The sequence below is a fragment of the Pseudomonas sp. SJZ078 genome, assembly GCF_007828255.1.
Taxonomy (GTDB): Bacteria; Pseudomonadota; Gammaproteobacteria; order Pseudomonadales; family Pseudomonadaceae; genus Aquipseudomonas.
On the sequence record NZ_VIUG01000023.1, the window covers coordinates 1 to 104,900 of the forward strand.

The 104,900-nt window shown below is 59.5% G+C and carries 99 protein-coding genes and 5 pseudogenes; 59 read left to right on the top strand and 45 right to left on the bottom strand.

Features of this window, described 5'->3' with window-relative positions; translation table 11 throughout:
- From FBY02_RS19145 to FBY02_RS19170, 6 genes and pseudogenes are all read left to right on the top strand, one after another.
- Positions 1 to 526: RNase A-like domain-containing protein (locus tag FBY02_RS19145; RefSeq protein WP_306085255.1), on the top strand; the 526-nt coding region annotated here is incomplete at its 5' end.
- Positions 523 to 834, top strand: a complete 312-nt coding sequence (locus tag FBY02_RS19150; RefSeq protein WP_144929803.1) for a contact-dependent growth inhibition system immunity protein — start codon at positions 523 to 525, stop codon at positions 832 to 834. The genes FBY02_RS19145 and FBY02_RS19150, both read left to right, overlap by 4 nt.
- 290 nt (positions 835 to 1,124) lie before the next feature.
- Positions 1,125 to 1,373 (top strand): hypothetical protein, encoded by a 249-nt coding sequence (locus tag FBY02_RS19155; RefSeq protein ID WP_144929804.1) that lies wholly within the window; start codon positions 1,125 to 1,127, stop codon positions 1,371 to 1,373.
- Positions 1,373 to 1,810 carry a hypothetical protein gene (locus tag FBY02_RS19160; protein WP_144929805.1) on the top strand — a complete coding sequence of 146 codons (438 nt, stop codon included), beginning with the start codon at positions 1,373 to 1,375 and terminating at the stop codon, positions 1,808 to 1,810. Before FBY02_RS19155 ends, FBY02_RS19160 begins: the two co-directional genes overlap by 1 nt.
- Positions 1,811 to 2,017: 207 nt before the next feature.
- Positions 2,018 to 2,741 (top strand): annotated as a pseudogene (locus FBY02_RS28610) (RHS repeat domain-containing protein); the annotation flags it as partial.
- Positions 2,742 to 2,744: 3 nt separating this feature from the next.
- Positions 2,745 to 3,053, top strand: coding sequence for a hypothetical protein (locus FBY02_RS19170; protein WP_144929806.1), 309 nt, complete (start codon positions 2,745 to 2,747; stop codon positions 3,051 to 3,053).
- 280 nt (positions 3,054 to 3,333) lie between these two features.
- Here FBY02_RS19170 and FBY02_RS19180 read toward each other — a convergent pair whose 3' ends face one another.
- Positions 3,334 to 4,245, bottom strand: coding sequence for a LysR family transcriptional regulator (locus FBY02_RS19180; RefSeq protein ID WP_144929808.1), 912 nt, complete (start codon positions 4,243 to 4,245; stop codon positions 3,334 to 3,336).
- A 97-nt stretch (positions 4,246 to 4,342) separates the two neighbouring features.
- Here FBY02_RS19180 and FBY02_RS19185 point away from each other — a divergent pair, with 97 nt between their 5' ends.
- Together FBY02_RS19185 and FBY02_RS19190 are read left to right on the top strand one after the other, a co-directional pair.
- Positions 4,343 to 4,789, top strand: coding sequence for an ester cyclase (locus tag FBY02_RS19185; protein WP_144929809.1), 447 nt, complete (start codon positions 4,343 to 4,345; stop codon positions 4,787 to 4,789).
- Positions 4,790 to 4,801: 12 nt separating this feature from the next.
- Complete coding sequence (locus tag FBY02_RS19190; RefSeq protein WP_144929810.1) at positions 4,802 to 5,722, top strand: NADP-dependent oxidoreductase; 921 nt, start codon at positions 4,802 to 4,804, stop codon at positions 5,720 to 5,722.
- A 99-nt stretch (positions 5,723 to 5,821) separates the two neighbouring features.
- Here FBY02_RS19190 and FBY02_RS19195 read toward each other — a convergent pair whose 3' ends face one another.
- Positions 5,822 to 6,427: a gamma carbonic anhydrase family protein gene (locus FBY02_RS19195; protein ID WP_144929811.1), complete on the bottom strand. Its 606-nt coding sequence runs from the start codon at positions 6,425 to 6,427 to the stop codon at positions 5,822 to 5,824.
- A gap of 184 nt (positions 6,428 to 6,611) precedes the next feature.
- On the opposite strand from FBY02_RS19195, the gene FBY02_RS19200 reads away from it, so the two are divergent.
- The 9 genes from FBY02_RS19200 (at position 6,612) to FBY02_RS19240 (ending at position 16,243) form a co-directional block, all read left to right on the top strand.
- The gene (locus FBY02_RS19200; protein WP_144929812.1) at positions 6,612 to 7,889 is read left to right on the top strand and encodes a cystathionine gamma-synthase family protein; all 1,278 of its coding nucleotides are present in this window, start codon (positions 6,612 to 6,614) and stop codon (positions 7,887 to 7,889) included.
- 150 nt (positions 7,890 to 8,039) lie between these two features.
- Positions 8,040 to 9,470 (top strand): amino acid permease, encoded by a 1,431-nt coding sequence (locus FBY02_RS19205; protein WP_144929813.1) that lies wholly within the window; start codon positions 8,040 to 8,042, stop codon positions 9,468 to 9,470.
- Between the two features lie 42 nt (positions 9,471 to 9,512).
- The gene (locus tag FBY02_RS19210; protein WP_144929814.1) at positions 9,513 to 10,403 is read left to right on the top strand and encodes a LysR substrate-binding domain-containing protein; all 891 of its coding nucleotides are present in this window, start codon (positions 9,513 to 9,515) and stop codon (positions 10,401 to 10,403) included.
- A gap of 16 nt (positions 10,404 to 10,419) precedes the next feature.
- Positions 10,420 to 11,799, top strand: a complete 1,380-nt coding sequence (thrC, locus tag FBY02_RS19215) for a threonine synthase (RefSeq protein WP_144929815.1) — start codon at positions 10,420 to 10,422, stop codon at positions 11,797 to 11,799.
- A gap of 9 nt (positions 11,800 to 11,808) precedes the next feature.
- Complete coding sequence (locus FBY02_RS19220; protein ID WP_144929816.1) at positions 11,809 to 12,246, top strand: Lrp/AsnC family transcriptional regulator; 438 nt, start codon at positions 11,809 to 11,811, stop codon at positions 12,244 to 12,246.
- Between the two features lie 333 nt (positions 12,247 to 12,579).
- Positions 12,580 to 13,623 carry a homoserine dehydrogenase gene (locus tag FBY02_RS19225; RefSeq protein WP_144929817.1) on the top strand — a complete coding sequence of 348 codons (1,044 nt, stop codon included), beginning with the start codon at positions 12,580 to 12,582 and terminating at the stop codon, positions 13,621 to 13,623.
- A 9-nt stretch (positions 13,624 to 13,632) separates the two neighbouring features.
- Positions 13,633 to 15,045 (top strand): aldehyde dehydrogenase family protein, encoded by a 1,413-nt coding sequence (locus tag FBY02_RS19230; protein WP_144929818.1) that lies wholly within the window; start codon positions 13,633 to 13,635, stop codon positions 15,043 to 15,045.
- A gap of 253 nt (positions 15,046 to 15,298) precedes the next feature.
- Positions 15,299 to 15,481 (top strand): hypothetical protein, encoded by a 183-nt coding sequence (locus tag FBY02_RS19235; protein WP_144929819.1) that lies wholly within the window; start codon positions 15,299 to 15,301, stop codon positions 15,479 to 15,481.
- A 402-nt stretch (positions 15,482 to 15,883) separates the two neighbouring features.
- Positions 15,884 to 16,243 (top strand): DUF6124 family protein, encoded by a 360-nt coding sequence (locus tag FBY02_RS19240; RefSeq protein ID WP_144929820.1) that lies wholly within the window; start codon positions 15,884 to 15,886, stop codon positions 16,241 to 16,243.
- Between the two features lie 150 nt (positions 16,244 to 16,393).
- On the opposite strand, the gene FBY02_RS19245 is transcribed toward FBY02_RS19240, so the two are convergent.
- On the bottom strand, positions 16,394 to 17,011 hold the full coding sequence (locus tag FBY02_RS19245) for a hypothetical protein (protein ID WP_144929821.1): 618 nt from the start codon (positions 17,009 to 17,011) through the stop codon (positions 16,394 to 16,396).
- 649 nt (positions 17,012 to 17,660) lie between these two features.
- On the opposite strand from FBY02_RS19245, the gene FBY02_RS28450 reads away from it, so the two are divergent.
- From FBY02_RS28450 to FBY02_RS19270, 5 genes and pseudogenes are all read left to right on the top strand, one after another.
- Positions 17,661 to 17,843 (top strand): DUF6124 family protein, encoded by a 183-nt coding sequence (locus FBY02_RS28450; protein WP_256662541.1) that lies wholly within the window; start codon positions 17,661 to 17,663, stop codon positions 17,841 to 17,843.
- 648 nt (positions 17,844 to 18,491) lie between these two features.
- Positions 18,492 to 21,330 (top strand): annotated as a pseudogene (locus FBY02_RS19255) (class I SAM-dependent DNA methyltransferase).
- Entirely contained in the window at positions 21,327 to 22,388 is a 1,062-nt protein-coding gene (locus FBY02_RS19260) for a YhcG family protein (protein WP_144929822.1), read from the top strand. The pseudogene FBY02_RS19255 and the gene FBY02_RS19260 overlap by 4 nt, the downstream one beginning before the upstream one ends.
- Positions 22,385 to 22,771: pseudogene (locus tag FBY02_RS19265) on the top strand (DEAD/DEAH box helicase family protein); the annotation flags it as partial. The gene FBY02_RS19260 and the pseudogene FBY02_RS19265, both read left to right, overlap by 4 nt.
- Positions 22,772 to 23,273: 502 nt before the next feature.
- Positions 23,274 to 23,768: a GNAT family N-acetyltransferase gene (locus FBY02_RS19270; RefSeq protein ID WP_144929823.1), complete on the top strand. Its 495-nt coding sequence runs from the start codon at positions 23,274 to 23,276 to the stop codon at positions 23,766 to 23,768.
- A gap of 74 nt (positions 23,769 to 23,842) precedes the next feature.
- Here the strand turns inward: FBY02_RS19270 and FBY02_RS19275 are convergent, their stop codons facing one another.
- From FBY02_RS19275 to FBY02_RS19285, 3 genes are all read right to left on the bottom strand, one after another.
- Positions 23,843 to 25,369, bottom strand: coding sequence for an IS66 family transposase (locus tag FBY02_RS19275; protein WP_144929824.1), 1,527 nt, complete (start codon positions 25,367 to 25,369; stop codon positions 23,843 to 23,845).
- A gap of 61 nt (positions 25,370 to 25,430) precedes the next feature.
- Complete coding sequence (gene tnpB, locus FBY02_RS28455) at positions 25,431 to 25,766, bottom strand: IS66 family insertion sequence element accessory protein TnpB (protein ID WP_178112095.1); 336 nt, start codon at positions 25,764 to 25,766, stop codon at positions 25,431 to 25,433.
- Positions 25,767 to 25,871: 105 nt separating this feature from the next.
- Entirely contained in the window at positions 25,872 to 26,081 is a 210-nt protein-coding gene (locus FBY02_RS19285; RefSeq protein ID WP_144929826.1) for a transposase, read from the bottom strand.
- 414 nt (positions 26,082 to 26,495) lie between these two features.
- On the opposite strand from FBY02_RS19285, the gene FBY02_RS19290 reads away from it, so the two are divergent.
- Positions 26,496 to 27,173: an inovirus-type Gp2 protein gene (locus FBY02_RS19290; RefSeq protein WP_144929827.1), complete on the top strand. Its 678-nt coding sequence runs from the start codon at positions 26,496 to 26,498 to the stop codon at positions 27,171 to 27,173.
- A gap of 291 nt (positions 27,174 to 27,464) precedes the next feature.
- On the opposite strand, the gene FBY02_RS19295 is transcribed toward FBY02_RS19290, so the two are convergent.
- Together FBY02_RS19295 and FBY02_RS19300 are read right to left on the bottom strand one after the other, a co-directional pair.
- A complete protein-coding gene (locus FBY02_RS19295) occupies positions 27,465 to 28,256 on the bottom strand; it encodes a hypothetical protein (RefSeq protein ID WP_144929828.1) in 792 nt (263 codons plus the stop codon).
- 125 nt (positions 28,257 to 28,381) lie between these two features.
- Positions 28,382 to 28,735, bottom strand: a complete 354-nt coding sequence (locus FBY02_RS19300) for a hypothetical protein (protein ID WP_144929829.1) — start codon at positions 28,733 to 28,735, stop codon at positions 28,382 to 28,384.
- A 139-nt stretch (positions 28,736 to 28,874) separates the two neighbouring features.
- On the opposite strand from FBY02_RS19300, the gene FBY02_RS19305 reads away from it, so the two are divergent.
- Entirely contained in the window at positions 28,875 to 29,222 is a 348-nt protein-coding gene (locus FBY02_RS19305) for a helix-turn-helix domain-containing protein (RefSeq protein ID WP_144929830.1), read from the top strand.
- Positions 29,223 to 29,262: 40 nt separating this feature from the next.
- Here FBY02_RS19305 and FBY02_RS19310 read toward each other — a convergent pair whose 3' ends face one another.
- From FBY02_RS19310 to FBY02_RS19320, 4 genes are all read right to left on the bottom strand, one after another.
- A complete protein-coding gene (locus FBY02_RS19310) occupies positions 29,263 to 29,472 on the bottom strand; it encodes a hypothetical protein (RefSeq protein WP_144929831.1) in 210 nt (69 codons plus the stop codon).
- Between the two features lie 75 nt (positions 29,473 to 29,547).
- Entirely contained in the window at positions 29,548 to 29,724 is a 177-nt protein-coding gene (locus FBY02_RS28150; protein WP_178112093.1) for a hypothetical protein, read from the bottom strand.
- 79 nt (positions 29,725 to 29,803) lie between these two features.
- A complete protein-coding gene (locus tag FBY02_RS19315) occupies positions 29,804 to 30,772 on the bottom strand; it encodes a DUF932 domain-containing protein (RefSeq protein WP_144929832.1) in 969 nt (322 codons plus the stop codon).
- Between the two features lie 92 nt (positions 30,773 to 30,864).
- Entirely contained in the window at positions 30,865 to 31,194 is a 330-nt protein-coding gene (locus tag FBY02_RS19320) for a hypothetical protein (RefSeq protein WP_144929833.1), read from the bottom strand.
- A 270-nt stretch (positions 31,195 to 31,464) separates the two neighbouring features.
- Here FBY02_RS19320 and FBY02_RS19325 point away from each other — a divergent pair, with 270 nt between their 5' ends.
- The 3 genes from FBY02_RS19325 to FBY02_RS19335 all read left to right on the top strand — a co-directional run bounded on the left by FBY02_RS19325 (position 31,465) and on the right by FBY02_RS19335 (position 34,365).
- Positions 31,465 to 31,716, top strand: a complete 252-nt coding sequence (locus FBY02_RS19325; protein WP_144929834.1) for an AlpA family transcriptional regulator — start codon at positions 31,465 to 31,467, stop codon at positions 31,714 to 31,716.
- Positions 31,717 to 31,779: 63 nt separating this feature from the next.
- Complete coding sequence (locus FBY02_RS19330; RefSeq protein WP_144929835.1) at positions 31,780 to 33,207, top strand: YfjI family protein; 1,428 nt, start codon at positions 31,780 to 31,782, stop codon at positions 33,205 to 33,207.
- A gap of 45 nt (positions 33,208 to 33,252) precedes the next feature.
- The gene (locus FBY02_RS19335; protein ID WP_144929836.1) at positions 33,253 to 34,365 is read left to right on the top strand and encodes a hypothetical protein; all 1,113 of its coding nucleotides are present in this window, start codon (positions 33,253 to 33,255) and stop codon (positions 34,363 to 34,365) included.
- 217 nt (positions 34,366 to 34,582) lie between these two features.
- On the opposite strand, the gene FBY02_RS19340 is transcribed toward FBY02_RS19335, so the two are convergent.
- The 10 genes from FBY02_RS19340 to FBY02_RS19390 form a co-directional block, all read right to left on the bottom strand.
- Positions 34,583 to 35,791, bottom strand: coding sequence for an integrase arm-type DNA-binding domain-containing protein (locus FBY02_RS19340; protein ID WP_144929837.1), 1,209 nt, complete (start codon positions 35,789 to 35,791; stop codon positions 34,583 to 34,585).
- A gap of 524 nt (positions 35,792 to 36,315) precedes the next feature.
- Positions 36,316 to 37,047: a helix-turn-helix transcriptional regulator gene (locus tag FBY02_RS19345; RefSeq protein ID WP_047702722.1), complete on the bottom strand. Its 732-nt coding sequence runs from the start codon at positions 37,045 to 37,047 to the stop codon at positions 36,316 to 36,318.
- A 195-nt stretch (positions 37,048 to 37,242) separates the two neighbouring features.
- Complete coding sequence (gene ppa / locus FBY02_RS19350; protein ID WP_144929838.1) at positions 37,243 to 37,770, bottom strand: inorganic diphosphatase; 528 nt, start codon at positions 37,768 to 37,770, stop codon at positions 37,243 to 37,245.
- Between the two features lie 110 nt (positions 37,771 to 37,880).
- Complete coding sequence (locus FBY02_RS19355) at positions 37,881 to 38,693, bottom strand: zinc-dependent peptidase (protein WP_144929839.1); 813 nt, start codon at positions 38,691 to 38,693, stop codon at positions 37,881 to 37,883.
- Between the two features lie 6 nt (positions 38,694 to 38,699).
- The gene (locus FBY02_RS19360; RefSeq protein WP_144929840.1) at positions 38,700 to 39,347 is read right to left on the bottom strand and encodes a DedA family protein; all 648 of its coding nucleotides are present in this window, start codon (positions 39,345 to 39,347) and stop codon (positions 38,700 to 38,702) included.
- 326 nt (positions 39,348 to 39,673) lie between these two features.
- Positions 39,674 to 40,135 (bottom strand): N-acetyltransferase, encoded by a 462-nt coding sequence (locus FBY02_RS19365; protein ID WP_144929841.1) that lies wholly within the window; start codon positions 40,133 to 40,135, stop codon positions 39,674 to 39,676.
- A gap of 107 nt (positions 40,136 to 40,242) precedes the next feature.
- Positions 40,243 to 41,067, bottom strand: a complete 825-nt coding sequence (gene eutC / locus FBY02_RS19370) for an ethanolamine ammonia-lyase subunit EutC (RefSeq protein ID WP_144929842.1) — start codon at positions 41,065 to 41,067, stop codon at positions 40,243 to 40,245.
- An 11-nt stretch (positions 41,068 to 41,078) separates the two neighbouring features.
- Positions 41,079 to 42,473 (bottom strand): ethanolamine ammonia-lyase subunit EutB, encoded by a 1,395-nt coding sequence (locus tag FBY02_RS19375; RefSeq protein ID WP_144929843.1) that lies wholly within the window; start codon positions 42,471 to 42,473, stop codon positions 41,079 to 41,081.
- 217 nt (positions 42,474 to 42,690) lie between these two features.
- Positions 42,691 to 44,061, bottom strand: coding sequence for an ethanolamine permease (gene eat, locus FBY02_RS19385; RefSeq protein ID WP_144929844.1), 1,371 nt, complete (start codon positions 44,059 to 44,061; stop codon positions 42,691 to 42,693).
- Positions 44,062 to 44,302: 241 nt separating this feature from the next.
- Positions 44,303 to 45,823, bottom strand: a complete 1,521-nt coding sequence (locus FBY02_RS19390; RefSeq protein ID WP_144929845.1) for an aldehyde dehydrogenase family protein — start codon at positions 45,821 to 45,823, stop codon at positions 44,303 to 44,305.
- A gap of 395 nt (positions 45,824 to 46,218) precedes the next feature.
- Here FBY02_RS19390 and FBY02_RS19395 point away from each other — a divergent pair, with 395 nt between their 5' ends.
- The 5 genes and pseudogenes from FBY02_RS19395 (at position 46,219) to FBY02_RS19415 (ending at position 50,610) form a co-directional block, all read left to right on the top strand.
- Positions 46,219 to 48,126, top strand: coding sequence for a sigma-54-dependent Fis family transcriptional regulator (locus FBY02_RS19395; protein WP_144929846.1), 1,908 nt, complete (start codon positions 46,219 to 46,221; stop codon positions 48,124 to 48,126).
- A 31-nt stretch (positions 48,127 to 48,157) separates the two neighbouring features.
- A pseudogene (locus FBY02_RS28825) lies at positions 48,158 to 48,247 on the top strand (metal ABC transporter ATP-binding protein); the annotation flags it as partial.
- Positions 48,248 to 48,354: 107 nt separating this feature from the next.
- A complete protein-coding gene (gene mpl, locus FBY02_RS19405) occupies positions 48,355 to 49,704 on the top strand; it encodes a UDP-N-acetylmuramate:L-alanyl-gamma-D-glutamyl-meso-diaminopimelate ligase (protein WP_144929847.1) in 1,350 nt (449 codons plus the stop codon).
- Positions 49,701 to 50,333, top strand: coding sequence for a flavin prenyltransferase UbiX (ubiX, locus tag FBY02_RS19410; protein ID WP_047702713.1), 633 nt, complete (start codon positions 49,701 to 49,703; stop codon positions 50,331 to 50,333). The genes mpl and ubiX overlap by 4 nt, the downstream gene beginning before the upstream one ends.
- Positions 50,326 to 50,610, top strand: a complete 285-nt coding sequence (locus tag FBY02_RS19415) for a YceK/YidQ family lipoprotein (protein WP_047702712.1) — start codon at positions 50,326 to 50,328, stop codon at positions 50,608 to 50,610. Before ubiX ends, FBY02_RS19415 begins: the two co-directional genes overlap by 8 nt.
- A gap of 173 nt (positions 50,611 to 50,783) precedes the next feature.
- Here FBY02_RS19415 and FBY02_RS19420 read toward each other — a convergent pair whose 3' ends face one another.
- The 3 genes from FBY02_RS19420 to FBY02_RS19430 form a co-directional block, all read right to left on the bottom strand.
- Complete coding sequence (locus tag FBY02_RS19420) at positions 50,784 to 51,425, bottom strand: oxidoreductase (RefSeq protein WP_144929848.1); 642 nt, start codon at positions 51,423 to 51,425, stop codon at positions 50,784 to 50,786.
- A 27-nt stretch (positions 51,426 to 51,452) separates the two neighbouring features.
- Positions 51,453 to 53,171, bottom strand: coding sequence for a C13 family peptidase (locus FBY02_RS19425; protein WP_144929849.1), 1,719 nt, complete (start codon positions 53,169 to 53,171; stop codon positions 51,453 to 51,455).
- A 103-nt stretch (positions 53,172 to 53,274) separates the two neighbouring features.
- Positions 53,275 to 53,730, bottom strand: coding sequence for a MaoC family dehydratase (locus FBY02_RS19430; RefSeq protein WP_025215658.1), 456 nt, complete (start codon positions 53,728 to 53,730; stop codon positions 53,275 to 53,277).
- Positions 53,731 to 53,918: 188 nt separating this feature from the next.
- On the opposite strand from FBY02_RS19430, the gene FBY02_RS19435 reads away from it, so the two are divergent.
- From FBY02_RS19435 to FBY02_RS19445, 3 genes are read left to right on the top strand one after another with little or no spacing between them, the layout of a single operon-like run.
- On the top strand, positions 53,919 to 54,287 hold the full coding sequence (locus FBY02_RS19435) for a CidA/LrgA family protein (protein ID WP_144929850.1): 369 nt from the start codon (positions 53,919 to 53,921) through the stop codon (positions 54,285 to 54,287).
- Positions 54,284 to 55,000 (top strand): LrgB family protein, encoded by a 717-nt coding sequence (locus FBY02_RS19440; RefSeq protein ID WP_144929851.1) that lies wholly within the window; start codon positions 54,284 to 54,286, stop codon positions 54,998 to 55,000. The genes FBY02_RS19435 and FBY02_RS19440 overlap by 4 nt, the downstream gene beginning before the upstream one ends.
- 9 nt (positions 55,001 to 55,009) lie before the next feature.
- Positions 55,010 to 55,600 carry an LON peptidase substrate-binding domain-containing protein gene (locus FBY02_RS19445; protein WP_144929852.1) on the top strand — a complete coding sequence of 197 codons (591 nt, stop codon included), beginning with the start codon at positions 55,010 to 55,012 and terminating at the stop codon, positions 55,598 to 55,600.
- 117 nt (positions 55,601 to 55,717) lie between these two features.
- On the opposite strand, the gene FBY02_RS19455 is transcribed toward FBY02_RS19445, so the two are convergent.
- The gene (locus FBY02_RS19455) at positions 55,718 to 57,034 is read right to left on the bottom strand and encodes a bifunctional DedA family/phosphatase PAP2 family protein (RefSeq protein WP_144929853.1); all 1,317 of its coding nucleotides are present in this window, start codon (positions 57,032 to 57,034) and stop codon (positions 55,718 to 55,720) included.
- 270 nt (positions 57,035 to 57,304) lie between these two features.
- Positions 57,305 to 57,985 carry a DNA-3-methyladenine glycosylase gene (locus FBY02_RS19465; RefSeq protein WP_144929854.1) on the bottom strand — a complete coding sequence of 227 codons (681 nt, stop codon included), beginning with the start codon at positions 57,983 to 57,985 and terminating at the stop codon, positions 57,305 to 57,307.
- A gap of 186 nt (positions 57,986 to 58,171) precedes the next feature.
- Here FBY02_RS19465 and FBY02_RS19470 point away from each other — a divergent pair, with 186 nt between their 5' ends.
- From FBY02_RS19470 to FBY02_RS19530, 13 genes are all read left to right on the top strand, one after another.
- Complete coding sequence (locus FBY02_RS19470; protein ID WP_144929855.1) at positions 58,172 to 59,443, top strand: glutamate-5-semialdehyde dehydrogenase; 1,272 nt, start codon at positions 58,172 to 58,174, stop codon at positions 59,441 to 59,443.
- Between the two features lie 43 nt (positions 59,444 to 59,486).
- Positions 59,487 to 60,131 carry a nicotinate-nucleotide adenylyltransferase gene (gene nadD, locus FBY02_RS19475; RefSeq protein WP_178112049.1) on the top strand — a complete coding sequence of 215 codons (645 nt, stop codon included), beginning with the start codon at positions 59,487 to 59,489 and terminating at the stop codon, positions 60,129 to 60,131.
- 70 nt (positions 60,132 to 60,201) lie between these two features.
- The gene (rsfS, locus tag FBY02_RS19480; RefSeq protein ID WP_047702701.1) at positions 60,202 to 60,696 is read left to right on the top strand and encodes a ribosome silencing factor; all 495 of its coding nucleotides are present in this window, start codon (positions 60,202 to 60,204) and stop codon (positions 60,694 to 60,696) included.
- Positions 60,697 to 60,705: 9 nt separating this feature from the next.
- Positions 60,706 to 61,173 carry a 23S rRNA (pseudouridine(1915)-N(3))-methyltransferase RlmH gene (gene rlmH / locus FBY02_RS19485; protein WP_003185785.1) on the top strand — a complete coding sequence of 156 codons (468 nt, stop codon included), beginning with the start codon at positions 60,706 to 60,708 and terminating at the stop codon, positions 61,171 to 61,173.
- Between the two features lie 10 nt (positions 61,174 to 61,183).
- Positions 61,184 to 63,079: a penicillin-binding protein 2 gene (gene mrdA / locus FBY02_RS19490; protein ID WP_047702700.1), complete on the top strand. Its 1,896-nt coding sequence runs from the start codon at positions 61,184 to 61,186 to the stop codon at positions 63,077 to 63,079.
- Positions 63,080 to 63,110: 31 nt separating this feature from the next.
- The gene (gene rodA, locus FBY02_RS19495) at positions 63,111 to 64,214 is read left to right on the top strand and encodes a rod shape-determining protein RodA (protein ID WP_178112051.1); all 1,104 of its coding nucleotides are present in this window, start codon (positions 63,111 to 63,113) and stop codon (positions 64,212 to 64,214) included.
- Positions 64,215 to 64,231: 17 nt separating this feature from the next.
- Positions 64,232 to 65,239 (top strand): lytic murein transglycosylase B, encoded by a 1,008-nt coding sequence (mltB, locus tag FBY02_RS19500; protein ID WP_144929858.1) that lies wholly within the window; start codon positions 64,232 to 64,234, stop codon positions 65,237 to 65,239.
- Entirely contained in the window at positions 65,239 to 66,264 is a 1,026-nt protein-coding gene (locus tag FBY02_RS19505) for a septal ring lytic transglycosylase RlpA family protein (protein ID WP_144929859.1), read from the top strand. The genes mltB and FBY02_RS19505 overlap by 1 nt, the downstream gene beginning before the upstream one ends.
- A gap of 167 nt (positions 66,265 to 66,431) precedes the next feature.
- Positions 66,432 to 67,589, top strand: a complete 1,158-nt coding sequence (locus tag FBY02_RS19510) for a D-alanyl-D-alanine carboxypeptidase family protein (protein ID WP_047702696.1) — start codon at positions 66,432 to 66,434, stop codon at positions 67,587 to 67,589.
- A 79-nt stretch (positions 67,590 to 67,668) separates the two neighbouring features.
- Positions 67,669 to 67,944 (top strand): DUF493 domain-containing protein, encoded by a 276-nt coding sequence (locus FBY02_RS19515; protein WP_041024391.1) that lies wholly within the window; start codon positions 67,669 to 67,671, stop codon positions 67,942 to 67,944.
- The gene (lipB, locus tag FBY02_RS19520; protein ID WP_144929860.1) at positions 67,944 to 68,591 is read left to right on the top strand and encodes a lipoyl(octanoyl) transferase LipB; all 648 of its coding nucleotides are present in this window, start codon (positions 67,944 to 67,946) and stop codon (positions 68,589 to 68,591) included. The genes FBY02_RS19515 and lipB overlap by 1 nt, the downstream gene beginning before the upstream one ends.
- 1 nt (position 68,592) lies before the next feature.
- Complete coding sequence (lipA, locus tag FBY02_RS19525) at positions 68,593 to 69,615, top strand: lipoyl synthase (RefSeq protein ID WP_144929861.1); 1,023 nt, start codon at positions 68,593 to 68,595, stop codon at positions 69,613 to 69,615.
- A gap of 459 nt (positions 69,616 to 70,074) precedes the next feature.
- On the top strand, positions 70,075 to 71,025 hold the full coding sequence (locus FBY02_RS19530) for an LD-carboxypeptidase (protein WP_144929862.1): 951 nt from the start codon (positions 70,075 to 70,077) through the stop codon (positions 71,023 to 71,025).
- Positions 71,026 to 71,156: 131 nt separating this feature from the next.
- Here the strand turns inward: FBY02_RS19530 and FBY02_RS19535 are convergent, their stop codons facing one another.
- The 5 genes and pseudogenes from FBY02_RS19535 to leuS all read right to left on the bottom strand — a co-directional run bounded on the left by FBY02_RS19535 (position 71,157) and on the right by leuS (position 77,363).
- Positions 71,157 to 72,479, bottom strand: coding sequence for a lytic murein transglycosylase (locus FBY02_RS19535; protein WP_144929863.1), 1,323 nt, complete (start codon positions 72,477 to 72,479; stop codon positions 71,157 to 71,159).
- A 72-nt stretch (positions 72,480 to 72,551) separates the two neighbouring features.
- Positions 72,552 to 72,714: pseudogene (gene arfA, locus FBY02_RS19540) on the bottom strand (alternative ribosome rescue factor ArfA).
- Between the two features lie 269 nt (positions 72,715 to 72,983).
- A complete protein-coding gene (gene holA / locus FBY02_RS19545; RefSeq protein WP_024780839.1) occupies positions 72,984 to 74,021 on the bottom strand; it encodes a DNA polymerase III subunit delta in 1,038 nt (345 codons plus the stop codon).
- Between the two features lie 39 nt (positions 74,022 to 74,060).
- Complete coding sequence (lptE, locus tag FBY02_RS19550; RefSeq protein WP_144929864.1) at positions 74,061 to 74,666, bottom strand: LPS assembly lipoprotein LptE; 606 nt, start codon at positions 74,664 to 74,666, stop codon at positions 74,061 to 74,063.
- A 90-nt stretch (positions 74,667 to 74,756) separates the two neighbouring features.
- Positions 74,757 to 77,363, bottom strand: a complete 2,607-nt coding sequence (gene leuS / locus FBY02_RS19555; protein ID WP_144929865.1) for a leucine--tRNA ligase — start codon at positions 77,361 to 77,363, stop codon at positions 74,757 to 74,759.
- A gap of 292 nt (positions 77,364 to 77,655) precedes the next feature.
- Between leuS and FBY02_RS19560 the strand changes: the two genes are divergently transcribed.
- Both FBY02_RS19560 and FBY02_RS19565 read left to right on the top strand, forming a co-directional pair.
- A complete protein-coding gene (locus tag FBY02_RS19560; protein WP_144929866.1) occupies positions 77,656 to 77,976 on the top strand; it encodes a hypothetical protein in 321 nt (106 codons plus the stop codon).
- 115 nt (positions 77,977 to 78,091) lie between these two features.
- On the top strand, positions 78,092 to 78,856 hold the full coding sequence (locus FBY02_RS19565) for a YdcF family protein (RefSeq protein WP_144929867.1): 765 nt from the start codon (positions 78,092 to 78,094) through the stop codon (positions 78,854 to 78,856).
- 146 nt (positions 78,857 to 79,002) lie between these two features.
- Here FBY02_RS19565 and lnt read toward each other — a convergent pair whose 3' ends face one another.
- From lnt to miaB, 5 genes are all read right to left on the bottom strand, one after another.
- Positions 79,003 to 80,526 carry an apolipoprotein N-acyltransferase gene (lnt, locus tag FBY02_RS19570; RefSeq protein WP_144929868.1) on the bottom strand — a complete coding sequence of 508 codons (1,524 nt, stop codon included), beginning with the start codon at positions 80,524 to 80,526 and terminating at the stop codon, positions 79,003 to 79,005.
- A gap of 27 nt (positions 80,527 to 80,553) precedes the next feature.
- A complete protein-coding gene (locus tag FBY02_RS19575; protein WP_024780845.1) occupies positions 80,554 to 81,393 on the bottom strand; it encodes an HlyC/CorC family transporter in 840 nt (279 codons plus the stop codon).
- 40 nt (positions 81,394 to 81,433) lie between these two features.
- The gene (gene ybeY, locus FBY02_RS19580) at positions 81,434 to 81,892 is read right to left on the bottom strand and encodes an rRNA maturation RNase YbeY (protein WP_047702684.1); all 459 of its coding nucleotides are present in this window, start codon (positions 81,890 to 81,892) and stop codon (positions 81,434 to 81,436) included.
- Complete coding sequence (locus FBY02_RS19585; protein ID WP_144929869.1) at positions 81,885 to 82,892, bottom strand: PhoH family protein; 1,008 nt, start codon at positions 82,890 to 82,892, stop codon at positions 81,885 to 81,887. The genes ybeY and FBY02_RS19585 overlap by 8 nt, the downstream gene beginning before the upstream one ends.
- A gap of 217 nt (positions 82,893 to 83,109) precedes the next feature.
- A complete protein-coding gene (miaB, locus tag FBY02_RS19590) occupies positions 83,110 to 84,435 on the bottom strand; it encodes a tRNA (N6-isopentenyl adenosine(37)-C2)-methylthiotransferase MiaB (protein WP_144929870.1) in 1,326 nt (441 codons plus the stop codon).
- Between the two features lie 132 nt (positions 84,436 to 84,567).
- On the opposite strand from miaB, the gene FBY02_RS19595 reads away from it, so the two are divergent.
- A complete protein-coding gene (locus FBY02_RS19595) occupies positions 84,568 to 84,897 on the top strand; it encodes a DUF1820 family protein (RefSeq protein WP_024780849.1) in 330 nt (109 codons plus the stop codon).
- A 181-nt stretch (positions 84,898 to 85,078) separates the two neighbouring features.
- On the opposite strand, the gene FBY02_RS19600 is transcribed toward FBY02_RS19595, so the two are convergent.
- The 4 genes from FBY02_RS19600 to FBY02_RS19615 all read right to left on the bottom strand — a co-directional run bounded on the left by FBY02_RS19600 (position 85,079) and on the right by FBY02_RS19615 (position 88,627).
- Positions 85,079 to 85,633, bottom strand: coding sequence for a tetratricopeptide repeat protein (locus tag FBY02_RS19600; protein ID WP_144929871.1), 555 nt, complete (start codon positions 85,631 to 85,633; stop codon positions 85,079 to 85,081).
- Positions 85,634 to 85,850: 217 nt separating this feature from the next.
- Positions 85,851 to 87,134, bottom strand: coding sequence for a glutamate-1-semialdehyde 2,1-aminomutase (gene hemL / locus FBY02_RS19605; protein ID WP_144929872.1), 1,284 nt, complete (start codon positions 87,132 to 87,134; stop codon positions 85,851 to 85,853).
- Positions 87,135 to 87,157: 23 nt separating this feature from the next.
- Positions 87,158 to 87,784, bottom strand: coding sequence for a thiamine phosphate synthase (gene thiE / locus FBY02_RS19610; protein WP_144929873.1), 627 nt, complete (start codon positions 87,782 to 87,784; stop codon positions 87,158 to 87,160).
- Positions 87,785 to 87,829: 45 nt separating this feature from the next.
- Positions 87,830 to 88,627, bottom strand: a complete 798-nt coding sequence (locus tag FBY02_RS19615; RefSeq protein ID WP_144929874.1) for a hydroxymethylpyrimidine/phosphomethylpyrimidine kinase — start codon at positions 88,625 to 88,627, stop codon at positions 87,830 to 87,832.
- Between the two features lie 301 nt (positions 88,628 to 88,928).
- Between FBY02_RS19615 and FBY02_RS19620 the strand changes: the two genes are divergently transcribed.
- The 4 genes from FBY02_RS19620 (at position 88,929) to FBY02_RS19635 (ending at position 95,451) form a co-directional block, all read left to right on the top strand.
- Positions 88,929 to 91,313, top strand: coding sequence for a hybrid sensor histidine kinase/response regulator (locus tag FBY02_RS19620; RefSeq protein ID WP_144929875.1), 2,385 nt, complete (start codon positions 88,929 to 88,931; stop codon positions 91,311 to 91,313).
- Between the two features lie 73 nt (positions 91,314 to 91,386).
- The gene (locus tag FBY02_RS19625) at positions 91,387 to 93,036 is read left to right on the top strand and encodes an acyl-CoA dehydrogenase family protein (RefSeq protein ID WP_144929876.1); all 1,650 of its coding nucleotides are present in this window, start codon (positions 91,387 to 91,389) and stop codon (positions 93,034 to 93,036) included.
- Between the two features lie 209 nt (positions 93,037 to 93,245).
- Positions 93,246 to 94,745: an AMP nucleosidase gene (gene amn / locus FBY02_RS19630; RefSeq protein WP_178112047.1), complete on the top strand. Its 1,500-nt coding sequence runs from the start codon at positions 93,246 to 93,248 to the stop codon at positions 94,743 to 94,745.
- Positions 94,746 to 94,884: 139 nt separating this feature from the next.
- Positions 94,885 to 95,451 (top strand): pseudouridine synthase, encoded by a 567-nt coding sequence (locus FBY02_RS19635; RefSeq protein ID WP_178112055.1) that lies wholly within the window; start codon positions 94,885 to 94,887, stop codon positions 95,449 to 95,451.
- Here the strand turns inward: FBY02_RS19635 and FBY02_RS19640 are convergent.
- On the bottom strand, positions 95,446 to 95,655 hold the full coding sequence (locus tag FBY02_RS19640) for a DUF2788 domain-containing protein (protein ID WP_144929879.1): 210 nt from the start codon (positions 95,653 to 95,655) through the stop codon (positions 95,446 to 95,448). The two genes, FBY02_RS19635 and FBY02_RS19640, sit on opposite strands and share 6 nt — an antisense overlap.
- A 341-nt stretch (positions 95,656 to 95,996) precedes the next feature.
- The gene (locus tag FBY02_RS19645; protein ID WP_144929880.1) at positions 95,997 to 96,476 is read right to left on the bottom strand and encodes an Lrp/AsnC family transcriptional regulator; all 480 of its coding nucleotides are present in this window, start codon (positions 96,474 to 96,476) and stop codon (positions 95,997 to 95,999) included.
- A 433-nt stretch (positions 96,477 to 96,909) separates the two neighbouring features.
- Between FBY02_RS19645 and FBY02_RS19650 the strand changes: the two genes are divergently transcribed.
- Positions 96,910 to 97,914 carry a DUF6515 family protein gene (locus FBY02_RS19650; protein WP_144929881.1) on the top strand — a complete coding sequence of 335 codons (1,005 nt, stop codon included), beginning with the start codon at positions 96,910 to 96,912 and terminating at the stop codon, positions 97,912 to 97,914.
- Positions 97,915 to 97,974: 60 nt separating this feature from the next.
- On the opposite strand, the gene FBY02_RS19655 is transcribed toward FBY02_RS19650, so the two are convergent.
- A complete protein-coding gene (locus FBY02_RS19655) occupies positions 97,975 to 98,868 on the bottom strand; it encodes a cation diffusion facilitator family transporter (protein ID WP_144929882.1) in 894 nt (297 codons plus the stop codon).
- A 28-nt stretch (positions 98,869 to 98,896) separates the two neighbouring features.
- Positions 98,897 to 99,316: a polyribonucleotide nucleotidyltransferase gene (locus FBY02_RS19660; protein WP_144929883.1), complete on the bottom strand. Its 420-nt coding sequence runs from the start codon at positions 99,314 to 99,316 to the stop codon at positions 98,897 to 98,899.
- 98 nt (positions 99,317 to 99,414) lie between these two features.
- Here FBY02_RS19660 and hrpB point away from each other — a divergent pair, with 98 nt between their 5' ends.
- The 3 genes from hrpB to FBY02_RS19675 all read left to right on the top strand — a co-directional run bounded on the left by hrpB (position 99,415) and on the right by FBY02_RS19675 (position 104,871).
- Positions 99,415 to 101,916, top strand: coding sequence for an ATP-dependent helicase HrpB (gene hrpB, locus FBY02_RS19665; protein WP_144929884.1), 2,502 nt, complete (start codon positions 99,415 to 99,417; stop codon positions 101,914 to 101,916).
- Between the two features lie 68 nt (positions 101,917 to 101,984).
- A complete protein-coding gene (locus tag FBY02_RS19670; RefSeq protein ID WP_144929885.1) occupies positions 101,985 to 103,457 on the top strand; it encodes a site-specific integrase in 1,473 nt (490 codons plus the stop codon).
- A gap of 82 nt (positions 103,458 to 103,539) precedes the next feature.
- Positions 103,540 to 104,871 (top strand): hypothetical protein, encoded by a 1,332-nt coding sequence (locus FBY02_RS19675; protein ID WP_144929886.1) that lies wholly within the window; start codon positions 103,540 to 103,542, stop codon positions 104,869 to 104,871.
- Positions 104,872 to 104,900 lie beyond the last annotated feature (29 nt).

A 104,900-nucleotide genomic window follows, 5' to 3' on the forward strand; every position in this document is an offset into this window, starting at 1 on the left:
CTACCTGACGCCTGACCCGAGCAAACTGGCGGGTGGGCTCAATGGGTACCGGTACACCCTGAACCCGACGGGGTGGGTGGATCCGTTGGGGTTGGCTTGTAACTGTCCTGGCGATATCGAGGCTGACGGGCCGTTTAGCGAGATCGTGCCGGGAGGCGGCTTAGCGGCGCATGAGGCTCGCGGTGGGCATTTGATTGAGAAACATATTGGTAGGACGGATGCGCAATTAGCCCAAAGGATAGAGAAGGAGCCAAATGTTCCCGCCGCCTCAACGTTTCCGGACCGAACTACAGCTGAGCTATCAGCAGCTAGAACGCTAGCAGCCAATCAGGAGAAAATCGAAAAATTCTTGGCGGGTAAAAAAGACAAGACGACAGTGACTCATGTCTTTGCTCACCCAGTTGGAGTCAGTCTGATAAATGGCCGTACCGACTACCTGCCAGCACACAAAGTATTACTCGTCTTGAAAAAAGATAAACAACAGCCAGCAGGATACTTTTTGATAACAGGATTTCCGGAAGTATGAATCAACAATTTCCAGAACTGCATGATTTTTTTGGGGCTTATTTTCATCAAGATTGGCCAGTCGAGTATCAAACCGCTGAACAAGCGCTAGATGCATTCCTTTCAGAGTCTGACTTGGAAATTCTAAAAATAGTTCTGCAGGAGCTTGACGTTCTACTTAAGCAAAGAAAAGCCGAATGTGAGATGAAGGAGTATCTGCTAAGTGAGCTGAGTTGTTACTACAGTTATTGGACTGTCTGGGAAACGAGTGAAGCCTGGCTATGTCATATCGCTTGCAGAATAGCTCGTAAGATCAATCCCATTGGTTGAGCTTCAACCTATGCCCCCATTGGTTCAATAGGCTCAGCCTCCACCAAATACAAACTCCCCCCCCGGCACCTCCTTGGCATGATGCTTAGCCTGCGAAGCCAGTTCCGCCAACTGGCTCGCATCCAGCCCTCCACACGCGTCCGACCTCAGATGCACCACCCCAATCGACAACGGTGGTTAGGGAACAGGATCCGGCGGGTAAGGCTCTGGTGGATGAGGGTGGGCCGCGGCTGCCAGTCTCATCAAAACAAGACAAATGGAGTCGGGATCCTAAAAGCCTTCAGGATCAAATGACGCTAGACAGCGCCAAGAAAGGTTATGGTTTTTTGATCATAAAAGACCTTAAAGACCCAACATTTAAAGGGATGGAAAAATGGGAGCTAAAGGTAAAGTCGAATAATAGGAACGATTACGTGGTGCATTATGTCCGTGATCCGAATACAGGAAAGCTTCTTGATTTTAAATTTAAGAAGCATAGCGTTCATGACGTGAAGCCATGGGGAAATGACCCATCCGTACCGCCAGGAGTTGTTGAGTAATGAAAGTGATATGTCGAATAAATAATATAAATGATAAAAACTTGGCGCCAGATGCAAGTATGCGGGTTAGGCGGTACGTGTCGATGCCGGATGGTGAACTAAACCTGGAAATAGATAAGGAATATGTGGTTTACGGTATAGAGCTGAGAGATGGTTGCCCTTGGTTTTACCTATGTGACGAAGAATACGATGAGTATCCTCTGGCTTACGCAGCAGATTTCTTTGAGATTGCGGACAGGCACCTGTCAGCTTATTGGCAGCTCAACTATAAATGCGCAGGTATTAATGATAGCCGAACTCAGTTAGTTTTTTCAGAGTGGGCGCTTGATGAGAATTTCTATGAAAATTTAGTTTCTGGCGAACAGCAAGCGGTAGCCACTTTTGCAAAATTCAGAAAGCATCATGGATGCGGAGTGAGGGTGAGGAGTCTTTCCTGAACGCGTACCGAACTAAGCTTTAGTTTTCTGTCGACTGATCTATAGCTATCGCGAGCAGCCTCGCGATAGCTATAGATCAGACACCCACAACATCAAATGCAAAATCAAACCCGCCCAGCTATCCACTATCAATTCCCTGAACCACTACTGCGCCGGATGAGACTCGCCGCGCCGGTGCCAGATCAGATCGAACGCCATCCGAAGTAACACCTCGACCACCTGGGCCCCCCAGGAACTGACCAAGTACGGCGGCCAGATCGTCTGGTCGGCGCGCTACCACGGCTACGGCAAGGTCCGTGCGATCGAGCACGGCGGCGGCGAACAATTGGAACAACCGCTGCGCTTCCAAGGCCAATACCATGACTTGGAAAGCGGCCTGCACTACAACCGGCACCGCTACTACAATCCGGAAACGGGCCGCTACCTGACGCCTGACCCGAGCAAACTGGCGGGTGGGCTCAATGGGTACCGGTACACCCTGAACCCGACGGGGTGGGTGGATCCGTTGGGGTTGGTGGATTGTCCGGAAGGAAACAAATGCAACCCCGGACGGGGCGTCGAAGCGCCTGAACAAAAAACAAGTGTAAATGAAGGCACGCCAAGCGCTCCTGATGTTCAATGGACGAGGCACGGAAACAAGCATGTTGCGCCAAAGGCACCATGGTCATCTGTAGTTAAATCCACAGCAAATGGAGGAGCAGCCAAGTATCTTCCTGACACTGATATAGAGGCTCTTGAGCGTCTGGCCTTTGCGAATGGGCAGGACGTAAACAACGGAAAGCCGTGGAAGGTAATGGACATGGGGCGAACGATTGGCGCAAACGACGGAAAGGAAACGAGATATATGAGAGTTGAGCTAAGCGCAAATACAATCCATGGGCATCCGATTTCGGAAGAGTCATTTAGAAAATTGATCAAGAAGAAAAAATAACTTATGGATCTTCATGAAATAAAGGCTCTTGGTGGCGTAATAGCTTTTGATGATATTTCTCATCTTGATCAATCGGTAGGCGTGGCAGAGATAATAGATGATTTGAAAGAGGATCTATTTCAAGCATCCTTTCCTTTCGAGCAAATAATCGATATAGGATGGTATCCCGAGTTTTGTGAGTCCGGTTTTTTTAGAGTGTCGCTAATTGCTGAATGCAACTGGGAGGTTCCCGTCTATAGCGAGATAGCCAAAGATTGGGACGAACTGGCAGCTGCTTTAAAAAATACGTTAAAGAAAGTCAGGTTGGCTTGAGCCAAAGCGTAACATCAGAAGTCATCGGTTTGATTGGGATGGGCTGAGAGTAAAAAATCGCAGTAACTGACCCACCGCCATCGCGAGCAGGCTCGCTCCAACAAGGGATTGCGGTGAACACTCATCCAGCGGTCAGTCCCGGAACACTGTGGGAGCGAGCTTGCTCGCGATGGCGCCAGACCAGTCAAAATAGATAGCGACTGACCCACTGCATTCGCGAGCAAGCCCGCTCCCACAGGTTTGTTTGTGTGCATTGAAAGACCGCCAACGGGGAAAATCATCAAACCCGCCCAGCAACATCCGCTATCAATCCCCTGAACCACTGCTGCGCCGGATGAGACTCGCTGCGCCGATGCCAGATCAGGTCGAACGCCATCCGAGGCAACGTCACCGGCGGTGGAAACATCACCAGCTTGTTGCTGCCCGCCGCGCCCATCGCCACCCGTTTCATCACCGTGGCGGTCAACTGGGTGCGGGCGATGAGCGAGGGCACTGCGAACATTTGCGGCAATGTCAGGGCCAGTTCGCGCTGTTTGCCCTGTTGAGCAAGGGCGTGATCCACCAGACCGTGCAAGTCTCCTTCAGGCGAGACCAGCACATGGCGCAGTTCCAGATAGGTCTTCAAGGTCATGGCACGACGGGCGACTGGATGGTCATGGGCGACGATGGTGACGAATTCATCGGTGAGCACGGTCCGGCTCAATATCCGCGCCGCCGCCTGTGTCGGCGGCACGCCCACTGCCGCGTCGATCAGGCCGCTATCCAGCATGTCGACCGCATGGTCTCGATCGTTGAATGCATACACATTCACCGAAACCCCCGGCGCCTGTTCTGCGAGTGCTTGCAACAGCGCCGGCAGGAGCACATAGGCCGGGTAATCGGAGAGGCCGAGTTTGAACACCAGCGAAGCCTTCCCGGGCTCGAACTCGGGCCGCTCCACCAAGGCGACTTGAAGCTGTTGCAGAGCCTGGGCGATCGGCACCGCCAGATCCCGAGCCCGGGGCGTGGGCAGGAGCCCCTCGGCACTGCGGGCAAATAACGCGTCGCCGAGCAGCGTTCGCAGCCGCGCCAACGCGGCGCTCATCGCCGGCTGGCTGACCCCCACCCGAGCCGCCGCGCGGGTGACATTGCGTTCCGTCATCAGCGCGTCGAAGGCCACCAGCAAGTTCAGATCAATTCCATGAAAATCCATAAATCAAATAATCATTCATATAGGCTATTTGTTAGACGGATCATAGCCCTCAATCCCAAACTCTCGCTACCACCCCACTTCAATGGCGAGAACCCCAATGACCTCTTCAACCACTCTCCTTGCAGAACAGCTGCATGCCGAGCGCCTGGCTGTCGAAACCTTCTACCGTGCGTTCAGCGACAAACAGCCAGACCTCGTTGACGAAGTACTTACCCGTGGCTGGGATGACATCCCGCTGGCACCCGGCCAGGCGCCTGGCCCGGAAGGCATCAAGGCGATCATTCGCAGCTTCGTCCAGGCGTTTCCCGATGTGCGGATCGTCGTCCACGACATGGTCCAGGAGCCCGGGAAAATGGGCGTGCGTGCCGAAATCACCGGTACCCATGCGGGCGAGTTCTTCGGCATCGCCGCCACTGGCAAGCACGTCAGTTTCCGCATTCATGAATTCCACACGTTCCGTGACGCGAAGCTGAGCACAACGTGGCACATGGAAGACTGGTTTGCCCTGTTCGCCCAACTCGGCCAGTTCCCTGCTCAGGCCTGAAAGGAGGTTTCCATGAAGAGCGCTTTGATTAATGAGTTCGGCGGCCCGGATGTCGTCGTCGAGGGCGAAGCGAGATTGCCACAGCCACAAGCCAACGATGTGGTCGTGCGCATCGAGGCCGCCAGCGTCAACCCGCTGGACGTCAAGATCCTCGCCGGTTACATGCAGCCGATCTTCCCGGTGGCATTCCCCTATGCGCCAGGGACCGATTTCAGCGGCGTGATTGAGTCCGTCGGCGAGCAGGTAAGCGACCTCAAGGCCGGAGACCGGGTGGTCGGCCGAACCTCCCCCTCGCAGGGTGGTGCGTTCGCCACCCATATGGTCATCGCCGCCTCCGAGCTCTGCGTCATTCCCACGCAGATGAGTTTCGAACAGGCCGCCGCATTGCCGACCGCATATGGCACCGCCACCCAGGCGCTTTTCGACATCGGCAAGTTGCAGCGCGGCCAACGTGTGCTGATCCATGCTGGCGCCGGCGGCGTCGGCAGCATGGCGATCCAACTGGCCCGCCTCGCCGGTTGCCATGTGATCGCAACGGCCTCCGCAAAAAACCTCGAACTGCTGAAAAGCCTGGGCGCCGATGAAGTCATCGACTACCGAACCCAGACCCTGGGCAGCGTGGGCGAAATCGACCTGGTGCTCGACACCTTGGGCGGCGAAACGCTGGAGGAATCCTGGCAAGTGCTGCGCCCAGGCGGACGCATCTCGACCCTGGTGGAGTTCAATATCGAAGGCCGGGACGGTCACGCGGGTGAGTTCGTTTTCTTTGCCAGCGCGGTGCCTTCCCTTCCAGAAGCGATTCGGCAGTTCAGTGCGGGGCAGTTGCAGATCGTCATTGACTCAACCTTCACGCTGGCGGAAACCCGGGCGGCGTTGGAAAAGGTCGCTACTGGGCATGCTCGGGGGAAGGTAGTTATTCGCCCGGGTGGCTGATCGTCAACTCGCCACCAAATGCTTCACTGTCGGTCAGTTGCCCGCCTGTTCAGCGAGGTGTTCGTCCTCAACGCCAAAGGTCCTGCAGACCAAGCAGAGTCAACCTTTCGTGGAATCGCTGCGCTCACGCAAGAAGCGTGCGTAACGTTCCATCATTTGCCGGACGGCCCCCTCGCTCTCGCGGTCGACGCCAAAAACGTATCGGGGGAAATCCAGATCCTTCTGCACGTTCCAGATCTGCTCATGCTGGTCCGGAGGAAAGTACTGCGCCGGGTCACCCACGGCGACCCAGCCGATTGGCACCGTCGCGCCTGGCTCTACCACGGTCCTGATGTGCACCACCCCGTTGATGCGGATCTCCGCGCCTTTGCCGATGCGAGCGCCGTTGAAAACGGACGCACCGGTGGCGACAAACACCTCATCGTCAATCCGGCAACCGGTCAGATGACAGTGCGGCCCCACCATCACGTGATTGCCGATCCGACAGTCATCGTGGGAAGTGCTGCGGATGACCGCATTCTCCATGACGATACAGTTTTCCCCGATCACCAAAGCGCCGCCCTCCGCGATGAGTACCGCGCCGTGCCCCACGACGGTACCGGCACCGATGGACACATTGCCATCCAGCACAGCGCTTGAGGCGATTCGCGCCGTGGGGGCAATGTGCTGGTGTTGGGTGGCGTTCAGTTCGGATTTGTCAGTCATAGGCAAGGCTCCCTCTCCATGATTAAAGCATCGACTTCCCGCCGCATCTTCGCACCCAGCCATTAAAAAAAGCAGACCTTTGGCACCGATAACATCGTTTCTCGGGTGGTTTTCTTTTCCCTATATTGGCTGCCAGATCCGCTGAGTGACTCAGTGTTCACCCCCCTAAGTGCGAGTAGCCTCAATGAATAACAAACCTGACAGCGCAGGGCTTGATAACGCAGGAGCGGGAACCCGGGCGGTCTGGGGTGGCGAGCAAGTCAGGCATCCCTACAACGCCACGCAAACCCCCATCGTGGTCAGCGCCGCCTACGGCTACGACGACATCGACGCCTGGTATGACGTCGCGTTGGGCAAGGCGCCGGGCTTTATCTACAGCCGCATGAGCAATCCCACCGTCGAGACCCTCGAAGCCAAGATCCGTGAACTGGAAATGGCCGAGTCCGCCGTGGCGTTCAGCACCGGCATGGCGGCGATCAGCAGTGTGCTCTACACCTTCCTGGCCCAGGGCGATCGGGTGGTGTCCACCAAGGACAGCTACGGCGGCACCAACAAGATTTTCGAAGAGTTCCTGCCACGCATGGGGGTGGAAGCGACCTTGTGCGAGACCGTCGATCACGATGAGATCGAACGGGAAATCGCCAAGGGCTGCCAGGTGGTGTACCTGGAAACCCCGACCAACCCGACCCTGAAGATACTCGATATCCAGCGTCTGGTAGCAGCGGCCAAGCGAGTCGGCGCCATGGTGGTGGCGGACAATACCTTCGCCACGCCGCTCAATCAGAACCCCCTGGCATTGGGCGTGGACGTGGTCATCCACAGCGCGACCAAATTCCTCAGCGGCCACGGCGATGTGCTCGGTGGCCTGGTCTGTGGCCGCGAATCCCTGATGGCCAAGGTGCGGCATTATCGGGAAATCAACGGTGCGGCACTGGACCCATTCTCGGCCTTCATGATCATTCGTGGCATGAAAACCCTGGTGCTGCGCATGCGTCAGCAGCAAGCCAGCGCGCGTGCCCTGGCGGAGTTCCTGTGCACCGAACCGCTGGTGGAATCGGTCAATTATCCCGGCCTGTCCAGCCACCCGAACCACGCCGTGGCGTGCGCGCAAATGGCTGGCTTTGGCGCCATCGTCAGCTTCGTCCTGGTCGGAGGCATGGACACCGTCACAGCGCTCTTGCCCCGTCTGCGCTTCGCCCACTGCGCGGGCAACCTGGGTGCGGTGGAAACCATCTATGGCCCGGCGCGCACCACCAGCCATGTCGAAAACACCCTGGAGGAACGGCTGGCCCTGGGCATCTCCGAGGGGCTGGTGCGGGTCTCGGTGGGCATCGAGGACACCGACGATTTGCTCGACGATTTGAAGCAGGCGTTCGCCTATGTCCGGGCGTCGCGGGAACAGCGGACGCAAACGAATACGCACGCCTCACTCCTTGAAGTGTGCACCGAAACCACCCGTTGAAATGTCAGCGTCAGACCCCAGCGACAAGGCGGTCACTGGGGTGTTCATGAATAGGAAAATAATAAAACCGGATGACGACCCGTGTTGCCTCTGTGCGGTCACTCAGCGCAGAGGTCGGGGCGTATCCTCACGACTTTCATGAGAACAACCATGTCCATAAAACAAGAACAACTCAGTACGCAGGTCGGCTTCAAGCAGGAAATGCAAACACGCCATATCGTCATGCTGGCATTGGGTGGCGTGATCGGCACCGGGCTTTTCCTCACGTCCGGCTACACGGTGAACCAGGCCGGCCCGTTGGGTGCGGTGATCGCCTACATCATCGGCGCCTTGATGGTGTACATGGTGATGATGTGCCTGGGTGAACTGGCGGTGCAGATGCCGGAAACCGGTTCGTTCAGCACCTACGCCACACGCTTTCTCGGCCCAGGCACCGGCTACACCGTGGCCTGGTTGTACTGGCTGACCTGGACCGTGGCCATCGGTTCTGAATTCACTGCCGCCGGTATCCTGATGGCGCGCTGGTTTCCCGATACGCCGGTGTGGATCTGGAGCGCGTTGTTCGCCGGGGTGGTGTTCCTGAGCAACGTGGTCTCGGTGCGATTGTTCGCTGAAACCGAGTTCTGGTTGTCTCTGGTCAAAGTCGCGACCGTGATCGCGTTCCTGCTGATTGGCGGCGGCGCGATTCTCGGCCTGCTGCACATCGATCAGGCCCACAGCATCGGCTTGAGCAACTTCACCCGCGAAGGGCTTTTCCCCACGGGCTTCATGCCGATTGCCATGACGCTGCTGGCGGTTTCGTTTGCCTTCTCCGGCACCGAACTGATCGGCATCGCCGCCGGTGAAACCAAGGATCCGCAACGCAACGTGCCGCGGGCCATTCGCACCACCGTGCTGCGCCTGGCGATCTTCTTCGTCGGCACCATCTTCGTCCTCTCGACCCTGCTGCCGCGCGAGCAGGCCGGGATCGTAGAAAGCCCCTTCGTCACCGTGTTCACCTACATTGGCATCCCGTACTCCGCCGACATCATGAACTTCGTGATCATCAGCGCCTTGCTGTCGGCGGCCAATTCCGGCTTGTACGCCGCCTCGCGGATGCTCTGGACCCTGAGCGACCAAGGGCACCTGCCCAAGCAGTTCTCGGCCCTGACCCGCATGGGCACGCCGCTCAACGCGATTATCGTCAGCATGGCCGGCGGCGCCGCTTCGTTGCTCAGCAGCGTGTTTGCCGCCGACACCATTTACCTGGCGCTGGTGTCGATCTCCGGCCTGGCCGTGGTCGTCGTGTGGATGAGCATTGCCGCGAGCCAGATCGCTTTCCGCCGCCACTACGTCGCCAACGGCGGTGATGTCCGCCAGCTCAAGTTCCGCGTACGCGGCTATCCGTGGATTCCGCTGGGGGCGTTGGCATCCTGCGGGCTGGCGTGTGTCGGGATTGCATTCGACCCGGAACAACGAGTGGCGTTGTACTTTGGCTTGCCATTCATCGCCTGGTGCTATTTCGTGTACTTCATTACCCGCAAAGGCCGCGAGCAACGCTTGCTGCTGAACCCGTTGGCACAGCCGTCCGACGCTATCTAGCCGGCGTGCTCGGGGGAAAGGGGCGTAGACGAGAACCGGATCATGAAGCAGAAACCATTACCCCCTTTGAACTGGCTGCGGGCATTCGAAGTGTCGGCCCGTTGCCTGAACTTCACCCACGCTGCCGAGGAGTTGTGCCTGACGCAAGGCGCGGTGAGCCAGCAGATCCGCCAACTGGAAAGTCACCTGGGGGTGGCGCTGTTCAAGCGCCTGCCCCGTGGTTTGGGGCTGACCGAGGAAGGCCAGTCCTACCTGCCGGTGGTGCAGGACGCGATCACCCGGCTGGCGGTGGGCACCAACGAGATTTTCGGCCAGCACAAGCGGCGGCCGATCAAGGTCCGCGGCAGCCTCGCATTCTTCGTGCACTGGCTGGCACCGAAACTGGTGGATTTTCGCCAAGCCCATCCCCAGGTCGACATCCGCTACATCAGCAACATCTGGGTCAAGGAGCTGGATGGCGAGGACGACCTGGAAATTCGCTGGGGCCATGGTCAGTGGTCCGGCCTGGTGTCGCAGCGACTGACCTGGGACACCTTGTTCCCCGTCTGCTCGCCAGCGCTGATGGCGCGTTCACCGCTGAAGCAGCCGGCGGACGTGGCGAAGCATCCGCTGCTGCATGTACTGGGGTATGAAGAAGGCTGGGGCTACTGGCTGAACATGGTCGGTGCCGACAACGTCGACTCGTCGACGGGCATGCAGTTCGACACGCTGGTCTGCACCTTACGCATGGCCGAACTGGGGCAGGGGATCGCTCTGGCCCGGTCGTCGATGGTCGCTGACATGCTTGAGGATGGACGCTTGATCGAACCTTTCAGCCAACGTATCGAAGCCAGCGAGTCGTTCTACCTGGTACGCGGCTCCGGGACCGAGCAGCACCCCGACGCCGTCATGTTCGCCACCTGGCTGGTCGAGCAGGCACATCGTTTCAAATGAATGGCCGGAGCCAACCATGCGCTATGTAAGTACCCGAAACTCGGCCGTGCAGGTCGATTTCGAAAAGGTCGTGTTATCGGGAGTCGCCCCGGACGGCGGATTGTTCGTGCCGCTGGAGCTGCCGCTGTTCGAACCCCAGGAGATTGCCAATTGGTCGACCTTGTCCTATGACGAACTGGCTTATCGAGTGATGAGTCCGTTTGTGGGCGAGGCGATTCCCGAGGCGGACCTCAAACGCATGCTCAAGGAAGCGGGCAGCCAGTTCAGCCATCGCTCCCTGGCGCCGCTGCATCAAGTGGACCGCAACGAATGGGTGCTGGAACTGTTCCACGGCCCGACCCGCTCCTCGAAGGACTTCGCCGCCCAGCTCCAGGCTCGATTGGTGCAGTACTTTCTGCGCAAAAACGGCCAACGCGCCGTAGTGATCGGTGCCACCAACGGCGACACCGGGTTGGCGGCCATCGAAGCGTTCAAGCACTGCGACGAAGTTGCGGTGGTGGTGATTTACCCGGAGGCCGGCGTACCGCAACACCAGCTTCAACAGCTGCAAGCGATGGCGCATCCGCGGGTTCATCAATTTGCGGTCAATGGTAGTTTTGACGACTGCCAGACCCTCGTCAGCCGCCTGTTCCGCCAGTGGCCGTGGGCGCAGCACGAGGCGATCAGCTTCAACTCCAGCAACTGGATCGGTGTGCTGGCGCAACTGGTGTTCTACTTCCACGCCGTGCTGCAACTGGGCGGCGGTCAGCGGCCGATTGGCTTCAGCGTGCCAGCGGCGAGTTTTGCCGAGGTCTATGCCGGCTACATTGCGCAGAAAATGGGCTTGCCGATCACTCAGATGATTGTCGCGACCAACCAGAACGACGCGCTGCATCAACTGTTTTTGAAGAACCACTACTCTCGATTGCGCGCCAACAAGACCCTGTCACCGGCCATGGACCTGTCGATCTTCTCCAACCTGGAACGCTTTCTCTGGGAGCTCTATGGGCATGACGACCAGGCGGTGAGCGCGCTGATGGACCGTTTCGAAACCAGCGGCGAAATGACCATCGCCAACGAGTTCTGGTTGCAGGCGCGGATGATCATCGACTCCTACGCGGTCACGGATCAGCAGACGTTGGAGGAGATCACTTCGCTGTATCGCGACACCGGTTATGTCATTGATCCGCACACCGCCACGGGCGTGCTCGCGGCGCGTTTGTACCGGCGCAGCCTGGTGGCGCCGATGGTGACGCTGGGGGAAATTTCGCCGGTCAAATCGGCGGCGTTGCTGGGTGAGTTGGGGATCAATGTTGCGGTTCAACCACTTCCGGTTTCGGCCCATGGCCCGGCGCAGATCCATCGCATCCAGCCGGACGCACTCGACACGATCCATCAGTTGCTCGACGCACTGTAAGGAGCCCCCGTGAAGCGCATCCTCGACCCCCTCGACGAACGCATCATCGCCGAACTGCGCCTCAACGCCCGCGCCGCCCACGCCGAGCTAGCGGCCAAGGTCAATCTCTCACGCAACGCTGTGCGCCAACGCATCGAACGGCTCGAACGCGACGGCGCGATCCAGGGCTACACCGTCCGCACCGGCGAGGGCGCTCATGCCTCGTCGAACATCAACGCAGTGATCTTCGTCTACCGCTACGACCGCATGCGCGGCGCCGACGTATTACAGGCCCTGCAAGCCATGCCGGAAGTGCAGCAGTGCGATGTGATGAGCGGCGAGTTCGACCTGATGCTACGCGTAGGCGCCGCGAGCCCGGAGCGGGTGCATAAGGTCTGGAAAGAGATTTCGGCATTGCCGGGGGTGGAGAACACCGTCACCTCGTTCGTACTGTCATCAGTAATCTGAACCCCAACACATAACCCTCTGTGGGAGCGAGCCTGCTCGCGATAGCGCTAGAACAGCCGACTTTAATGTTGACTGACCTGACGCCATCGCGAGCAGGCTCGCTCCCACAGAGGGTTTGTGTTGGCCGGGGGGTAGCGATCCTGTCCCAAATGCCCTGCGTCAACCTGAGCCACAAAGCCAACTTCCATTGGCTTTTCCCCACACTCACCACCCTGCCCAGCCCTTGGTCAAAACGCCCAAAAAATAGAGCAAATTGGCCTATTTCACTGCCCTGGCCCCGGCCCTAACCTTGATTCCAACAACCCATCACCCGGATCAAGGGACACAACAAAAATGACTGAATACAAACTGGCGCTGGTCGGCTTCGGCGGTGTGAACCGGGCATTGGCGCAACTGATTGCCGAGCGTAACCAGCAGTGGAAAACCGAGCTGGGCTTCACCCTGAAAATCGTCGGCGTGACCGACTTGTTCCTCGGCTCGGTCATGGGCCGCGAAGGCCTCGATGCCGCGCTGCTTGCCCAACTGCCCGCCACCAAAGGCGCCTTCGCGCAGTGGCCGGGCGGTTCCGCCGAAGCCCTCAACGAAGCCGTGATCAAGGACAGCGGCGCGGACATCATCGCCGAGGCCACCTTCACCAATCCGGTGGACGGCGAGCCCGCCACCTCGTTCTGCCGCTGGGCGCTGGAGCGCGGCAAACACGTGGTCACCACCAACAAAGGCCCGATCGCCCTGCACGGCGCCGAACTCAAGGCTCTGGCCCGTCGCAACAACGTCGCCTTTGAATACGAAGGCTCGGTGATGAGCGGCACACCGGTGATTCGTGTTGCCAAACAGGCGATGGCCGGCAGCGGGATTGTCGGCTTCGAAGGCATCCTCAACGGCACCTCCAACTTCGTCCTCACCTGCATGGAAGGCGGCCTGGGCTTTGCCGAAGCGGTCAGCAAAGCCCAAGCGCTGGGCTATGCCGAAGCCGATCCGACGGCGGATGTCGAAGGGTACGACGTGCGCCTGAAAGTGGTGATCCTCGCCAACGAACTGCTGGACGCCAAGCTCACCGTCGCCGACGTTTCGTGCAACGGCATCTCCTCACTGAGCCTGGCCGACATCGAAAAAGCCCGCCAGGACGGCGCCCGCTGGAAACTCATCGGCGCCGCCAGCCGCCACGCCAACGGCTCCATCAGCGCCAGCGTCGAACCGCGCCTGCTGAGTCACGAGCATCCACTTGCCGGCATCAGTGGCGCCACCAACGCCGTGTCGTTCACCAGCGAGCTGCTCGGCGCCGTGACCGTGTCCGGCCCTGGAGCAGGGCGCACGGAAACCGCGTTCGCCCTGCTGTCGGACATCATCGCCATCCACCAATCTGCCGCGCGCAACTAGGAGACCACCATGAACGTATCTCGTCTGGCCTTGGCGGTGGCGGAACCGCAAATCGACGTCCTCAACCCCTTTGACGGCAGCGTTGTCGGCAGTGTGGCGGATGTCTGCGCCACGCAAGTGCCGCAACTGCTGGCGACCGCTCGCAGCGGCGCCCAAGCCTGCGCCGCGCTGCCCCGGCATCGCCGCGCCAGCATCCTCGAACACGCCGCCGCGAACATCCAACGCGACGCCCGGATCTTCGCCCGGCTGATTGTCGACGAAGCCGGCAAGACCCTCAAGCAGGCGGAAAAAGAAGTCAAACGCTGCATCAACACCCTAAAGCTCTCCGCCGAAGAAGCCCGGCGCAACGCCGGTGAAGTGGTGCCGTTCGATGCCTACGACGGCGCCGAATCGCGCCAGGGCTGGTTCACACGCGAACCCCTTGGCCTGATCGTCGCCATCACCCCCTACAACGACCCGCTCAACCTGGTGGCCCACAAACTCGGCCCGGCCATCGCTGGCGGCAACGGGGTGATCCTCAAACCGTCCGAGCTGACGCCGCTGTCGGCGCTCAAACTGGTCTCGTACCTGGTCAGCGCCGGCCTGCCCGAAACCGCGGTCACCGTTGCCACCGGCGGCGCCGAACTGGGGAAAGCCCTGGTCGCCGCCCGCGAAGTGCGAATGATCTCCTTCACCGGCGGCTTCGTCACCGGTGAACAAATCGCCCGCACCGCCGGCCTGAAAAAACTCGCCATGGACCTGGGCGGCAACGCCCCCGTCATCATCATGGCCGACTGCGACCTCGACGCCGCCATCGATAGCTGCCTCTCCGGCGCCTTCTGGGCCGCCGGCCAAAACTGCATCGGCGCCCAACGCCTGCTGATCCAGGCGCCGATCTACGCAGCCTTCCGCGAACGCTTCGTCAACCAGGCCCAAGCGCTGGTGGTGGGCAACCCCCTGCTGGCCGACACCGACATCGGCCCGATGATCACCCCTCAAGCCGCGCAAAACGCCGAAAACGTGGTCAACGAAGCCCTGCAAGAAGGCGCCACCTTACTCTGCGGCCATCAACGCCAAGGCGCCTGCTACGCCGCCACCGTCCTGGAAAACGTCAACCACACCAGCCGCCTGTGGCGCAACGAAGTCTTCGCCCCGGTGGTGGTATTGCAGCCGTTCGAGACGTTTGATGAAGCGGTGGAATTGGCCAACGAACCTGAGTACAGCCTGCACGCCGGGATCTTCACCAATGACCTGGCCACTGCGATGAGCGCTGCACGGCGAATCGAAGCCGGCGGGGTGATGATCAACGACTCCTCCGACTTCCGCTTCGACGCCATGCCGTTTGGCGGCTCCAAATACGGCAGCTTGGGACGGGAAGGGGTGCGGTTTGCGTATGAAGAAATGACCCAGCCGAAGGTGGTGTGCCTGAATACGCTAGGTTGATTCATCAAGTCGTTGGCATCGGGCAGGCTTGGTCACCTGCCCGACGCTTTTTTGCACAAACCACACAGCCACCGCATACCCCTGTGGGAGTGAGCCTGCTCGCGATGATGCCATCAAGCCCACCATCATACTCAAGCCAACCGCCTATGATGCCGGCTCTGCAGAAGCAAACTCAGTGGTGGCAGGCACCATGAAAGCTGGCTATGAAAGCTGCCTGTGAGAGCTGCCTCTGTGGGAGCAAGGCTTGCCCGCGATGAAAATCGGTATTTTCCGAATTTCTACCAAATCGACCAAGAAGCCTGTCATGTCGCCAAAACCCCATTTCGACGACACGTTCCGCGCTCATGTCGTCACCAGCGACATGAGCGAGGAACGTGTCGCAAAAATCGAAAAACAGCGACACGTTATTCGTGATGGTAAGGACTTCAAGCTCTAAGGTTGATCGTCATAAGCGCTGCTCCCAGCAGTAGCGCTCCAGATTTTCGTACTTGTTTAATCTTCGTTGTGGGACTCCGACAAGCCCCTTCCGCTTGCCGGCACCGCCTTGCGCCATTGCCTACAACTACGCCAGAATCCGCCGGCTTGTGCGCCTTGGGTCGCGTCGGTAGTTTGAGTCCTGTCACTGCTCATCAGTGATCGGGTTTAGTCGCCCAGGGTGAAACAGGTTGTGCAAGGCGTCATCCAGTCAGGATTCCCATCCTGCACTCGATGGTGGCTGTGCGCAGGGCGTCCTCGGACGCGCCGGTTTCTTGTTTCCCCGGTCGACTAACCTGCGTACAGCTGCCTCCCATCGTTTAGTCGCGAGCGGGTGATGGCTCCAACTACAGGAAGCAAGACAATGGCAAAAGTTACTCCGAACCCTCCATCGACAGACGAAACCGTCTCCCGCGCCCAATCGGCCCGAAACAAAAAACTCGACGATGCTGCTGCGCGAGCTTTGGACTTCTACCTGAAGCCCACACCTGAAAAAGAAACGTCCGACAACGCTCACCCGCTGTTTCTTATCGCGCCTGATGTTGATTCTGAGTGTCTGCTTGCGAACCTCAGTGAGAACCTGGCTTCGGCGAATGCCATGATTAGTGATCTGGCGTTTGACCTGGATGGGTCAAGGCGGCATGTGGCGTTGGGGATTTTGCAGGCGATTGAGTTGAGCGAGCTGTTGGCGAATCGGGCTTTGGATATTGTTGAGGTGAGGTAGGGCAGGGCGTTCCTTGCTCTCTTGGCGTAAAAAAGGTCTTGCTGAGCAAGGCCTTTTTCGTATCCGAGAGTCCCGAAATGATACCGAGTGCACTCGTGTATGAACTGGGCTTTGAGAGACTGGAGTAGGAGGTGCGTTGTGGCTTTGTATCTAGCAGCTGAAAAGCACATTACACCGGGTACACCACCCTTCAGCTGCGCTCCGGTTCATTGGGAAACGGAAGGGAGGATGACCTGTATCGGCAGCCGTCAAAACCAGTGAGAATCTTATGAATCTACGCCGAATCTCGTCGGCTGGAATGCTCATGCCTGCCCCATCGACTATTCGAAGAACCCCGCCCGACACCCTGTGGTCAATCTGTTGCCACTCAAAGTGCCAGCCTGTGACCCACGTGAAGTCTCGAATTTGATAATCGCCGGTGGCGCTTTGGCATTGAGCGAGTTTCTTGCTGGAGGGGTCAAAGACAACAAACAGGGGGCTTGGAAAACCGAGCAGCTGAGTATCGTCAAGGCTTAAACCTTCTTTCAGGTTGATGGATGCTACGAGTGCTTTTGCTCGTCTCTTGCGCCGGATCAAATGCCATACGGAAAGGCAAAAAATAGAAACAGAAGCCAGGAAGAGCTGGTGTCCTAAGACGGAAAGCTTATCGGGCCAATACGCAATCACGCCCCATACGAGTGCTGTCGTGGTAAGGCCAGATAACCAGGCGGCGGGGATCACCGTGCTGTTAGCGAGGCTGGTTCCGAGCGTCCTCAGACAGCTTTTCATTATTGATCCAATGTCATTTGTAGAAGAGCGCGCAGGTTATCACTGTGAACGTCACCAATCGTTAAAGCGATTGGAAACTGACTCAGCCTCGGGTGATTTAGGTGAATAGGTTGGGGGTGAAGGAATGGTTTGTTTATCGCGGCGCTTGAATCCTAGGATTAGTTGACGCTGTCTTGCGTCATTGCCTACAACTACGCCAGAATCCGCCGGCTTGTGCGCCCAGGCCAGCGCCGGTAGTTTGAATCTAGTCACTGCTCATCAGTGATCGGGTTTCGCAGCCCGGACTCTATAGGCGCACAACGTCACCTTCGAAAGCAGATCGCCCATGTCTGTGATTTTCGTCAGAGGTGGCTGTGCGTGGGAGACCTTCGGGTCTGCCGGTCCCTAGAGTCCCGGTCTGCGAACCCGCGTACAGCTGCCGCCCTAACTTCGTTTCGCAGCGGATGGTGGTAGCTCCAACAGACTCTAGGAGCTTTACCGTGGTCAAAATTACACCGCCCCCCAGAAACAGATGAAACTATCTCCCGCGTCCAATCGGCCCGTAACAAAAAGTTTGATGATGCCGCGACGCGGACCTTGGATTACTACCTGAATCCCAAGCCGAAGAAAGAAACGTCCGACAACCCCAACACCATCTATCGCTTCTGACGTGGATTCCGAATGCTTGCTTGCCATCCTCAGTGAAAACCTCGCTTCGGCGAACGCAATGATCGGAGACCTGGCATCCAATCTAGAGGGTTCACGACGGCATGTGGCGTTGGGGATTCAGCAGGTGATTGAGCTGAGTGAGTTGTTGGCGAATCGGGCTTTGGATATTGTTGAGGTGAGATAACAAGGGCCGCACGTGCCCGAGAGAAGAAAAAAGGTCTTGCATGGCAAGGCCTTTTTTCTGGCCGAGAGTTCGAAGCGAAGAGCTATCAGCTATGGGCTCGATAATTTTCCCGGCAAGCACAATGGGACTGGAATCAAAGCGATCAACCGTTTGACACCGAATTCGCGTGTCTTTCCTAAGGTGAAAGGGGCCATCACGTAATCTCCCTTCCCAAGGCATGGCCGGAAGAGGTACCTGCACATCTGCATTAGATTGATGCACAGCTTGCCCCTGCAGGGGAGACATCGGAGGATGCCTCCGAGCGTTATTCGAAATGCACACATTTTTTGGATATGAATCATTTAATCGCTAATGTTGGTCGCGACCTTACGGCGGCTAGGGGCCTCTACTCGCGTAGGCTGGTTTATTTAATCGCTATCGTTGATACCGCCTGTTGCGCCTATTTTCCTTGCTGCAATGCGTCCTTCACAGTTTCAGCAGCTCCGTTGTCGTCGCACGTAACACGGCCTTATGGAGGCTATCGGAGTTATCATGTCGAGCTGTGATGGGCACGAAGGTTAAAGCGCCTCAAGCGGTCTAGTCATCATCCACAAATTAACGGCTAAATTCGCCGTACCCATGCATACGCGATCTGGACAGTGGTAAACCATGAATGCAGTAGAAATTGAGTCCGCCATATCGGATCTAGCCCTTGAGCCTTTTGACGCAGCGGAGTTTCCGTTCACTTTTTTGGCCGCATTTGGTAACAAGGAAACCGCGCTCAAACGTCTGCGTGCCGGTAACAACAACGCTTCGGACGTACCTGGTGGGGTGCTACTGCGTAGCAACATTCATATCGCTACATGCGAGTTCGGCACCGTGGGTGAAACGCTGAAGGCTCTACGTAGCAGCTCTGCCACCACAAAAGCCAAAGCCAAGTTCATCCTTGCCACCGACGGGCAAACGCTGGAGGCCGAAGAGCTAATCACGGGCGAAACCATCACCTGCGACTATCCAGACCTTCCCAACCACTTTGGTTTCCTGCTGTCGCTGGCCGGTATCTCCACCATCAAGGAGATCAAGGACAATCCCATCGACGTGCGCGCCACTAGCCGCCTAAACAAGTTGTACGTCGAGCTGCTGAATGAAAACCCAGACTGGGCTAAAGCTGAACGCCGCCATGACATGAACCACTTTATGGCACGGCTGATTTTCTGCTTCTTTGCCGAAGACACCGATATTTTTGATGGCGATAGCGTGTTCACACGTACTGTAGAACGCTGGAGCGAGCGTGACGGATCTAACACCAACCAGGTGCTGTCGGAAATCTTCCGAGCCATGAACGTCAAGCAGGTCGAGCGCGTCACTGCTCAGCCGCGCCTGCCCAGTTGGGCCAACACCTTCCCTTATGTGAATGGCGGGCTGTTCTCTGGTAGCACTGAAGTACCACGCTTCACGCGAATGGCGCGCACTTACCTGCTGCACGCTGGCAACCTGAACTGGCAAAAAATTAATCCGGATATCTTTGGCAGCATGATCCAGGCGGTGGCCGATGATGAAGAGCGCGGTGCATTGGGCATGCACTACACCAGCGTACCCAACATCCTCAAGGTTTTGAATCCACTGTTTTTGGATGATCTACGTTTGCAACTGGACGCGGCCGGTGACAACAAATCCAAGCTGCTGAACCTTCGCAAGCGCATGGCGCATATCCGCGTATTCGACCCGGCCTGCGGCTCAGGCAACTTCCTAGTCATCGCTTACAAGCAGATGCGCGAGATCGAGGCAGAGATCAATAATCGTCGAGGCGAAGCCAATAATAAATCGGAAATCCCACTGACTAATTTTCGCGGCATCGAGCTGCGCGACTTTCCAGCAGAAATTGCCCGCCTGGCGCTGATCATTGCCGAGTTTCAGTGCGACGTGCTGTATCGTGGTCAGCAGGACGCTCTGGCTGAGTTTTTGCCGCTGGATGCGCAAAACTGGATTGTTTGCGGCAATGCGTTGCGGCTGGATTGGTTGAGCATTTGCCCGCCTACGGGCACGGGCGTCAAAGTTGTGGCCGATGACTTATTTGGCACGCCGCTGAATCAGGCGGAGATAGATTTCAAGAACGAGGGTGGCGAAACATACATTTGCGGCAATCCGCCGTACGTTGGCTCAAACGTCAAGCCGCCAAAGGACGCGAGTAACGAGCAAAAGGAGCGTTTGAAAAAAGAAGCTGAAAGCCGTAAAGCGGACTTGAAGCTTGTCTTTGAAAAGCGCACTAGCACATTTGGAACGCTGGATTATGTCGCTGGTTGGTTTATGAAGGCCGTTGAATACGGCAAACAGACAAAAACTGCGACGGCACTCGTGACAACTAACTCTATCTGCCAAGGTCAGCAGGTTCCGGTTTTGTGGCCACTGATCTTGGCGGAAGGGTACGAAATAGCGTTCGCACACACTTCGTTCAAGTGGAAAAATTTGGCTTCAAAAAATGCAGGTGTGACGGTCGTTATTGTGGGTCTTTCAAATCAGGCCCGTAAAAGTCGGAGGCTGTTTGTTGCAGAGAAGGAAGGAACGCTCACCGTAAAAGATGTTGAAAACATCAACCCTTACCTGATTCCTGCAAAGAACGTCATTGTTGCGCCTAGTTCAACACCAATAAGTGGTCTAGCAGAAATGAGCTTCGGTAGCATGCCGAACGATGGCGGCCACCTATTGATGAGCTTTGATGATGGAACGTCAGCGATTAAGCAACATGAAGTACAACCGGAATTTATTCGTCCGGCATTAGGCACGAAAGAATTTATTAATGGTATTGAGCGTCGTTGCATCTGGGTGGGCCCAGCCGATTACGAGGATGCTTCTGCCAATCTCTGGCTCCGTACCCGTTTTGAGAGCGTGCAAGAAAAACGTCAGTCAAGTGATCGAGCAGCAACGAAAAAGCTTGGCGATGCACCATACAGATTCGGAGAGGTTCGGCAGACCGGCGATGAAGTTGTAATGATTGTTGCAAAAACATCTTCGGAGCAGCGCGATTATCTACCCGTGTCTCTATTTCCACGCGGAGCCATCGTAACAGAGGCATTCGCATTTTATGATGCCCCACATTGGTGCATGGGGCTCATTGCTAGCCGCCTGCATTTGGTCTGGGTTGCCACCATCTGCGGGAAGATGAAAACTGACTACCGTTACTCCAATACTCTCGGGCTGGAACACCTTCCCAGTTCCATTACTCACCGAACAGAACAAGGCCGATCTGACTGCTTGCGCCGAGGACATTCTGCTGGCCCGCGAAGCCCATTTTCCCGCCACCATTGCCGACTTGTACGAGCCAGACAGCATGCCGGATGACCTCCGCCGTGCCCATGAGCGCAACGATGAGGTGCTGGAGCGTATCTATATCGGTCGCCGTTTTAGAAACGACACCGAACGGCTGGAAAAGCTATTTGACCTCTACACCAAGATGACAGCAGATACAGCGAAGGCCATACCGAAAAAGACACGAGGGAAAATGGCATGAGCGACACTCCTACTAGCCTGACAACCCCACCCGAGGGCTACGGCGAGTGGTTGGCCGACCTCAAAAGCCGCATCCACAGCGCCCAGCAGCGCGCCACGCTAGCTGTGAACCGCGAACTAGTGCAGCTGTACTGGCAGATCGGCAATGATATTTTGACCCGTCAGGCACAGCAAGGCTGGGGGGCCAAGGTGATCGAGCGGCTGGCGCATGACCTGCGCACCGCCTTTCCTGATATGAAGGGATTTTCCCGCGCCAACCTGATGTATATGCGTGCTTTCGCCGAGGCCTGGCAAGATGCCGCAATTGTCCAACAGGCTGTTGGACAATTGCCCTGGGGGCATAATTTGGTGCTGTTGACCCGACTGAAGGATCCACAACAGCGCCTAGCCTATGCTCAAAGCGCAATTGCACACGGCTGGTCACGCAATGTGCTGAACATCCATATAGAAACTCGCCTGCTGGAGCGCAGTGGTACAGCGGTCACTAACTTCGATGTCAGCTTGCCCAAGGCGCAGTCCGACCTGGCCCGCGAGTCTCTGAAAGATCCGTATCGCTTTGATTTCCTCTGTTTGCGCGATGAGGCGCAGGAGCGAGAGATCGAACACGCACTGGTAAAACACGTCACCGAGTTTCTATTGGAACTGGGCGCAGGCTTTGCATTTGTCGGGCGGCAGGTACTGCTGGATGTAGGTGGCGACGAGTTCTTCATCGACTTGCTGTTCTACCACCTTAAGCTGCGCAGCTATGTGGTGATCGAGCTCAAGGCCGGCAAGTTCAAGCCCGAGCACCTAGGGCAGCTTGGGTTTTATATGACGGCCGTGGATCGCCAGGTCAAAGGTGAACATGACAGCCCCACCATCGGCCTTTTGCTCTGCAAGAGCAAAAACAAGATCGTGGCCGAATATGCGCTGGGCGATAAGACCCAGCCCATGGGCATTGCCGAATACAAATTGCTCGAATCTCTGCCTGCCGAATTGCAAACCAGCTTGCCCAGCATTGAACAAATTGAACGTGAACTAGCGGGCGACGGCACCCTCATGGAGGATGAATCACAGTGACTAACACTACCAACCCGACCAACAGCTACACGGTGCCGTCGGTATCCATTGCTACAGCGCACACTGGAGCATCCAGCAAGGCTAATGAGTTGGGCATGCGTACCATGCAGGAGCGTGCCTATGCCAAGCGGGGCGAGCAGTACTTGCTGATCAAGTCGCCCCCAGCATCAGGTAAGTCCCGCGCCCTGATGTTTATCGCGCTGGATAAGCTGCATAACCAGGGCTTGCAGCAGGTAATTGTCGTTGTGCCAGAGCGCTCCATTGGCGGTAGTTTCGCCGATGAGCCGCTGAGCAAGCTTGGTTTTTACTGGGATTGGCAAGTAGCTCCGCAGTGGAACCTATGCAATGCACCTGGCATTGACGAGCCGCGAGTGGCCAAGTCCAAGGTCGAGGCCGTACGTGCTTTGCCGACGCAAGACTGATCCAACTCAAAGCCAGTACACATCCAGCACAGACAACGTTCGTGAGGAGTCAGACTGAACCTGGGCGGAAGGCGCAGATTCTGCGATCGAAGAAGCGGAGACGCTGTTGTTGAAGGCAACGAAGCTACTGCCGAAGTCAAGCAAGAAGGCTCCTTGAATCGAGAGCGACTTGGATGCGCGATGTGTCGAATGCAGCAATGAACCTGTACATTGCTCAGCTTGATGGCAATGCTTCTATCGAGTGGCTAAGTTCAGGCAAAACGTGTGGAGCATTGACCCGCGCCGTCAGCTTTTCGTAACCGTCCGGGAAACACGCCTTCCTGAGCCATCGCCCTTAGTGCCGAGGTTCGAAAGGTGTTGACTGGACGCTTATTCAAGGCTCAGCAGCAGCTGATTATCGCGCTTCTTGCCAAAACATAACGGAACGGGCATTGTTAGGGCTTTGATCGAACACTGGAGAGCTATGACCATGAATGACATCAGCATTGATCGGTATGCGCCAGGCGACGAGAAAGGTGTAATGGCTTTGATCGTGCCTATCCAACGTGAGGAGTTCGGAATTGCGATTTCAGCTGAGGATCAGCCAGACTTGATGCAAATCCAGTCGTTCTACCAGACCGGCACCGGTGACTTTTGGGTAGCCCGGAGACAGGGTGCAGTGATCGGAACGATTGGTCTGAAGGACATTGGCAATGGCGAAGTCGCTTTACGCAAGATGTTCGTTGCAGCGCCTTGGCGAGGGCGGGAATTTGGTGTGGCCAAGCAGATGCTTGAACTCCTGATTGAAGCCTCGAAAGCGCGTGGCGTAAAGCGGATTTATTTAGGTACCACGGAGAGGTTTCTAGCTGCCCATCGCTTCTATGAAAAGCACGGCTTCGAGCTGATAGAACAGCAGGATCTGCCAGCCGGTTTTCCTTTGATGGTGGTTGATACGCGGTTTTATGCGTTGGTGTTGTAAGCCTCCTGGCTCATGATCGGCGTTATGGCCGCATGAAAATATGCGGCTAGTGAAGGCATGCAAACCTTGCGCAGTTAAACAGGCGTCCACTTATGAGGCAGCAGTTCGTCAATATCACTCGCCCGCTGCGTTGGCAGGCGCGTGAGAATGTCCTTCAGATAGGCATACGGATCATGCCCGTTGAGCCGCGCAGACTGGATCAAGCTCATGATCGCCGCCGCCCGTTTACCTCTGCGTAGCGACCCTGCGAAGAGCCAATTCTTGCGTCCAAGAGCCCATGGCCGGATCTGGTTCTCGCACCAATTATTATCAATGGGTACGGCCCCGTCCTTGAGGTGGCGCGACAGAGCTGCCCAGCGTTTCAGGCTGTAATCCAGTGCTCTGCTGATAGCCGAACCTTCGGGCACGCAATCACGCTGGGCGATCATCCAAGCATGCAGCATATCCATCACCGGCACGGCTTTTTCTTGCCGTATTCGGCGGCGTAAATCCGGCTCCAAATGGTGGATTTCACGTTCGATTTCGTACAGCAGTTGGATGTAGCGCAGGGCCTGCTCGGCGAGCATGCTCTTGTTGGTGGCGTGCAGTTCGAAGAACTTGCGCCGCGCGTGAGCCATGCAGCCGATCTCGGTCACGCCGAGTTCGAAGCTGGCCTTGTAGCCACCGAAATCATCACAGACTAGCTTGCCCTTCCAGTCTTGCAGGAAGTTGCGAGCATGCTCACCGGCGCGGCTGGGGCTGAAGTCATAAATGACCGCCGCTGTTTCGCAGAACTGGCCGGTGGCATAGGCCCAAACATAAGAGCGATGGGTTTTCTTTGAACCCGGAACGAGCATCTGTACCGGCGTTTCATCGGCATGAATTACCTGCTGACCGAGCACCACATCGCGCAGTGCATCGACCAGAGGCTGCAACTGCACGCCAGTAACACCAACCCATTGGGCCAAGGTTGAGCGTGGAATTGCCAAACCAGCTCGACCGAAAATCGACTCCTGGCGGTAAAGCGGCAGGTGGTCAGCAAACTTGGCGATCATGACGTGGGCCAGCAAACCGGCGGTCGGGATGCCCTTGTCGATGACCTGCGCCGGAACCGGCGCCTGGATCAGAGTTTCACAGTCATCACAGACCCATTTGCCACGAACATGGCGCTCGACGGTAAACACGCCGGGCGTGTAGTCCAGCTTCTCGCTGACGTCCTCACCGATACGCTTGAGTGCGCAGCCACATGGGCAGTGAGTGTTGTCCGGTTCGTGATGGATCAACGTGCGTGGAAAATCTGCCGGCAAGGCGGTGCGCTTGGGTTTTTGCTTTTTCTCGGTCGGCGTTGGCGCTGTTTGCAAGGCTTGAAGCTCAGCCTCGATCGCCGCGATATCGGTATCGATCAGGTCATCGAGCAAGCTGGCCTGCTCAGGATTCATCTGCTCGCTGCGCTTGGCAAACTTCAAGCGCTTGAGCTGCGCGATCTCGTGGGTCAGCTTCTCGATAACTGTTTGGTCGCGGTGGATCTTCTTGCCCATGGTGTCGACTTGCGACAGCAACTGCGCTGCCAAGGCACGCAGTTGGTCAGGGGACATTTGGTCGAGATTGGGCGAAGAAATCATGCCGTGGATTTTGCCAGAGCGGGCAGTTCGCGGCGATAGACCGATAGGCTAATGGCAACCGTTAAATCAGTGTGATCGCGCCGCCAGCTCCGACACGTTGCCATGGCAGACCCAGCACTAGGGCCTGAAGTTGCTCGGCATCCAACTCGAGATCAGAACCATGGCGAATACCTGGCCAGTGAAATTTGCCTTGATTCAACCTGCGCGCAGCCAGCCAGATGCCAAACCCGTCATGCACCAGCACTTTCATGCGAGTGGCGCGACGATTGGCGAACAGATAGGCGCAGTGCGGCTTCGCCGCACCGAACACCGCGATCACCTTGGCTAATGCGGTCTCGGTGCCTGCGCGCATGTCCATCGGCTCGGTGGCGAGCCAGATGGCATCGATGCGGATCACTGGGTAAGCCCACGGACAAAGCGGGCGCATCCTTCAGGATCGGAGGTCGGCCATTTCACCGTGATCGATTGCTCGCCAAGCGGCAGCTCAATGATCGCCGACGTTTCAGCCTGCCGTTTTGGCGTGGCTCTCAATGGAACAAAAGCCGGCAGCGCCGCTGGCGGCTGATCCCCGGAAGAGCGGCATCCACTTTCGAATAACGTTGGCGTTGATGCCGTGGCTGATGGCAACGCCAGATAGGGTCGCACCTGGTTGCAGGCATTCCTGAACAATCTGAGCCTTGAACAGTTTCGGGTAAGAGCTTCGTTGGCGCATGGAAATCCTGACGTTAAGGGCTATCGCGTCCGCTTAAAAATACGCGGACACCATCGTCCTTAATGCTGGAGTTCGGAAGGTGTGTTCGCCGGCCCCTTACTTTCAACGATTGTCGAGCGCCGAAATGGCGTCAACTTTGGTCACAACAAACACCGCTAATTCAAAAACGGTAGTGATAATTTCCTGGAGTAAATTTATTAAATAAATTGGCAAAAATTCCCGTGTTTGCGGGGGCTTTTGCTCTCGATTCCCTATGAATACTGAAGATGTGATACTCGGGTAATAGGTACTACGCTTTCATCTCTTAGGTTTCAATATATCCAGCCAGTATTCTGGCAAGTATCCAGCAACGTTAATGGTTAAATAATACTAATCCGCATTCCGTATGAGCCTACTTCAACAGGACATACTGTAATGAGCGTTTCATTTAATCCTAAACGTATCCCCGGAAACACGAACCTTCGCTATTGGTACGACTACACCTATGATGGTTACCCCCTCATGGTGGATGCCGGTCCATTTGTTGAGCAGTACTTGGAAAAGCTTTATCAAACCATGCAATACGCGTTGGTTGATTATTCTCGCGTATTCGCTTTCAGATTTGATTTGAGAATACCGCATGGAAAACCTTTACCTAGCGATGCACTGACCAATCAGATGATTCGGAGATTTAAGACATCGCTGGATGAGCAGATTCTTTGGGATCGTCAACGAGCTCGAAACCGCAATAGGTCAGCCCATGATTCCAAGGTCAGGATGTTCTGGGTCAGGGAGCTGGGTACGGTGAGAGAGCGCCCTCATTATCATTGTATTGTGTTTCTCAATCGTGATGCTTATCGCTCGATGGGAGGTATAGGCTCAGAGCGTAGCAACATGCACAACCGTATTGAATTGGCTTGGGCGAGGGCTCTTCGCTTGCAAGTGGCAGAGGTACGTGGTGTGGTTCATATTCCCTTGGGGACTACGCACCATTTAACTCGCACGGATTACTTTGGACAGGATGAATTCTTTCGTCGGTCAAGCTACCTATGCAAAGCAGCAACCAAACACTACGGCGATGGTCAGCATGGCTGTGGAGGGAGTCGGTGCTGAGTACGAGCCAGATCATCTCAAATGCTTCGAGCCACACGGTAGATACTAAGGCAGCAACTGACGAGGGCTGAGCATTTCTATCGCTCTGCTGGTGTCAGTCTGCAGTGGAAGGCTGATGCCAGGTACATGAGTTCGATATCGCAAGAAGCTGTCCCGAGGCAGTAGTTATCATGTGACTGAAAGCGCCTATCTACAGGGGCGGGATTGCCGTCTTGGCTAAAAAATAAGGGCGGGACTCAATAGGGGTGTACGCCCCCTGTCACTCATTTGTGTCCAGGGGGTTCAGGATCTTTATTGCAGTAGGTAACCCATCGGTTGGTCATCCTTGTCGAAGCAGAGGATGGTTTCACAATGACCCCCTAGCTGGTCGGCATTCGATTCGCTGATGTCCGGCAACCATTTGCCCAGTTCAGCTACTGGCACTTTCTTGTTGTCGATGTAGCAGTCGTCATCCATCCGCGGGTTGCACCATGCACTTTTGACATCCGGCCATTCTGATTGGGGCTGGGTAGCTGGTGACTGTACAGCCGCTTTTTGAGTACCTCCTATTTGTGCTTGCCAAGCTGCGTAGCCGCCGTCATAGCGCCCATCAAAGGTCGGAATGAGCTGATTATCAGGTACGCCAATATCCAAGTAGAACTGGTACAGGATAGAACCAGCTTTGGCGTACGACACTTGCTGAGAGGTATCGACACGGTAGGCCACTGGCTTGCCGTCGGTGCTGATGCCGATGCGGTACCAGATCGATAGCGCGAAGAAGGCATCCTGATTCCATTCACCTACCAAGGTAGTGTTTGTGCGGCACTTACTGCGCAGACAGGTACCACTTACTTGGTTGACATAGCGCCGGTCCTGCTGGCGCTGGGCATCCCAGATGAGCACCTCGCGGGAGGTCTCCAGCCAAGTGCATTTGATCATGGGTTGGCCGTTGAAGGATTTCTTGGCGATACACGGAATAGCTTCGGGAAGGCCGTTGGTAGAGGTCTCGTCTGGGAAGGCGATGTTGCCCCATGCGTAATGATCTACGACAGCGTTGGCGTTGGCGCAGAAAGCGAGCAGCAGGATGCAGAGTATCCGTTTCATAGGTTCTCCAGTTTGTTGTTTTGTCGAGTTCGAAAGTAAGAAAAGGCTGTTTAACGGCCGATGATGAAGGCGAACTCCGGCGTGTCGCGGGGCAATCAATGTCGCTTACGGTAATTATCCGAGCGCTATTTCTTGTACGTGATCCTGAGCTTTTTATTGACGTAGTCCTTGAGGATTTCGTAGTCAGGGTTGTACGTAACGAGCGTATGACCTACCCCCGCTGCGGCCGTTAATGTCGCTATGGTCAATGTTGCAGGTGTTGTCAGGACGGTGAATACGGCGCCGAGTGCGCCACCTTGTACCACTGCACTTTTCACATCACTTTTGACTCGACACTTCAGTCCCTGGCTTTCAATCTTGGTTTCAACCAGTTTGATGCCTGCCATGAAATTGCCTCTGAGGCCATGGATCTCGAAGGACGCTTTGCGTCTCACGAGATCTTCAATCTGCGCGTCATTCAGACCTGTTACGACGATCATGGTTTTTCTGAGCTCCCTGCATGAGGTAATGGGTTGGAGAAGAAATCGATTATCAACCTTTCGGGGCGAGTCTCATCCTTGAGGGTCCTTCATGTCAACGGGTTGATGCCCAACCATCCGGGTTGAACTGGAGGGTGGCATGTCAAAAACTGAATCGAAGCAACTGGCAGAGTTGGTTGGGCAAGCGATTGCTCGTCAGCGCGTACGCTGCCAGTTGAGTCAGGAGCAGATTGCCGAGAGGCTTGGGATTGGCAGTGAGGCCGTATCGCGCATAGAGCGCGGCGTCGTGATGCCCAACGTCGAGCGGCTGGTTGAGCTCGCGACGATTTTCGGCTGCGAGACAGCCGACTTACTGACAGAGGTGAGTTCACGTCCAGAAGATCAGGCGCGCAGGCTTTACGATTTGCTGTCCCCGCTGGCACTGGATGACCGGGCACTCGTCATGGACATGGTGGAACGCCTTGTTGACCGGCTTGCTCGTGATTGAGTATTCGCTGTCCAACCGTTAAAAGCTGAAGAGGCGACAGTTAAGTCGCGGTGTTTTTGGTGGGATTGTTCCGGATGGGGGATGTGCTCAGCACCTTGAACAGTCGATTCAGAATCCAGCACGCCAGCAGCACGGCAACTAGGAGTGGCGGGAAGCGCAACATCAGCACAAAGCTGGCGACGAGCGCCCCGGCTGCCGCCAATGCACCAATGAACGCAAATAGGTAGAGCAGAAATCGCAGTAGGGTCATTTAAGATCTCCAAAGCCTGCCAGGAAGCAGGCAAATTTAGGTCGGTGGGATTAGCGAGCACTTGGAACTTGCCGTCTATTGAGTTGGGATTGGCTTGCAGTGCTTTGCATGGCCCTTGATGGAGGCAGCATTCGGGCTGACGCTACCCTGCTTGCCTACGGCCAACCAATTTTCGCGGGGCATTTTCTTGGTGCTGATCAGGCGCAGCGCCGGGCATGTCTTGGTGATATTGCTCAATGGATTAGCTTTCATGGCCTTCACCTTGTGGAAATAGAAATACCCGATCAGTGATGAGGCTGATCGGGCGTTATGGGTTGGAAGAGGTAAGCGGTCAGGCGACCAGTTGCAGGGCGGTGTCCAGGGCACGTTGCTTGATCTGCGCCCCTTGGCCGAACCAAGCCGAGTCCATGCGGTACTCATTGCTGCGTGCACGACGCTCGTGATCGACAAACGCGGTCACGGAGTTAAGCAAGCCCCAGGCGGTGCCGCGTGCTGAGTCGAGCTGACTGCCCCGACCACGACCTTCGTACAGCTCCTGCACCTTGCGCAGAGCGCGTTCGTTGGGCAGTACCTCCGGTAATGCGCCGGTCGGACTGGTCTCGCACAGCACCGTCATAAAAAATCCCAGCGCCTCACTCCACTGCACTTTGCGTTCAGCCAGCGCACGCATGCGGTACATAAAATCGTCCCATTGCGAGACAGCAATGCCGAGCTGCTTCTTTACTGCCTTCGAGTCGAAGCGGGTGTTGTGCGGCACCTTGATGGCGCGGCTGGTGCCGTCCAAGGCGATGGTCAAGGTGTTGTTGCAGACCACGCGCACGGTGGTGGGGGTTGCCGTGGTGGCCAAGGTGCCGTCGCAGGACGTGGCCAGCAGCAAGTAGCCGTTGACCTGATCGTTACCCTTAAGCGCAGCACCTTGACCGGTACGCGCCAGCGCCCAGAATTTGCGACCACCCTTGAGTACCCCCGCAGTCTCAAGCTCGTAGCCGGAGACCTCGGTGAGGTCACGATAAAACTCAAGCACCTCTCGCGGCTGCACGGTGTGGTAGCGCTGGGAAACCACCGACAGCGGTGCTTTGGTGTCCGAGCGGAAGAGCACCTTCTGCTCCGGGAAGGAATGGATCGCACCCAGGTGGCCGACGGTCTCTAATTTGAAGAGTACGTGGCTTTCCTGGATCGCCCAGTCCATGCCGGCTTCGCGTTGCCAAACTTCGATGGGTTGCTTCTGAGTGAGCTGATTGCCCAGGCCATGCCAGGGAGTTGCGCCAGCATAGGCCATAGTTTCGACGAGATGAGCCATGGTTGTAATTCCTTTAGGTGCAAGCCGGCATAAAGCACCACGCAGAGCGCGGCACCGTCCGGACGTAATAAATAGAAGGGAGGTTGACTTGGTTAGGTCGGGAGGTTGAAGCGGTGGCCACATAACAAGCAGAGGTTGTGGGCCAGGACGTGGCGGTCGAGCGACTCACCGAGCTGAGCGCCGAGCGCGCAGCCGCCTATGCCACCCGCCAGTCCGCCGAGGATGGCGCCCGATATAGAGCCGAGTGTGATGCCTAATGGGCCGGCAATGGCTCCGATTATCGCGCCAGCCTGGCTACCGGCGAGGGCAGCACTGACGCCACGCGTAGCACCACCCACGGTACCGATGATGGCGCCGATTTTCATGGCGTGATGGAAAGAGTCGAATTTTGGAGAATGGCAGCGAGGGCACTGCAATGGCATGGGGCGAACCTCGTTGGTGGGGTAGTCAAGGTGGTTATGTATGACTGAGATTTTTTCGAGTGGACTACGAGGCCTGCTATTCCTGCTACTCGGTAGCAGGAATAGCAGGTCTGAGGTATTAGATTTGGGAATTATCTTGGTCTTGGCTCATGCTTTTTTGTAAGTGTCAAGGTCTGTGCTTAAGGGGGGTCGTATAACTTTTAAGCAGTGCAGATGAGGTATCGGGATGCACGCAATACGATGACGCCTCAACCGATTTGGAGGTGGCTCATGAATTGTGAACATAGAACTCAGGGTATCGAGGCTGGATGGGTGGCAGGTGGACCTGAGGTGAGGGTGATCCGTATGAAACGGCTAAGCGAGATGCTCTCGGTTTCGAGATCAACCCTATATGACTGGCTAAATCCGAGTAGTCCCCGTTATGACTCAGAATTCCCGAGGCCAGTACGCTTGTCTGCAAAGGGAGTGGCAGTTGGCTGGTTTCTTGATGACGTTATGCGTTGGCTCAGCGCCAGAAAATGAAAATTTAACCAGTTGAGTAGCTAATAGATCATTATTTAAAGTTGAGTAAGTAGGTGTGAAGTAATGGGCTTTTTCGATGGTAATAGGCTTGGTGGTAATGAGTTTGGATGTTCGTCCGTTAATATGGAGGAAATCGATTCATTCCCAATTTTTAAAGGTGCGGTAATAAGTATTGCTCAACAGACTCAGGCGCCGATTGAGCTGGCTTTGTCGGTTGTTCTTTCAGTTGTTTCGTTGGTTTGTCAGTACCTAATAGATGTAAGAAGGCCATGGGGAAGTGTTGGGCCGGTATCACTAATGATTTTTTCGATAGCGCTTTCAGGTGAGAGAAAAACCGCGATTGAAGATATTGCAGTTAAAGCGCTAAGAGCGTTTGAAAAGAAGCGTAAATTGTCGGATTCACAGAAAATAAGAGAGTGGTCAGTTTTGCTGGAGTTGTGGGAAAGGCAGAAAAAGAAGATTCAGAAGAAAATGCTTGATGAAAGCTTAACGTTGAGCAGTTATAAGCAGCTTGAAAGCGATCTTTTGGTGCACGCGAAATCAGAGCCTACTCGACCGCCGATGTTTAAGATGACTCATCAAGATGTCACTCCGGCTGCATTATCTAAAGCCTTGGCACAAGACTGTCCGTCCGCAGCATTATTTACGAGTGAGGGTGATATAGCCTTAAGGGGCGTTGTTAATCAGGTAGGCATGATGAACGCTTTATGGAGCGGCTCCGGCCTTGAAGTTGGGAGGGCTTATTCTGGGGATTTTTCATTGGCAGACGTGCGGTTTAGTATTGGTATTGGGGTCCAGCCAAGGGTGTTCGAAGAATATTTAGAAAGAAAGGGCGAGCTGGGTAAGGCATCAGGATTTTTTGCGAGGTCATTGATTTTTTATCCAGAGTCTACGCAGGGCACTCGATTTATTGAAGGTGAGGTTCGGATCGACTTAAGTCGATATGAAAAGAGAGTGGAAGAACTTCTCGAAGAAAATGTGAGAAAGTTTGATGCCCGGGATTCGAGTAAGACAGTGGTTGGTTTCTCAGCTGAAGCTAGCGAGAAATTGATATGGCTACACAATAAAGTCGAGAAAGAAATGAGGGTGGGTGGAAGCTATGAGCGGGCGCGTGATCATGCTTCAAAGTTAATAGAGAATATTTCTAGAGTGGCCGCTTTGCTTCACTTCTTTGAGTCTGGCGGAACTGAGATTTCCGTTTCAGAGTTGTCGTCGGCTGAGAAAATTGTTATGGGATGCTCTGTGATGTATAAGAATATGTTCTCATTTTCGCCTCAAGTTGTTACTGATGCTGATGCGCTAATCTCTTGGTTGCAGGCTAGGTGCGATAGCCCACTCTTTAGGCGGACTAAGAGAAATGACGTTTTACAGAGGGGACCTGCAGCCTTGCGTCGTGCTACGCGGCTCAATCGCGCAGTTGATTATCTGGTAGAAAAGGGGCGTGTGAAGGAAGTTGTGTATGGGCGAGTGGCGGAAATTGAGTTGATCTAATATGATATTGTTTTTATTGAATTTTTAAGTTTTGGTGGATGATGAATGGAAGTGCCTCAAGCGAAGGAATATTTGGCGATCCTGGTAGGCTCTAATGGTCGTGTATTGTTACGCAAAGAGCCTGGTCTGGTTGGAGGGTTCTTTATAAGGGTTGAGTTACCTGTCGATAAGTCTCCAGAAGACGCAATTGCCGACTTAGTATTTAGTGAGAGTGGGTTGCAGGTGCGAGTGGACGCTGTTGGGACAGATATTTATTTTGGAGCGCGAGGAGTGTGTGGGTATTTTATTGTTAAATTAGTTGGCTCTGAGGAGGCTGTTGGGTTGGATGGGTTTTCGGTTGACTGGTACAGCATTGAGGGGGCGGCTAATCTTATCTCTAGCTTAAAGAATGATAGTGAGTTTGAGTTAGAAATGTCTGTTTTAGCTGTGGCTGCAAGTATAGCTGAAATGAGTGGTGCTCTGGTTGATGACAGGTTTAAGAGGGTGGTTGGAAACTCAGAGTTTGAGAGCTTTAAAGAAATCTGTGTTGATCTCGAAAGAATTTTGTCAGGTGGCACGGGTGAGTTTTGGAGGCGCGGAATAAACTCGGATCGGGTAATTGGGATGTTAGATGAAACTCAAAAGCGAATTAGTCTTGGGGAGATAGATTCTGAGTATGAAGAAAACGTTCTTTCTCTTATTAGTAGAAACTCTAGGTCTAAGGAGCATGAGCGCTCTTTGATAGAGGCTATTTCAATGTGTTCAACGAAAGCGTATGGTTTTTTGTTGCGTGGGGACTATGTTGGTTACAATGAAGCGTATCTTGGTGTTCTGAATTATGTCGAATTATACGATCGATTATATCCGGGAGAGGGACGGGCGCGGCGAGAGAGGGGATTTAAGGGCGGGAATGGTAAGGCGAAGGCTAGTGCGGAGGTTAGTCGTAAAATTGGTGTAAGTGAGGATCTCATCCGTCAAACTATATTGGATGCTCTCCGTGCACACGTTCCTTACCGTGCACGCACCACTTATGTATCTGTTGTTGATAAGATAATTGATGAGGTTTTTCATAGTGTTAAGTGTCAGGGGATTGAGCGTAATCGAGATGATCTGTGTGGTTTAATTCTAGATATGCTAGCAAATGATGCTGCAGCCAAGAAAATTGTTAAGTCCCGGTAGAGAGTGCAAAACTTTTTAAGTTGTGGTTGGATTTATCTGTCACTTAAAGTAAATCGCTCAGTGTTACTTTTTAGCTACATAATGCTAAACCGCACCGATACGTCTATGGTGCAAAGTTTGAAGGTCTCTCGCGCAAGGCTCTGCATGCGCGAGAGGTGATGAAATCACCTACTGAAGGTGTGCTTTTTCTAAGACTGAGCAATAGATTAATTAGTGCTCAGGTTAACGAGGGTGGGGGTGCTACAAATAGGCTCCAGTCATTCATGAGTAAACGCCTCTTATCAAGAAAGTCCGAGCGAGAGTACGCTCCCTCGGTCTGATCACGCTCGTCATGTGCTAACGCCATTTCACAGACTTCACGAGGATAATGGGTGCATTCACCGGCCCAGTCACGAAACGAAGATCGAAAGCCATGGCGAGTGATGTGCTTGTACCCCATGTCATGCAGTAGGGTTCGTACAGCATTTGCATGCATTGCCCCAGTCTTGCCTTGGCCTGGGAACAGAAAAGGACTTCCTTCATCTCGCGGAATACTTTTCACCAGCTTTACGACTTCCTCGGCAAGCGGAATGACGAAAGCTACCCGCATTTTCATTCTCTCATCTGGCAGTGACCAAGTTTTAGCTTCTAGATCAAACTCATCCCAGCGAGAGAACCTGACCATGTGGGCGCGTGCGCTGGTCATGATCAGCAGTTGAGCGGCCCATGATGGAGGTGTGGAGTTCGCCCTGAGCTTCATCATCAGCTCAGGCACTTCCTGCCAGCGCAAAGCTTCAAAGTGCTCACGCTTCCGAGCTTTCCTCTTTTCAGAACGGCTCAACAGATTGTCTAAGTGCCCGCGCCACCGAGCAGGGTTCTCACCTTGTCGCAGGTTGCGTGCCTTTGCTGCGTCCAGGACTTGTTCTATTTGCCCGCGTACCTCGTCAGCGGTTCTGGTCTTGGTGGCCCAGATGGGTTCCAACACCTTAAGCACTTCGGGAGTGCCTATGTCTTCGGCTGACAGCTTGCCTATGTGATCAAACGCATACAGCTCCAGTTTCCGCAGCCACCCTTTACGCCACTTTTCCGACCACGCCGCGCCGTGAGCATCACGGTATTGCGTTGCGAGCGTCTCGAATTTTAGTTGCTTGGCTTCACTTGCACGCTGGGCTTCCCGTTGAGCTGCACGCTCTACGTCTCTGGCTGCCAGGGGGTCAATGCCATCGTTCAATTGACTGCGTTTGGCGCTGGCTGCTTGTCTGGCTTTCTTGAGGCTGACTTCAGGGAATGAGCCCAAGCCCATCTCCCTACGACGCCCCGCCAATTGAAAGCGAAGTAGCCAGGATTTACGTCCGGTAGGTTTGACGACCAAACGGAGGCCATCACCATCTTCGTAAGTGCCAGGCTCGGTCAGGTTCTCGACTTGTTTCGGATTCAGTTTACTCATTGATTCCCCCTGCTGTCCCTTTGTCCCCCCACCTGTCCCCCCACTTCATCCTCGGATGAGGTCAAATGGCGTTGAACACCATCGGACAGGGAAATGTCTCAAACCCCCGGAATAGCTAAGCTAACAGGAAGATTCTCGGATGGGATAGGATTATTTCGGACAATTAAAAAGCCGGCTTGTGGCCGGCTCCCCGTTGACTGACTCAGTTCGTTTTTGACAAACCTCACCAGCCTTCAAAACGTACATCCGGCTCTTGCGGCCGGCTGTGGGACTTGGTCAGAAAGTGATCTGCCTTGTCGGTGCGAGGCATGGGCTCGCAAATGTGGGGCGCAGGATACGCGGGTTTTTCTCAGAATCCCAGTGGTAAGTGGTGTGGAATCATTGGGTTAGCGGTGGTTCGAAGGAAAAAGCAGGGGCTGCTTTGCAGCCCTGCGGGGATGAATCCCCTCGCCACAAGGATCTCCTTAGTACGGGCAATGTCGTTGATGAAGGAAGCGCTTGCTACTGTCCTTTAGTCCGCAGGCTCAATCGAACACCTGTGGTCGCTGTTTGTTGAGGGTGGACCACCAGAATACCCAGCCCAATACCCTGATGTTTTGCGCTTCAATCTGTTCGGCGCTGAAGACTTCGTCCGGGTAGGCGGTGCTGTTGTGGCTGCGCAGGCGCAGACGGTTGCCGGGGATTCGGTGGAGGTATTTGATGCGTAGCATGCCGTCGTGTTCGAGGGCGTAGATCTGGCCGTCGATGACTTGGGTAAGGCCGCGGTCGATGGCGAGGATGGAGCCGTCCTCGATGCGTTCGGCCATGCTGTCGCCGACCATGGTGGTGCAGATGGCGTCGTTGGGGTTTATTTCCAGGGATTCGAGGTAGCTGCGGGGCAGGCGGATGGATTGGTCGGGGATTTCGGTGATGTGGGTTTTGCTGCTGCCCGTTGCGATGGGCGCTTCCGTGTAAAAAGGCAGTTCGATGTCCTGGGTTTCCGCCACGCTGTAGACGCCTTGGACTTCGGCGGCTTCATAGGTGGTGCCAGGGCCGAGGCCCAACGGGGTTTGCGGGCCTTCGCCGTGGGCGAGCCATTGCGGGCTGACGGTCAGCAGGCCGGCGATACTGTGGATACGACCCGGCGGGATGCCGCGGTTGAACCAGTTGTTCACGTGCTGCGATTTAACGCCGTATAACTTCGCGAAGTCGGCGGATCGGATTTGTGCTTCTTTGAGAAGGGCTCTGAAGCGGTCGCCACTGGAGGTCTTTTTCATAAACGGAAAGTTTAGGAGCGACTGTGTTTTGAGCAATAAACAAGTCGTTCAAATTTATAAGACGATCTTTCCGTTTGCAGGATTTGAAAGCAGCTGAATAAACGTAATTAAACACTGTTAATACAGTTTCGTATTAAGCGCTATTAAGGCATAAAAAAACCCCGGTGAAAACCGGGGTTCTTCTTTAAATCAGTTTCAGCCCTTGTAGGCGGCAACCGACTTGGTGATCGCTTCGCGGGCGGCGTCAGCACCGGCCCAGCCTTCGATCTTGACCCACTTGCCTTTTTCGAGGTCTTTGTAGTTCTCGAAGAAGTGTTCGATCTGCTGGATCAGCAGGGGTGGCAGATCGGTGTATTCCTTCACGTTGACGTACAGTTGCGACAGTTTGTCGTGTGGCACTGCGATAACTTTGGCATCGCCGCCGCCGTCGTCGGTCATGTTCAGGATGCCGACTGGACGGGCACGGATGACCGAGCCAGGGGCCACTGGGTAAGGGGTCACGACCAGCACGTCGAGGGGGTCGCCGTCGTCGGCCATGGTGTTAGGGATGTAACCGTAGTTGGCCGGGTAGAACATGGGGGTGGCCATGAAGCGGTCAACGAACAGGCAATCGCTGTCCTTGTCGATTTCGTATTTGATCGGGGCGTGGTTGGCCGGAATTTCGATCGCAACGTAGATGTCGTTCGGCAGGTCTTTGCCAGCCGGAATCTTGCTGTAACTCATTGGGCGGTGTCCCCGTTAGTTGACCAAAAGGCTGGTCGGATTGACCAAAAGTGGCGGCGATTATAGGCATATTCAGCCATCGATGCCACGTTACCAGGGTCTTAGAGACCTTAGTATGACGCCTGATAGACCGGATCTTCGACCTGAAGTTGCCGCAGCCGCGCCAGAGGATCCTGGCGGTAGAACGCCTTGAGCTGTTCGTAGACCCGCGGGTACGCCTGGTGCAGCAGGTCAGGGGCGCTGAAGAAGTATTCGCTGGTGACGGCGAAGAACTCCGCCGGGTTTTCCGCGGCGTAGGGATCGATGAGGGTGTCGGCGTCCGGGTTCTGGTCCAGTTGGCGGTTGAGGTCGTCGAAGGCCTGCTGCATGGCTTCGGCCCAGTCGCTGACGCGCATGTCGGCGTGCAGCGGTGGCAGGCCGTTGGCGTCGCCGTTGAGCATGTCGAGCTTGTGCGCCAGTTCGTGGATCACCAGGTTGTAACCGTCCCAGCCACCGCTGGCGAGCACGCCGTCCCAGGCCAGGATGATCGGGCCCTGGGGCCAGGCTTCGCCACTGTGTTCACCGTCCCATTCGTGTTCGATGCCGCTGGCGTCGCGGTAGCGCTGTGGGCTGAGGAAGTCGTCGGGATAGAGGACGATTTCGTGGAAGCCCTGGTACCAGTTCAGCTCGCCCAGGTGCATCAGTGGCAATTGGGCCTGGGCGGCGAGCAGCAGGCGTTGTTCCTGGTGCAGTTCGACGCCGGGCAGGGCGGTCAGGTGCTTGTCCTGCAGGAACAGGACGCAGGCTTCACGCAGCCACTGGTCCTCGGCGGCGCTGATGCCGTCGAGAAAGCTCAGGTGGTGACGCACGCGCTGCCAGATGTCATCGGCCACGGGATGCTTGGCGAGGGTGCGTTGGCGGCGCCAGTTGCTCAGGGACCACATGGGCGATCAGGCCTTCGAAGCACGCTGGCCCAGTTTGCTGCGGACCAGGCTGATGATCATCGGCAGCAGCGATACCAGGATGATGCCCACCACCAGCAGCGACAGGTTCTGCTTGATGAAGGGCACGTTGCCGAAGAAGTAGCCGAGGGTGACCAGGCCGCCGACCCACAGGACCGTGCCGAGGACGCTGAAGCCGAAGAAGCGCAGGTAATTCATTTTGCCCACACCGGCGACAAAGGGCGCGAAGGTGCGGATGATCGGCAGGAAGCGCGCCAGGGTCACGGTCTTGCCGCCGTGCTTGTCGTAGAAGTCGTGGGTTTGTTGCAGGTAGTCGCGGCGGAAGATTTTCGAGTTGGGGTTGCTGAACAGTTTTTCGCCGGCAGTGCGACCAATAAGGTAGTTGGTGCTGTCACCGAGGATCGCTGCCAGCATCAGCAGGCCGGCCAACAGGAGTGGGTCCATGGCGCCGCCCGCGGCCACGGCACCGGCGATGAACAACAGCGAATCCCCTGGCAGGAACGGCGTTACCACCAAGCCGGTTTCACAGAAGATCACCAGGAACAGGATGGCGTAGACCCAGGTGCCGTAGTGGGTCACCAGCATGTCGAGGTATACATCGAGATGCAGAATGAGGTCGAGGGGATTGAAATCCATGCAATACACCTTGGTGGTGGCCCGGCTCGGCAGGCGGGTGGCTCGGGCTTTGAGTTGGGCTGCGGGGTTTGTAGCTTTTTCTTACAAGCCGGGAAGATCGGGATTATACGGCGTGGATTGTGAAGGGGGCGTTGAGTTTGTAGCGGGGGATTTCTGGATGCATATCAGGCGTGGAGAGTTTTTCTGTGGCGAAGGGGGATTCATCCCCGCTGGGCCGCAAAGACTGAATGTAAGGTGTGTCAGGCGGACTGAGTTGGATGGGTTGGGGCTGCTTCGCAGCCCAGCGGGGATGAATCCTCTCGCCACAAGGGGGGGGGGTGTTGTTTTCAGAGCTCTTCGCTGATCGGCAGGGTGTAGTTCTTGAACTCGGTGTCTTCCCTGAAGCCAATCGACTCGTAGGTTTTCTGCGCCACTTCATTGTTGCTGCTGGTGGAGACGCGCATGCGCACGGCGTTGGTTTCCTTGGCCATTTTTTTCGCGGTGCGGATCAGGTGGTCGGCCACCAGTTGCCGGCGGGCGTCTTCGGCGACGTAGATGTCGTTGAGGATCCACACGCGCTTGAGCGACAGCGACGAGAAGCTCGGGTAGAGCTGGCAGAAGCCCAGCAGCTTGTTGTCGTCGTCATCGGGCAGGGCCAGGTAGATCACCGATTCCTTGCGGCGCAGGCGCTTTTCGAGAAAGGCCCGGGACGAGTCCGGGTATGGCAGCGAGCCATAGAATTCCCGGTATTTGACGAACAATGGGGTCAGCAGGTCCAGGTGTTCCAGGGTCGCTTGAATAATCCGCATGGCAGGTCCCGTTTACAAAGGTCGACACAAAGTCTGACAACAACGGCGCTCTGCCGTGCTTTTGATGCTGCCTGAAATCGGATCAAGAACGCAATTGGATCTACGGATCAGCTTTGGGGCGGCATCAGTAGGAAATTACCTTTCATATCGGCACCGTTTTCCGACTCTAGAGTGTGTACCTGGGCCTCGTCCTTCAGGTTGACCCCCGAAAGCTGTCGGCGACAGGCCTCGCGCATCAGGTAGACCAGGCGATGGGCCGCCATGCCGTAGCTCAGGCCTTCGAGCCGGACATTGGAGATGCAGTTGCGATAGGCGTCGGTCAGGCCGACCTTGGGGTTGTAGGTGAAATACAGGCCCAGGCTGTCGGGCGAGCTGAGGCCGGGACGTTCGCCGATCAGGATCACCGACATTTTTGCCCCAAGGCGTTCAGCCACTTCATCGGCCACCGCAACCCGGCCTTGTTCTACCAGGATGACCGGCGAAACCGACCAGCCATCGGCGGCGATCTGTTCTTCCAGGCGCGCCAGGAACGGCAAGGTATGGCGGTGCACCGCCAACGCCGACAGGCCGTCGGCCACCACGATGGCAAGGTCGACGCCGCCGGGATGGGCCGCTGCGTAATCGTCCAGCGTCTGCGCAGAGGGCTCATCCAGGCGTCGGCCCAGGTCCGGGCGCTGCAGATAGCTGTTGCGGTCGCTGGCGGCGCTATGGAGCAACAGACTCTCGCGGCCGCGCTCGGCCAGTTGCGCGCGAATGCCCTGGTGGTCGAACGCCAGGTGCACCGCATCCCGTGCCTGGGCGTGGGCGTATTGGAAGTCCAGTTGTGCTTGTGTCGGCAGGCTGGTGCCGGTGCGACCCAGGGCGATGCGCGCCGGGGTCAGGCGGCGCAGTTCCAGCCACGGGTTTTGCGAATCGACAGATTTTTTGTCCATGGGCAGGTCACTCATCCCAAGTGCGCCAGGGCGTGACGAAACGCCGGAGGCAGGTTGTCGCCGAACTGCACCCGGCCGTCGGCCTGGGTGAAGATGCCCATGTTCGCCAGCCACTGCTCGAACTCCGGCGCCGGCTTCAGGCCCAGGGTCTGGCGGGCGTAAAGGGCGTCGTGGAACGAGGTGGTCTGGTAATTAAGCATGATGTCGTCGGAGCCGGGGATGCCCATGATGAAGTTGATCCCGGCTACGCCCAGCAGGGTCAGCAGGGTGTCCATGTCGTCCTGGTCGGCTTCGGCGTGGTTGGTGTAGCAGATGTCGCAACCCATCGGCACGCCCAGCAGCTTGCCGCAGAAGTGGTCTTCGAGGCCGGCGCGGATGATCTGTTTGCCGTTGTAGAGATATTCCGGGCCGATGAAACCTACAACGGTGTTGACCAGGAACGGGTTGAAATGTCGTGCCACGGCGTAGGCCCGGGTCTCGCAGGTCTGTTGATCCACGCCGTGGTGGGCGTTGGCTGACAGGGCGCTGCCCTGACCGGTTTCGAAATACATCAGGTTTTTGCCGAGGGTGCCCCGATTGAGGCTGAGCCCGGCGTCGTAGCCTTCTTTCAACACGTTGAGGTTGATGCCGAAACTGGCATTGGCCGCTTCGGTGCCGGCGATGGACTGGAACACCAGGTCCAGGGGCACGCCACGGTTGGCCGCTTCGATTGAGGTGGTGACGTGGGTCAGCACGCAACCCTGGGTCGGGATGTCGTAGCGCTGGATGATGGCGTCGAGCATTTCCAGCATGGCGCAGATCGAGGCCGTGCTGTCGGTGGCCGGGTTGATGCCGATCATGGCGTCGCCGTTGCCGTAGAGCAGGCCGTCAAGGATGCTCGCGGCGATCCCGGCTGGTTCGTCAGTGGGATGGTTGGGTTGCAGGCGCGTGGACAGACGCCCGCGCAGGCCGAGGGTGCCGCGGAATTTCGTCACTACGCGGATTTTCTGCGCCACCAGCACCAGGTCTTGCACACGCATGATTTTCGACACGGCCGCAACCATTTCCGGGGTCAGGCCAGGGGCCAGTGCCCGCAGGCTGTGTTCATCGGCGGCGTCGCTGAGCAGCCAGTCGCGAAAGCCACCGACTGTGAGGTGGCTGACCACCGCGAAGGCTTGCTTGTCGTGGGTGTCGACGATCAGCCGGGTGACTTCGTCGGCTTCGTAGGGAATCAGCATTTCTTGCAGGAAATGGCTGAGGGGCAAGTCAGCCAGGGCCATTTGCGCGGCCACGCGCTCGCCGTCGTTGAGCGCTGCGACACCGGCCAGGAAATCCCCGGAACGCGCCGGGCTGGCTTTGGCCATCAGTTCTTTGAGGCAGTCGAAGCGATAGGTCTGGGCGCCGACGGAATGGACGAATGCGGCCATGGGGCGGTGTCCTCCTGGTTCTTATAATGAATTCAAATACAACACTGGAACCTGTACTAAAACCTGCACTGGAACCCTGTGGGAGCGGGCTTGCTCGCGAATGCGGTGTGTCATTCAACAGATGCATTAACTGACACACTGCATTCGCGAGCAAGCCCGCTCCCACAGGGGGACTGGGTTCTCATGCAGAGAACTCAGTCCACCCAAGGGTTCTGCTTCAAATCCCAGTAAGCATAGCGTCCGCCGGGGCAGCGGAGCGTTGTTTGGCGGTCAGTTGGAAGTACAGGTAGCCAACGATCATGAACGCCAGGAACACCAGCCCGATCAGGGTATTGAACCAGGCCATCGCCACCAGGCACACCACGGCCAGGAACAGCGCGATGCCCGGTACGATGGGGTAGCCCGGAGCACGGAAGGTACGCTCCAGGTTCGGCTCGACCTTACGCAGCCGGAACAGGCTGAGCATGCTGATGATGTACATCACGATGGCGCCGAACACCGACATGGTGATCATCGCCGCCGTCAGGCTCATGCCTTGCAGGTTCACCAGGCCATCGCTGTAGATCGCCGCGATGCCGATGACGCCGCCGGCCAGGATCGCCCGGTGCGGGGTCTGGAAGCGCGACAGTTTCGCCAGGCCCCGTGGCAGGTAACCGGCCCGGGCCAGGGCGAAGAACTGCCGCGAGTAGCCGAGGATGATCCCGTGGAAGCTCGCCACCAGGCCGAACAGGCCGATCCACACCAGCATGTGCATCCAGGTCGAATTGTTGCCGACCACTGCTTTCATTGCCTGGGGCAGCGGGTCGTTGATGTTCGACAGTTGGCGCCAGTCGCCCACGCCGCCGGCCATGATCATCACGCCGATGGCCAGGAACACCAGGGTCAGGATGCCGCTGACGTAGGCGCGGGGAATCGTGCGTTTCGGATCCTTGGCTTCTTCGGCGGCCATGGCCGCACCCTCGATGGCGAGGAAGAACCAGATCGCGAAGGGAATCGCCGCGAAAATGCCCGGAATTGAGGCGAGGCTGAACTCATTTGCACCAGACCAGCCGTTGAGCACGAAGTTGCTGAAACTGAAGCCCGGCGCGACCACGCCCATGAACACCAGCAGTTCGGCCACCGCCAGCACGGTGACCACCAGCTCGAACGCCGCGGCGATGCTGACGCCGAGGATGTTCAGGGTCATGAACACAATGTAGGCGCCAACCGCCGCCACTTTCGGGTCCAGGTCCGGGAACTGCACGTTGAGGTAGGCGCCAATGGCCATGGCGATGGCCGGGGGCGCAAAAACGAACTCGATCAAGGTGGCGATCCCGGCGATCAACCCGCCTTTCTCGCCAAAGGCCCGTCGGCTATAGGCGAACGGCCCGCCGGCGTGGGGAATCGCGGTGGTCAGCTCGGTGAAGCTGAAGATGAAACAGGTGTACATCAATGCCACCATCAGCGCGGTGACGAGAAAGCCCAGCGTCCCTGCCGTGCCCCAGCCGTAACTCCAGCCGAAATACTCGCCGGAAATCACCAGGCCGACGGCAATGCCCCACAGATGCAGGGTACCGAGTGTGGGTTTGAGTTGGTTGGTAGTCGTCATAAGTCCTCTCTTGGTTTTTGATCTTTGGTGGACTTTCGGTGGTTGGGGTGTGGAGCGGGCACGCAAAGGTTATGCCAGGGCTGTGGGGCATTGGTTAGGGTGTGTTAGTGAGGAAGCCTTCGCGAGCAAGCCCGCTCCCACAGGGGACTGTGAGCCGACGCAAATCCCCTGTGGGAGCGGGCTTGCTCGCGAAAGCTATCTAGGGAGCGACGCAGGACCTACCTGAATCGCCCCAGGGGGTTTAGAAGAACCCCAGCGGATTAATGTCGTAGCTCACCAGCAGGTTCTTGGTCTGCTGATAATGATCGAGCATCATCTTGTGGGTTTCACGACCCACGCCGGACTTCTTGTAGCCACCGAACGCGGCATGCGCCGGGTACAGGTGGTAGCAGTTGGTCCAGACGCGACCGGCCTTGATCGCCCGGCCCATGCGGTAGGCGCGGTTGATGTCGCGGGTCCACAGGCCGGCGCCGAGGCCGAACTCGGTGTCGTTGGCGATCGCCAGGGCTTCGGCTTCATCCTTGAAGGTGGTAATGCTCACCACCGGGCCGAAGATTTCTTCCTGGAACACGCGCATCTTGTTGGTGCCCTTGAGCAGGGTCGGCTGGATGTAATACCCGCTGGCGAGGTTGCCTTCGAGTTTTTCCACCTGGCCGCCGGTCAGCAGTTGAGCACCTTCGCCCTTGGCGATTTCCAGGTACGAGAGGATCTTGTCGAACTGTTGCTCGGACGCCTGGGCGCCGACCATGGTGTCGGTGTCCAGCGGGTCGCCGCGTTTGATCTGCTCGATCTTCTTCATCACCACCTGCATGAATTCGTCGTAGATCGATTCCTGCACCAGGGCGCGGGACGGGCAGGTGCAGACTTCGCCCTGGTTGAAGAACGCCAGCACCAGGCCTTCGGCGGCTTTTTCGATGAAGCTTGGTTCGGCCTGCATGATGTCTTCGAAGAAGATGTTCGGCGACTTGCCGCCCAGTTCCACGGTGGACGGGATGATGTTTTCGGCGGCGCATTTCATGATGTGCGAGCCGACCGGAGTCGAGCCGGTGAAGGCGATCTTGGCAATGCGCTTGCTGGTCGCCAGGGCTTCGCCGGCTTCCTTGCCGAAGCCTTGCACCACGTTCAGCACGCCGGGCGGCAGCAGGTCACCGATCAGTTCCATGAGTACGCAGATGCCTAGTGGGGTTTGCTCGGCAGGCTTGAGCACCACGCAGTTGCCGGCGGCCAGGGCCGGGGCGAGTTTCCAGGCGGCCATCAGCAGTGGGAAGTTCCACGGGATGATCTGCCCGACCACCCCCAGCGGTTCGTGGATGTGATAGGCCACGGTGTTGCCGTCGATCTCGGCGGCCGCGCCTTCCTGGGCCCGCAGGCAACCGGCGAAGTAGCGGAAGTGGTCGGCGGCCAGGGGAATATCGGCGTTGAGGGTTTCACGCACGGCCTTGCCGTTGTCCCAGGATTCGGTGATCGCCAGGGTTTCGAGGTTCTGTTCGATGCGGTCGGCGATTTTCAGCAGGATCAGCGAACGGGCCTGGGCCGAGGTGGCGCCCCAGGCATCGGCAGCAGCGTGGGCCGCGTCCAGGGCTTTTTCGATGTCTTCGGCCGTGGAGCGCGGGAATTCGGCAATGGGCTGGCCATTGACCGGGGAAGTATTGGTGAAGTACTGACCTTTGACAGGCGCGACGAACTCGCCGCCGATGTAGTTACCGTATTTGCTCTTGAACGAGACGATAGCGCCTTCAGTACCGGGGTGAGCGTAACGCATGGTGAATTCTCCTTGGCTTTTGTGCTTATACGGGAGGCCGCGCAAATTGAGCGCCGGTATCTAAGCCTAGAGCAAAGGTTGGGCCATTGCCGTGCAGGGCCCGAAAATCAAGACTTTAGGAGGAGTTGGTCGGACAAGCGGATGGGGTGTGTGGCGCTTTCGATACAGCGGATGTGACAGTTTGTGCCAGATGCGAGACAGTCTGTGACTGACAGGTCGCGCCAGCATTGCAAAGGCGGTTGGGCTGGAGGATGCTGGGCTTCACCCAGTTGCCCTGCAAGCACAATTGTGGTGAGGGATTGTCTGTGGCGAAGGGATAAATCCCCTCGCCACAAGTTAAGTGTCAAGCACGGGTCCGGTGTTCGACAGTTGCTTCAGCAGGAGAATAATAAGAAATGCACAGCAACCATTTGAGTCGCCATGCCCAACAGGTCCTGACGGTCACCCAGGGCAAGGCCCATCTGCAGGGGCCTGGCAGCGATCCGTCGATTGCCCGTTCCTGGCTGCGCTGCCTCGAGGATTACCACCTCGACCCGGCCCAGAACCTGGCGCCGACGGTGCTCGAGCATGGTCGGGTGCTGGAAAGCCGCGAGCGCCTGCAACAGGTGCTGCACATCGCTGGTAATGAAATGACCAGCCTGCACCAGCAACTGTCCGGTGCCGGCCACGCGGTGTTGCTGACCGACGCCCGGGGCGTGATTCTCAACTGCGTCACCGCTCCCAGCGAACGGAAGATTTTCGAACGAGCCGGTCTCTGGCTCGGGGCCGACTGGAGCGAGGCCTGCGAAGGCACTAATGGCATTGGCACCTGCCTGGTGGAGCGCCAGGCGCTGACCATTCACCAGGAAGAACATTTTCGCGGTCGCCACACCGGCCTGACCTGCTCGGCCAGCCCGGTCTTCGACCCCCATGGCGAACTGCTGGCGGTGCTCGACGTCTCCTCGGCCCGACCGGACGTGTCGCGCCAGAGCCAGTTCCACACCATGGCGTTGGTGAATCTCTCGGCGAAGATGATCGAGAGCTGCTATTTCCTGCGCTGCTTCGACAATCAATGGCTGCTGCGCTTTCATCTGCAGGCCGAGTCCGTAGGGTTGTTCAGCGAAGGGCTGCTGGCGTTCGACGGCGAAGGGCGTATCTGTGCCGTCAACCAGAGTGCGCTCAACCTGCTGGGGCACATTCGCGGCGGCTTGCTGGGGCAACCGGTAGAAGCGTTTTTCGATTGTTCGCTGGACGAATTGCTGGGCCGGGCCAGCGTCCACGCCAGCGCCAGTTGGTCGCTGCGCACCCGTGACGGTCGGCATTTGTTCGCGGTACTGCGTGGTCAGCCTCGCAGTGTCCCGGTTCCACTCGCGCCGCCACCCAAGGTGACTGAGCCGCCGCGACTGTCGGGTATCTGCCTGGGGGATGCGCGATTGCAGGAGCATTTCCGCAAGGCGCTACGGGTGTTCGAGCGCGATGTACCACTGCTGGTCAACGGTGAAACCGGTTGTGGCAAGGAAGCCTTCGCCAAGGCCGTGCACCAGGCCAGTCAGCGCGCCGGGAAAAATTTCGTCGCCCTCAATTGCGCGGCCATCCCCGAAAGCCTGATCGAGAGCGAGCTGTTCGGCTATCGCGGCGGCAGTTTTACTGGGTCGCGCAAGGAAGGCATGCGCGGCAAGCTGCAGCAGGCTGACGGTGGCACCTTGTTCCTGGATGAAATCGGTGACATGCCCCTGGCCTTGCAGACCCGCTTGCTGCGGGTGCTGGAGGATCGCCAGGTGGTGCCCATCGGTGGTGAACCCGAGGCGGTTAATGTGCGCATCATCAGCGCCACCCACCGGCAATTGCTTGAGCGAGTGCAGGACGGCAGTTTCCGCGAAGACTTGTACTACCGGCTCAACGGCCTGGAAATCCCTTTGCCGGCGTTGCGCGAGCGCAGCGACAAGGCGCAGTTGCTGGATTTTCTGCTGGCCGAAGAAAGCGTCACCGAGGCGGTGTTCATCGACGAGCCGGCGCGCCGGGCGCTCCTGGCGTTCGACTGGCCGGGCAACGTGCGGCAGATGCGCAACGTGCTGCGCACTCTCGCCGCATTGTGCGACGGTGGCAGGATCGGGCTGGAGGACCTGCCAGCGATGATTCGCCAGGCACGACCGGCGTTGGAGGGCACACCCACATCCGAACATCCGCTGGAAGATGCGGAGCGGCTGGCCTTGCTCAATGCACTGGAACAGACCCGCTGGCACATGACCAACACGGCCGAGCAGTTGGGTATCAGCCGCAATACCCTCTACCGGAAACTGCGCAAACACGCGATCGCTCGCTGAGCCCGGATCCCACGGCCACTGAAAATCCCCTGTGGGAGCGGGCTTGCTCGCGAAAGCGGTGTGTCAGTTGACGCATCTGGTGGATGACACACCGCATTCGCGAGCAAGCCCGCTCCCACAGCGTTCGGTGGTGCTCACTGGCCTGTGAGCATCAGGTAGCTCCAAATACAAAAGATGCGATTTCTCCCTCCCTACGCTAACCTGCGGCCATGTTTTACGAGGTCGACTATGCACATCCATATTCTCGGTATTTGCGGCACTTTCATGGGGTCGATGGCGGTCCTGGCCAAGGAGCTTGGCCATCACGTGACCGGTTCCGACGCCAACGTCTACCCGCCGATGAGCACCCAACTGGAAGCTCAGGGCATCGAACTGACGCAGGGCTATGACCCCGCGCAGTTGGACCCGGCACCGGACCTGGTAGTCATCGGCAACGCCATGTCCCGTGGCAACCCGGCGGTGGAGTACGTGCTCAACAAAGGCCTGCCGTATGTGTCCGGGCCGCAGTGGTTGGCCGATCACGTGTTGCAGGGCCGTTGGGTCCTGGCCGTGGCGGGGACACACGGCAAGACCACCACCAGCAGCATGCTCGCCTGGGTGCTGGAGCACGCGGGCATGAGCCCGGGTTTCCTGATCGGTGGTGTGCCGCAGAATTTCTCGGTGTCGGCGCGCCTGGGCGCTACGCCGTTCTTCGTGATTGAAGCCGATGAATACGACAGCGCGTTTTTCGACAAGCGTTCGAAATTCGTCCACTACCGCCCGCGCACGGCGATCCTCAATAACCTGGAATTCGATCACGCAGACATCTTCCCTGATCTGGCGGCCATCGAGCGGCAATTCCACCATCTGGTCCGCACCATCCCGAGCGAAGGCCTGGTGATTCATCCAACCACTGAGCCAGCCTTGCAGCGGGTCATCGAGATGGGCTGCTGGACTCCGGTGCAGACCACCGGCGTGGGCGGGCAGTGGCAGGTGAAGTTGCTGAAGGACGACGGTTCGCAGTTCGAAGTGATGTTCGAGGGCCAGTCCCAAGGCGTCGTGGAGTGGGAACTGACCGGCCAGCACAACGTCGCCAACGCTCTGGCCACTTTGGCAGCGGCGCGTCATGTAGGCGTGGTACCGTCGATGGGTATCGCCGCGCTGAGCGCGTTCAAGAGCGTCAAGCGCCGCATGGAAAAGGTCGCCGAAGTACGCGGTATCACCATCTATGACGATTTCGCCCACCATCCGACCGCCATTGCCACGACCCTCGATGGTTTGCGCAAGCGTATTGGCGATGCGCCGTTGATCGCGATCATCGAGCCGCGCTCCAACTCGATGAAGCTCGGCGCCCACCGCGATGGCCTGCCGGAGAGCGTGGTCGATGCCGACCAGGTGATCTGGTACGCGCCGGCCAACCTCGGTTGGGACCTGGGAGCCACGGCCGCGTTGTGCACGGTGCCGTCGATTGTCAGCGATTCCCTGGAGGGCATCATCGAACGCGTGAAGAGCCAGGCCCAGCCCGGCACTCACGTGGTGATCATGAGTAACGGCGGCTTCGGCGGCCTGCATGGCAAACTGGCTGAGGCGCTGAAATGAGCAATGGCCCGGAACGCATCACGCTGGCGATGACCGGTGCGTCCGGCGCCCAGTACGGCTTGCGCCTGCTCGATTGCCTGGTGCGTGAGGACCGCGAGGTGCATTTCCTCATTTCCAAGGCCGCGCAGTTGGTGATGGCGACGGAAACCGACGTGACCCTACCGGCCAAGACCCAGATGATGCAGGCCTTCCTCACCGAATACACCGGCGCGGCAGCGGGGCAGATCCGGGTGTATGGCAAGGAAGACTGGATGTCGCCGGTGGCATCGGGCTCCGGCTCGCCGGCGGCCATGGTGGTGGTGCCGTGTTCCACCGGGACGCTGTCGGCGATTGCCACCGGGGCCTGCAACAACCTGATCGAACGGGCCGCGGACGTGACGCTCAAGGAGCGTCGCCAGTTGATCCTCGTGCCGCGGGAGGCGCCGTATTCGAGCATTCATCTGGAGCACATGCTCAAGCTGTCGAATATGGGCGTGACCATCCTGCCGGCCTCGCCGGGCTTCTATCATCAGCCGCAGACCATCGACGACCTGATTGATTTCGTCGTCGCGCGGATCCTCAACCTGCTGAATATCCCCCAGGACATGTTGCCGCGCTGGGGCGAACACCACTTGAGCAGTGATGAATAAGCTGCTGATCGTGCTGCTGGCGCTGCAACTGACCGGTTGTGCCACCGCCCGCACCCTCGACGCCGCCAAGCCCGGTGCGCCGGTGGTGTATGCGGGCACTCGCCTGGACCTTTACGCCCTCAACGGTGGCTGCTGCGCGAAGGACCGCTTTGGCGCCGAAGCCCCGAGCTACCCCGGTGTTGACCTGCCGGGCAGTGCATTGCTCGATACCTTGTTGCTGCCGTTGTCGTTGTTTACGGCGATGGGGGTGGGGTTCCGGGCGACGGGTGGGTTGTAACACCACAGAGCCCAATGGCGATGAGGTATCTGTGGCGAGGGGATTTATCCCCGCTGGACTGCGAAGCAGTGCCCTTCGGTCTGTCTGATACACCGCAGGTTCAGGTTTTGGGGGGCGCTTTGCACCCTAGCAGGGATAAATCCCCTCGCCACAAAAGCCCAGCAGCCCTCAGGTCATTTACCCAACTTACGCAGCTCATCCGACTCCACCACCCGCACCCCATCCTGTTCTTCCAAGGCCAGGCGCCACATGGCGCGGGCCAGTTGGCAGGCTTCGATACCGTGATACTTGCCGGGAATCAGCTTTGACAAGGGCCCGGCCAGTTGCTCGGCCAGCCGAGGCTCGACGCGGTCGCCCAACAGCAGGGAAGGGCGGCAGATCGTCAGTTGCGGCCAGTCCTGGGCCTTGAGCGCTGCTTCCATCTCGCCTTTGACCCGGTTGTAGAAGATCGACGACTTTGCATCCGCACCCAGGGCACTGATAACGATCAGGTGCCGTGCCCCCAGTTCCCGGGCGCGCTTGGCAAACGCCACCACCAGGTCCAGGTCCACTGCACGAAAGGCCTGTTCGGAACCGGCTTTCTTGATGGTCGTACCGAGGCAGCAAAAGGCTATGTCGATTTGGCCGGCAAGTTGCGGCAGGACCTGGGCCGGCTCCCCGACCGGATTTTCCAGATGTGGATGTTCGGCCAGTGGCCGGCGGGAAGGTGCCAGGACCCGGCTGATGGTCGGCTCGTTGAGCAGCCGGTCCAGCAGGTGTTCCCCGGTCAATCCGGTAGCGCCGGCGAGCAAAACATGCTGAGGCGTCAAGTACATAGTGTTTCCCCCTTGATACGGTTCAGCTTAGTTGCTCTTTTTGACATCGTCGTTCAGTGCAGCACTTTGCAATGCTTTTCGCGCCTGCAATTTACGCAGCAGTTGCCAGTGGGAAAGGACCGTTCTCGGGGCCCAGATCTGTGGCTCGGAGGCCTCGAAATTATCCGCCTGCTCCCGTTCGGCCACGGTGGCCTTGGCGAGCTTGAAGGCCTGCTCAAGGTCGTCGGTCTGATTCAGCGCCTGAGCGAACAAGGCATCGCCGAAATAGGTGAAGTTGGCTTCCTCGGAGCAACCGAAGGACACCCGGTCGGCCCGTGAAGCAGTCATGACCAGGGTGCGTTCATCCTTGATCGCCGGGATGAAACCGCCGGAGTAGCAGGCCGAGATCACCACGATCTTGTCGCGGTTCTTCAGCGGTGCCAGCACCACCGCCAGTTCGTCGGCGGGCAGGTCGGCCAGTTCCATGCGTGGCTGGTCGAGCACCAGCTCATGTTCGCTGGTGCCATGGCTGGTCAGGTAGATGAAGATCAGGTCTTCCGGGCCGCTGCGTTCGGCCAGGGTGTTGGCGGCGCGGCGCAGGCTTTCGCGGGTCGCCATGGGTCGGTCGCCCAGGTGATCGCGATGATTGACCAGGCGGATCTGGCCGAACGCGCCGAAACGGCTTGCGAGCATGTTGGCGACATAGTCGGATTCGCGCAGGAACACGCTCTGCTTGCCGTCGCCGCCCAGGGTCAGGCTGTACAGTTCCACCGCCGGTGTCGACGCCGGAATCTGCGCCAGGGCGTCATCCAGCAGACGGCCCTGGGACAGCAGGCCGAGCTCGAGTACGTCCGGGAGCAGCTTGCCATCCGCATCGCGCACCCGCTGGCCGTTGGCCCAGGTGCCGCTTTGCACCGTGCCATCGGTCAGCACCAGGGTGCCGCGCCCGTGGTAACTGTCGTTTTCGAACTCGCCGATGTAAAAACTGCCATCGGGCAGGTTCAGGCGGCCCTGGCCGGTAAAGCGCCATTCATTGAAGCGGCCGAGGTAATGGCTGCCATCGGCGCCGATCAGCTCGCCCTTGCCAGTGAGCGCGCCGTCCTTGAACTGGCCGATCCAGACATCGCCGTCGGCATTTTCATAGCGGCCGCGACCGTTGAGCTGGTTGTTCTTGAAGCTGCCGACATAGACATCGCCGTCGGCGCTGTTGAACGTGCCTTTGCCCTGCAACTGGCCATCGACGAAATGCCCGGTGAACTGATTGCCCGCGGCATCGAAGCGCTGGCCGTCTCCATTGGGCTTGCCATTGACGAACGGGCCCTGGTATTGGCTGCCATCGGCAAGCTCCAGGCGGCCGAGGCCTGAATAGCGGTCGGCCTTGAACTCGCCACGGTAGGTCACGCCGTTTTCCTTGAGCGTGCCTTCGCCGTCCCGGCGTCCCTGCTTGAAGCCGCCGGTATAGCTGCTGGTGGGCGTGTCGAGACGGCCCTGGCCGTGGAACAGGCCCTGCTGGAACTGGCCGCGATAGACCTCGCCATTGCTGCCGTGCCATTCCCCGACGCCATGCCATTGGCCTTTGTCGAATTGCCCGGAATACCAGCTGCCGTTGGGGTAGTCGACGCGTCCCTGGCCCTGCAACAGCCCATTTACCAGATCGCCGCGGTAGCGTCCGCCATCGGGCAGGCGTGCGTCAGGCGGCAACAGTGATTCGCCATCGCCGCAGGCGGCCAGCAACAGGGTCAAAGCCAGGGGAAAAAGTAAGCGCATAACGGGATCCAGGTAATCAGGCGACGAGTATGCCGCAGCTATGCGCGATAGAACCAGAGAAGCGCTGCGAAACTGCCTGGGCGGTTTCGCATGCGTGAAGGGGTTACACGAAGCAGAGCGACAGGGGCTCGGCGATGTAGGCCGGCTTGTCCGAGCCTTCGATCTCCAGCGTGGCGGTGGCCTTGAGCAGCCATTGGCCGGGTTTTTTCTCGGTGGCGTCCACCAGGTCGACCTTGAGCCGGACCTTGGAATCGACCTTCACCGGCTGGATGAAGCGCACGCTGTCCAGTCCGTAGTTGACGACCATTTTCACGCCTTCAGGCAGGATCAGGATGTCTTCCATCAACTTGGGCATCAGCGACAGCGACAGGAACCCGTGGGCGATGGTGCTGCCGAATGGCGTCTGGGCGGCCTTGACCGGATCGACGTGGATGAACTGAAAGTCGCCTGTGGCTTCGGCGAACAGGTTGATGCGGTCCTGGTCGATAGTCAGCCAGTCGGAACGTCCGAGTTCCTTGCCGACATAATCTTTGAGTGCTGCAACGGGAACATAGGGCATTGAGACTCTCCTTGGTTCAACGGTTCTATCTTTGGTATGGAGCAGGTGGCCTCCGGGGAACCACTGTAGATCAACATGACGCACAGGGAAGGTCACTGACCATGCTTTTTACGAATGCCGGTCCATAGCCTGGGCGTGCTTATAATGCGGGCGCTTTCATTGGGTAGAGGTTGCAGGGGAGAGGACGGATGTTGCTACGGGGCCTGACCTGGCTGGTGCTGTTTCAATTGCTGGGCACCGCCATCAATCATTTGTTCTTGCCGGTGCTGCCGGGGCCGATCATCGGCCTGCTGCTGTTGCTGGGCTATTTGATCGTCCGTGGCGAAGTCGCCGAGCCATTGAGCCTGGCCGCCGGCAGCCTGCTGCGTTACCTGCCGTTGCTGCTGGTGCCGCCGGCGGTGGGAGTGATGGTCTACGCGCGGGCCATCGCCGCCGATTTCTGGGCCATCGTCGGCGCGCTGGTGTTGTCGCTGGTCCTGTCCATGGCGTTCACCGGGGTGTTGATGCAGCGCCTCGGCCGGCGTCACATCGCTGCCGTGGAGGAGGACACGCCATGATCCTCGACTGGCAGGGCGCCTGGGCCTCGGTGATCCATCATCCGCTGTTCGGCATCGGCATTACCCTGGGGGCCTATCAACTGGTGCTGGCGGCTTTCGAGAAGACCCGCTGGGTATTCCTGCAACCGGTGTTGATGTCGATGGTGCTGCTGATCGGTGTGCTGGTCAGCTGCGGCATCACCTACGCCGAATACCGCAAGAGCACTGAAATCCTCAGCATCCTGCTGGGGCCGGCCACGGTCGCGCTGGCGGTGCCGCTGTACCTGAACCTACGGCGGATCCGGCAATTGTTCTGGCCGATCTTTACTACGCTGGTGATAGGTGGGGTGTTTGCCACCGGTTCTGCGGTGTTGCTGGGCTGGGCGTTCGGCGCCGAGCACATGATCCTGATGACCATGGCGCCCAAGTCGGTGACCTCGCCGATTGCCATGCTGGTGGCCGAGCAGATCGGCGGCGTAGCGGCCATGGCGGCGGTTTTCGTCTTGATCACCGGGGTGCTCGGGGCGATCCTGGGCCCGAGTATCCTGAGCCGGCTGGGCGTCCACAGTCCTGAAGCCCGGGGCATGGCCCTGGGCCTGACGGCTCACGCGGTGGGGACATCGGTGGCGTTGCAGGAAAGCGAGGAGTCCGGCGCTTTTGCGGCGCTGGCGATGAGTCTGATGGGCGTGGCCACGGCGGTGCTGCTGCCGCTGGTGGTGTCGATGACGGTCTAGGAAATAGTTATGAATTTGCCGCTTTTTCCGTTGAACACTGTGCTTTTTCCCGGCTGCATTCTCGATTTGCAGATATTCGAGGCGCGCTACCTCGACATGATCGGGCGCTGCATGAAAAAGGGCGAAGGGTTCGGGGTGGTGTGCATCCTGGACGGGCAGGAAGTCGGTATCGCGCCGCAAGGCTATGCACGGGTCGGCTGTGAGGCGCTGATCACCGACTTTTCCCAGCAGGACAATGGGCTGCTGGGAATTCGTGTGCTGGGCGGGCGCCGCTTTATCGTGCACGGCAGCAGTATCCAGCCCGACCAGCTCACCGTGGCCGAGGTCGAGTGGCTGGAGGATGAGCCGGAACAACCGCTGCAGGACGAGGATGCCGACCTGGTGGCGTTGCTCCAGGCCCTGGCCGAGCACCCGATGGTCGAGGCCCTGAACATGGGCACCGAGGCGACCGGTCAACAATCATTGGCCAATCAATTGGCTTACCTGCTGCCGTTCAATGAACTGGACAAGATCGATCTGCTGCAACTGGATGATCCGCAGCAGCGCCTGGACGCGATCCAGGCATTGCTCGATGAGTTGCAAGGCGAATTGTTCGCCTGACCCAGCCGGGCTTCTGTGGGAGCGGGCTTGCTCGCGAATGCGGTGTGTCATTCGACACATGTGCTGGATGACCCACCGCATTCGCGAGCAAGCCCGCTCCCACAAGAGGCCTGGTCGTTAGTAGGCATACCTCAACATCCCATGAGGCAGATGCCGCAGAGCGAAGAAACTGAACGCGGCCACCAGCGCCGGCAAGATCAGCCACCAGATTTTCGGCGGCATGGCGGGCAGTGGGGTCTGGCGTTGGCTCAACCACAGGATGGCGGCGCAGACGCAGGCGGCGAGCATCGCGCCGGCGAGGATGTCGCTGGGCCAATGGGCTCCCAGGTACACCCGGGACAAGGCAATCGCCAGCGCCGGCAGGCAGCCCAGCAGCAGCCAGGTCAGGCGCAGGCGTGGCGGTTGTCCGCGACCGGCCAGGACCGCGAGTGCCAGGAACAGCGCGAACGAGCCGGAGGCATGACCGCTGGGCATGCTGTAGCTGGTCAGTGGGTCGGTGAGGATTTCCGGACGCACGCGGGCGAAAAAGTGCTTGAAGCCGGTATTGGCCAGGGCAGTGAACAGCATCGTGGCACCGGCGAAGATTGCCTGTCGCCATTGGCGCGCCAGTAACAGCAGTCCGGTCAGCAGGGCGCTGAAGATCAGCATGAAGCGGAATTCGCCGATCAGCGTGAAGGTCACGGCGATTTCGTCCAGGGTCGGGCTGCGATGTTCCTGGACCAGGGCCATCAACCCTTGGTCGAAGGCCGTCAGGTAGCGGAAACCGATGAACAGGCCGAGCAGGATCACCAGGCCCAGGCCGGCAATCAGCGCCGTGGCGTGTCGATGCCGCCGCAGGCTGCTGTTGACACTCAACCCGATCATGACCGCGATGCTGCCGATGACAATGCCGGCCTGTAGCCAGAAGCCTTCGGGCAGCGGCAGGCGAATCGCTGCCCCGGTGGCCCAGCCCGGCAACAGGTACGCCACGCTCCAACCCGACGCGGCCAGCAGGCTGACGGCGGCAAAACGGGGGAAGGGCATGTCGCACATCCCGGCCACCATCGGCAGCATCGGTCGCAACGGGCCGATAAAACGCCCCACCAGCAGACTGGCGATGCCGTAGCGCTGGAAATAGCTTTCCGCCGCACTCATCCATTCCGGGTGGTGCCGCAGCCCCGGCAGGCGTCGGATGTTCTGGTGGAAGTGCCGGCCCAGGAAGTACGATACCAGATCCCCGAGCAAGCCCCCGAGCAAGCCCAGCAACAGTGTCTCGCCCAGGGACAAGGCACCACTGCCGGCCAGCACCGCGACGGCAAACAGCAGCACGGTGCCCGGTACGATCAACCCGGCGATCGCCAGGCATTCCACGCACGCCACGATGAACACCGCCACCGCCAGCCATTGTGGGTTGGCGGCCAGCCAGCCAGTAATGCTATCGAGCCATGGGCCCATAGGTACAACTCCATTGAATGTGCATTGTTATTGTGGGAGCGAGCCTGCTCGCGATAGCGGTTTGTCAGTCAATATCGGATTCTACTGATCCGACGCCATCGCGAGCAGGCTCGCTCCCACGGGGTTTCGGCGCTGAACGAAAATCTGTGGCCACCGAAAATCCAATGTGGGAGCGGGCTTGCTCGCGAAGGCGGTGTGTCAGTCGACATCAATTCTGCTGACCCGACGCTTTCGCGAGCAAGCCCGCTCCCACAGGGGGCGGCGGTGTTATCAAGGCAGCAAAAAATAATCGCGCCCCTCGACCTGTCCACGCCGCAAGGGGTTGCGGGTGCACCATGGTGCATAGGCGGCGTCGACGAAACGGTAGGGCAGATGCTCGTCGCGGCCCAATGGGATGCCCAGGCGGGTGGTCTGGATCACATTGACCGTCGGCACCGCCACGTCTTCCACCAACAATCGCTCGGGGTCGAAGCGTTTGGCGTCCCATTCCGGCACCTTCAGCCCCAGGGCCTTGCAAAGCAGGGTCTGTCCGGCGCAGAGCTTCTGCGGTGTGCGTGGGCGGCTCTGGGCGTCGGGGTTGTTCAGCAGCATCTGCGCCAGGCTCTCCGGGCCGGAGATAGCGTCGACCCAGGGGTACGCCGATTTGATCAGCACCGCATTGCCCGGGCCCTGGGCGCTGAAGTTCAGCGAGTCGCCGCCCCGGGCGTAGTACATATAGATGTGGCCGCCGTCGAGGAACAGAGCCTTGCGTTTTTCGGTATAGCCCAGGGAGGCGTGGCTGCCCTTTTCGGCGAAATAGTAGGCTTCGGTCTCGATGATGCGGGCGCTGAGCCACAGGTTGCCGACCTTGTGGCGAATGACTTTGCCCAGCAGGTCCTTGGCGAGCACCTGGGCGTCGCGGTCGAAGAAGGCGTGGGGCAGGGCGTTTGGCGTATGAGGCGAATCGGTCATGACAGTAGACGAACTGAGGCCAAAGGAAGGGCGATGATAGCAATGGAAATCTTAATCGCCGCTGAACAGGTGAAATTCCTGACAGTTTTGTGCCTCCGCCGGTCACCACTGTGAGTCCATGCTGTTAGTCGAGGGTTACGACAGCTATAATCTGCCGCTTTCCTCTTCGCCAAGACCACACAGACCATGACTGAGTCCGTTCTTGACTACATGACCCGCCTGGGTCACGCCGCTCGCGAAGCGTCGCGCATCATCGGCCGTGCCAGCACCGCGCAGAAAAACCGTGCCCTGCAAGCCGCCGCCAATGCGCTGGACGCCGCTCGCACCGAGTTGTCCGCCGCCAACGAGCTGGACCTGGCCGCCGGCCGGGCCAATGGCCTCGAGCCGGCCATGCTCGAGCGACTGGCGCTGACCCCGGCGCGCATCGACGGCATGATCGTCGGTCTGCGTCAGGTGGCGGCCCTGCCTGACCCGGTCGGGGCGATCCGCGACATGAGCTACCGGCCATCGGGTATCCAGGTCGGCAAGATGCGCGTGCCCCTGGGCGTGGTCGGGATCATCTACGAGTCGCGGCCGAACGTGACCATCGACGCCGCGAGCCTGTGCCTGAAGGCCGGTAACGCGACCATCCTGCGTGGCGGTTCCGAGGCGATTCATTCCAACCGTGCCATTGCCGCCTGCATCCAGCGTGGCCTGGCCGAGGCCGGGCTGCCGGCCGCCGTGGTGCAAGTGGTGGAAACCACCGACCGCGCCGCTGTCGGCGCGCTGATCAGCATGCCCGAGTTCGTCGATGTCATCGTGCCGCGTGGTGGCAAGGGCCTGATCGAACGGGTCAGCCGCGATGCCCGTGTACCGGTGATCAAGCATCTGGACGGCATCTGCCACGTCTACGTCAGCGCCCACGCCGAGCTGCCAAAGGCCCAGCGCATTGCCTTCAACGCCAAGACCTATCGTTACGGCATCTGCGGTGCCATGGAAACCCTGCTGGTGGACCAGGCCGTCGCCCAGGAATTCCTACCAGCGATGGCCGCTCAGTTCCGCGAAAAAGGCGTCGAGCTGCGTGGCTGCGAGCGCACCCGGGCGATCATCGAGGCGGCAGAAGCCACCGAAGAGGACTGGAACACCGAATACCTGGCGCCGATCCTGTCGATCCGCGTGGTCGACGGGTTGGATGAAGCCATCGAGCACATCAATCGTCATGGTTCGCACCACACCGATTCGATTGTCAGCGAGCACCAGGGCGAAACCCGGCGCTTCGTGACTGAAGTGGATTCGGCGTCGGTGATGATCAATACCCCGACCTGCTTCGCTGATGGCTTTGAATACGGATTGGGCGCCGAGATCGGCATCTCTACTGATAAGCTGCACGCCCGCGGCCCGGTGGGCCTCGAAGGGCTGACCTGCGAGAAGTACATTGTGGTCGGTGATGGCCAGTTGCGCGGACAGGAGCCGGTCTGACTTGGGCGACCTCGACCCGTCAGCCGCTGTGACGACGACAGCCCTGCCCCGGCGCATCGGTATCCTGGGCGGCACGTTCGACCCGGTGCACATCGGCCACTTGCGCGGTGCGCTGGAAGTCGCCGACGCCCTGGGCCTCGATGAGCTACGCCTGACGCCCAACGCCAGGCCGCCTCACCGGGATACGCCGCAGGTGTCGGCGCAGGACCGTCTGGCGATGGTCGAGTGCGCGGTGGCCGGAGTGCCGCCGCTGGTGGTGGACGCCCGCGAATTGCAGCGGGACAAACCGTCCTACTCCATTGATACCCTAGAGCTGATGCGTGCCGAAATGCCCGCCGACGCCCAGGTTTTCCTGCTTCTGGGCTGGGACGCGTTTTGCGGCCTGCCCACTTGGCACCGCTGGGAAGAGTTGCTCCAGCATTGCCACATCCTGGTGTTGCAACGCCCGGATGCCGATAGCGAGCCGCCGGATGCCTTGCGCAACCTGCTGGCGGCGCGCTCGGTGAGCGACCCGCTGGCCCTCAAGGGGCCGAGCGGACAGATTGCATTCGTCTGGCAGACGCCGCTCGCGGTATCCGCCACCCAGATCCGTCAACTGCTGGCCAGCGGTAAGTCGGTACGTTTCCTGGTGCCCGACGCGGTCCTGGCCTACATCGATGCGCACGGGCTGTACCGTGCGTCGAACTGAACGAGGTTGCTTCAAGGCACGTGAATGCGTGTAGCGAAGCGCCCGAATATACGAGCAAAACGAGTTTTATATGACTGACAAAGACGTAAACAAAGTAAAGCGCAAGGGCACTTTCAAAAGCGCCCCGCTGCCTGTTGAGGCCCATACCGGTGCCGTACTGGCCGGCGAGGAGCTGGTCAAGGTGGCCGTTGCCGCCCTGGAAGACGTCAAGGCCCAGGACATCCAGGTGATCGACGTTCGTGAAAAGCAGAGCATCACGGACTTCATGATCATCGCCACCGGTACCTCCAACCGCCAGATCGGCGCGATGCTGGACAAGGTCCGCGAAGCGGTCAAGGCCCAGGGCATCAAGCCGCTGGGTGAAGAAGGCAAGGGCGACAGCGACTGGGTCCTGCTGGATATGGACGATGTCATCGTGCACATGATGACCGCCTCGGCACGTCAGTTCTACGACCTGGAGCGCCTGTGGGCCGGTGCCGAGCAGAGCCGTGCGGCGGATGCCCGTCACCACAGCCCTGAAAACACCCATGAGCACTTTACCAAGCTCAACAAAGACCAGCAGTAAGGGATCGCTGTGCGACTGCGCCTGATCGCCGTCGGTTCCCGCATGCCCAAGTGGGTGGAAGAAGGCTGGCATGAATATGCCAAGCGTCTTCCTTCCGAACTGGCCCTGGAACTGGTGGAAATTCCGCTCAACACCCGTGGGAAGAACGCCGACGTGGCGCGCTTCATTCGCCAGGAGGGCGAAGCCATGCTGGCCAAGGTCGGGCCGAACGAGCGCATCGTCACCCTCGAGGTCCACGGCAAGCCCTGGAGCACCGAGCAACTGGCGGTCGAGCTCGATCGCTGGCGGCTGGACTCGCGCACGGTGAATTTCATGGTCGGCGGCCCGGAAGGGCTGGCGCCGGAAGTCTGTGCCCGGGCCGATCAGCGCTGGTCGTTGTCGCCTCTGACGTTGCCGCACCCGTTGGTGCGGATTCTGATCGGTGAACAGTTGTATCGTGCCTGGACAGTCCTGTCCGGGCACCCTTACCACAAGTAATCCTGCCCTCATGCCTCAGCCGATCCGCATCAAGGACCACGAAAAAGACGCCCGCCTGGTGCGCAGTCGCGTCGTGTTCGGCGCCATTACGGTGGTGACGCTGATCGGCGTGCTGATTGCGCGGCTCTATTTCCTCCAGGTGATCCAGTACGAGTACCACTCGACCCTGTCGGAAAACAACCGGGTGCATGTGCAGCCGATCCCGCCGACCCGTGGTTTGATCTTCGACCGCAATGGCGTGGTGGTGGCTGACAACCGCCCCAGCTTCAGCCTGAGCATGACCCGCGAGCGGTCCGGCGACTGGCAGCAGGTGCTGGATGTCATCGTCGAAGTGCTGCAACTGACGCCCGAGGATCGGGCCATCTTCGAAAAACGCATGCGTCAGGGGCGTCGGCCGTTCGAGCCGGTGCCGATCCTGTTCGAGTTGACCGAAGAGCAGATTGCTCTGATCGCGGTGAACCAGTTCCGCCTGCCGGGCGTCGAGGTGGTGGCGCAGTTGGTGCGTCATTACCCCCAGGGGGCGCACTTTGCCCACTCGGTCGGCTACATGGGGCGGATCAACGAGAAAGAGCTCAAGAGCCTCGATCCGGTCAACTACAGCGGCACCCACCACATCGGCAAGACCGGCATCGAGCGCTTCTACGAGCCCGAGCTGCACGGCCAGGTGGGCTACGAAGAAGTCGAGACCAACGCCCGCGGTCGCGTGTTGCGGGTGCTCAAGCGCACCGACCCGATCCCCGGCAAGGACATTGTCCTGAGCCTGGACATCAAGTTGCAGGAAGCCGCTGAAGCGGCCCTGGGCGGACGCCGTGGCGCCGTGGTGGCGCTGGACCCGGCCACCGGCGAAGTCCTGGCGATGGTCAGCCAGCCGAGTTTCGACCCGAACCTGTTCGTCACCGGCATCAGTTTCAAGGCCTATGCCGAGTTGCGCGACTCCATCGACCGGCCCCTGTTCAACCGTGTCCTGCGCGGCCTCTACCCGCCAGGCTCGACCATAAAGCCGGCCGTGGCGATCGCCGGGCTGGACGCCGGCGTGGTGACCGCCTCGAGCCGGGTCTTCGACCCCGGTTATTACATGCTGCCCAACTATGACCACAAGTACCGTAACTGGAACCGTACCGGCGACGGCTATGTGGACCTGGAAACGGCGATCATGCGTTCCAATGACACCTACTTCTATGACCTGGCCCATAAGCTGGGGATCGATAGGTTGTCGTCCTACCTGGGCAAGTTCGGCATCGGCCAGAAAGTCTCCCTGGACATGTTCGAGGAATCGCCCGGCCTGATGCCCTCACGGGAATGGAAGCGGGCGACCCGTCGCCAGGCGTGGTTCCCCGGTGAAACCCTGATCCTGGGGATCGGCCAGGGCTACATGCAGGCAACGCCGTTGCAACTGGCCCAGGCCACTGCCCTGGTGGCGAGCAAGGGCAAGTGGCATCGCCCGCACCTGGCCAAGACCATCGAAGGCCAGCCGCCCGTGGACCCGGACCCGATGCCGGACATCGTCCTGCACAATCCGTCGGACTGGCAGAAGGTCAACAACGGCATGCAGCAGGTGATGCACGGCGCCCGGGGTACGGCGCGCAAGGCGGCGATCGGCTCGCCTTATCGCATCGCCGGCAAGAGCGGTACGGCCCAGGTGGTCGCGATCAAGCAGGGCGAGAAGTACGACCGCTCCAAAGTCCAGGAGCGCCATCGCGACCACGCCTTGTTCGTCGGCTTCGCCCCGGCCGACAACCCGAAGATCGTTGTTTCGGTGATGGTCGAGAACGGTGAGTCCGGTTCCGGTGTCGCCGCGCCCGTGGTGCGCCAGGTGATGGATGCCTGGCTGCTGGACGAGCACGGCCAGCTCAAGCCCGAATTCGCAAGCCCCACCACCGCGGAGGCTACGGCCCGTGAAGAATAATTTTGACCGGATCCTTTCCAGCGAAGATGTGATGCGCCGTCGCGCCACGCTGTTGCAGCGCATGCACATCGATGGCCCGCTGCTGGTCCTGCTGCTGATCCTGGCCGCGGGCAGCCTGTTCGTCTTGTATTCGGCCAGCGGCAAGAGCTGGGACCTGCTGGCCAAGCAGGCCACCTCGTTCGGCATCGGCCTGGTGTCGATGATCGTCATCGCCCAGCTTGAACCTCGTTTCATGGCGCGCTGGGTGCCGCTGGCCTATGTGGTCGGCGTGAGCCTGTTGGTGGTGGTGGATGTAATGGGCCACAACGCCATGGGGGCCACGCGCTGGATCAATATCCCTGGGGTGATCCGCTTCCAGCCTTCGGAATTCCTGAAGATCATCATGCCGGCGACCATCGCCTGGTACTTGTCCAAGCGCACCTTGCCGCCGCAGCTCAAGCACGTGTGCATCAGCCTGATGCTGATCGGCATCCCGTTCATCCTGATCGTGCGCCAGCCGGACCTTGGCACTTCATTGCTGATCCTGGCGGGGGGAGCCTTCGTGCTGTTCATGGGCGGGTTGCGCTGGCGCTGGATCTTGAGCGTGATCGCCATCGCGATACCGGTGTCGGTCGCCATGTGGTACTTCGTGATGCACGACTACCAGAAGCAGCGCATCCTGACCTTCCTCGACCCGGAAAGCGACCCATTGGGCACCGGCTGGAACATCATCCAGTCCAAGGCCGCCATCGGCTCCGGCGGGGTATTCGGCAAGGGTTGGCTGATGGGCACCCAGTCGCACCTGGACTTCCTGCCGGAAAGCCACACCGACTTCATCATCGCCGTGATGGGCGAGGAGTTCGGCCTGGTGGGGATCTGCCTGCTGCTGCTGATCTATCTGTTGCTGATCGGCCGGGGGCTGGTCATCACCGCCCAGGCGCAGACCTTGTTCGGCAAGTTGCTGGCGGGCAGCCTGACCATGACGTTTTTTGTTTACGTTTTCGTCAACATCGGTATGGTCAGTGGCCTGTTGCCGGTCGTGGGGGTGCCGTTGCCCTTCATCAGCTACGGAGGAACTTCGCTGGTGACGCTACTGTCAGCGTTTGGGGTCTTGATGTCGATCCATACCCACCGCAAGTGGATCGCGCAGGTTTGAATAAGGTGAAGAGTTCAATGCAAGCAATGCGTGGCTGGTCGGCGCGACATGCGTGGGTCGGCCTGATCGGCCTCCTGGGCGGTGCGTCGCACGCCTTGGCCGGTGAATACGAAGGCTCGCCCCAGGTGGCCGAATTCGTCGGTGAAATGACCCGCGACTACGGCTTCGCCGGTGAGCAACTGATGGGGGTGTTCCGCGAGGCTGAACGCAAGCAGTCGATCCTCGACGCGATCTCCCGGCCCGCCGAGCGGGTCAAACAGTGGAGCGAATACCGGCCGATGTTCATCACCGAGGCGCGCGTCGCCCGGGGCGTGGACTTCTGGCGCCAACACGAGGCCGCCCTGGCCCGCGCCGAGCAGGAATATGGCGTGCCGGCCCAGGTCATCGTGTCCATCATCGGCGTCGAGACCTTCTTTGGCCGCAATACCGGGAATTTCCGGGTGATCGACGCGCTGTCGACCCTGGGCTTCGATTACCCGCCGCGGGCCGAGTTCTTCCGCAAAGAACTGCGCGAGTTCCTCTTGTTGGCCCGCGAGGAGCAGGTCGACCCGCTGACCCTCAAGGGGTCCTATGCCGGGGCCATGGGCCTGCCGCAATTCATGCCCAGCAGTTTCCGCGCCTATGCGGTAGATTTCGATGGCGATGGCCACATCAATATCTGGACCAACCCGACCGATGCCATCGGTAGTGTTGCCAGCTATTTCAAGCGCCACGGCTGGGAAGCCGGTCAACCGGTGGTCAGCCGTGCCGACGTGCGAGGCGAGCAGGTGGACGAAGGCCTGAGCGAAGGCATCGAGCCGACGAAAACCGTCGGGGAGTTGCGGGCGCTGGGCTGGTCGAGTCATGATGCGCTGCGTGACGACATGCCCGTCACCGCCATCCGCCTGGAAGGCGAGCAGGGCCCTGAATACTGGATGGGTCTGAAGAATTTCTACGCAATTACGCGTTATAACCGCAGTGTGATGTACGCCATGGCTGTGCATCAACTGTCTGAAGAGCTGGTCAAAGCACGGGGCGTCAAATAATGCAGGCATTGCCTACCTATCAACCCCTGAACGCCAGGCCCTTGAAGTTCGTGGCACTGGCTGCGCTGTCGCTGTTGGTCGTCAGTTGTTCGACCAGTCGCGCACCGACCCAGAAAAACACCACCGCCGTGCGCGCCATGCCGGGCCTGGACATCAACCGTGCCCACAAGGACGGCGCGCCGTGGTGGGACGTGGATGTCTCGCGCATTCCCGACGCCACCCCGACCCTGCACACCGGCCCCTACAAGGCCAACCCGTACACGGTGCTGGGCAAGACCTATTTCCCGATGGCCGACTCCAAGACCTACGTCGCCTCGGGCACAGCGTCCTGGTATGGCACCAAGTTCCATGGCCAGAACACCGCCAATGGTGAGGTGTATGACCTGTACGGCATGAGCGCGGCCCACAAGACCTTGCCGTTGCCCAGTTACGTGCGGGTGACCAACCTGGACAACAACAAGAGCGTGATCCTGCGGGTCAATGACCGTGGGCCGTTCTATTCCGACCGTATCATCGACTTGTCGTATGCGGCGGCGAAAAAACTCGGTTACGCTGAAATCGGCACCGCGCGGGTCAAGGTCGAGGGCATCGACCCGCAGGAATGGTGGGCCCAGCGTGGCCGTCCGGCGCCTTTGATGCTCAACGAGCCAAAAGTGGCGCAAAATGCCGCGCCGACGGTGACGGCATCCACCGGCACGGTCGAACAATGGACACCGCCGCCACAGCAACACGCCGCGGCCGTAGTGCCTGTGCAGTTGGATGCAAAAAAAAACGCTTCTGCAACAGCGTCTGGCCAGTATCTGCAGGTGGGCGCGTTCGCCAACCCGGACGCTGCCGAGCTGCTCCGGTCGAAGCTCAGCTCGATGGTGAGCGCTCCGGTGTTCATCAGCTCGATCGTGCGCAACCAGCAGACACTGCATCGGGTGCGCCTGGGGCCGATCGGCTCTCCGGGTGAAGTCCAGCAGGTGCAGAACAGCGTGCGCCTGGCCAATCTCGGTTCGCCGAGCCTGGTCACTGCCGAATGATTGATTGAAGGCCCGCTTGCGGTTCGAGCGGGTCCGGTTGTTGGCTCCATGAATAACAAAAGCCCGGCAAGGGATGTGAGTGAGCAACTTAATACGCGGCGGCCCGTCAAGAAGGCTGCCTGTTCAGTATTGCCTCCGGGCAGTCCATTAGCGATTTCGAGAGACGGATGAACATTACCACCTTTGCCAAACGCCTTTGCCTGTTAGTCCCGCTGCTTCTTTCACCTGCCGCGTTCGCGGTCGAGATGATGCCGTCGCCTCCACAACTGGCGGCCAAGGCCTTTGTGCTCATGGACGCCAGCAGCGGCAATGTGCTGGTCGAGAGCAACGGTGACCAGCGCCTGCCACCGGCCAGCCTGACCAAGCTGATGACCGCCTACATCGCGACCCTGGAAATCCGTCGCGGCCAGATCGGCGAGAACGACCCGGTGACCGTCAGCGAAAATGCCTGGCGCACCGGCGGTTCGCGGATGTTCATCAAGGTCGGCTCGCAGGTGACCGTCAGCGACCTGCTGCACGGCATCATCATCCAGTCCGGCAACGACGCCAGCGTCGCCCTCGCCGAGCACATCGCTGGCAGCGAAGACGCGTTTGCCGACATGATGAACAAGACGGTTGCCGACCTGGGCATGACCAACAGCCACTTCATGAACCCGACCGGCCTGCCGAACCCCGAGCACTACTCGTCGGCGCATGACATGGCGGTCCTGGCCCGGGCGATCATCCACGAAGACCCGGCGCACTACGCCATTTATTCCCAGAAGGAGTTCTTCTGGAACGGTATCAAGCAGCCCAACCGCAACCTGTTGCTGTGGCGCGACAAGACCGTCGACGGCCTGAAGACCGGCCATACCGAAGAGGCCGGCTACTGCATGGTGTCTTCGGCAGTGCGTGACGGCATGCGCCTGATCGCCGTGGTGTTCGGTACCAACAGCGAAGTGGCCCGTGCCGCTGAAACCCAGAAGCTGCTGACCTACGGTTTCCGCTTCTTCGAAACCCAGACCTTCTACCAGAAGGGCACCGAACTGGCCCAGGCCCAGGTCTGGAAAGGCACCAGCAGCCAGGTTAAAGCCGGCCTGGCCGAAGACCTGACCATGACTCTGCCAAAAGGCCAGCTCAAAAAGCTCGCTGCCAGCATGACCCTGAACCCGCAACTGACCGCCCCCATCGCCAAAGGCGACGTGATCGGTAAGGTTGAAGTCAAACTGGAAGACAAAGTGGTGCACAGCGCCGACTTGATCGCGCTGGATGCGGTCGAGGAAGGTGGTATCTTCCGCCGCATGTGGGATAGCATCCGGCTATTCTTCTACGGCTTGTTCAACTGAATCGAAGGTTGACTGCACGGCCCCGTTCCTGTCCGGTGCGGGGCCTTGTTCGTTTTCACGTCTACGAGGCCGTTACGCCATGACAGACTCAGAAGTAAAGGCGCCAAAGATCGAATTTCCCTGCAAGGACTATCCGATCAAAGTGATTGGCGACACCGGAGTGGGCTTCAAGGACAAGGTCGTTGCCATTCTGGAAAAACACGCCACCGTCGATCTCCTGACCCTGGCCGAGCGCCAGAGCAGCAACGGCAAGTACACGACGATCCAATTGCACATCGTTGCGACTGGCCAGGAGCAGCTGTACGACATCAATAGCGAGCTGCGGGCGACCGGCGTCGTGCACATGGTCTTGTGATGCCGGGCACGCTGGGCTTTCGCGAGCTGGGTCAGATGGCTTACGAGCCGGTCTGGCATGCCATGCAGCGCTTTACCAACGAACGAGGCAACACCGCCGAAGACGAAGTCTGGCTGGTGGAGCACCCGCCGGTGTTCACCCAGGGCCAGGCCGGCAAGGCCGAGCATCTGCTGCTGCCGGGGGATATTCCAGTGGTGAAGGTCGACCGGGGCGGGCAGGTGACTTACCATGGCCCCGGCCAGTTGGTTGCCTACCTGTTGCTGGACGTGCGCAAGCTGGGGTTCGGCGTGCGCGAGCTGGTAACGCGCATGGAAAGCTGCCTGATCGAGTTGCTGGCCAGCTACGGCGTCACGGCGCAGGCCAGGCCGGATGCGCCGGGGGTCTACGTCGACGGGGCGAAAATCGCCTCCCTGGGCCTGCGGATCCGCCACGGTTGTTCGTTTCACGGCCTGGCGTTGAACGTGGACATGGACCTTTCGCCGTTTCGACGGATTAATCCCTGTGGCTACGCGGGGCTGGCGATGACCCAGCTGCGCGATCACACAGGATCGATTGAATTTGCCGAGGTAAGTGCCCGGCTGCGCGCGCAGCTCGTCAAACACCTCGACTATGCTGAGCAGACGACCCTTACGGGCGGAATCGACTGATATGACTACTGATGCAGTGCAAACCATGATCCCGACGCAGGACGTTACCGAGCGTCCGGCCCCACGTGCCAAGGTCGAGGCCGGCGTCAAGCTGCGCGGCGCCGAGAAGGTTGCGCGCATCCCGGTCAAGATCATCCCGACCACCGAATTGCCGAAGAAGCCTGACTGGATCCGCGTGCGCATTCCGGTGTCCCCGGAAGTCGACCGTATCAAGGCCCTGCTGCGTAAGCACAAGCTGCACAGCGTCTGCGAAGAAGCCTCCTGCCCGAATCTGGGCGAGTGTTTCTCCGGCGGCACCGCGACCTTCATGATCATGGGCGACATCTGCACCCGTCGCTGCCCGTTCTGCGACGTCGGCCACGGCCGGCCGAAGCCGCTGGACGCAAGCGAGCCGGAAAACCTGGCCGTTGCCATTGCCGACCTGAAGCTCAAGTACGTGGTCATCACCTCGGTGGACCGCGATGACCTGCGTGACGGCGGTGCCCAGCACTTTGCCGATTGCATCCGTGAAATCCGCAAGCTGTCGCCGAACGTGCAACTCGAAACGCTGGTGCCGGACTACCGTGGTCGCATGGACATCGCTCTGGAGATCACCGCTGCCGAGCCGCCGGATGTGTTCAACCACAACCTGGAAACCGTGCCGCGCTTGTACAAAGCTGCGCGGCCGGGTTCGGACTACCAGTGGTCGTTGACCTTGCTGCAGCGCTTCAAGCAGATGATGCCGCACGTTCCGACCAAGTCTGGGCTGATGCTGGGCCTGGGGGAGACCGACGAAGAGGTTATCGAGGTCATGAAGCGCATGCGTGAGCATGACATCGATATGCTGACCCTGGGGCAGTATCTGCAGCCTTCGCGTAGTCACTTGCCGGTGCAGCGGTTTGTGCATCCGGATACCTTTGCCTGGTTTGCCGAGGAAGGGTACAAGATGGGCTTCAAGAATGTGGCTTCGGGGCCTTTGGTGCGGTCTTCGTATCATGCCGACGAACAGGCGAAACTGGTTAAGGCTGAGTTGTTGGGGTCTTGATTTAGCTTTGGGGTTTGGTGGGGTGGTGTGTATATCCGTTGCTGCGGTAACGGCTACTTAGGGTTCCGCCCTTACGGCGGCTTACTTTTTTTCAAACGCCAAAAAAAGTAAGCAAAAAAGGCTTGGCCCCACCACTCGGTGCCTCGCCTAGGCTCGGCATGCCCTCACTCCGACATTGCTCCGTGGGCCCGCCGCGAAGGGCCATCCATGGCCCAGCGCGGCTAACCCGGCATCCATGCCGGGTTGCCCACTACGCAATGCCTGCGTTCGGCCGTCGTGGTTAACGGGGCCTGAAGATCAAAAGCAAAAGCAAAAGCAAAAGCGAAGTGGTTTAGCTGATCTGTCTTTGAAGCGTACATGCTCCTCCTGTGGGAGCGAGCCTGCTCGCGATAGCGGTGGCTCTGTTTGCATGAAGCGACGGATCTGCACACCAATCAGACCCCACAGGGAACCCCACGAATGCCCCTTCACCCCATCCAGACCCTGTGCCCCCACCAACCTGTTCCGGCCTTGCCATCCGAAGGGCTGATCGGTGTGATCGCACCCGCCGGCCCGGCCCCGTTGGACACGGACAAGGCGGTGCAGTGGATGCGCGCCCGTGGTCATGAGCTACGGATATTCCCGGGGGTCTATGAGAAGGACGGTTACCTGGCCGGCAGCGACGATACGCGGCTCAACGACCTGCACGGGGCCTTCGCCGACTCTGAGGTCAATGCCATCATCTGCCTGCGTGGCGGCTACGGCACGCCCCGTCTGTTGGATCGTATCGACTTCGAGCTCTTGCGGTGCAACGCCAAACCTTTCGTCGGCTACAGCGATATCACTGCGCTGCACCTGGCTATCAGCCGTTACGCGGGCTTCGTCACCTTCCATGGACCGCTGCTCAATGCCGATCTCCTGGGCGACAAGGAGCCCTCGACGGTCACCTCGTTTTTCAGCCTGCTGCGTGGGCAGTTGAAGGTGGGCGATGTGCTGAGCCATCCAGATGCTTACCCCTTGACCACTGTCTGGTCTGGTACCGCCCATGGCCGCCTGCTGGGGGGCAACCTGTCGATCATTGCGGCGACTATGGGCACGCCTTATCAGATCGACGCCGAAGACGTGATCCTGTTCATCGAAGACGTCAACGAGCCGCTGTATCGGATCGACCGATTGCTGACCCAGCTACGGTTGGCGGGTACGTTGCAGAAGTTGCGCGCAGTTTTGGTGGGCGACGTTGCCGGGGTGGATGGCGAGGCGCTGAACCGGTTGCTCAGGCAGACCTTCGAGCCATTGCGGATCCCGGTGCTGTCCGGCTGGCGCAGCGGTCACTGCGATCCGAACCTGACCTTGCCCATGGGTGCATTGGTGAGTCTGGATGCGGGGGAGAAGAGGTTGGTGTTGGAGCAGGATGTGGTGACCACACGCTAATCATGTGTCGTCCGTGACTCAGTCTTCGCGAGCAAGCCCGCTCCCACAGGGATCGCATTCCTTCATGGAAACACGATCATCTGTGGGAGCGGGCTTGCTCGCGAAAGCGGCAGCGGCCATTAAGACAATCTTCAGCGGCTACGCAACGCCTCCAGCAGCTTGTGCGTCGGATACCCATCCGCCGGCCAGCCGAGCGATTGCTGGGCGCTGCGGATGGCTTTGCGGGTGTTGGCGCCGATGATGCCGTCGGGGTTGCCGGTGTCATAGTTGCGTGCGCTCAGCAGCGTTTGCAATTCGATACGTTCGCTGCGGCTCAGGGGCAGGTCGTCCTTGGGCCACTGGCCATAGACCAGCCCGCCGCCGCTGAAGCGCTCCGACAACAGCCCGACCGCCAATGCGTAGGATGACGAGTTGTTGTATTTGAGGATGGCGCGGAAGTTGTCGAACACCAGGAACGCCGGGCCTCGGTAGCCAGCCGGTAGCAGCAGTGCTGCTGGCAGTTGTCGGTCGCCCGGAGGAATCGGCATGCCGTCGTAGGTCGATACGCCCAACCGCATCCATTCGGAAAATGGCTTGCGAGTCGTGCCGTCGGCCAGGGAGTAGTCGAAGCCTTCTTTGAGCTCTACTTCGAACCCCCACGGCTGACCGCGTTGCCAGCCGGAGCTTTGCAGGTAATGCGCCGTGGAGGCCAGGGCGTCGGTGGAGCTGCCCCAGATGTCGCGACGGCCATCGCCGTCGAAATCCACCGCGTGGGTGTTGTACGTGGTGGGGATGAACTGGGTCTGGCCCATGGCGCCGGCCCAGGAACCAAGCATTTTTTCCGGGGTGATATCGCCCTGTTGCAGGATTTGCAGCGCGGCGATCAGTTGTGCGTGAGCAAAGCCCGGGCGCCGTCCTTCATAGGCCAGGGTCGCCAGGGAGTTGATGACGGACTTGGTGCCCTGGAACTGGCCAAAGTTGCTCTCCATGCCCCACACCGCCACCAGCGCCTGGCGATCGACACCGTAGCGCTGCTCGATGCTTTGCAGAATCTGGGTGTTCTGTTGAATCAGCGTCTTGCCTTTGTTGACCCGCAGCGGCGACAGCGCGCCATCGAGGTATTCCCACACAGGGCGGGTGAATTCCGGCTGGCTGCGATCGGCCTTGATCACGCTCATGTCGGGGCTCACACCGATAAAGGCGCGATCGAACAGGTCGGCACGGATACCGGCGGCCAGTGCTTCCTTGCGAAAGCCGGCCTGCCATTCGGCGAAGGTCTGGGTCGGGACGATGTCCAGGTTTTCACCGGTAGGCACTACGGGCGGCACCACGGCCGGGGCGGTCACTGCAGGAACGGTCTGGAGCGGTTGGGCATCGGCGGCGGTGGGTTTTTCTGCGCAGGCGACAAGCAGTGCGAAGCTTGTGGCGGCCATCAATTGGCGCAGTGGCCAGCGGCGGGTAAGACAAAAGGGCATGCAGGGGTCCAGAAATGCAAATCAGGTGCTGACCTTATCATGGGCAGGGTGTAAAGGGCTTGTCCGGATGTTTCAAGCAGCCAGAAAGCAAGAAGCCTCCCAGTTGTCAGACTGGAAGGCTTCGCGGCGGTAGCTGCCTTCCCTTGGCGGGTCGTTCCTGACGGCTGCGGAACAGGGGCTGGGCGATGATGGACTTGGCCTTGTTGGGGCCATGCCTGGATGGCTTTTTGCTCATGGTGGATCTCTCGTGGGGGTGGTTTGCGGGGCAAATCATGGGACAGAGTTGGGGGGTTGTCCAGTCCCGGCAGCGTGCTTCAATTGTCAGTAAGTCGTACAAAGTTGTGGCGAGGGGATTTATCTGTGGCGAGGGGATTTATCCCCGTTGGGACGCGAAGCGTCCCCATTCGAACTGTCTGATACACCGCAGTGGCAGGTTTCAGGTCTGCTGCGCAGCCCAGCGGGGATAAATCCCCTCGCCACAAAGGCATCTGGCAGAGCGGTGGGTTATTCGGCAGGCAGCGCCAGCCGCTGCCCGGCCATCAGCAGGGACAAGCGACTGAGGCTCATCCACGGCGATCCGGCGGCCTGGCCCTTGATCTGTGCGTCGATGCGCTGGGCCTCCAGCAGCAATTGCGCCCAGCGCGGGGCTGAATAGCGTTGCAGCGCCTTGCTCATCAGCGGCTTGCGCTTGTCCCACACGGGCGGACGGGCCTGGCTGAAGGCTTTGTCCAGCGGTACACCCTGGCTGTATTGCAATGACAGGTTCGCCAGCAGGCGCAGTTCCCGGGCCAGGGCCCAGAGGATCACCGGCGGCTCGACGCCTTCGCCGCGCAGGCCTTCGAGCATGCGCAGGGCGTGGGCGGCTTCGCCGTTGAGGATCGCATCGGTCAAGCCGAAGACGTCGAAACGCGCGCTGTCGGCCACGGCGGCTTGTACCGTTTCCACGGTGATCTGGCCGCCCTCGGCCATGAGCTTGAGTTTCTCGATTTCCTGGGCGGCAGCCAGCAGGTTGCCTTCGACCCGGGCGGCGATCAGCTCCACCGCATCCTGGCTGGCCGACAGCCCGGCCTGGGACAGGCGTTGGCGGATCCAGCTCGGCAGTTGGCTGACGTCCACCGGCCAGATCTGCACGAACTGGGTCTGCGGGCCTTCGACCAGCGCCTTGCCCCATTTGGTCTTTTGCGCGCTGCCGTCGAGTTTCGGCAGGCTGATGAGCAGCACCGTGTCCTCGGCCGGCCTCGAGCAGTACTCGATCAGCGCGGCGGCGCCCTTGTCACCGGGTTTGCCCGAAGGCAAGCGCAGTTCCAGGAGGCGCTTTTCGGCGAACAGCGACATGCTCGCCCCGGCCTGCAGCAACGTGCCCCAATCGAAACTGGCGTCGGCAGCGAACACCTGGCGTTCGTCAAAGCCTTGCTGGCGGGCGGCGGAGCGAATGGCGTCGGCGGCTTCCTGGCACAACAGCGGGTCATCGCCACTGATGACATAGACCGGCGCCAGAGCGCCTTGCAGGTGTTTGCCGAGTTGGGCGGGGGCGAGCTTCATAAGAGCGGGCATGTGGGGCGCCGAAGCGCCTCACTAAGCTTATTCAGCCGGGATTTGCATGGGCGACTGTTGCGGGGTTTCCGCCTCAGCCTTGCGTGCCGCTTCCAGCGCCTCGGCTTCAGCCTTGGCCTTGGCGTCGGCGGTCTGTTGCAGCTGTTCCAGCTGGCTCGGGCTCAGCTGTTGCAGGCGCAGCATCATGCGCTGGACCAGGTCGCGACGCATTTCCTCGCGTACCTCGGTCGACTCCTGGTCGGAACCTGTGATGTTGTTGCCGTCGTGCAGGTAGACCTTCTGCACCTGCAACTTGTCGTCCAGCAGCACCAGGCCGTTCCGACCGCGGATCTCATAGCTCAGCACGCTGTTCAATTCGTACTCGGCCGAACGACCGGCGCCGGCGTAGCTCAGGCTGCGCTGGGTTTGTTGTTCACGGGTCAGCACCAGCTTGTAGGGCGCACCGCTATAGACTTTCACCCCGCTGTTCTCCAGCGTCTCGCGCAGCATCTTCACGGTGCTGCCGTAGGCGTCGCGTGCGCTGAGATCCAGTTCATTGATGGCCAGCTCGGTGGTGCCGGTGCCGCGCAGCTGGAAGCCGCAGGCGCTCAGCAGGACCGTCAGGCACATGACCAGCAGATTACGTTTCATCATCTTGTTGCTCCCCTTGAAACCTATGGGCCGGCAGTGCGGCCCCGGCAGGTCATATTCGGCGCCTGGTCCATGACCGGGCGCCCGATCCAATTAGCTTGCGACGATGTTGACCAGTTTGCCGGGCACGACGATCACTTTACGGATCGTCAGGCCATCGACGAAGCGCAGCACGTTTTCATTGGTCCGTGCGGCCGCTTCGACTTCTTCGCGCGTTGCAGTGGCCGGCATGTCGATCTGACCGCGCAGCTTGCCGTTGACCTGGATGACCAGGGTCAGGCTGTCCTGCACCAGCGCGCTTTCATCCACCACCGGCCAGCCGGCGTCGATCACCGGAGAAGCGTGGCCCAGTTGGTTCCACAGTTCATGGCTAATGTGCGGTGTGATCGGAGCCAGCAACAGCGTCACGGCTTCCAGGCCTTCGTGAACCAGCGCGCGATCCTGTTCGGTCGCCTGCGCGGCTTTCTCCAGCACGTTCATCAGCGTCATCACCTGGGCGATGGCGGTGTTGAATTTGTGGTTCTGGCCGACATCATGGCTGGCCTGCTTGATGGCCAGGTGGATCGAGCGGCGAATGGCCTTCTGTTCGTCGTTCAGGCTCGCGACGTCCAGTTTGCCTGGCAGGCCTTGGACGACGTGAGCCTGGGCCAGGCGCCAGACACGCTTGAGGAAACGGTGCGAACCCTCGACGCCGGAGTCGGACCACTCCGCGCTCATGTCAGGTGGCGAGGCGAACATCATGAACAGGCGGCAGGTGTCTGCGCCGAACTGGTCGATCATCGACTGCGGATCGACGCCGTTGTTCTTCGACTTGGCCATCTTCTCGGTGCCACCGATCTCCACCGGCAGGCCGTCTGCGATCAGCTTGGCGCTGATGACCTTGGCCTTGCTGTCGCGTTCGAGTTCGACATCGGCCGGGTTGAACCAGGTGTAGGCACCGTTGGCTTCGCGACGGTAGTAGGTTTCGGCTACCACCATGCCCTGGGTCAGCAGATTCTTGAACGGCTCGTTGGAGCTCACCAGGCCTTCGTCACGCATCAGCTTGTGGAAGAAGCGCGCATAGAGCAGGTGGAGGATGGCGTGTTCGATGCCGCCGATGTACTGATCCACCGGCAACCAGTGGTCGGCGGCGGATTTTTCCACCAGGCCGCCTTCATAGTGCGGCGAGGCGTAGCGGGCGTAGTACCACGAGGACTCGACGAAGGTATCCATGGTGTCGGTTTCACGCTTGGCCGGAGCGCCGCATTTCGGGCAGTTGCACTCGTAGAATTCGGGCATGCGCGCAAGGGGCGAGCCGGCGCCGTCGGGAACGACGTCTTCCGGCAGGACCACGGGCAATTGATCTTCCGGTACCGGTACGTCACCACAGGTAGCGCAATGCACGATCGGGATCGGGCAGCCCCAGTAACGCTGGCGGCTGATGCCCCAGTCGCGCAGGCGGAACTGGGTGCGGGAAGCACCCAGGTTTTTCTTGATCAGGGCCACTTCGATGGCGTCGAACGCGCCGGCGAAATCCAGGCCGTCGAATTCACCGGAGTTGATCAGCTCGCCGTGTTCGCCATAGGCGTCCTGCCAGGGGGCCGGGGTCTGGTCACCGGCGCTGGTGCGGACCACGGTCTTGACCGGCAGGTTGTACTTGTGGGCGAACTCGAAATCGCGCTCGTCGTGGGCAGGTACCGCCATGACGGCGCCATCGCCGTAGTGCATCAGCACGTAGTTGGCGACCCACACCGGGAGTTTTTCGCCGGTCAGTGGGTGCTCGACGAACAGTGAGGTCGGTACACCTTTCTTTTCCTGGGTGGCGACGTCGGCTTCGGCGACGCTGCCGCCCTTGCATTCGGCGATGAACGCCTGCAGCGCGGGGTCGTTCTGCGCCGCCAGGGTCGCCAGCGGATGCTCGGCGGCCACGGCCACGTAGGTGGCGCCCATCAGGGTGTCCGGACGGGTGGTGAAGACCTTCAGGGTACCGGCCTCGCCGATGGAGGCGACGTCGTAGGGGAACTGCACTTCCATGCCCCGGGACTTGCCGATCCAGTTGCGCTGCATGGTCTTGACCTGCTCGGGCCAGCCGGTCAGTTCGTCGAGGCTCTCCAGCAGTTCATCCGCGTAGGCGGTGATCTTGAAGTAGTACATCGGGATTTCGCGCTTTTCGATCAGCGCGCCGGAGCGCCAGCCGCGACCGTCGATCACCTGCTCGTTGGCCAGTACGGTCTGGTCCACCGGGTCCCAGTTCACGGTGCCGTTCTTGCGGTAGATCACGCCTTTTTCGAACAGGCGGGTGAACAGCCATTGTTCCCAGCGGTAGTAGTCGGGCTTGCAGGTGGTGACTTCCCGGGACCAGTCCACCGCCAGGCCCAGGCTGCGCAGCTGGGATTTCATGTAGGCGATGTTTTCGTAGGTCCACTTGGCGGGCGCCACGTTGTTCTTCATCGCGGCGTTTTCCGCCGGCATGCCGAAGGCGTCCCAACCCATGGGTTGCAGGACGTTCTTGCCTTGCATGCGCTGGTAGCGGGAAATCACGTCGCCGATGGTGTAGTTGCGCACGTGCCCCATGTGCAGCTTGCCGCTGGGGTAAGGGAACATCGACAGGCAGTAGTAGGTTTCCTTGCCTGGCTGTTCACTGACTTCAAAGGACTTTTGCTCGTCCCAGAACGACTGGGCGGCGGCTTCGATTTCACGGGGCTGATAGTGTTCGTGCATGGCTACTTTTGTACTGAATGGGGTGGCCCAATCCTCTTCGTTGCCATGCTGGACGCAGACGACGCCGAATACGGCGCTTTCGATGCCCAGCGGAGCTGGAAGTGGAGTTACAGGAAGCGCCGTAGCATACATGACCGCGCTCGGCGGAGGGAAACCCTGATTGCGTGTCGGGCAGTGTCGACAGCCGGCGGTGCCGGGCGTTCAGGGCCGTTGGTCGCGGCGTCCTGTCGGTTTGCCCAGCGAAGCTAAGCTTCTGAGTGGGGAGTGAGTCTTATCTTCAATGAGGTGAGGGATGGTTGAATCACAACGAGAAGTCGCTACACCGGAGTTGTATGAAAAGCTGATCGATCGTCTCGGGGTGGCCCTGGACGCTGCAAGAACCGCCGGACGCTTGCGTGATGAACGTCCGGCAGAGCTGGAACTGCGTGGCTTGAGCCCCGCAGAGTTCGAACTGGTCAGGGCTTACCTCGAACAGGTCGGACATCAGGCCCGCACAAGCGGGGCCCAGGTACTCCAGCGTCTTGATGCGCCCCGTTCGGCCAAGGTTGTCTGGCTCAAGGATCGGACGCCCGACAAGGATGCTGTAAAAGTCCGGTCGCTACAGTTCAAGTAAAGCCGGATTCACGCGTTGCGCTTTTTTGGTCCAAGCTTTTGATTCAGGTTTCTTTCGAATCAGTTGTCGCTTTGCGTCAACCCACCTAGGCTTCGGGCATCTCTGGAGATGCCCGATGCCATTTCGCTATTTCATCAAACAATTGCTACTGCCGCCCGGCATTCTTTTGCTGCTGTTGGTGCTTGCCTGGTGGTGGCGCAATTCCCGGCCGCGCCTGGCGCGCCTGTGTTTTATCGTCGGCTTGGGCGGTTTCTGGCTGATGAGCCTGCCCGTGGTGGTGCAATGGGGCGCCAAGGCGCTGGAGCGCCAGCCGCCACTGTCTCGCAGTGAATGGGCGACCCTGGCCCAGCGTGCCGATGCCATCGTGATACTGGGATCGGGCCGTGAGCGTGGCGACCTGGCCTGGGGCGCCGCCGACCAGCCCACCGGTGTCGGCCTGGAGCGCCAGCGTTATGCGGCGCGGTTGGCCAAGGCATCAGGGTTGCCGGTGCTGGTGACCGGTGGTTTGCACTATGGCACCCCGCCCAGTGAAGCGAAGTTGATGGCCGATTCGATGTTGGATGATTTTGGCGTCACTGTGCGTTGGCAAGAGGGGCTCAGCCGTACCACTTGGGAAAACGCGCAGATGAGCGCCGGGATCCTCCACCCGGAAGGGATCCGTCGCGTCGTGGTGGTGACCCAGGCTTGGCATATGCCAAGGGCGGTCTGGAGTTTCGAGCGTGCTGGGTTTGAAGTACTGCCGGCGCCGGTGGGCTTCCTGGGACAGGACAACGCCCGGCCGCTGGGCGGTTGGATGCCGGAGTTCAAGTCGATCTGGCAGTCCGGGCAATTGCTGAATGAGGCGGCGGGGTTGGTGGGGTATTGGGTGTTTTACCGCTGAGGTGTTACCGGATCATTCCCACGCTCCTGCGTGGGAATGCCTCAAGGGACGCTCTGCGTTCCAAATCGGGCTGGCGTCGGCCGCCAATGTGACGCGGAGCGTCACGGGCTGTATTCCCACGCGGAGCGTGGGAACGATCAAAAACCTTAAACGGTCTTGGCGATCCTGCTGGTCACCAACGCCCAACCCAGCAGCAACACACACAGGATGATCAACGGCCACGACCGCCATTGCAGATACGGCGTCAATTCGTGCATCGGCACCACTTCGCCGTACAGGATGCCGCGTTCGAATTGCGGGATCCGCGCGGTGATCTGACCGAAGGGGTTGATCAGGCCGGTCACGCCGTTGTTGGTGGCGCGAATCATCCAGCGACCGGCTTCGAGGGCGCGCATCTGGGCCATTTGCAAGTGCTGCAGCGGGCCGATCGAGGTACCGAACCAGGTGTCATTGCTGATGGTCAGCAGCAGGTCGCTGCGGGCCGAGAGGCCGGCGGCAAACTCCGGGTACACCACTTCATAGCAGATGAACGGCGCAATCTGGTAACCCTTGGCCTGCAGCAACGGCTGATCGGCCGGCCCCCGGGCGAAGTCCGACATGGGCAGGTCGAAGAAGGCGATCAGCCCGCGCAACAGGTCCTGCAGGGGCACGTACTCGCCGAACGGCACCAGTTTCTGCTTCAGGTAAGTACCGTCGCCTTCGCCGGTCACGGTGATGCCATTGAAGTAGCGTTTCTCATGCCTTACCAGTTGGCGAATCGGTACGCCGGTGATCAACGCCGAATGCCGCTCGGCAGCGAAACTGCCCATCATGTCCAGGTAGCCCTGGGCAGAGTCCTTGAGCACCGGGACCGCGGTTTCCGGCCAGATCAGCAAGTCGACGCGCTTGGAGGTAAAGCTCATATCGCGATACAGCGCCAGTTGAGCATTGAGCTGCTCGGGATCCCACTTCATGCTCTGTTCGATGTTGCCCTGGATGGCGGCAACGCTGAGCGGGTTGCCCGAGGGGCTGGTCCAGGCATGGCCCTTGAGCGCCATGCCGGCTGCCCATGGGCCGATCAGCAGGCCCACGCCCGCCGCGATAAAGCCCTTGCGTCCGGTGCGGATCAGGCGAGGGGCGTTGTACAGCAGCGCGGCAGTCAGGGCCAGGGTAAAGGAAATCAGCCACATCCCACCCACCGGCGCGAGACCGGCCAAGGGGCCGTCAAGCTGGCTATAACCGGAATAGAGCCATGGAAAGCCGGTGAGGAACCAACCGCGAAAGGCTTCCTGGCCCAACCACAGTGCGGCGAATGCCAAGGCGTCGGCCAACGGGGCTTCGTTACGGCGCAGCCAGCGCGCCCACAGCCAGGCGGGCAGGGCGAAAAACCAGGCGATGGCGGCCACGAACAGCAACATCAACAGCCCGGCGAGCAGTACCGAGGCGCCGCCGAAATTATGGATGCTGACGTAGATCCAACTGGTGCCGGCGCCAAACAGGCCAAAACCGAAGCACCAGCCCCGACCCAGGGCCTGGCGCGGCGAGAGTTCGCGCAACCCGGCATAGAACAGCCCGACGGCCAGCAGTGCCAGCGGCCATATATCGAATGGCGCCAGGGCCAGGGTGGTGATCGCACCGGCCGCCACGGCCAGCAGGTTACCGGGCCAGCCGGGGCGGGTTATCCAGCGCATGTGTATCCTTAGCGGGTCTCGCAGGGGTTAACGGCCAATGGGTGACAGGCGCAACAGGTGGATCCGGCGGCTGTCGGCGTTCAGGATGCGGAAGCGCCACGAGCCGATTTCCGTGGTTTCGTTGCGCTTGGGCAGGTGTCCGAATGCGCTCATCACCAGGCCGCCGACGGTGTCGAACTCGTCGTCGGAGAATTGGCTGTCGAAGAATTCGTTGAAGTTCTCGATCGGCGTCAGGGCCTTGATCAGGAAGTCGCCGCTGGGCAGCGGCTTGATGTAGCTGTCTTCCTCGACATCGTGCTCGTCCTCGATGTCACCGACGATCTGCTCGAGCACGTCCTCGATGGTGACCAGCCCGGCCACGCCGCCGTACTCGTCGATGACGATGGCCATATGGTTGTGGTTGGCGCGGAACTCACGCAGCAGCACGTTCAGGCGCTTGGACTCGGGCACGAAGGTGGCCGGGCGCAGCAAGTCCTTGATATTGAAACTGTCGCCGTTCTCTTGGAGGATCAGCGGCAACAGATCCTTGGCCAGCAGCACGCCCATGACGTCGTCATGGCTCTCGCCGATCACCGGATAGCGCGAATGGGCGGAGTCGACCACGGCAGGCAGGAATTCGCGGGGTGTCTGGGTCGCCTTGATGCTGACCATCTGCGAGCGCGGCACCATGATGTCCCGTACTTGCAGGTCTGCGACCTGGATGGCGCCTTCGACGATGGCCAGCGCTTCGCTGTCCAGCAGCTTGTTCTGGTGTGCATCGCGCAGCAGCTCCAGCAGCTCCTGGCGGTTTTTCGGCTCATGGGCAAAAGCCTGGGTGAGCTTGCCCAGCCATGACTTCTGCCCGTTGCTCGATCGATCTTCGCTCATAGCGATTACTCTGAATCCTTTGTCGTTACAGGTTGATGTATCAGTGCTCGTCGCCGGCGTAGGGGTCGGCATGACCCAGCTCTGCAAGCAACGTTCGTTCCAGTGCTTCCATTTCTTCGGCTTCGTCATCTTCGATATGGTCGTAACCAAGCAGATGCAAGCAGCCGTGAATGACCAGATGGGCCCAGTGGGCCTCGGAAGGTTTGCCTTGTTCCGTGGCTTCGCGCTCCACCACCGGGACGCAGATCACCAGATCCCCCAGCAGCGGGATGTCGAGCAGTTCGTCGGGCACGTCGGCGGGGAAGGACAGTACGTTGGTCGCGTAGTCTTTCTGCCGCCAGGTATGGTTCAGCTCCCGACCTTCGGGTTCGTCCACCAGGCGGATCGTCAGCTCCGAATCGGCGCTGCGTTGGCGCAGGGCCAGTTCGCACCACTGGCGGAACTGGACTTCGCTGGGGACGGCATGTGCGCTGGCCAGTTGCAGGTCAAGTTCAAGCATCTTGGCGGCTGCCTTTGCTTTCGTGCAGGTCCTCGGCGCGCTGCTCGAAGCGCTCGTAGGCTTCGACGATGCGTTGCACCAATGGATGGCGCACGACGTCCTTGGGCAGGAAATGCGTGAAACTGATACCCGGCACGTCCTTGAGCACCTGGATCACGTGGTTCAGCCCGGACTTGGTGCCGCGGGGCAGGTCGACCTGTGTGATGTCCCCGGTGATGACGGCGGTGGAACCGAAACCTATCCGGGTCAGGAACATCTTCATTTGTTCGACGGTGGTGTTCTGGCTTTCGTCGAGGATGATGAAGCTGTTGTTCAGGGTCCGGCCACGCATGTAGGCCAGCGGCGCGACCTCGATGACCTGGCGTTCGATCAGCTTGGCGACGTATTCGAAGCCGAGCATTTCATACAGCGCGTCATAGAGCGGGCGCAGGTACGGGTCGATTTTCTGGGTCAGGTCGCCGGGCAGGAAGCCGAGTTTTTCCCCGGCTTCGACCGCCGGGCGCACCAGCAGGATGCGTCGCACCTGCTCGCGCTCCAGGGCATCGACTGCGCAGGCCACGGCCAGGTAGGTCTTGCCCGTACCGGCCGGGCCGATACCGAAATTGATATCGTTGCCGAGGATTTCCTTCACGTAGCGTTGCTGATTCAAGCCGCGAGGGCGAATCATGCCTTTCTTCGTGCGCAGGGCCACGGCAGGTTCCGCCGGGGCGTGGTTGTCGAGCTCTTCGAGGGCCGATTCCTGCAGGAACAGGTGGACAGTGTCCGGCGACAGCTCGCTTCCCTTGGTTTCCCGGTAGAGGCGGCGCAGCAGGTTTTCCGCGGAGGTGGTGTGCTTGGGTTCGCCGATCAGCTCGAACTGGTTTCCGCGGTTGCGGATCTCGATGGCCAGGCGCTGTTCGATCAAGCGCAGATGCTCGTCGAATTGCCCGCACAGATTGGCGAAGCGGCGAGCCTCAAAGGGCTCCAGAATGAAACGATGGGGTTCGATGGGTGCGTTCAAGGTCGTTTTTAGCCGCCCAGGGGCAATTGAGATGAAATCAAGGATAACGCCAGTAGGCTGGGTGCGAAAGCTCTGTAAGCGGCGACGATCTGATTTTGGCGACCGGCGCAGTCCCTGTGGGAGCGGGCTTGCTCGCGAAGGCGGTGTGTCAGACAGCTCAGTGTTGAATTCCAAACCGCTTTCGCGAGCAAGCCCGCTCCCACAGGTGAGTGCTTTACTAGAGCAACGAGCCGCGCAGGGAGTGCGGTTGCGCGGAGTCGATGTGCACGTCGGCGAACTGGCCGATCAGGGCCGGGGTGTCGCAGCGGAAATTGACGATGCGATTGTTTTCGGTCCGGCCTTGCAGCTCGCCCGGGTCTTTTTTCGAATAATCGGTGACCAGAATCCGCTGGACGGAACCGACCATTTGTCGGCTGATCTCGAAACCCTGCTGGTTCAGACGATGTTGCAGGGCATTGAGCCGTTCTTTTTTCAGCTCTTCGGGGGTGTCGTCCGCCAGGTCTGCCGCCGGGGTGCCGGGGCGCTGGCTGTAAACGAACGAGTAGGAGAAGTCGAACCCCACGTCTTCGATCAGCTTCATGGTCTGTTGGAAGTCTTTCTCGGTTTCGCCGGGAAAGCCCACGATGAAGTCCGAACTGATGCAGATCCCCGGCACCGCTGCCCGCAGCTTGCGCAGTTTGGATTTGTATTCCAGCGCCGTGTGGTTGCGCTTCATGGCGGCCAGGATCCGGTCGGAGCCCGATTGCACCGGCAGGTGCAGGTGCTTGACCAGTTCGGGGACCTCGGCGTGGGCGCGGATCAGGCTGTCGGAGAACTCCAGCGGATGGGAGGTGGTGTAGCGAATGCGATCGATGCCGTCCACCGCCGCCACCACGCGGATAAGCTCGGCGAGGTCCGCCAGCCGTCCGTCGTGGGTCAGGCCGCGATAGCCGTTGACGTTCTGCCCCAGCAATGTCACTTCCCGCACGCCGTTTTCCGCCAGGTGGATGATCTCGGCGATCACGTCGTCGAAAGGGCGGCTGACTTCTTCGCCCCGGGTATAGGGCACCACGCAGAATGTGCAGTACTTGCTGCAGCCTTCCATGACCGAGACATAGGCGCTCGGGCCATCGATACGCGGCTCTGGCAGGTGGTCGAATTTTTCGATTTCCGGGAACGAAACGTCCACCTGCGGCAGCTTGGTGACACGGGCCGCGTCGATCATCTCCGGCAGCCGGTGCAGGGTCTGCGGGCCAAAGACCACGTCCACGTAGGGGGCACGGTCACGAATGGCGGCGCCTTCCTGGCTGGCCACGCAACCGCCTACGGCGATGACCATTTCCGGATTGGCCAGCTTCAGTTCGCGCCAGCGGCCGAGCTGGGAATAGACCCGGTCCTGGGCGCGTTCGCGGATCGAACAGGTGTTGAGCAGGATCACGTCCGCGTCTTCGGCGCGTGCAGTGACTTCCAGGGCCTGGTGTTCACCCAGCAGATCGACCATGCGCGAGCTGTCGTACTCGTTCATCTGGCAACCGTGGGTTTCGATGTAAAGCTTCTTGGCCATGGAGGGGTCATCACGTGATTCAAAGAACCGCGCATTATAGGGAACAAGTCCCGCGGTTCCTACCGCTGTGCGAGCAGTGGCTATGCTATAGTTCGCGCCCTCATTTTTACCTGCCGATGTGTTTCGCCCGCCATGACCAAACGTGAAGCTCCAATCTACAAGGTGATTTTCCTCAATCAGGGCCAGGTGTTCGAAATGTACGCCAAGCAGATCTATCAAAGTGATCTGTGGGGCTTCCTGGAAGTGGAAGAGTTCGTCTTTGGCGAGCGCACGCAAGTGGTCGTCGACCCGAGCGAAGAAAAGCTCAAGGCCCAGTTCGAAGGCGTGGTGCGCAGCTTCGTGCCGATGCATTCGATCGTGCGCATCGACGAAGTCGAGCGCCTGGGCACCCCGAAAATCAGCGAAGCCCGCGGTACGGTCGGCAATGTGATGCCGTTTCCGATGCCGATGCCTGAGAAGTAAGACCAGACGCTAAAAGAATGAAGCCGAGCAGTACCTGTGGCGAGGGGATTTATCCCCGTTGGGCTGCGGAGCAGCCCTAAGATTCTGTACCTCGGTGGGTCAGGCTAATGGCATCGGCTGTTGGGGCTGCTTTGCAGCCCAGCGGGGATAAATCCCCTCGCCACAGCAGGCCGGGGTAGATTCAGGGCAGCGGCGAGAAGGGCGTACGCCCGTCGGCGTTCTGCAGTTCCATCAGGTATTTGCGGAAGATTTGCCCCAGCACCTGGGTCGCCACTTCCAGTTCGTCACGAGGCATCTGCTCGGCGACTTCGTCGGCGGTGTCCAGCGCATCTTCAGCGCCGTTAACGGCCGCCATCTTCAGCACGATGTAGGCCTGGACGTTATTGGCGGGTACGCCTTCGCCATGGAAGAACATGCCACCCAGCTTGAATTGCGCCTGGGCATGGCCCTGCAGCGAGGCTTTTTCGAAATAGTTGAGGGCTTGCTTGAGGTCCCGTGGCACGGCCTTGCCTTCGTAGTAGAACTCGCCCAACTCGTATTGCGCTTGTGCGTCACCGGCATCCGCTGCTTTTTGACAGGCGTCGAGTGCCGGTGCGAGATCTTGTGGCTGGGTATTGAGCGTGCAACGGCCCACCGCCGGGATCAACAACGAGTTGCCGCCTGCCTGTGCATTCGCGAGCAGCGGCTGAAGGAGCAACAGGCAGCCCAGGGCAAGGGTGCGGCCGGTGCGGTTCATGGGAATCGACTTACCTCTGAGGGGCGCGCGGACCCTCCGGGGGATCCAATAAGCGCGCATTATGAAATAAGCAGGGCCATCCTTACAAAGTCTTTACTCGTTTTTCTGCTCCCAGAGCATGTCGATGGCTGCTTTATAGATCAATACGTAGGAAAAAAGACAAAGCGTGTCGTTAATCACTGACGCCGGCGTCAGCCAGCGTCAGTTATCCACAGGCTTATTTCATAGCGGCGAAGGCCCGTTCGGCCGCGTCGAGGGTGATCTTCAACTCGGCCTCGCCATGGGCGATGGAGGTGAAGCCGGCTTCGAACGCGCTCGGCGCCAGGTAGACGCCGCCCTCGAGCATCAGGTGGAAGAAGCGCTTGAAGCGATCCGCGTCACTGGCCATCACGTCTTCGAACGTCACGATGTCGTCGGCGCCACTGAAGTACAGGCCGAACATGCCGCCGGCCTGGGTGGTCACGAACGGGATGCCGGCCGCATCGGCGCGAATCTGCAGGCCGTCGAGCAGGCGGGTGGTGAAGTCGGTCAGCTCGGCATGGAAGCCGGGTCGGCTGATCAGGCGCAGCGTGGTCAGGCCGGCGGCCATGGCCAGCGGGTTACCCGACAGCGTGCCGGCCTGGTAGACCGGGCCCAGTGGCGCGATGCATTCCATGATGGCGCGCTTGCCGCCGAAGCAGCCCACCGGCATGCCGCCGCCGATGATCTTGCCGAAGGTGCTCAGGTCCGGCGTCACGCCGTAGTGGGCCTGGGCGCCGCCGAGAGCGACACGGAAACCGGTCATCACTTCGTCGAAGATCAAGACCACGCCGTGTTTATCGCACAGGCTGCGCAAGCCTTCGAGGAAGCCTGGCGCCGGCGGTACGCAGTTCATGTTGCCGGCCACTGGCTCGACGATGATGCAGGCCACTTCCTGACCGACGTCGGCAAGCATCTTTTCGACCTCTTCGAGATCGTTGAACGGCAGGGTCAGAGTGTGCTTGGCGAATGCCGCCGGTACACCGGCCGAGCTCGGCACGCCCTGGGTGAGCGCGCCGGAGCCGGCCTTGACCAGCAGGCTGTCGGAGTGACCGTGGTAGCAGCCTTCGAACTTGATGATGCTGTCGCGGCCGGTGTAGCCCCGCGCCAGGCGGATCGCGCTCATGGTCGCCTCGGTGCCGGAGCTGACCATCCGCACCATTTCCATCGATGGCACGATGGCGCAGACCAGGTCGGCCATTTCGGTTTCCATGGCAGTCGGGGCGCCGTAGGAGAGGCCGTGTTCCAGCTGCCTGCGCACGGCGTCCAGCACGTCCGGGTGGCTGTGGCCCAGGATCATCGGACCCCAGGAACCCACGTAATCCACATAGCGCTTGTCGTCTTCGTCCGTTACATAAGCGCCTTCGGCGTGTTTGAAGAACAACGGGGTACCGCCGACGCTCTTGAACGCACGAACGGGCGAGTTCACACCGCCGGGGATATGTTTTTGGGCGTTGGCAAACAGGGTTTCGGAACGGGACATGGTCAGTCTCTCGAAAACGGAAATTATTTGATCTTCAACAGATCGTTGAATGCGCGGGCACGGCGCGTCACTTCATGAGTGCTGTCGGCGCCGAATAGGCCATGGACCACTGCCAGCAGATCGACACCATGGGCCACCAACGGGGCGGCGTTCTCCAGGGTGATGCCGCCGATGGCACATATCGGTACATGCAGTTTGAGGCGGGCTTGTTCGAGCAGTTCAAGGTTGGCGCTGGGTGCGCCGGGCTTGGTGTTGGAATTGAAGAAGCGGCCGAAGGCGACGTAGCTCGCGCCTTCGGCGGCGGCCCGTGCAGCCAGTTCCAGGCTGGCGTGGCAGGTCGACCCGATGATCGCCTTGTGCCCGAGCAATGCCCGCACCGGCGCCAACGGCCCATCGGTTTGTCCCAGGTGCACGCCGACGCCCAGGCGCGCGGCCAGTTCGGCGTCGTCGTTGATGATCAACCGGGTCTTGTAGCGCTCGCACAGGTCACGCAGGGCTTCGGCTTCGCGCAGGCGTCGGGCCTCGTCGCTGCTTTTATCGCGGTATTGCAGCAGGGTGACGCCGCCTTCCAGTGCCGCTTCTACGTAGGCGAGGAATTTACCGGCCAGCAACTGGCTATCAGTGATGGCATAGAGGCCACGTAATTTCATTCCACTGCCCTCTGTTTCTGGCAAAAAATGTGACTGGCAAAAATGTTACGAGCAGAAATCCAGCGGCAGGCGACGTGGCACGAACTGGCCTTTGCCCAGTTTTTCGGCATCGCGCAGGGTGCGCCAGGTGTAGTCCAGGGCGCTGCGCACGGCGCTGGCGAGCTGTTCGCCCTGGGCCAATCGACCGGCCAGGGCGCTGGCCAGGGTGCAGCCGGAACCATGGTAGCTGCCGGGCAAGCGCTGGCAGGTAAATGTCTCGCGGCGACCGTCACGGCTGTACAGGCGATTATGGACTTCATGTTCGTCGCCATGCCCGCCGGTGATCAACAGGTGTTTGACGAAGGGCAGCAGTTTTTCGGCGCACTCATCGGCGCTGCCCTCGGGCAGTTCGGCGAGGATGCGGGCTTCCGGCAGGTTCGGGGTGGCAATGATCGACAAAGGCAACAGGCGTTCGCGCATGGCATAGCCGACTTCATCCTTGCCCAGGCGACCACCGCCGCCGGCGCGCAGCACCGGGTCGCAGACCGTCGGCAAATGCGGATGCGCCTGGAGCAGTTCGACCACGGTGTCGACCATCTCCAGGGATCCGAGCATGCCCAGCTTGACCGCCGCCACCGACGAATCGTTGAGCACGGCATTGGCTTGCGCCAGGACCCACTCGCGATCGAGTACGCGGAAGTCGCTTACGTTCACCGTGTCTTGCACGGTTAGCGCTGTAACGGCCGGGGCGGCATGGCAACCCTGGGCGAGCAGGGCTTCGATATCTGCCTGCAAGCCGGCGCCACCACTGGGGTCGTGGCCGGAGAGACAGAGGACAACGGGACGAGAGCTGTAGATATTCATGGTGCGCGAGCTTACCACCAAACCTCTTCGGTCGGCGCCACCGTTAAATTTCCCGGCCATTGGGTAAGCGTGTGCCGACGCAGCGTGGCTCCTTGGCTCGAAGCAACAGCTCTATCTCAATGCTTTGCTCTGGAACGCCCGTTCTAGAGCCTTCTGTCGGAGAAATTTCAATGGTGCAAGTTGGCCATCAACGGCTATGCTAAGGATGGATCCAACTCAATAACAGGTAATGCCGGCTTTACGTCTACTCAGGGAATGGGGGGCTTCCTGACTCAACCGGACAGGCCACGCTGGGGCTTAAATGCGCTATTTGCTGATGTTGCTGCTGTGCTTGTCCCCCCTGGCAAGTGCCCTCGAATTCGATGAGTCCACCCAAAGCCTGCCGCTGGGCCAGGCGCTGCAAGTATTCGAAGACGCAAATGGCACCGCCACCATCGACGACGTGCTGGCCGAGGCCGCAGCCGGTCGCTTCAAGTCCCAGGACAAGGAAACGCTGAATGCCGGTTACTCGCGGTCGGCGTTCTGGTTGAAAATCGACCTTCACTACCGCCCACACAATGTGGATGCCCAGCGCACCTGGTTGTTGGAGCTGGCCTATCCGCCATTGGATCACCTCGATCTGTATCTGCCTGATGTCGGCGGCGTTTATCGCCTGGTCCGCCAGACCGGCGATGCGCTGCCGTTCGGCGCCCGGGAAATTCGTCAGAACAGCTACCTGTTCAGCCTCGATTTTATCCCCGATCAGCACCAGGTCGTTTATCTGCGCCTGCAGAGCGAGGGATCGATCCAGGCGCCGCTGACGCTCTGGTCCAGCACTGCTTTTCTCGAACAGCAGCCGGTGCGCTTGTATGTGCTGGGGATCATCTATGGCGTACTGCTGGGCATGCTGGTGTACAACCTGTTCATCTACCTCAGTGTGCGGGACACCAGTTACCTCTATTACATCGTCTACATTGCCTCGTTCGGCCTGTACCAGTTGTCGGTCAACGGTGCCGCCGCCGAGTATTTCTGGCCGGACAATCCCTGGTGGACCAACGCCGCGACACCGTTCTTCATTGGCTGCGCGGGTCTGTTCGGCAGCCAGTTTGCCCGCAGCTTCCTGCAAACCGGCCAACATAGCCGTTGGCTCGATCGCCTGCTGTTGGGGCTGATCGTCTTCAGCGCAGGGGTGGTGGGGCTGTCGCTGATGGCCAGCTACGCCCTGGCACTACGCCTGGCGACGGCGTTGGCGCTGGTGTTCACCGTGGTGATTTTTGCCGCCGGCCTGTTCGCCTGGTGGCGTGGGCTGAGGGTGGCGCGTTACTTCATCATTGCCTGGTCGGCCTTCTTGCTGGGAGGCATCGTCAACACCCTGATGGTGCTTGGTTACCTGCCAAATGTGTTCCTGACCATGTACGCCAGCCAGATCGGCTCGGCCATCGAAGTGGCGTTGTTGTCCCTGGCCCTGGCCGACCGCATCAATGCCATGCGCGAGCAACAGGCCCAGACCCTGCTGGATGCCGGGCAGAAGCTGGAAGTGCTCAACCAGCAACTGGCCCATGGCAACAAGCTCAAGGACGAGTTTCTCGCGACCCTGACCCATGAACTGCGCACGCCCATGAATGGCGTAATTGGCTCGCTGGAGTTGATGGAAACCGTCGAGATGGACGAGGAACTGACCCAGTACCAACAGACCGCCGCTGGTTCGGCGCGGGATATGATGCGCATGGTCAACGGCATGCTGACCCTCACGGAATTGCAGGCCGGCAAGCTCAAGGTCAATCCGGCGCCGTTCAGCCTGCGCGGGGTGATCGATGTCCTGCAGGTGCAGTTCGCGGCCACTGCCCAGGCCAAGGGCCTGGATTTCAAGGTCGAGATGGCGCCGGGGCTGGCGGATCGACTGCTTGGTGACAGCTGCAAACTGACCCAGTGCCTGGAATGCCTGCTGGACAACGCCATCAAGTTTACCCGGGTGGGCGGCCTGGCCCTGCGAGTCAGCGGCAAGCCAATGGAACATGATCGCTGGGGGGTGTCCTTTGCCGTGACCGACACCGGGATCGGTTTCACCGACCTGGGCGAGGCGACCTTGTACCAGCGCTTCTTCCAGCTCGACGGCTCCATGACTCGTGAGTACGGCGGCCTGGGCGTGGGCCTGGCGATTTGCAGGCAACTGGTGGGCTTGCTGGGCGGACGCCTGACCCATTCCTCCGAGCCCGGGCGCGGCAGCCGTTTCCAGCTGGACATCGAGTTTGAAATGGCCTTGCCGATGCCGGGCCCCACGCCGTTTCCGTTCAACAGAAGGCACGGTAGCCGTCAGCCCCAGGACTGTACGGTGTTGCTGGCCGATGACGACAGCATCGATCAACTGGTCATGCGCGGCATGCTGCTCAAGCTGGGCTACCGGGTGCGCACCGCCGACAGTGGCCATGGGGCGCTGGAGATGTTGCGGAACGAGCGTTTCGACGCTGTAGTACTCGATTGCCAGTCGCCACCGTTGGACGGCGTGTCGGTCTGTTGCCAGATCCGTACCCTGGCCGGCTGTGAGGATTTGCCGGTGCTGGTGGTCGCTCCGAACCTGGACCCGAATGGTTGCCCGGCGGGCGCGTTGGTCGATTACCTGGGTAAACCAGTGAAATTCGAGGTTCTGCAGGCGATTTTGCAGCGTCGTGTGTTGTGTCCGAGACAGGGTGAAAGCGCCGACATTTAGGCGGGTATGACACTTTGTTAAGCCTGGAGGCGGTGCTTAACTGGTTCCTGCTGGCCGACCGAGGAGCCCCGTCATGAACCTGCACCAGTTCGCCGAAACCCACGATGTCACCAATCAGCCGCCCTCCCTGGACGGCGCCAATCTGTACCGCATCGACTTGCCACTGCAGCAATGGTCACAGCGTTTCGGTGCCGGCTGGGCCCAGGCACGGATCGATGAATACGGTGGGTTGGCCGGTGGGCCGCTGATGGAGGCAGGGTTCCTGGCCAACCAGAATAAGCCGGTGTTTTCCAGCCATGACCGCTATGGTCATCGCATCGATCTGGTGGAATTTCATCCGGCTTATCATCAGTTGATGCGGACCGCCATCGAACATGGCCTGCCCAGCCTGCCCTGGGCCCATCCGCAACCCGGTGCCCACGTGGCCCGGGCTTCGATGACGTATCTGCACAGCCAGGCCGAAGCCGGCACGGGCTGCCCGCTGACCATGACCTTTGCCAGCGTCCCGGCGCTGCGCCTGCAACCGGATCTGGCCGAGCGCTGGCTGCCGAAAGTGCTCGCCACCGAGTATGACCCGCGCAATGTCGGCATGGCCCACAAGACCGGGGTCACCCTTGGCATGGCCATGACCGAGAAACAGGGCGGTACCGATGTGCGGGCCAATACCACCAAGGCTTTTCCGGTGGGCGCCCGGGGGCCGGGCCAGGCCTATGAACTGGTAGGCCACAAGTGGTTCTGTTCGGCGCCGATGTGCGATGCCTTCCTGACCCTGGCCCAGACCGACAAGGGGCTGACCTGTTTCCTGCTGCCGCGCCATCGTCCGGACGACACCCGCAACCAGTTCTACATCCAGCGCCTGAAAAACAAGCTGGGCAACTGTTCCAATGCTTCCAGCGAAGTCGAGTTCCGCGGTGCCCTGGCCTGGATGGTCGGTGAGGAAGGGCGAGGCGTGCCGACCATTATCGAGATGGTCGCCATGACCCGCTTCGATTGCATGGTCGGCTCCAGCGCCCTGATGCGCCAGGCTCTGACCCAGGCCAGCCATCACTGCGCTCATCGCACCGTCGGCGGCAAGCTGTTGAGTGAGCAGCCCTTGATGCAAAACGTGCTGGCCGACCTGGCGCTGGAAAGCGAGTCCGCGTTGGCCTTGAGTTTGCGCATGGGCCGGGCGCTGGATCATTTGAGTGACGAGCACGAAGCCAAGTTCGCCCGGCTGGTGACGGCGGTTGGCAAGTACTGGATCTGCAAGCGCGCCCCCGCGATGATCAATGAAGCCGCCGAGTGCATGGGCGGTGCCGGGTATGTCGAAGACAGCATCCTGCCGCGCCTGTACCGGGAGGCGCCGGTCAATTCGACGTGGGAAGGTTCTGGCAATGTGCAATGCCTCGACGTGTTGCGAGCCCTGTCCAAGGAGCCCGGGGTGCTTGAGGTGCTGTTTAGCGAATTGGGTGACGGTCATGGCGATAAACGCCTGGCTGGCCATATCAATCAACTGCATGGGACGTTCAAGGACACCGGCGACATCCAGTACCGCGCCCGACAGTTGACCGAAGACATCGCCGTGGGCCTGCAAGCCCGGTTGTTGCTCGAGGCGGGGAACAGTGAGGTCAGCGATGCTTTTATTGCCAGCCGCCTGGGCTCGACTGGTCGGGTCTACGGTGCCTTGCCGCGAGGCCTGAATGTGGAAGCCATCGTGACGCGCTCGACCCCGCAGGGTTTCTGAAAGTCTGCGACAAGCACCACCTCCTTGTGGGAGCGAGCCTGCTCGCGAAGGCGTCGGCACATCCAGCATCGATGCAAGCTGGCCCACCGCTATCGCGAGCAAGGCTCGTTCCCACAGGGGGAATGGTGTGCGCGACAGGCTGCGGGTGCCTTCGGTCAGGGTGGGTGTCCAACACGCCACTGTTCCCGTAGGGCGACGATGCAGGCAAGATGAAAGCCTGCAAGTCAGAACACAGGAAGCTGATCGTGACCGAAGCGTTTATTGTCGTTCAAACCGCCGAACAAGCCGTGGATCGCCTGGCGGCCCTGCACGAGCGTGCGACCACCGCGTTGAATCAGGCGCTTATGCGCTACCTCAAGGACCGCATCGAGCCGGATGCCGAGCAACGTGCGCTGTTTCGTTATCCGGCCCTGCGCCTGACTTATCACTGCCACGGCGAAGTTCCGCAAACCACCCGCGCTTATGCCAAGGTCCAGTTGCCGGGTACCTACAGCGTCACCGTCACCCACCCTGCCGCGTTCCGCAAATACCTGCTCGAACAACTGGTCCCACTGATGCATGACTTTACCGTCACCGTGGAAGTGGGTGTCAGCGAGCAGAACATTCCCTACCCCTATGTAGTGGAGCAGGGTGATGAACTGGCAGGTTCCGGTGTGACGGCGGCGGTGCTGGCGCGGGTATTCCCCAGCACCGACCTGTCGGCCGCCACCGATGGCATCGCCGACGGCCTCTACGATTGGGAGAACACCGACCCGCTGCCCCTGTCGCTGTTCGACGCGGCCCGCGTGGACTTTTCCCTGCGCCGTCTGGTGCATTACACCGGCAGCGATTGGCGGCATGTGCAACCGTGGATTTTGCTGACCAACTACCATCGCTATGTCGACCAGTTCATCGTCCATGGCCTGGAACAGTTGCGCAGCGATCCGCGCTTCGTGCGCATGGTCCTGCCGGGCAATGTGATCATCGACAAGCACATGGACCACAGCGAAGCCTCGGCCATCGCCGCCGGCGTGGTCTGGCACCGCTACCAGATGCCGGCCTATCACCTGCAAGCCAACGACGGCCATGGCGTGACCCTGGTGAACATCGGTGTCGGCCCTTCCAATGCCAAGAACATCACCGACCATCTGGCCGTGCTGCGACCTCATTGCTGGCTGATGATCGGTCATTGCGGCGGTCTGCGGCAGTCCCAGACCATCGGCGACTACGTGCTGGCCCACGCCTACATGCGCCGTGATGGCATCCTCGACCGGGTGGTGCCACCAAACATCCCGATTCCCGCTCTGGCAGAAGTGCAACTGGCGCTGCAGCAAGCCGCGGCGAATATCACCGGCGAAAAAGGCGATGAGCTGAAGAAACGCCTGCGCACCGGCACCGTGCTGACCTACGACGACCGCAACTGGGAGCTGCGCTGGGCTCAGGAGCGTCCGCTGATCAACCTGTCTCGCGCCGTGGCGGTGGACATGGAAAGCGGCACCATCGCCGCCCAGGGGTATCGTCTGCGGGTGCCCTATGGCACGTTGCTGTGTGTCTCGGACAAACCGCTGCACAGCGAGATCAAGCTGCCGGGCTCGGCCAACGCGTTCTATGAACGGGCGGTCAACCAGCATCTGAAAATCGGTATCGAGGCGCTGGACCTGCTGCGCACCGAGCTCAATTCGTTGCACTCGCGCAAACTGCGCAGCTTCGACGAGCCGCCGTTCCGCTAATACGGCGGTGGTTATTTAGCGGTCAGGCCACTAGCATTGGCGGCCCTGACCGTTAGATGTTGTATCCGCCATGTCCCGTCCTCCACGCCCTGCTTCCCGTCGCCCTGGCGCGAAGCCTCCAGCCGCCGCGCCGCGCCGTGTGGCGAAGGCGGCCCCGGCCGAGCCGAAGCTGATTCTGTTCAACAAGCCTTTCGATGTTCTGACCCAGTTCAGCGATGGCGAGGGGCGGGCGACGCTCAAGGATTTTATCGACATTCCGGGCATCTACCCGGCCGGGCGGTTGGATCGCGACAGCGAAGGGTTGTTGTTGCTCACCAACGACGGACAGTTGCAGGCCCGTATCGCCGACCCCAAGCACAAACTGGCCAAGACCTACTGGGTACAGGTGGAAGGTGAGCCGAGCGGCGAGCAACTTCAGCGTCTGCGCGAAGGTGTCGAGTTGAACGACGGCATGACGCTGCCCGCCGAGGCGCGACTGCTGGAGGAGCCGCAGCTGTGGCCGCGCAACCCGCCGGTGCGCTTTCGCAAAAGCGTGCCCACGAGCTGGCTGGAACTGGTCATACGCGAGGGGCGCAACCGTCAGGTGCGGCGGATGACCGCAGCCGTGGGGTTGCCGACGTTGCGGCTGGTGCGGGTCAGGATTGGCGATTGGACAATCGAAGGGCTTGACCAGGGCCAGTGGAAAGAGGTCCCGGCGCGCCTATAGCGCCCCGGACTCGATCAGGCCGATCACCACGCTCTTGATGACGAACGCCGCCACGCCGAGCCCCAGCACGAAGAACAGGATGAACGAACCGAAACGCCCGGCCTTGGACTTCTTCGCCAGATCCCAGACGATGAAACCCATGAAAATGATCAGGATGCTGACCAGGCCGGTCATCATCCACTCTTCGAAAACGACAGGATCCATCGAAACACTCCGGCGTGGGCGGGGTTGAAAAGGCGGGGCGAGTATACGGCATGGGGGGAGAGCGAGGGATTGGCCTGCGGCGGTGTGTCGCAGCTATTCATCGCCGGGCCGCCATCATCGTCGGATCGCCGCCCGGAGCGGGCTCGCTCCTACCGTTGAATGCCGTTGATCAGAAAATCTGGATTTACCACAACCCCCTGTGGGAGCGGGCTTGCTCGCGAAAGCGGTGGCTCAGCTTGCATTGATGGTGAATGTGCCGACGCCTTCGCGAGCAAGCCCGCTCCCACACTGGTCCGGGGATCGATGCGACATCTGCGGACGGCGATCCGATGATGGGGCCTTCAGTTGCGCAGATGGGTCAACGGCAACTCGGTACTGCTGAGCACCTGGTTCAGCACGAAGCTCGAGCGCACGCTGGTGACGCCGTCGATCCGGGTCAGGTGGCCCAGCAACAGTTTCTGGTAGTGGTCCATGTCCGGCACCACCACCTTGAGCTGGTAGTCCGCGTCCATGCCGGTTACCAAGCTGCATTCCAGCACCTGCGGCAGGTTGCGAATCGCGGCTTCGAAGTTTTCGAAACGCTCGGGGGTGTGACGGTCCATGCCGATCAACACGTAGGCGGTCAGGCTCAGTCCGAGCATTTTGCGGTCGAGCAATGCGACTTGGCGAGTAATGTAACCGTCGTCTTCCAACTGTTTGACCCGCCGCGAACAAGGCGAGGGTGACAGCCCGATGCGCTCGGCCAGTTCCTGGTTGGAGATGCGCGCGTCGCGCTGCAATTCCGCCAGAATGCTAAGGTCGTAACGGTCGAGTTTGCTCATCGGTCGGGCCTTTATCCTGTTAATTGCGTGGGATTATCTATCCGAGGGTAAAAATTGCGCAAGCGATGTTTAATCGAGCAATCTTCGCAATCATTGGTCGCCGCCCAGAGCCTATTCTTATCACCAAGATCACTGCTCGGACAGACAGTCCAATGCAGCCCGCCCAAGCAGGCCGGCTGCGGTCGCGGCACCCACCGGTGCCTGGTAGCCAGACAGGCCACCCATGACCCCCGAGCTGCACACTGTCCAGAAGACGGCGTGAGGTGAGCCGACGTCATAAGCGTCGAGCACGGACGAAATTCTCAAGGGGAGGCCGACGGGTCTCCCTTTTTTAATGCCTGCGAAATAAACCTCGTGGCTGATAATCTGTCGCAGAACCGGCCTGGGCTTTCCCAGTCTTATCATCAGGCCCTGAACCGTTGTGAGGAATTTCATGAAGTCGCGCATCTGGCGTTTGGCAGGTGTTGGTCTGTTGTGGGCAAGTGTCAGTGCGCAGGGAATGGCCGACGATCAGCAAAACCGTGGCGGCCCGGATGGCAATCGCGGCCCGGATGGGCGCGGTGGCAATGGCCAGGGTTACTCGGGCCAGCCGCGGCCGCAGAGTAATGAAATCATTCGGGGCGACAACAGTCGTCAATTCGAGGTCAGGCCGCAGCACCCGGACGGACAACACTACGGTCGTCCACCGCAGGACCCCAACGCTCACGGTCGTCCGCCGCAGCCACCGCCCGGCAACAACCTGCCGATCCAGGGGCGGCCCGACAGCGTGACCCAGACCCGCGAACCGCAACCGGGGTATTACCGCGATATCCCTCGGCGCAACGATGGTTATCCGAACGCAGGTCCGCGACCAGACCATGACGGTCGTCCCGGTCAGCATTGGCCTGGTCGGCCGGATGGGCATGGCAACGGTTGGGGCCCGGGGCCGGAATACCGCCCGGGTTATGTGGTCGACCATTTCCCGGATCGCAATTACCGCGTGCCCTATCGCGGCCAGGACTATTTCTATTCGGGCGGCTATTGGTATCGCCCGCAAGGGCCGCGTTACGTCGTGGTCGCGCCACCGCGGGGCATCCGCACCCGCTACTTGCCCGATTACGCCCGGGAAGTGTGGATTGGCAGTTCGCTGTTCTTCCTCGCCGCCGGCGCATATTACATCTACGAAGCCAACACCCAGGATTATGTCGTGGTCGATGCGCCGGTCGCCAACCCGCAGCCGCAACCTCAGGGCAACAGTTTCGATGTGGTGGCCTATCCGGCCAACGGTCAGTCGCCCGAGCAGGTCAATCAGGATGGTTATGACTGCTATCGCTGGGCGGTGCAGCAGAGCGGGTTCGACCCGCGCAACTACACCTACCCGCCGGCACCGGAAGTGGTGCAGACCTATCGCCAGGCCCAAGGCAGTTGCTTGAGCAGCCGTGGGTATCAGGTTCAGTAGCAGCCACAAGCTGCAAGCTTCAAGCGGCAAGTAAAAGCTGATGGCGATTCTACTTGCCGCTTAAAGCTTGCAGCTTGCAGCTGTCCTTACTGGATCGGCATGCACCAGCACTTCGGCCTTCGGGTAGGCACGGTGGATGGCATCGGCGGCCTGGTCGCTGAGGCCGTGGGCCACTGACAAGGTCAGCTCCCCCGGCAATTCCAGATGCAGCTGCACGAACCAGTGGTTGCCGGAAATCCGTGTGCGCAGGTCATGGGCACCGAGTACACCGGGCACGGCGCAGGCCAGCTCCAGCATGTGCTGGCTGACATCGGGTGGCAGTTCTTCGTCCATCAGCACGGAGAAACTTTCCCGGGCGATCTGGATGGCGCTCCAGAGAATGTAGGCGGCGATGCCCAGGCCGAACCAGGCGTCGAGTTGGTACCAGCCGAACCCGGCCAGCACCAGCGCCACCAGGATGCTGCCGTTGAGCAACAGGTCGGAGCGATAATGCAGTGAGTCGGCGCGCACGGCATTGGAGCCGGTGGCGCGGATGACCCGATGCTGCAATGCCAGCAGCGCCAGGGTCAGGGCCAGAGAGAACACGATCACACCGACACTGAGCCAGGGCGCCTCCACCGGCACCGGGCTTTTCAGACGCTCGCCTGCCTGCAGGGCAATCAGCACGGCGCTGCCGCCGATGAACAGCGCCTGGGCCATGCCGGCCAGGGACTCGGCCTTGCCATGGCCGTAGCGATGATCGGCATCGGCGGGGCGCAAGGCGTAATGCACCGCCAGCAGATTGAGCAGCGAGGTGACGCCATCCAAAGCCGAGTCGGTCAGGCCGGCGAGCATGCTCACCGAACCGCTCAGCCACCAGGCCAGGGCCTTGGCGATAATCAGGATCGACGCCACGGCCACCGAGGCGCGGGTGGCCAGGCGTAGAAGACGAGCGTGTTCGGTGCTGGTGGTCATGGCGCGGTCGTTCCTTCAGTGGCGCCCGTTATGCGGCCGGCTTGAGTCCGAGGGCGGCCAGTTGCTGTGCGCTGCCCTTGTGTTGGATCAGCCGAGGATCGTCCAGGGGAAAGCTGCGGCCCAGTTCGCTTTCCAGGATGGCCTGCAGTTTATGGTTGTCGACGCTGCCGTCAGGGTTGATGGCCTGTTTGAGTTTTTCCGGCGCGACCTGGGCGGTCTTGCCCGGTTCGAAGTAAATGGCGCCGGTGGCGAAGTCCACTGCGAACGCGATCAGGCCGGGGATGATGTAGAACAGCAGGCCGACGGCGTCGAGCGCAGCAATGGCCGGGTCGATCTTGCCGTCGATCTGGCCGCGACGGTCCGGGTAGAAGATCGAGCCACAGGCACTGATTTGAGTCAGCAGGGAGGCGACCAGCACGCCACCGATCACGCGAAAGGGAATACGCATAGCAATCTCCTGAGCAGGTAGTAGAGGCGTTACTGGTTGGAGTCCAGACCACGCTAAACAGTTCGCCGTTATACTCGGCCCTCTGTTTTGGAGCCAGCATGATTTCTTTGCCGATCGATGAAGTTTTACCCGTCCTGCGCCAGGCCCTGGCATCGCGCCACGAAGCCGTGCTCGAAGCACCGCCCGGTGCCGGTAAAACCACCCGTGTTCCCCTGGCCTTGCTGAACGAGCCCTGGCTGGCCGGACAGACCATCCTGATGCTCGAACCCCGGCGCCTGGCGGCACGGGCGGCGGCTGAGCGGCTGGCCAGCGAGCTGGGGGAAAAGGTTGGTGAGACCGTCGGCTACCGGATTCGTCTGGACAGCAAGGTTGGCCCAAGCACCCGTATTGAAGTGGTCACCGAAGGGATTCTCACGCGCCGCTTGCAGGACGATCCGGCGCTGGAAGGCGTGGGGCTGCTGATTTTCGATGAATTCCACGAACGCAGCCTCGACGCCGACCTGGCCCTGGCTTTGAGCCTCAACGGCCGGGAGCTGTTTCGCGAAGACCAGCCGCTGAAGATTCTATTGATGTCTGCGACCCTGGAGGGCGAGCGCCTGGCCGGGTTGTTGAACGACGCGCCGATCCTGCGCAGTGCAGGGCGGATGTTCCCGGTGACCATGCGCTGGGGCCGTCCGTTCCAGCCCGGTGAATTCATCGAGCCGCGGTTGGTACAGACCGTACTCCAAGCCCTGCACGATGAAACCGGCAGTGTCTTGGTGTTTCTGCCCGGGCAGGCGGAGATCCGTCGGGTCCACCAGCAACTGGCCGAGGCCCTGGGCGAGGGCGGCAATGTGCTGCTGTGTCCCCTGCACGGCGAATTGGATCTCGCGGCCCAACGTGCCGCCATTGACCCGGCGCCTCCTGGCCAGCGCAAAGTGGTGCTGGCGACCAACATCGCCGAGACCAGCCTGACCATCAACGGCGTGCGGGTGGTGGTCGACGCCGGGCTGGCCCGGGTTCCACGTTTCGACCCGGGTAGCGGCATGACCCGTCTAGACACCCAGCGCATTTCACGGGCCAGCGCCACCCAGCGGGCCGGTCGGGCCGGGCGCTTGGAGCCCGGGGTGTGCTACCGGTTGTGGTCCGAGGACCAGCATGAACAACTGGCCGCCTACGGTAGCGCGGAGATCCTTTCGGCGGACCTGGCCGGGCTGGCCCTGCAATTGGGGCGCTGGGGCGTGACGCCGCAGCAACTGGTCTGGCTCGACGTGCCGCCCAGCGCCGCCTACGCCCAGGCCCAGGACTTGCTGCAACGCCTGGGAGCGCTGGACGGCGAGCAACTGACCCGCCACGGCCAGGCCATGGCCGAACTGCCGGCTCACCCGCGTATCGCCCATTTGCTGTTGCGTGGCCAGGCATTGGGATTGGCGGATATGGCTTGTAACGTCGCTGCGCTATTGGGTGAACGCGACATATTGCGTGGCGCCGGCGCGGACTTGCACAGTCGCCTGGCCTTGCTGTCCGGCGAAGAACGGGCAGCGCGCGGGGCACAAGGCGGCGTGACACGGGCGCGGCAACTGGCCCGGCAGTATCGTGGTTACTTGCGGGGCAAGCCCGAAGAAGCCGTGGCCGATCCCGATCACCCGCGTTGGCTCGGAGCGCTGCTGGCGCTGGCCTATCCGGATCGGGTCGCGCAGCAACGACGACCCGGCGGCGCGGAGTACCGTCTGGCCAACGGTCGTGCGGCGTTGTTTGCCGAGGCTGACAGCTTGATGAAACAAGCGTGGCTGGTGATCGCCGATCTGGGCAGTCGCCAGGGCCAGCGGGAAGAGCGCATCTATCTGGCAACGGATTTCGACCCGGCGCTGTTCGATTCGGCGCTGGCCGAGCAGGTGCACACGGTTGATCAACTGGATTGGGACGAGCGCGAAGGTGTCCTCCGGGCCGAGCGCCAGCGCAAGGTCGGCGAACTGGTGCTTAGCCGCGAACCGCTGACCGGCCTGGACGAGTCTGCCCGTAGCCAGGCCTTGGTGAAGCTGGTGCGGCGCAAGGGCCTGGAATTATTGCCTTGGACCCCGGAGCTGCGGCAATGGCAGGCGCGGGTGGCACTGCTGCGTCGGCTGGACCTGGACGCCAAGGGTGACAGCGAATGGCCCGACGTCAGCGACGCAGCGCTGCTCGGCAGTCTTGAACATTGGCTGATGCCTTATCTGGGCCGGGTTTCGCGCCTCAGCCATTTTGCTAACCTGGACTTGTCGAGCATCGTTCACAACCTGCTGCCCTGGCCGTTGCCGCAGCGGCTGGACGAGCAAGCACCCCATCACCTGGGCGTGCCTTCGGGCTCGTCGATCCGCCTGGACTACAGCGAACATCCGCCGATCCTGGCGGTGCGCTTGCAGGAACTGTTCGGCCTGGCCGACACCCCGCGGATTGCCGGCGGACGCCAGGTGGTCAAGCTGCACTTGCTGTCACCGGCACGTCGGCCGGTGCAGGTGACCCAGGACCTGGCGAACTTCTGGCGCAGCACCTACGCCGAGGTGAAGAAGGACCTCAAGGGGCGTTACCCCAAGCTATTCCATAAGCTTGATCCTTGGGTTGAATCCCTTAACAAAAAATAGTTTGACTGCTCACGTTGTGAGTACATCTCGAAGTCTCTAGGATCTGACTCCTTCGTTAAGGGGGAGTCATGGCCTACACCAATCCACGTCACGAAAGCCGTCTGATTATCATCCCGCACCTGCGTGATGCGTTTGCCAGCCTACACGTCAACGAAGCACCTCCTGGGGCGACTGCAATGGAGATCGAAGGGGACAACTCTCTAGTCGTTTTCCAACTCGATGAAGTAGGCAGTGGAAGTGTTCGTGATCTGTTCAATTTTCCATTTTTATTTCATGCGAGCGGAGACCCCTGGCACGAGGCAAATGATTATTTGCTGAGCCTCATGCGGGACAACTCCTCGGTAAATATACGAACGGATGACGTTCGACGCCGTGCCAGTAAATTACTTGACTATCTCTTATATTGTGAGGATAACGATTTAGACTGGCTGGACTTTTCAGGTGCAAGACCTCCACTTCGACCAACCTATAAATATTTTTATCATCTGATTGATGAAGGTGCGCGTAGCAACCAAGTAATTAATCAGTATACCGCGGCGGTCTATCATTTTTATCGGTACGTGTCCGAGAATTGGCATCCCCTTGACATGAAACGAGTCGATACGATCAAACAGGTCCGAATCTTAGTGCAGACTCGTAAGGGGGTGAAGGTTGTTGAAGCTGATAAGAGAAGCCAAACGCGGCGTACCCCTCCTGTTAGTTCGGTGCCATTAGGCTTCGTGCGAGAAGACGGCGAGGATCTTAGGCCGCTATCTAATCTAGAGTTGGGTGTATTTCTGGAAACTATAAATACTGAAAATGAATGGTCTTCAGTTGAGCGTTTGATCCTACTTACCGCACTAATGACGGGCGCCCGCAAGCAAAGCGTGTTGACCATTCGCATGAAGCATCTTAAAGAATTTACAGAGGGCCGGCTCGGCAGGGACGGAGCGTATAAATTGCATGCTGGTCCCCGAACAGGTATAGATACAAAATTCGACAAAGCGCAAATTCTACACTTCCCTAAGCAACTCGCCGACGAACTGGTCGCCCTTGCTGAAAGCCCCCTAATGAAGAAGCGGCGGGGGAAATTCAGGGTCCAACTGGAGGAAAGCCATCCAGGCGTAACCATGGATGAGGATGATATTTATCTATTTCTCTCTGATCAAGGAAACTGCTATTACATGGCAGTAAATGACCCACGCTATCCTGTTGTAAGGTCACCACAGTCGGGGCAGGTTACCGATACGATCAAGCGCAAATTAATTAACAAAGCTCCCAGCCGCTTTCCGAAGGATTTCTCATATCACTGGCTTCGAGCGACATTTGCTTATCAGCTCTATCAGCGCCTGCAGGTATTTGTTCAAAAAGGACTGCTGAAGCCGGGTGAAGATATCGACTTCATCCAAAAGCGAATGCATCATGAATCTAGGCAAACTACCGAGAATTATCTAAAGTTATTTAAAATGACCCAGGAAAAAGTAATTGCCCAAGAGCTGTGGGAGAAAAGTCTGTTCAATGGCAGCTATGAAGTGCTGAATTTGGAGGCGGAAGATCGATAATTTACACTATTACGAGCATCGGCCCGATACGCTGATTATTACTCCAGCTGAGTTGGCTCAGCAGTTTTCCGAGCCGGAGCGCTTGCGCCTTCAATTGTCCGCGAAGGTGAAAAAGAAACCGTTGGATGTTGGCAGTTTAGTTTATTTACTTAGAAGAAGAAATGAAAGCGCGAAGGATAATCGCGGAACGCCGGTTGTAATTAGTTCGTTTGTTGAAAATCGCCGTGAGCTTGTTGTGAGGCTTCTAGAGTCTTTTATAGGATTGCGCGACGCATCGGTGTTGCAATTTTTCAGCAATGCCGAGCGCTTCATCGACTGGGTAGATACGAACGGCTACAAAGAAGCTTTTTTCAGTGAAATGTATGCACAACAAGCATATCGGGATTATACCGCGTATCTTAATCACCAGATAGCACACAGTATTTGGAAACCCACGACAGCCTCGCAGTTTCAAAGCGGAGCCGTGAGACTGATCGAATTATGTTTTCCTGAGAGCTATCACCATATTCTTTCGGGTGCGGTTAAAATAATTCCGGACAGAGGGTCGGAGTCAGCTAATGAAATACATGTTGGGTTGTATAGGGACGTTTGTTTGGCTATTGCCCTACAGTGCGGGTATTTTGTTTTGGCCAACAAGCCGTACCCATGTGTGGTCAACATCAGGGATTATGAAGTCGTAGTATTTCCTTCTTTTCATGGTGCAGTAGGACCCTTCAAGGAATCTCCGCTTTCTTATAATGCAGCTGAGCGTCGTATTGCAACGGTGGAAGAGTATATTTCTGCCTGTGTTAAGCGTGGCTGTAAGCCTGGGGTTAGAAGTAACATCGCCTTTGATTTAGAAAAGACGCGAACTTACCTAGACTCTTCCAATGAAGATGACCGCCATTGGCACCGTCTGCATGTGGCGTATCTTGCTGCAAGAGCTTACACGTGCCTATTTTTGTTGATCACGGGCGCCACGCCAACCGAGCTTGCCCAATTCAGCTACGAAGATGCGCAGGAAGTAGAGAAATCCCCTCTAAAGAAAGAGTTGTCTGCCGTAAAGTTTCGCGCAGGAGGGAAATCGACGACCTATAATGTTGGGCGGAACACTGGCTTGCCGCTTTTGAAAGAATACCTAAAGCTTCGTGAATGGATTTTAAATGGCACAACGCATGAAAGGTTGTTCTTTACCTGCCCCGATGTCACTCAACGTAGAAACTTCCCTACTAGCTTCGCTGAGGTCTCCGTAACTCAAACTGTTACGAAGTTTTACAATTCGATTAGTGGCGTCTTTCTCGATCCGAATGTACCTATAATTTCGGCACGTAAAATGCGGAAACATAAGAGCAATGGAATGCACTCTGCTCCTGAGGAATCCCCGAATTTTCTTACGAAAAATCAAGAAGTTGGAATATTGAAGAGACCTGCATGAGTCGGCAGCTTGTGTTGCACCACACAAAA

Bases quoted from the DNA above. Each gene is read 5' to 3' on its own strand.
- FBY02_RS19320 (WP_144929833.1), bottom strand. From the start codon at position 31,194: ATGCCATTGCAGTGCCCTCGCTGCCATTCTCCAAAATTCGACTCTTTC.
- FBY02_RS19325 (WP_144929834.1), top strand. From the start codon at position 31,465: ATGAATTGTGAACATAGAACTCAGGGTATCGAGGCTGGATGGGTGGCA.
- FBY02_RS19245 (WP_144929821.1), bottom strand. From the start codon at position 17,011: ATGAAAAGCTGTCTGAGGACGCTCGGAACCAGCCTCGCTAACAGCACG.
- FBY02_RS19200 (WP_144929812.1), top strand. From the start codon at position 6,612: ATGAATAACAAACCTGACAGCGCAGGGCTTGATAACGCAGGAGCGGGA.
- lnt (WP_144929868.1), bottom strand. From the start codon at position 80,526: ATGCGCTGGATAACCCGCCCCGGCTGGCCCGGTAACCTGCTGGCCGTG.
- FBY02_RS19345 (WP_047702722.1), bottom strand. From the start codon at position 37,047: ATGAAAAAGACCTCCAGTGGCGACCGCTTCAGAGCCCTTCTCAAAGAA.
- FBY02_RS19375 (WP_144929843.1), bottom strand. From the start codon at position 42,473: ATGGCCGCATTCGTCCATTCCGTCGGCGCCCAGACCTATCGCTTCGAC.
- FBY02_RS19620 (WP_144929875.1), top strand. From the start codon at position 88,929: ATGCGCTATTTGCTGATGTTGCTGCTGTGCTTGTCCCCCCTGGCAAGT.
- FBY02_RS19260 (WP_144929822.1), top strand. From the start codon at position 21,327: ATGAGCGACACTCCTACTAGCCTGACAACCCCACCCGAGGGCTACGGC.
- amn (WP_178112047.1), top strand. From the start codon at position 93,246: ATGAAAGCCTGCAAGTCAGAACACAGGAAGCTGATCGTGACCGAAGCG.
- ppa (WP_144929838.1), bottom strand. From the start codon at position 37,770: ATGAGTTACAGCAAGATTCCGGCTGGCAAAGACCTGCCGAACGACATC.
- FBY02_RS19530 (WP_144929862.1), top strand. From the start codon at position 70,075: ATGCCCCTTCACCCCATCCAGACCCTGTGCCCCCACCAACCTGTTCCG.
- FBY02_RS19505 (WP_144929859.1), top strand. From the start codon at position 65,239: ATGCAGGCATTGCCTACCTATCAACCCCTGAACGCCAGGCCCTTGAAG.
- eutC (WP_144929842.1), bottom strand. From the start codon at position 41,067: ATGGACAAAAAATCTGTCGATTCGCAAAACCCGTGGCTGGAACTGCGC.
- FBY02_RS19300 (WP_144929829.1), bottom strand. From the start codon at position 28,735: ATGATCGTCGTAACAGGTCTGAATGACGCGCAGATTGAAGATCTCGTG.
- FBY02_RS19275 (WP_144929824.1), bottom strand. From the start codon at position 25,369: ATGATTTCTTCGCCCAATCTCGACCAAATGTCCCCTGACCAACTGCGT.
- FBY02_RS19210 (WP_144929814.1), top strand. From the start codon at position 9,513: ATGAAGCAGAAACCATTACCCCCTTTGAACTGGCTGCGGGCATTCGAA.
- FBY02_RS19365 (WP_144929841.1), bottom strand. From the start codon at position 40,135: ATGCGGATTATTCAAGCGACCCTGGAACACCTGGACCTGCTGACCCCA.
- FBY02_RS19270 (WP_144929823.1), top strand. From the start codon at position 23,274: ATGACCATGAATGACATCAGCATTGATCGGTATGCGCCAGGCGACGAG.
- FBY02_RS19645 (WP_144929880.1), bottom strand. From the start codon at position 96,476: ATGAGCAAACTCGACCGTTACGACCTTAGCATTCTGGCGGAATTGCAG.
- lipB (WP_144929860.1), top strand. From the start codon at position 67,944: ATGCCGGGCACGCTGGGCTTTCGCGAGCTGGGTCAGATGGCTTACGAG.
- FBY02_RS19595 (WP_024780849.1), top strand. From the start codon at position 84,568: ATGACCAAACGTGAAGCTCCAATCTACAAGGTGATTTTCCTCAATCAG.
- FBY02_RS19225 (WP_144929817.1), top strand. From the start codon at position 12,580: ATGACTGAATACAAACTGGCGCTGGTCGGCTTCGGCGGTGTGAACCGG.
- FBY02_RS19430 (WP_025215658.1), bottom strand. From the start codon at position 53,730: ATGCCCTATGTTCCCGTTGCAGCACTCAAAGATTATGTCGGCAAGGAA.
- FBY02_RS19600 (WP_144929871.1), bottom strand. From the start codon at position 85,633: ATGAACCGCACCGGCCGCACCCTTGCCCTGGGCTGCCTGTTGCTCCTT.
- FBY02_RS19395 (WP_144929846.1), top strand. From the start codon at position 46,219: ATGCACAGCAACCATTTGAGTCGCCATGCCCAACAGGTCCTGACGGTC.
- FBY02_RS19565 (WP_144929867.1), top strand. From the start codon at position 78,092: ATGCCATTTCGCTATTTCATCAAACAATTGCTACTGCCGCCCGGCATT.
- eat (WP_144929844.1), bottom strand. From the start codon at position 44,061: ATGACGACTACCAACCAACTCAAACCCACACTCGGTACCCTGCATCTG.
- miaB (WP_144929870.1), bottom strand. From the start codon at position 84,435: ATGGCCAAGAAGCTTTACATCGAAACCCACGGTTGCCAGATGAACGAG.
- FBY02_RS19420 (WP_144929848.1), bottom strand. From the start codon at position 51,425: ATGTACTTGACGCCTCAGCATGTTTTGCTCGCCGGCGCTACCGGATTG.
- hemL (WP_144929872.1), bottom strand. From the start codon at position 87,134: ATGTCCCGTTCCGAAACCCTGTTTGCCAACGCCCAAAAACATATCCCC.
- FBY02_RS19240 (WP_144929820.1), top strand. From the start codon at position 15,884: ATGGCAAAAGTTACTCCGAACCCTCCATCGACAGACGAAACCGTCTCC.
- lptE (WP_144929864.1), bottom strand. From the start codon at position 74,666: ATGATGAAACGTAATCTGCTGGTCATGTGCCTGACGGTCCTGCTGAGC.
- thrC (WP_144929815.1), top strand. From the start codon at position 10,420: ATGCGCTATGTAAGTACCCGAAACTCGGCCGTGCAGGTCGATTTCGAA.
- FBY02_RS19535 (WP_144929863.1), bottom strand. From the start codon at position 72,479: ATGCCCTTTTGTCTTACCCGCCGCTGGCCACTGCGCCAATTGATGGCC.
- hrpB (WP_144929884.1), top strand. From the start codon at position 99,415: ATGATTTCTTTGCCGATCGATGAAGTTTTACCCGTCCTGCGCCAGGCC.
- FBY02_RS19470 (WP_144929855.1), top strand. From the start codon at position 58,172: ATGACTGAGTCCGTTCTTGACTACATGACCCGCCTGGGTCACGCCGCT.
- holA (WP_024780839.1), bottom strand. From the start codon at position 74,021: ATGAAGCTCGCCCCCGCCCAACTCGGCAAACACCTGCAAGGCGCTCTG.
- FBY02_RS19160 (WP_144929805.1), top strand. From the start codon at position 1,373: ATGAAAGTGATATGTCGAATAAATAATATAAATGATAAAAACTTGGCG.
- FBY02_RS19440 (WP_144929851.1), top strand. From the start codon at position 54,284: ATGATCCTCGACTGGCAGGGCGCCTGGGCCTCGGTGATCCATCATCCG.
- FBY02_RS28150 (WP_178112093.1), bottom strand. From the start codon at position 29,724: ATGAAAGCTAATCCATTGAGCAATATCACCAAGACATGCCCGGCGCTG.
- FBY02_RS19655 (WP_144929882.1), bottom strand. From the start codon at position 98,868: ATGACCACCAGCACCGAACACGCTCGTCTTCTACGCCTGGCCACCCGC.
- FBY02_RS19625 (WP_144929876.1), top strand. From the start codon at position 91,387: ATGAACCTGCACCAGTTCGCCGAAACCCACGATGTCACCAATCAGCCG.
- FBY02_RS19335 (WP_144929836.1), top strand. From the start codon at position 33,253: ATGGAAGTGCCTCAAGCGAAGGAATATTTGGCGATCCTGGTAGGCTCT.
- FBY02_RS19355 (WP_144929839.1), bottom strand. From the start codon at position 38,693: ATGTGGTCCCTGAGCAACTGGCGCCGCCAACGCACCCTCGCCAAGCAT.
- FBY02_RS19150 (WP_144929803.1), top strand. From the start codon at position 523: ATGAATCAACAATTTCCAGAACTGCATGATTTTTTTGGGGCTTATTTT.
- FBY02_RS19180 (WP_144929808.1), bottom strand. From the start codon at position 4,245: ATGGATTTTCATGGAATTGATCTGAACTTGCTGGTGGCCTTCGACGCG.
- FBY02_RS19340 (WP_144929837.1), bottom strand. From the start codon at position 35,791: ATGAGTAAACTGAATCCGAAACAAGTCGAGAACCTGACCGAGCCTGGC.
- FBY02_RS19510 (WP_047702696.1), top strand. From the start codon at position 66,432: ATGAACATTACCACCTTTGCCAAACGCCTTTGCCTGTTAGTCCCGCTG.
- FBY02_RS19230 (WP_144929818.1), top strand. From the start codon at position 13,633: ATGAACGTATCTCGTCTGGCCTTGGCGGTGGCGGAACCGCAAATCGAC.
- FBY02_RS19190 (WP_144929810.1), top strand. From the start codon at position 4,802: ATGAAGAGCGCTTTGATTAATGAGTTCGGCGGCCCGGATGTCGTCGTC.
- FBY02_RS19575 (WP_024780845.1), bottom strand. From the start codon at position 81,393: ATGAGCGAAGATCGATCGAGCAACGGGCAGAAGTCATGGCTGGGCAAG.
- FBY02_RS19660 (WP_144929883.1), bottom strand. From the start codon at position 99,316: ATGCGTATTCCCTTTCGCGTGATCGGTGGCGTGCTGGTCGCCTCCCTG.
- FBY02_RS19455 (WP_144929853.1), bottom strand. From the start codon at position 57,034: ATGGGCCCATGGCTCGATAGCATTACTGGCTGGCTGGCCGCCAACCCA.
- FBY02_RS19650 (WP_144929881.1), top strand. From the start codon at position 96,910: ATGAAGTCGCGCATCTGGCGTTTGGCAGGTGTTGGTCTGTTGTGGGCA.
- ubiX (WP_047702713.1), top strand. From the start codon at position 49,701: ATGAGCAATGGCCCGGAACGCATCACGCTGGCGATGACCGGTGCGTCC.
- FBY02_RS19465 (WP_144929854.1), bottom strand. From the start codon at position 57,985: ATGACCGATTCGCCTCATACGCCAAACGCCCTGCCCCACGCCTTCTTC.
- rodA (WP_178112051.1), top strand. From the start codon at position 63,111: ATGCGCCGTCGCGCCACGCTGTTGCAGCGCATGCACATCGATGGCCCG.
- FBY02_RS19515 (WP_041024391.1), top strand. From the start codon at position 67,669: ATGACAGACTCAGAAGTAAAGGCGCCAAAGATCGAATTTCCCTGCAAG.
- FBY02_RS19425 (WP_144929849.1), bottom strand. From the start codon at position 53,171: ATGCGCTTACTTTTTCCCCTGGCTTTGACCCTGTTGCTGGCCGCCTGC.
- FBY02_RS19185 (WP_144929809.1), top strand. From the start codon at position 4,343: ATGACCTCTTCAACCACTCTCCTTGCAGAACAGCTGCATGCCGAGCGC.
- FBY02_RS19290 (WP_144929827.1), top strand. From the start codon at position 26,496: ATGAGCGTTTCATTTAATCCTAAACGTATCCCCGGAAACACGAACCTT.
- rsfS (WP_047702701.1), top strand. From the start codon at position 60,202: ATGACTGACAAAGACGTAAACAAAGTAAAGCGCAAGGGCACTTTCAAA.
- FBY02_RS19360 (WP_144929840.1), bottom strand. From the start codon at position 39,347: ATGGATTTCAATCCCCTCGACCTCATTCTGCATCTCGATGTATACCTC.
- FBY02_RS19445 (WP_144929852.1), top strand. From the start codon at position 55,010: ATGAATTTGCCGCTTTTTCCGTTGAACACTGTGCTTTTTCCCGGCTGC.
- FBY02_RS19560 (WP_144929866.1), top strand. From the start codon at position 77,656: ATGGTTGAATCACAACGAGAAGTCGCTACACCGGAGTTGTATGAAAAG.
- mpl (WP_144929847.1), top strand. From the start codon at position 48,355: ATGCACATCCATATTCTCGGTATTTGCGGCACTTTCATGGGGTCGATG.
- lipA (WP_144929861.1), top strand. From the start codon at position 68,593: ATGACTACTGATGCAGTGCAAACCATGATCCCGACGCAGGACGTTACC.
- FBY02_RS19205 (WP_144929813.1), top strand. From the start codon at position 8,040: ATGTCCATAAAACAAGAACAACTCAGTACGCAGGTCGGCTTCAAGCAG.
- FBY02_RS19195 (WP_144929811.1), bottom strand. From the start codon at position 6,427: ATGACTGACAAATCCGAACTGAACGCCACCCAACACCAGCACATTGCC.
- FBY02_RS19305 (WP_144929830.1), top strand. From the start codon at position 28,875: ATGTCAAAAACTGAATCGAAGCAACTGGCAGAGTTGGTTGGGCAAGCG.
- FBY02_RS19415 (WP_047702712.1), top strand. From the start codon at position 50,326: ATGAATAAGCTGCTGATCGTGCTGCTGGCGCTGCAACTGACCGGTTGT.
- mrdA (WP_047702700.1), top strand. From the start codon at position 61,184: ATGCCTCAGCCGATCCGCATCAAGGACCACGAAAAAGACGCCCGCCTG.
- FBY02_RS19285 (WP_144929826.1), bottom strand. From the start codon at position 26,081: ATGCGCCAACGAAGCTCTTACCCGAAACTGTTCAAGGCTCAGATTGTT.
- thiE (WP_144929873.1), bottom strand. From the start codon at position 87,784: ATGAAATTACGTGGCCTCTATGCCATCACTGATAGCCAGTTGCTGGCC.
- FBY02_RS19670 (WP_144929885.1), top strand. From the start codon at position 101,985: ATGGCCTACACCAATCCACGTCACGAAAGCCGTCTGATTATCATCCCG.
- FBY02_RS19390 (WP_144929845.1), bottom strand. From the start codon at position 45,823: ATGCGTTACGCTCACCCCGGTACTGAAGGCGCTATCGTCTCGTTCAAG.
- FBY02_RS19235 (WP_144929819.1), top strand. From the start codon at position 15,299: ATGAAAATCGGTATTTTCCGAATTTCTACCAAATCGACCAAGAAGCCT.
- ybeY (WP_047702684.1), bottom strand. From the start codon at position 81,892: ATGCTTGAACTTGACCTGCAACTGGCCAGCGCACATGCCGTCCCCAGC.
- FBY02_RS19615 (WP_144929874.1), bottom strand. From the start codon at position 88,627: ATGAATATCTACAGCTCTCGTCCCGTTGTCCTCTGTCTCTCCGGCCAC.
- FBY02_RS19170 (WP_144929806.1), top strand. From the start codon at position 2,745: ATGGATCTTCATGAAATAAAGGCTCTTGGTGGCGTAATAGCTTTTGAT.
- FBY02_RS19435 (WP_144929850.1), top strand. From the start codon at position 53,919: ATGTTGCTACGGGGCCTGACCTGGCTGGTGCTGTTTCAATTGCTGGGC.
- FBY02_RS19155 (WP_144929804.1), top strand. From the start codon at position 1,125: ATGACGCTAGACAGCGCCAAGAAAGGTTATGGTTTTTTGATCATAAAA.
- FBY02_RS19310 (WP_144929831.1), bottom strand. From the start codon at position 29,472: ATGACCCTACTGCGATTTCTGCTCTACCTATTTGCGTTCATTGGTGCA.
- leuS (WP_144929865.1), bottom strand. From the start codon at position 77,363: ATGCACGAACACTATCAGCCCCGTGAAATCGAAGCCGCCGCCCAGTCG.
- FBY02_RS19330 (WP_144929835.1), top strand. From the start codon at position 31,780: ATGGGCTTTTTCGATGGTAATAGGCTTGGTGGTAATGAGTTTGGATGT.
- mltB (WP_144929858.1), top strand. From the start codon at position 64,232: ATGCAAGCAATGCGTGGCTGGTCGGCGCGACATGCGTGGGTCGGCCTG.
- FBY02_RS19295 (WP_144929828.1), bottom strand. From the start codon at position 28,256: ATGAAACGGATACTCTGCATCCTGCTGCTCGCTTTCTGCGCCAACGCC.
- FBY02_RS19315 (WP_144929832.1), bottom strand. From the start codon at position 30,772: ATGGCTCATCTCGTCGAAACTATGGCCTATGCTGGCGCAACTCCCTGG.
- FBY02_RS19640 (WP_144929879.1), bottom strand. From the start codon at position 95,655: ATGGATCCTGTCGTTTTCGAAGAGTGGATGATGACCGGCCTGGTCAGC.